93 protein-coding genes, 1 tRNA gene and 1 pseudogene (1 of these 95 running past the window's edge) are annotated in these 115,343 nt (G+C 45.7%); 49 read left to right on the forward strand and 46 right to left on the reverse strand.

Going from position 1 to position 115,343, the window contains the following annotated elements; genetic code table 11:
* The first annotated feature begins 128 nt into the window (after positions 1-128).
* A complete protein-coding gene (locus QUA27_RS13625) occupies positions 129-1,349 on the forward strand; it encodes an acyltransferase family protein (protein WP_333068543.1) in 1,221 nt (406 codons plus the stop codon).
* A gap of 338 nt (positions 1,350-1,687) precedes the next feature.
* Positions 1,688-2,527, forward strand: a complete 840-nt coding sequence (locus tag QUA27_RS13630; protein WP_333068544.1) for a poly(ADP-ribose) glycohydrolase — start codon at positions 1,688-1,690, stop codon at positions 2,525-2,527.
* Positions 2,528-2,743: 216 nt separating this feature from the next.
* On the opposite strand, the gene QUA27_RS13635 is transcribed toward QUA27_RS13630, so the two are convergent.
* Positions 2,744-2,932, reverse strand: coding sequence for a hypothetical protein (locus QUA27_RS13635; RefSeq protein WP_333068545.1), 189 nt, complete (start codon positions 2,930-2,932; stop codon positions 2,744-2,746).
* Positions 2,933-3,008: 76 nt separating this feature from the next.
* On the opposite strand from QUA27_RS13635, the gene clpP reads away from it, so the two are divergent.
* Positions 3,009-3,617, forward strand: a complete 609-nt coding sequence (gene clpP, locus QUA27_RS13640) for an ATP-dependent Clp endopeptidase proteolytic subunit ClpP (protein WP_333068546.1) — start codon at positions 3,009-3,011, stop codon at positions 3,615-3,617.
* 214 nt (positions 3,618-3,831) lie between these two features.
* Here the strand turns inward: clpP and QUA27_RS13645 are convergent, their stop codons facing one another.
* Positions 3,832-4,794 carry a slr1353 family protein gene (locus tag QUA27_RS13645; RefSeq protein WP_333068547.1) on the reverse strand — a complete coding sequence of 321 codons (963 nt, stop codon included), beginning with the start codon at positions 4,792-4,794 and terminating at the stop codon, positions 3,832-3,834.
* Positions 4,795-5,673: 879 nt separating this feature from the next.
* Here QUA27_RS13645 and QUA27_RS13650 point away from each other — a divergent pair.
* The 4 genes from QUA27_RS13650 (at position 5,674) to QUA27_RS13665 (ending at position 10,584) form a co-directional block, all read left to right on the forward strand.
* Positions 5,674-8,040 (forward strand): ribonuclease R family protein, encoded by a 2,367-nt coding sequence (locus QUA27_RS13650; protein WP_333068640.1) that lies wholly within the window; start codon positions 5,674-5,676, stop codon positions 8,038-8,040.
* 402 nt (positions 8,041-8,442) lie between these two features.
* Positions 8,443-9,060 (forward strand): flavin prenyltransferase UbiX, encoded by a 618-nt coding sequence (locus QUA27_RS13655; RefSeq protein ID WP_333068548.1) that lies wholly within the window; start codon positions 8,443-8,445, stop codon positions 9,058-9,060.
* Between the two features lie 65 nt (positions 9,061-9,125).
* Positions 9,126-10,010: a LapA family protein gene (locus QUA27_RS13660; protein WP_333068551.1), complete on the forward strand. Its 885-nt coding sequence runs from the start codon at positions 9,126-9,128 to the stop codon at positions 10,008-10,010.
* Positions 10,011-10,032: 22 nt separating this feature from the next.
* Entirely contained in the window at positions 10,033-10,584 is a 552-nt protein-coding gene (locus tag QUA27_RS13665; RefSeq protein ID WP_333068552.1) for a shikimate kinase, read from the forward strand.
* Positions 10,585-11,524: 940 nt separating this feature from the next.
* On the opposite strand, the gene QUA27_RS13670 is transcribed toward QUA27_RS13665, so the two are convergent.
* Positions 11,525-11,968: a hypothetical protein gene (locus QUA27_RS13670; protein ID WP_333068553.1), complete on the reverse strand. Its 444-nt coding sequence runs from the start codon at positions 11,966-11,968 to the stop codon at positions 11,525-11,527.
* A gap of 66 nt (positions 11,969-12,034) precedes the next feature.
* On the reverse strand, positions 12,035-12,439 hold the full coding sequence (locus QUA27_RS13675) for an NIL domain-containing protein (protein ID WP_333068554.1): 405 nt from the start codon (positions 12,437-12,439) through the stop codon (positions 12,035-12,037).
* Positions 12,440-12,621: 182 nt separating this feature from the next.
* Here QUA27_RS13675 and QUA27_RS13680 point away from each other — a divergent pair, with 182 nt between their 5' ends.
* From QUA27_RS13680 to QUA27_RS13695, 4 genes are all read left to right on the forward strand, one after another.
* Positions 12,622-13,224 (forward strand): thioredoxin family protein, encoded by a 603-nt coding sequence (locus QUA27_RS13680; RefSeq protein WP_333068555.1) that lies wholly within the window; start codon positions 12,622-12,624, stop codon positions 13,222-13,224.
* Between the two features lie 218 nt (positions 13,225-13,442).
* Positions 13,443-13,703, forward strand: a complete 261-nt coding sequence (locus QUA27_RS13685; RefSeq protein ID WP_333068556.1) for a hypothetical protein — start codon at positions 13,443-13,445, stop codon at positions 13,701-13,703.
* A gap of 198 nt (positions 13,704-13,901) precedes the next feature.
* The gene (locus QUA27_RS13690; protein ID WP_333068557.1) at positions 13,902-14,483 is read left to right on the forward strand and encodes a 5-formyltetrahydrofolate cyclo-ligase; all 582 of its coding nucleotides are present in this window, start codon (positions 13,902-13,904) and stop codon (positions 14,481-14,483) included.
* Between the two features lie 258 nt (positions 14,484-14,741).
* Complete coding sequence (locus QUA27_RS13695) at positions 14,742-15,521, forward strand: fumarylacetoacetate hydrolase family protein (protein WP_333068558.1); 780 nt, start codon at positions 14,742-14,744, stop codon at positions 15,519-15,521.
* 59 nt (positions 15,522-15,580) lie between these two features.
* Here QUA27_RS13695 and QUA27_RS13700 read toward each other — a convergent pair whose 3' ends face one another.
* Positions 15,581-16,054, reverse strand: a complete 474-nt coding sequence (locus tag QUA27_RS13700; RefSeq protein ID WP_333068559.1) for a Tic20 family protein — start codon at positions 16,052-16,054, stop codon at positions 15,581-15,583.
* Positions 16,055-16,196: 142 nt separating this feature from the next.
* Positions 16,197-16,394 carry a hypothetical protein gene (locus QUA27_RS13705; protein WP_333068560.1) on the reverse strand — a complete coding sequence of 66 codons (198 nt, stop codon included), beginning with the start codon at positions 16,392-16,394 and terminating at the stop codon, positions 16,197-16,199.
* Positions 16,395-16,562: 168 nt separating this feature from the next.
* Here QUA27_RS13705 and glyA point away from each other — a divergent pair, with 168 nt between their 5' ends.
* The 7 genes from glyA (at position 16,563) to QUA27_RS13740 (ending at position 26,018) form a co-directional block, all read left to right on the forward strand.
* The gene (glyA, locus tag QUA27_RS13710) at positions 16,563-17,846 is read left to right on the forward strand and encodes a serine hydroxymethyltransferase (RefSeq protein ID WP_333060851.1); all 1,284 of its coding nucleotides are present in this window, start codon (positions 16,563-16,565) and stop codon (positions 17,844-17,846) included.
* Positions 17,847-18,300: 454 nt separating this feature from the next.
* Positions 18,301-19,356 carry a glycosyltransferase family 4 protein gene (locus QUA27_RS13715; protein WP_333068561.1) on the forward strand — a complete coding sequence of 352 codons (1,056 nt, stop codon included), beginning with the start codon at positions 18,301-18,303 and terminating at the stop codon, positions 19,354-19,356.
* Positions 19,357-19,488: 132 nt separating this feature from the next.
* Entirely contained in the window at positions 19,489-20,745 is a 1,257-nt protein-coding gene (locus tag QUA27_RS13720; protein WP_333068562.1) for a competence/damage-inducible protein A, read from the forward strand.
* 298 nt (positions 20,746-21,043) lie between these two features.
* On the forward strand, positions 21,044-21,181 hold the full coding sequence (locus QUA27_RS13725) for a hypothetical protein (RefSeq protein ID WP_006631912.1): 138 nt from the start codon (positions 21,044-21,046) through the stop codon (positions 21,179-21,181).
* A 105-nt stretch (positions 21,182-21,286) separates the two neighbouring features.
* Positions 21,287-21,727 (forward strand): type II 3-dehydroquinate dehydratase, encoded by a 441-nt coding sequence (aroQ, locus tag QUA27_RS13730; protein ID WP_332983027.1) that lies wholly within the window; start codon positions 21,287-21,289, stop codon positions 21,725-21,727.
* Positions 21,728-21,894: 167 nt separating this feature from the next.
* Positions 21,895-23,043 (forward strand): ADP-ribosylglycohydrolase family protein, encoded by a 1,149-nt coding sequence (locus tag QUA27_RS13735; RefSeq protein WP_333068563.1) that lies wholly within the window; start codon positions 21,895-21,897, stop codon positions 23,041-23,043.
* Between the two features lie 419 nt (positions 23,044-23,462).
* The gene (locus tag QUA27_RS13740) at positions 23,463-26,018 is read left to right on the forward strand and encodes an HD family phosphohydrolase (protein WP_333068564.1); all 2,556 of its coding nucleotides are present in this window, start codon (positions 23,463-23,465) and stop codon (positions 26,016-26,018) included.
* A 129-nt stretch (positions 26,019-26,147) separates the two neighbouring features.
* Here the strand turns inward: QUA27_RS13740 and QUA27_RS13745 are convergent, their stop codons facing one another.
* Positions 26,148-26,300, reverse strand: coding sequence for a hypothetical protein (locus QUA27_RS13745; RefSeq protein ID WP_333068565.1), 153 nt, complete (start codon positions 26,298-26,300; stop codon positions 26,148-26,150).
* 87 nt (positions 26,301-26,387) lie between these two features.
* Positions 26,388-27,254 (reverse strand): carbohydrate ABC transporter permease, encoded by an 867-nt coding sequence (locus QUA27_RS13750; RefSeq protein ID WP_333068566.1) that lies wholly within the window; start codon positions 27,252-27,254, stop codon positions 26,388-26,390.
* A 66-nt stretch (positions 27,255-27,320) separates the two neighbouring features.
* Here QUA27_RS13750 and rpsF point away from each other — a divergent pair, with 66 nt between their 5' ends.
* The 5 genes from rpsF (at position 27,321) to argJ (ending at position 32,161) form a co-directional block, all read left to right on the forward strand.
* Positions 27,321-27,656, forward strand: coding sequence for a 30S ribosomal protein S6 (gene rpsF / locus QUA27_RS13755; RefSeq protein ID WP_015176119.1), 336 nt, complete (start codon positions 27,321-27,323; stop codon positions 27,654-27,656).
* Positions 27,657-28,089: 433 nt separating this feature from the next.
* Positions 28,090-29,613 (forward strand): right-handed parallel beta-helix repeat-containing protein, encoded by a 1,524-nt coding sequence (locus QUA27_RS13760; RefSeq protein ID WP_333068567.1) that lies wholly within the window; start codon positions 28,090-28,092, stop codon positions 29,611-29,613.
* 610 nt (positions 29,614-30,223) lie between these two features.
* Entirely contained in the window at positions 30,224-30,418 is a 195-nt protein-coding gene (gene gifA / locus QUA27_RS13765; protein WP_006631905.1) for a glutamine synthetase inactivation factor IF7A, read from the forward strand.
* 61 nt (positions 30,419-30,479) lie between these two features.
* Positions 30,480-30,620, forward strand: a complete 141-nt coding sequence (locus QUA27_RS13770; protein WP_333068643.1) for a hypothetical protein — start codon at positions 30,480-30,482, stop codon at positions 30,618-30,620.
* Between the two features lie 299 nt (positions 30,621-30,919).
* On the forward strand, positions 30,920-32,161 hold the full coding sequence (argJ, locus tag QUA27_RS13775; RefSeq protein WP_333068568.1) for a bifunctional ornithine acetyltransferase/N-acetylglutamate synthase: 1,242 nt from the start codon (positions 30,920-30,922) through the stop codon (positions 32,159-32,161).
* Between the two features lie 319 nt (positions 32,162-32,480).
* Here the strand turns inward: argJ and QUA27_RS13780 are convergent, their stop codons facing one another.
* The 7 genes from QUA27_RS13780 to QUA27_RS13810 form a co-directional block, all read right to left on the reverse strand.
* Entirely contained in the window at positions 32,481-33,764 is a 1,284-nt protein-coding gene (locus QUA27_RS13780) for a toprim domain-containing protein (RefSeq protein WP_333068569.1), read from the reverse strand.
* Positions 33,765-33,968: 204 nt separating this feature from the next.
* On the reverse strand, positions 33,969-35,189 hold the full coding sequence (locus tag QUA27_RS13785; RefSeq protein WP_333068570.1) for a diaminopimelate decarboxylase family protein: 1,221 nt from the start codon (positions 35,187-35,189) through the stop codon (positions 33,969-33,971).
* 232 nt (positions 35,190-35,421) lie between these two features.
* On the reverse strand, positions 35,422-37,206 hold the full coding sequence (locus tag QUA27_RS13790; protein WP_333068571.1) for an asparagine synthetase B family protein: 1,785 nt from the start codon (positions 37,204-37,206) through the stop codon (positions 35,422-35,424).
* A 145-nt stretch (positions 37,207-37,351) separates the two neighbouring features.
* Positions 37,352-37,975, reverse strand: a complete 624-nt coding sequence (locus tag QUA27_RS13795) for a DUF3859 domain-containing protein (protein WP_333068572.1) — start codon at positions 37,973-37,975, stop codon at positions 37,352-37,354.
* Positions 37,976-38,271: 296 nt separating this feature from the next.
* Positions 38,272-38,988: an HAD-IA family hydrolase gene (locus tag QUA27_RS13800; protein ID WP_333068573.1), complete on the reverse strand. Its 717-nt coding sequence runs from the start codon at positions 38,986-38,988 to the stop codon at positions 38,272-38,274.
* A gap of 3 nt (positions 38,989-38,991) precedes the next feature.
* Positions 38,992-40,914 carry a S9 family peptidase gene (locus QUA27_RS13805; RefSeq protein ID WP_333068574.1) on the reverse strand — a complete coding sequence of 641 codons (1,923 nt, stop codon included), beginning with the start codon at positions 40,912-40,914 and terminating at the stop codon, positions 38,992-38,994.
* A 178-nt stretch (positions 40,915-41,092) separates the two neighbouring features.
* Positions 41,093-42,286: an NAD(P)/FAD-dependent oxidoreductase gene (locus QUA27_RS13810; RefSeq protein ID WP_333068575.1), complete on the reverse strand. Its 1,194-nt coding sequence runs from the start codon at positions 42,284-42,286 to the stop codon at positions 41,093-41,095.
* Between the two features lie 507 nt (positions 42,287-42,793).
* On the opposite strand from QUA27_RS13810, the gene QUA27_RS13815 reads away from it, so the two are divergent.
* Positions 42,794-45,865 (forward strand): PAS domain S-box protein, encoded by a 3,072-nt coding sequence (locus QUA27_RS13815; RefSeq protein WP_333068576.1) that lies wholly within the window; start codon positions 42,794-42,796, stop codon positions 45,863-45,865.
* Between the two features lie 68 nt (positions 45,866-45,933).
* Positions 45,934-46,359 (forward strand): thiol-disulfide oxidoreductase DCC family protein, encoded by a 426-nt coding sequence (locus tag QUA27_RS13820; RefSeq protein WP_333068577.1) that lies wholly within the window; start codon positions 45,934-45,936, stop codon positions 46,357-46,359.
* A 50-nt stretch (positions 46,360-46,409) separates the two neighbouring features.
* Here QUA27_RS13820 and QUA27_RS13825 read toward each other — a convergent pair whose 3' ends face one another.
* Together QUA27_RS13825 and QUA27_RS13830 are read right to left on the reverse strand one after the other, a co-directional pair.
* Complete coding sequence (locus tag QUA27_RS13825) at positions 46,410-46,826, reverse strand: Tery_1686 family protein (RefSeq protein ID WP_333068578.1); 417 nt, start codon at positions 46,824-46,826, stop codon at positions 46,410-46,412.
* A 220-nt stretch (positions 46,827-47,046) separates the two neighbouring features.
* Positions 47,047-52,500 carry a trifunctional serine/threonine-protein kinase/ATP-binding protein/sensor histidine kinase gene (locus QUA27_RS13830; RefSeq protein ID WP_333068579.1) on the reverse strand — a complete coding sequence of 1,818 codons (5,454 nt, stop codon included), beginning with the start codon at positions 52,498-52,500 and terminating at the stop codon, positions 47,047-47,049.
* Between the two features lie 124 nt (positions 52,501-52,624).
* Between QUA27_RS13830 and QUA27_RS13835 the strand changes: the two genes are divergently transcribed.
* Positions 52,625-52,795: a hypothetical protein gene (locus QUA27_RS13835; RefSeq protein ID WP_333068580.1), complete on the forward strand. Its 171-nt coding sequence runs from the start codon at positions 52,625-52,627 to the stop codon at positions 52,793-52,795.
* A gap of 8 nt (positions 52,796-52,803) precedes the next feature.
* Here QUA27_RS13835 and QUA27_RS13840 read toward each other — a convergent pair whose 3' ends face one another.
* A complete protein-coding gene (locus QUA27_RS13840; protein WP_333068583.1) occupies positions 52,804-55,188 on the reverse strand; it encodes a GAF domain-containing protein in 2,385 nt (794 codons plus the stop codon).
* 538 nt (positions 55,189-55,726) lie between these two features.
* Between QUA27_RS13840 and QUA27_RS13845 the strand changes: the two genes are divergently transcribed.
* From QUA27_RS13845 to QUA27_RS27420, 3 genes are all read left to right on the forward strand, one after another.
* Positions 55,727-56,509: a calcium-binding protein gene (locus QUA27_RS13845; protein WP_333068584.1), complete on the forward strand. Its 783-nt coding sequence runs from the start codon at positions 55,727-55,729 to the stop codon at positions 56,507-56,509.
* Positions 56,510-57,027: 518 nt separating this feature from the next.
* Complete coding sequence (locus tag QUA27_RS13850; protein ID WP_333068586.1) at positions 57,028-57,477, forward strand: hypothetical protein; 450 nt, start codon at positions 57,028-57,030, stop codon at positions 57,475-57,477.
* A 19-nt stretch (positions 57,478-57,496) separates the two neighbouring features.
* On the forward strand, positions 57,497-57,790 hold the full coding sequence (locus QUA27_RS27420; RefSeq protein WP_445251505.1) for a hypothetical protein: 294 nt from the start codon (positions 57,497-57,499) through the stop codon (positions 57,788-57,790).
* A gap of 51 nt (positions 57,791-57,841) precedes the next feature.
* Here the strand turns inward: QUA27_RS27420 and QUA27_RS13855 are convergent, their stop codons facing one another.
* From QUA27_RS13855 to hetZ, 3 genes are all read right to left on the reverse strand, one after another.
* Positions 57,842-60,205, reverse strand: coding sequence for a transglutaminase TgpA family protein (locus QUA27_RS13855; protein ID WP_333068588.1), 2,364 nt, complete (start codon positions 60,203-60,205; stop codon positions 57,842-57,844).
* A gap of 203 nt (positions 60,206-60,408) precedes the next feature.
* Positions 60,409-61,479, reverse strand: coding sequence for a hypothetical protein (locus QUA27_RS13860; protein ID WP_333068589.1), 1,071 nt, complete (start codon positions 61,477-61,479; stop codon positions 60,409-60,411).
* Positions 61,472-62,653 carry a heterocyst differentiation protein HetZ gene (hetZ, locus tag QUA27_RS13865; RefSeq protein WP_333068590.1) on the reverse strand — a complete coding sequence of 394 codons (1,182 nt, stop codon included), beginning with the start codon at positions 62,651-62,653 and terminating at the stop codon, positions 61,472-61,474. Before hetZ ends, QUA27_RS13860 begins: the two co-directional genes overlap by 8 nt.
* Positions 62,654-63,015: 362 nt before the next feature.
* Here hetZ and QUA27_RS13870 point away from each other — a divergent pair, with 362 nt between their 5' ends.
* Positions 63,016-63,327: a hypothetical protein gene (locus QUA27_RS13870; protein WP_333068591.1), complete on the forward strand. Its 312-nt coding sequence runs from the start codon at positions 63,016-63,018 to the stop codon at positions 63,325-63,327.
* A gap of 55 nt (positions 63,328-63,382) precedes the next feature.
* On the opposite strand, the gene QUA27_RS13875 is transcribed toward QUA27_RS13870, so the two are convergent.
* On the reverse strand, positions 63,383-63,505 hold the full coding sequence (locus QUA27_RS13875; protein WP_333068592.1) for a hypothetical protein: 123 nt from the start codon (positions 63,503-63,505) through the stop codon (positions 63,383-63,385).
* Between the two features lie 455 nt (positions 63,506-63,960).
* Between QUA27_RS13875 and QUA27_RS13880 the strand changes: the two genes are divergently transcribed.
* Positions 63,961-64,500 carry a Dps family protein gene (locus QUA27_RS13880; protein ID WP_333068593.1) on the forward strand — a complete coding sequence of 180 codons (540 nt, stop codon included), beginning with the start codon at positions 63,961-63,963 and terminating at the stop codon, positions 64,498-64,500.
* Between the two features lie 159 nt (positions 64,501-64,659).
* Here QUA27_RS13880 and QUA27_RS13885 read toward each other — a convergent pair whose 3' ends face one another.
* Positions 64,660-65,763, reverse strand: a complete 1,104-nt coding sequence (locus tag QUA27_RS13885; protein ID WP_333068595.1) for a glycosyltransferase family 2 protein — start codon at positions 65,761-65,763, stop codon at positions 64,660-64,662.
* 605 nt (positions 65,764-66,368) lie between these two features.
* Here QUA27_RS13885 and QUA27_RS13890 point away from each other — a divergent pair.
* The 4 genes from QUA27_RS13890 to QUA27_RS13905 all read left to right on the forward strand — a co-directional run bounded on the left by QUA27_RS13890 (position 66,369) and on the right by QUA27_RS13905 (position 71,942).
* The gene (locus tag QUA27_RS13890; protein WP_333068596.1) at positions 66,369-67,400 is read left to right on the forward strand and encodes a glycosyltransferase family 2 protein; all 1,032 of its coding nucleotides are present in this window, start codon (positions 66,369-66,371) and stop codon (positions 67,398-67,400) included.
* A gap of 128 nt (positions 67,401-67,528) precedes the next feature.
* On the forward strand, positions 67,529-68,980 hold the full coding sequence (locus tag QUA27_RS13895; protein WP_333068598.1) for an NAD(P)/FAD-dependent oxidoreductase: 1,452 nt from the start codon (positions 67,529-67,531) through the stop codon (positions 68,978-68,980).
* 368 nt (positions 68,981-69,348) lie between these two features.
* On the forward strand, positions 69,349-70,710 hold the full coding sequence (locus tag QUA27_RS13900) for a branched-chain amino acid ABC transporter substrate-binding protein (protein WP_333068600.1): 1,362 nt from the start codon (positions 69,349-69,351) through the stop codon (positions 70,708-70,710).
* Between the two features lie 155 nt (positions 70,711-70,865).
* Positions 70,866-71,942 carry a branched-chain amino acid ABC transporter permease gene (locus QUA27_RS13905; RefSeq protein ID WP_333068601.1) on the forward strand — a complete coding sequence of 359 codons (1,077 nt, stop codon included), beginning with the start codon at positions 70,866-70,868 and terminating at the stop codon, positions 71,940-71,942.
* 133 nt (positions 71,943-72,075) lie between these two features.
* Here the strand turns inward: QUA27_RS13905 and QUA27_RS13910 are convergent.
* Positions 72,076-72,648: pseudogene (locus tag QUA27_RS13910) on the reverse strand (Uma2 family endonuclease).
* Positions 72,649-72,912: 264 nt separating this feature from the next.
* Between QUA27_RS13910 and QUA27_RS13915 the strand changes: the two are divergent.
* On the forward strand, positions 72,913-74,478 hold the full coding sequence (locus tag QUA27_RS13915; protein ID WP_333068602.1) for an ABC transporter permease subunit: 1,566 nt from the start codon (positions 72,913-72,915) through the stop codon (positions 74,476-74,478).
* 99 nt (positions 74,479-74,577) lie between these two features.
* On the forward strand, positions 74,578-75,459 hold the full coding sequence (locus QUA27_RS13920) for a class I SAM-dependent methyltransferase (protein ID WP_333068603.1): 882 nt from the start codon (positions 74,578-74,580) through the stop codon (positions 75,457-75,459).
* On the opposite strand, the gene QUA27_RS13925 is transcribed toward QUA27_RS13920, so the two are convergent.
* Positions 75,405-76,184, reverse strand: coding sequence for a hypothetical protein (locus QUA27_RS13925; protein WP_333068604.1), 780 nt, complete (start codon positions 76,182-76,184; stop codon positions 75,405-75,407). The two genes, QUA27_RS13920 and QUA27_RS13925, sit on opposite strands and share 55 nt — an antisense overlap.
* 293 nt (positions 76,185-76,477) lie before the next feature.
* Here QUA27_RS13925 and QUA27_RS13930 point away from each other — a divergent pair, with 293 nt between their 5' ends.
* The gene (locus tag QUA27_RS13930; protein ID WP_333068605.1) at positions 76,478-77,257 is read left to right on the forward strand and encodes an ABC transporter ATP-binding protein; all 780 of its coding nucleotides are present in this window, start codon (positions 76,478-76,480) and stop codon (positions 77,255-77,257) included.
* A 237-nt stretch (positions 77,258-77,494) separates the two neighbouring features.
* On the opposite strand, the gene QUA27_RS13935 is transcribed toward QUA27_RS13930, so the two are convergent.
* Positions 77,495-78,337 carry a PEP-CTERM sorting domain-containing protein gene (locus QUA27_RS13935; protein ID WP_333068606.1) on the reverse strand — a complete coding sequence of 281 codons (843 nt, stop codon included), beginning with the start codon at positions 78,335-78,337 and terminating at the stop codon, positions 77,495-77,497.
* Between the two features lie 324 nt (positions 78,338-78,661).
* On the opposite strand from QUA27_RS13935, the gene QUA27_RS13940 reads away from it, so the two are divergent.
* Entirely contained in the window at positions 78,662-79,369 is a 708-nt protein-coding gene (locus QUA27_RS13940; RefSeq protein WP_333068607.1) for an ABC transporter ATP-binding protein, read from the forward strand.
* A 173-nt stretch (positions 79,370-79,542) separates the two neighbouring features.
* Here QUA27_RS13940 and QUA27_RS13945 read toward each other — a convergent pair whose 3' ends face one another.
* The 3 genes from QUA27_RS13945 to QUA27_RS13955 all read right to left on the reverse strand — a co-directional run bounded on the left by QUA27_RS13945 (position 79,543) and on the right by QUA27_RS13955 (position 88,286).
* Positions 79,543-85,035, reverse strand: coding sequence for a response regulator (locus QUA27_RS13945; protein WP_333068608.1), 5,493 nt, complete (start codon positions 85,033-85,035; stop codon positions 79,543-79,545).
* Between the two features lie 557 nt (positions 85,036-85,592).
* A complete protein-coding gene (locus QUA27_RS13950; RefSeq protein ID WP_333068609.1) occupies positions 85,593-87,035 on the reverse strand; it encodes a hypothetical protein in 1,443 nt (480 codons plus the stop codon).
* Between the two features lie 24 nt (positions 87,036-87,059).
* Positions 87,060-88,286 (reverse strand): acyltransferase family protein, encoded by a 1,227-nt coding sequence (locus tag QUA27_RS13955; protein WP_333068610.1) that lies wholly within the window; start codon positions 88,284-88,286, stop codon positions 87,060-87,062.
* A gap of 1,056 nt (positions 88,287-89,342) precedes the next feature.
* Here QUA27_RS13955 and QUA27_RS13960 point away from each other — a divergent pair.
* The gene (locus QUA27_RS13960; protein ID WP_333068611.1) at positions 89,343-89,549 is read left to right on the forward strand and encodes a pyridoxamine 5'-phosphate oxidase family protein; all 207 of its coding nucleotides are present in this window, start codon (positions 89,343-89,345) and stop codon (positions 89,547-89,549) included.
* 186 nt (positions 89,550-89,735) lie between these two features.
* On the opposite strand, the gene QUA27_RS13965 is transcribed toward QUA27_RS13960, so the two are convergent.
* Both QUA27_RS13965 and QUA27_RS13970 read right to left on the reverse strand, forming a co-directional pair.
* A complete protein-coding gene (locus QUA27_RS13965) occupies positions 89,736-90,608 on the reverse strand; it encodes an alpha/beta fold hydrolase (RefSeq protein WP_333068612.1) in 873 nt (290 codons plus the stop codon).
* Between the two features lie 125 nt (positions 90,609-90,733).
* Positions 90,734-90,856: a hypothetical protein gene (locus tag QUA27_RS13970; protein ID WP_333068613.1), complete on the reverse strand. Its 123-nt coding sequence runs from the start codon at positions 90,854-90,856 to the stop codon at positions 90,734-90,736.
* A gap of 139 nt (positions 90,857-90,995) precedes the next feature.
* On the opposite strand from QUA27_RS13970, the gene QUA27_RS13975 reads away from it, so the two are divergent.
* A complete protein-coding gene (locus QUA27_RS13975; protein WP_333068614.1) occupies positions 90,996-91,490 on the forward strand; it encodes a GAF domain-containing protein in 495 nt (164 codons plus the stop codon).
* Between the two features lie 213 nt (positions 91,491-91,703).
* On the opposite strand, the gene QUA27_RS13980 is transcribed toward QUA27_RS13975, so the two are convergent.
* From QUA27_RS13980 to QUA27_RS14000, 5 genes are all read right to left on the reverse strand, one after another.
* Positions 91,704-92,231, reverse strand: a complete 528-nt coding sequence (locus tag QUA27_RS13980; RefSeq protein ID WP_333068615.1) for a DUF6429 family protein — start codon at positions 92,229-92,231, stop codon at positions 91,704-91,706.
* Positions 92,232-92,503: 272 nt separating this feature from the next.
* Positions 92,504-95,464, reverse strand: a complete 2,961-nt coding sequence (gene uvrA, locus QUA27_RS13985) for an excinuclease ABC subunit UvrA (protein ID WP_333068616.1) — start codon at positions 95,462-95,464, stop codon at positions 92,504-92,506.
* A 73-nt stretch (positions 95,465-95,537) separates the two neighbouring features.
* Positions 95,538-95,981, reverse strand: coding sequence for a retroviral-like aspartic protease family protein (locus tag QUA27_RS13990; protein WP_333068641.1), 444 nt, complete (start codon positions 95,979-95,981; stop codon positions 95,538-95,540).
* Between the two features lie 121 nt (positions 95,982-96,102).
* Entirely contained in the window at positions 96,103-96,729 is a 627-nt protein-coding gene (locus tag QUA27_RS13995) for a 7-carboxy-7-deazaguanine synthase QueE (RefSeq protein WP_333068617.1), read from the reverse strand.
* 223 nt (positions 96,730-96,952) lie between these two features.
* Positions 96,953-97,651 (reverse strand): class I SAM-dependent methyltransferase, encoded by a 699-nt coding sequence (locus tag QUA27_RS14000; RefSeq protein ID WP_333068618.1) that lies wholly within the window; start codon positions 97,649-97,651, stop codon positions 96,953-96,955.
* 953 nt (positions 97,652-98,604) lie between these two features.
* Here QUA27_RS14000 and QUA27_RS14005 point away from each other — a divergent pair.
* Together QUA27_RS14005 and QUA27_RS14010 are read left to right on the forward strand one after the other, a co-directional pair.
* The gene (locus QUA27_RS14005; protein WP_333068619.1) at positions 98,605-99,375 is read left to right on the forward strand and encodes a hypothetical protein; all 771 of its coding nucleotides are present in this window, start codon (positions 98,605-98,607) and stop codon (positions 99,373-99,375) included.
* Positions 99,376-99,741: 366 nt separating this feature from the next.
* Positions 99,742-100,188: a hypothetical protein gene (locus tag QUA27_RS14010; protein WP_333068620.1), complete on the forward strand. Its 447-nt coding sequence runs from the start codon at positions 99,742-99,744 to the stop codon at positions 100,186-100,188.
* 222 nt (positions 100,189-100,410) lie between these two features.
* On the opposite strand, the gene QUA27_RS14015 is transcribed toward QUA27_RS14010, so the two are convergent.
* Both QUA27_RS14015 and QUA27_RS14020 read right to left on the reverse strand, forming a co-directional pair.
* Positions 100,411-100,965, reverse strand: coding sequence for a cyclic nucleotide-binding domain-containing protein (locus tag QUA27_RS14015; RefSeq protein ID WP_333068622.1), 555 nt, complete (start codon positions 100,963-100,965; stop codon positions 100,411-100,413).
* Positions 100,966-101,296: 331 nt separating this feature from the next.
* Complete coding sequence (locus QUA27_RS14020; RefSeq protein WP_333068623.1) at positions 101,297-102,280, reverse strand: DUF1517 domain-containing protein; 984 nt, start codon at positions 102,278-102,280, stop codon at positions 101,297-101,299.
* Between the two features lie 439 nt (positions 102,281-102,719).
* On the opposite strand from QUA27_RS14020, the gene hemB reads away from it, so the two are divergent.
* Both hemB and QUA27_RS14030 read left to right on the forward strand, forming a co-directional pair.
* Entirely contained in the window at positions 102,720-103,703 is a 984-nt protein-coding gene (hemB, locus tag QUA27_RS14025) for a porphobilinogen synthase (RefSeq protein ID WP_333068624.1), read from the forward strand.
* Between the two features lie 516 nt (positions 103,704-104,219).
* A complete protein-coding gene (locus tag QUA27_RS14030; protein ID WP_333068625.1) occupies positions 104,220-104,708 on the forward strand; it encodes a GNAT family N-acetyltransferase in 489 nt (162 codons plus the stop codon).
* 192 nt (positions 104,709-104,900) lie between these two features.
* Here QUA27_RS14030 and QUA27_RS14035 read toward each other — a convergent pair whose 3' ends face one another.
* The 8 genes from QUA27_RS14035 to QUA27_RS14070 form a co-directional block, all read right to left on the reverse strand.
* A complete protein-coding gene (locus tag QUA27_RS14035) occupies positions 104,901-105,836 on the reverse strand; it encodes a sensor histidine kinase (RefSeq protein WP_333068626.1) in 936 nt (311 codons plus the stop codon).
* Between the two features lie 25 nt (positions 105,837-105,861).
* Positions 105,862-106,455: an L-threonylcarbamoyladenylate synthase gene (locus tag QUA27_RS14040; RefSeq protein WP_333068628.1), complete on the reverse strand. Its 594-nt coding sequence runs from the start codon at positions 106,453-106,455 to the stop codon at positions 105,862-105,864.
* Positions 106,456-106,468: 13 nt separating this feature from the next.
* On the reverse strand, positions 106,469-107,263 hold the full coding sequence (locus QUA27_RS14045) for a YcxB family protein (protein WP_445251506.1): 795 nt from the start codon (positions 107,261-107,263) through the stop codon (positions 106,469-106,471).
* Positions 107,264-107,900: 637 nt separating this feature from the next.
* Complete coding sequence (locus tag QUA27_RS14050) at positions 107,901-108,881, reverse strand: N5-glutamine methyltransferase family protein (protein ID WP_333068629.1); 981 nt, start codon at positions 108,879-108,881, stop codon at positions 107,901-107,903.
* 134 nt (positions 108,882-109,015) lie between these two features.
* Positions 109,016-109,852 (reverse strand): Tic22 family protein, encoded by an 837-nt coding sequence (locus tag QUA27_RS14055; protein WP_333068630.1) that lies wholly within the window; start codon positions 109,850-109,852, stop codon positions 109,016-109,018.
* A 152-nt stretch (positions 109,853-110,004) separates the two neighbouring features.
* Positions 110,005-110,078 (reverse strand) — tRNA-Pro (locus QUA27_RS14060).
* 182 nt (positions 110,079-110,260) lie between these two features.
* Positions 110,261-110,551, reverse strand: coding sequence for a hypothetical protein (locus tag QUA27_RS14065; RefSeq protein WP_333068631.1), 291 nt, complete (start codon positions 110,549-110,551; stop codon positions 110,261-110,263).
* A gap of 7 nt (positions 110,552-110,558) precedes the next feature.
* The gene (locus QUA27_RS14070; RefSeq protein ID WP_006631880.1) at positions 110,559-111,110 is read right to left on the reverse strand and encodes a GNAT family N-acetyltransferase; all 552 of its coding nucleotides are present in this window, start codon (positions 111,108-111,110) and stop codon (positions 110,559-110,561) included.
* 243 nt (positions 111,111-111,353) lie between these two features.
* Here QUA27_RS14070 and QUA27_RS14075 point away from each other — a divergent pair, with 243 nt between their 5' ends.
* From QUA27_RS14075 to hrcA, 4 genes are all read left to right on the forward strand, one after another.
* Positions 111,354-111,533 (forward strand): hypothetical protein, encoded by a 180-nt coding sequence (locus QUA27_RS14075; RefSeq protein WP_333068633.1) that lies wholly within the window; start codon positions 111,354-111,356, stop codon positions 111,531-111,533.
* 85 nt (positions 111,534-111,618) lie between these two features.
* Positions 111,619-112,344, forward strand: coding sequence for a hypothetical protein (locus tag QUA27_RS14080; protein ID WP_006631881.1), 726 nt, complete (start codon positions 111,619-111,621; stop codon positions 112,342-112,344).
* Positions 112,345-113,408: 1,064 nt separating this feature from the next.
* A complete protein-coding gene (locus tag QUA27_RS14085; protein ID WP_333068634.1) occupies positions 113,409-114,278 on the forward strand; it encodes an alpha/beta fold hydrolase in 870 nt (289 codons plus the stop codon).
* Between the two features lie 382 nt (positions 114,279-114,660).
* Positions 114,661-115,343 carry the 5' portion of a heat-inducible transcriptional repressor HrcA gene (hrcA, locus tag QUA27_RS14090; RefSeq protein ID WP_445251507.1) on the forward strand. 460 nt of this gene lie beyond the right edge of the window, so only the first 683 of its 1,143 coding nucleotides appear in the window; its start codon is at positions 114,661-114,663; the stop codon falls past the right edge of the window.

Here is a 115,343-nt window from a genome sequence, read left to right on the forward strand (position 1 = left end):
TCAGATAGCACTCAGTTTTTTCGCTTCTGTGCTTTATTGCGTAAGCATCCCTATTTAAAAACTGTCCGGAGTATTGAATTAGTAGTTTTTATTTCTTCCCTCTTCCCTGTTCCTTCTCCCTTCTCCCCATGCGCTTCAAATCCCTTGATGTTTTTCGCGGAATTGCGATCGCCTCGATGATTTTAGTCAACAACCCCGGTAGTTGGGAACACGTGTATCCATTGCTAGATCACGCAGAATGGCACGGCTGCACCCCGACAGACTTAGTATTTCCGTTTTTCTTGTTCATCGTTGGCTGCGCGATGTCTTTCTCGCTGCCTAAATATATTCAAAATTATCCAAAAACCGGAATAGAAACCTCAAAATTTACACAAACAAAGGAAAAATCAGAATCCGCTAAAAACCCTGTTCCTTCTTCCTTTTTCCTTCTTCATTCTTCAAATATTTACTGGCGAATTGCCCGCCGCGCCGCGATTCTATTTATATTAGGATTGCTGCTAAATACATCTTCGATCGCCCTTGACGTACTTCTCAACAGCGCCCCGCTTGAAAACTTCGGTAAAATCCGCATCATGGGAGTATTGCAGCGCATCGGCTTAGCTTATTTCATCAGTGCGATCGCCATTCTCAACCTTTCCCCCCGCAATCAAAAATTACTCGCTGTTGCCGTGCTTTTGGGGTATTGGGCTGCATTAACCGTATTTGCTGTAGGGGGGTACACTGCCGGCGAACTCACGCCAGAAGGAAATTTAGGAGGATATGTCGATCGGCTAATCCTCGGTAGCCAACACCTGTACAAAGGCGGCCCCTTCGACCCAGAAGGATTGTTGAGCACCTTACCCGCAGTTGTAACAGTCCTGATCGGCTACTTTACCGGAGAATGGCTGCGCGTACAGCCAATCAAAACCCGCACCAGTGTAAACTTAGCAATCTGGGGGTTCCGTTGCGTAGTAATCGGCCATTTGTGGGGATTTTTATTTCCGATGAACAAACAACTTTGGACAAGTTCTTATGTAGTTTTTAGTGCGGGTTGGGCGTTGCTATTACTAGCAGCTTGCTACGAAACAATAGAAGTGCGAGGTTGGAAATGGGGTAGGCCGTTTGAAATCATGGGATTGAATGCAATTTTCCTATTTGTTGCTTCCGGTATTGTCGCCAGAATCCTGTTAAAAACCCATATCGGCACTGGAGAGAATGCTCCTACTACCTACACTTGGATTTATGAAAACTGGTTTGTGCCGTGGGCGGGGCCGCTGAATGGTTCTCTAGCGTTTGCCGTGACAGCGGTATTATTTTGGTGGTTAATTTTGTATGGAATGTACCGCCGTGGTTGGGCGATTAAAATTTGAGTAGTCAGCAATAAGTAAGCCTGCCTAAAAAAATAGAATAACCTGATACCCCTGATACCCGACTTCTTGAATAAGTCGGGTATCTAAGAGCTAGTCGGTCTTGACATCCAAAGCCTTTGGCGGTTAACGTTTGAAAAAAGTGTTTCAATGTTGGAAGGGAGAGAGCAATGAACGACTTCTTAGATAGCTTGATATGTAGGGAGACATTTGATACGCAAGCTCTGATGAATTCTCACCCACCAAAATTTTACCACCCTAATAAAAAGCTCGTTTATGACATTTGTTGTCCACCTGGATGCGCTCATCGGGGTCAATTAGCGTTTTCCCGATGGTATGCAATGCCACTTCCAGAATATTTTTCTCCTCTCGAACATCAGACCGAGCTTTCTGAGCGAAAGGGATATTTTGAGTACGAGCCATCCCAAGATAGCACTCAGATGGAGTGGTATCTCAATTTCGCTCATCACGATCTTTTTTGTGCTTATGGTGGTTCGCTATTTGCCCAAGATGAAATGCAGGTAGCCGAACATCCCTCACTCAGTTCACTGCGAGAAGCTTTACTAGATTCTAACATTAAGCCATTGACAGTGGAGAGCGAACAACCTACACCGATTCTGATTCGTGGGGTGGAACGGAGGTGTGCAATTTCTACGGATCGCAATCCAGAACAAGGGCGACCTTTTGGTCTTTACGGCAACAACTTTGGACGAGGTACATCAGATGCGATCGGACAAGCTACAAAACCTCTAAACCCGCCTACCATCACAAACATCATTGCGATAGAAGCTCCTTCCTATGGCGAGGGTTCTTATAGCAGTGCAGAAATTAAATACATCCTGAAAACAGCCTTTACTGGATTTTCAGCAGCACGAATTGAGTCACATTTAGAGTTTTCTAAAGCACCCAGTTTGATTATTCATACAGGGTTTTGGGGATGCGGAGCTTACGGTGGCGATCGTGTTCTGATGGCTCTTTTGCAAATCCTGTCCGCTCGTCTCAGTCAAGTGAATTGTCTAGTCTTTCATACGAGTGATGCTATGGGAAGCCAAAATCTGGCAACGGCTCAACAAATAGTCGAGCGGGATTTAGTACCTGATAATTCACCCGTTAAAGTTTCAGCTTTGGTAGAAAAGATTCATGCGATGGAATTCCAGTGGGGATTTAGCGATGGAAACTAACAGGTTATTCGAGCCAAGTAATACCTGGACTGAGGAAGATTGTCTCGACGTCACAACCTTTTCTTTGCCATACGCAGCTACTATCGTTCATAGCGACCCCGAAATTTTAGGGTGAACTCCTGTCTTTATCGCTACTCGCGTCCCGATGAAGACTCTGCTTGATTGTCTTGAAGCTGGTGATTCGCCCTGCGGAGTTCCTCGACCATTTCCCTAGTGTCAGCCGCGATCGAGGGATTTCAGTTGTCGCAATGATACGATCGCCACATAACAACGTTTATTGATGTCCGCTTCCTCAACATCGATCGCCCTTGGATCGGAAATCCGATCGCACCCCCGCCACAATTTCCCCAAATGACCCCCCCAATCCCTTCCAACTAAAGGATTTTGCCGATTTCTCGATCGCACGCCACCCCTCCCTAACTATAAATGAACCCTAATCGCTAAAATTAAAAAAAGATACGTAATAGGCAGGCAGGCGTCAATGATCCCAACAGTTATAGAACAATCCGGTCGCGGCGAACGCGCCTTTGACATCTACTCGCGACTCCTGCGCGATCGCATCGTCTTCTTGGGCCAACAGGTTGACTCAGACTTAGCCAACCTGATCGTTGCCCAATTGCTATTTTTAGACGCCGAAGACCCCGAGAAAGATATTTACCTCTATATCAACTCCCCAGGGGGTTCGGTAACAGCAGGTATGGGCATTTTTGACACGATGAACCACATCCGCCCCGACGTTTGCACAATTTGTCTCGGTTTGGCCGCCAGCATGGGCGCTTTTCTGTTGAGTGCCGGCGCTAAAGGCAAGCGGATGAGTTTGCCTCACTCCCGGATTATGATCCACCAACCTCTAGGCGGAGCTCAAGGACAAGCAACCGATATTGAAATTCAGGCCAAAGAAATTTTGTACCACAAGCGCCGCCTGAACGAACATCTTGCCAACCATACCGGTCAGCCGCTTTCTCGCATTGAAGAAGATACCGAACGGGATTTCTTCATGTCTGCTGAAGAAGCAAAGGACTACGGATTAGTCGATCAAGTGATCGATCGCCGTCCTTCCGCCAGCCGCCCGATCGCCGCTGTCGTCTAAATAAAAAGTTAAAAATCAAAAATGAGGAAATATTCTTCATTTTTGATTTTTAATTTTTAACGGTCATATAGCAGTTTTCAGTGGAGTGAATTACAGATGCTGGGGCCCATGATACGTCGTCATAGTTTAGTCCTTACTGTTTTTCATACAATTGAAAACTGCTATATGTAGCTTTTTATAAAAAAAACATCACACCTAGAAACCTACATAATTACTAGGGCAAAGATTCTAGATATTGCAGGAAGTCGAGCAATTCTACTTGAGTTAAGAAATGGCGCGCTTCTTTGCCATAAGCTTGTTTGAGATAATCTTTTCCTTGGTTGGCAGTCCAGCCCAGCCGCTGGATTTCCTCAGTGGTTCTGCTATAGATTTCCAGATATTCTAGGAAATCTACTAACTCTTCGCTAGAAAGCTCTCTCTGCGACGACTTGCTGTAATTGTGTTCCAGACACTGGGTTTCCTGTGGTTTTTTCCATCGCAGCCGTTTGAGGAGGGCGTCTATTTGGGCGATCGTATCAGAATTATCCTCGATCGCATCGCTCGGAATTCCTACTGCGATCGGTTGCAATTCCCTGACTTCGGCCGCACCCTGTAGCAGTTCACTTTGGCTAGCAGTCGGCACATCCAGTTCCGCGATCGGTTCGCCGTAGCTAGAAGAAAGCCAAGCATCCGAGTCTAACTGCTTCGGTACAAATCCAGTAGCCTCCGGCAGATCGACCGTTGGCGGCAGCGGTTCCGGTACAGGTGCGATCGCCTCTTCATTTAATTTCGCTTCAGTCTTGACAAAATTGCTTTGATGTGGTTCAGGCAATTTTTCAGCAACAGGCATTTCTAGAACCGGAAGAGGAACACTTGTCGGCCCAACAGGAACCGGAACAGCAGGAGGAGGGGGAGGGGGAACAGCAGCAACCGAAGCAACCGGGGCAACCGGAGCAACCGGAGCCGGATCAACACTCGCGATCGCACTTGCGGGCTGAGCAAATCCAAGGATAGCGATCGCTCGCAACCGGGCGCGGTCTTCAGCATCCTCAACAGACTCAGCAGCCGACATAGCCGTAACAAGAGTTTTGCCGTCAACCTGAACCAGACAGCGAACAACAAACTTACCGTGATGAACAGTCAACAACTCACAGATTAACTGTCCAGCGGGATAAAGGGCGCGAAATTCAGCAAACATAATTTTTTGACCCCGAAACCAGAAGGGGCTTATGACTTAAGTTTAGTACAGCCTAGAGAAAACAATTTTCTGAAAGCACCTATTCAACATACAATAAATTAAAGGTGAGTCATCCGCGCAACCTTACACGCCACTAAACCCCATGCCACATCCAGCGGTTTAAGCTAACAAGCATCGGGCGTCATTTCTATATATAGAAGATGACACAGCAACTAAGCAAAAGTAGTAAAAGTCTCCGGTTTTGTGTACCTTGCACTTTCTACAGCACAGATTGCTCCCGACCCGCTCGTTGCACCTCCGTCCGCAAGGACAGATCGCGTGCAAAAAAACAGGGGCATCGCAGCGGCGAGCTACTAGCAATTTTGCCTCGATCCGGTAAGTTCTTTGCTAAAGCAAGAGGCAAGAGGCACTTCAAAAGGAAGAAGGAACAAGGCAGAAGGAAACAAGGTAGAAGGCAGAAATGCACATTTTCTCCCTCTCCATCCCTCCATCGGCTCATCCTCGACTCAAGCCGTCGCTTTCAGTATCGAGCCATCTTTTAAGAACCGACAGAGGCTTTCTAATTCGCTTTCGTGCTCGGCGCTGCTGACCTAAAAGCAAACAAACCAACGCTAAAAAATTGTATAGGGGAATAGCGTGCGGGACATTTGTCTGCACCGTCAGCAGTCAGTTCAAGACAGACAGCAGACAATTAGTACCAAGCCGGTGTCGGGAGAGAATCTCAAAAAAACCTCGCGATGAAACAAGGTGGCTGTGCTCGCGTCTCCACCTATCAACCCGCGCATTTGTTGGGAAGCAGGCACTACGAAGGCCCGAGGGGGTGCGGCTGATTTCGCCAAAATTAGACTAATTGCTGGAAACAAGAGGATCGATCGCTACATGGAATTTTCTATCGCTGCACTGCTGGCAAATTTTACAGAAGACAAATTAGTGGCTCCCAAAGCATTGGAGAAAAAACTCGACTGCAACGACGCCACCAGTCAACTCAAACTTCAAATCGCATTAGAAGCTCTAGAGAAAATTGGCATATTAGTCAAAGACAAAGGCCGCTATCGCCGAGTAGCTGAAGACGACGTAGTAGAAGCAAAACTGCGCTGTTCTAGCAAAGGATTTTGCTTTGCAATTCAAGACGCCGAAGGCTCAGAAGACGTTTACGTGCGGGAAAGTCACCTCTCGACAGCTTGGAATGGCGATCGAGTCTTAGTCAAAATCATCAAAGAAGGTAGCCGCCGCCGATCGCCCGAAGGCGAAGTCATGCTCATCCTCGAACGCGCCAACCCCTCGGTACTCGCGCGAGTCAAGCAAACCGCCACCCCCACCGGCCGCGTCAGCTACAGAGCAATCCCCCTGGACGATCGCCTGTTGTTTGAACTAGACTTGCTCGCAAACGGTACAAATCTCCAAGAGGCGATCGACCACCTAGTACACGTCGAAGTCAAACGCTACCCCCTCGGCACCCACCGCCCAGTCGGCAAAGTAGTACAGGTACTCGGTTCCGACGCCGAAGCCGCTGACGACCTCGACATCGTATGCTGCAAACACGACTTGCCGCGATCGTTCCCCGCAGCAGTCATCAAAGCAGCAGAAAACTTGCCCAGCAAGGTCAAAAAAACCGACATCAAAAAACGCCTAGATTTGCGTAACATTCTGACTGTTAGCTTCAGCAAAAACGAACCGGGAACCACCAACAGCGAAAACCATGCCCCTCAAGCCCCGGAGGAAAATATCTCCGAGGGAGGAGGCGAAAACGAGTTTGACCCAACATCGTTCCTCTCCGATCCGCCAGTGGAACGCGCTTTGTCGATCGAAACCCTCAAGCCCGGCCGCTGGCAAATAGGAATCCACATCAGCGACGCCGCCGAGTACGTGCAGCCAGAAACCCCGATCGACCGCGAAGCCCGCAAGCGAGGCACCGCCGCCCATCTGGGAGAAAAAATCATCGCCGTACTGCCAGAAACCCTCAACGAGCGCTGCTCCCTGCTGCCAGACACAGAACGGCTGGCCTTCAGCATACTGCTGACCCTAGACGAATCAGGAGAACTCCTAGAATACGAAATTCAAACCAGCGTCATTCAAATTGACTACCACCTCACCTACGAGCAAGCTCAAGCAATTCTCGAACCAGGCGAGGCCGAAGAGCACCCTTTATCCTCCGCCCTCCGTCCTTTCCTAGATCAAATCGGTGCCGCCTCACAGGCTGCCAGACAGACAAGGCTCAAACGGGGAGCTTTTGAACTAAATTTGCCCGACGCTAACTCTCACTTCGACGACGAAGGCGAATTAGGAGCTTTTGCAGTCGCTCTCCCTGCCCAGTCGGCTGTATCCGAGTTGGTCGTACTCGCCAACCAAGCTGTCGCCACTCACCTGCAAGCCTTGGGAGTCCCAGCAATCTACCGCGTCCAGCCGATGCCAGACCCGGCAGACATTCAAGAGTTCATCAAACTCTCCAACAACCTCGGAGGCGAACTCTATCTCGAAACCGAAGAAGAAGTTTTGCCCTTGGACTTTCAGCGATTTACCCAGCAGTTTGCCGGCCTTAAGTCCGAAAGAGTTCTCACCTACCTGCTAGAAGACACCATGAAGCCCGCTGTTTACAGCACCACTCCCAAGCCGCACTTCGGCTTGGGGCTGTCAGAGGGTTACACGCGTTGCACTTCGCCGCTTTCCCGCTACGCCGATTTGCTGGTGCTGCGGGTGTTGCAAGCGGTGTTCGAGCAAGGCCGCAGCAGTCGCACAACACGGGCTAAGGAAAAAGTTGACTTGCACCATTCCTCCTGTCACGGTCAAATTACTTGGAATGTTCTCCCCCCAGATTTGCACCACGAATTTGAAACAGAGTTTGCATCGGCCGTGGTACACCTGACGGAACGCGAAAGGGTTGCTGAGGATGCCGAAAGCGATTTGCAGGGATTGAAGAAAACCGGATTGATGAAAGAACGCACCGGGCAAACTTTCCAGGGTTTGATTACAGGCGTGCAGTCTTACGGTTTCTTTGTGGAAATTGAGGTGCGGCCGCCGGAGAGCGACATCTTGCGTGTTGAGGGATTGGTGCACGTTTCTTCGCTGAAGGATGACTGGTACGAATATCGATCGCGCCAGCAAACTCTGGTGGGTCGCAAAAACCGCAATCAGTACCGTTTGGGCGATCGGGTAGAAGTTCAAGTCAAGAGTGTTGATTACTACCGCCAGCAAATTGATTTAGTTGCAGTTGGCGGCGGCAGCCAAGCTTTTGATGATGATGAATAATCAATTGACTGTTGACAGTTGACTGTTGATTTTCCTCAATACTTAGTTGTTATTGTCTAGCAACTAAGTATTTAGAGGTTGGCAGCAAACTATACTCAACAATCATCACAAAATAATTAATTACTAATATCAAATCCGATAGCATCGGAATTGTAAAATCCTGTCAACGGTCAACAATCGCGGACGGTGCAACCGGAATTCATCTAATATATCTGCGTTAATCGGTGTTTATCTGCCCTCATATGCGGTTTAAAAAAGAGAGGTTATTAACCGCAGATGACAAGGGATGGAGGCTGATTCACACAGATGAAGATCAGAGATTGATGAATAATTATGATGCTAACAGATTTGATATAACAACTAATTACTAACAACAGTCAACCGTCAACTAAAAAATAACTAATGACGAATAACTACCCCCTAATTGTAGGAGTTACTGGTGCATCTGGACTGATTTATGCGGTGCGAACTCTGAAGTTTATGTTGGAAGCCGATCGCGCTATTGAACTGGTCGCTTCCAAGTCTACTTACATGGTTTGGCAAAGCGAACAGAACACGCGAATGCCCGCAGAGCCGACGCTTCAAGAGGAATTCTGGCGGGAAAAAGCAGGAGTAGCCACAATGGGTAAACTTCGGTGCCATCCCTGGCAAGATGTCGGTGCTAATATTGCTAGTGGCTCCTTTCGCACCCAAGGGATGATCATTATTCCCTGTAGCATGAGTACGCTGGGCAAGTTGGCGGCTGGCTTGAGTTCGGATTTGCTCGAAAGAGCCGCCGACGTTCAGCTCAAGGAAGGGCGAAAATTGGTACTCGTGCCTCGCGAAACGCCTTTTAGCTTGATTCACCTGCGGAATTTGACTACCTTGGCGGAAGCTGGAGCTAGAATTGTACCAGCGATTCCTGCTTGGTATCACAATCCGCAAACTATTGAAGATTTGGTAGACTTTGTGGTGGCTCGCGCTTTAGACCAGTTGGGGATTGATTGCGTTCCTCTCAAACGCTGGAAGGAAGAAGAGTAATAATTAGTAATTAGTCATTAGTCATTAGTTATTAGTCATTTACAAATTACCAATTAAAATTTGATATGCGACCTGTATTTTTGCTAGTAATTGTGGTGGGGCTGACTATTTTTGCCCTGCAAAATGTGGAGCCAGCATTATCTCTGGTATTTTTGGGAATTCGATCGCCTGCTTTGCCCTTATCTATTTGGATTTTGTTGAGCATGGCCGTGGGAGCTCTCACATCTTTATTGATTTCTGGTTTGCTGGCTTTTTCAAATTACCTATCTGCAACGCGAGTCCGCACTGGCCGCGACAGTCGCAGCCGTCCCGATACTTTCCCCGAAGACGGGAGAACACCTTACACGCCACCTCCCCCTCCGAGAAAACAGGAAATTGACCCGTATCTGAATTCGGAAAATAGCCAAACTCAGGCTACTGCTTCCTACCGAACAGAGTACGGCACATCGGCTGGTTACAATGCCCGGACTTTCCACCAAGAAACTCCGAACCCCGATGGGGCGAAGGATTACGCTCAACCGGGGACTTATGCAGCAGCAGACGATGAAGACGATTGGGTGTCAGATAGCTCAAAATCCGGATCTCAAGGGGGTGATGACGATTGGGGGGACGATCGCGATTTTCCCGATCGACCGCAGGTAAATGATGTTCCAGCGGCAAATCCGAGGGCTTACGAAGCTCAGCAGGAACCGAAAAGCAAATCTTGGGCTGGCTCAGTATATTCTTACGGCTATCGAGATCCGAGCCAGTCTGGGGTGGGGCAAACTGAGTCTGTATACGATGCGGAGTATCGAGTGCTGGTTCCTCCGGGAGGGGAGATTCCTAAACCCGCTGATGAAGCACCAATAAATCCTCTTGCAGAAGCAGAGGATGATTGGGGATTGGATGAGGGTGATGAGTTTGATGACGAGGATAGCCCCAGTGGCGGCTCGATTAACCTGAAAAAATAGAAAAATATCGGAGGATTTGGCCGTGGAGGGGTTGAGGGGAGTAAATATTTATCTCGTCGGGATGATGGGTGCGGGAAAAACAACGGTAGGGCGGATTTTGGCAAGAAAATTAAAATACCGTTTTTTTGATACTGATGAGCTAATTGTTCGAGTTGCTAATCAGTCAATTGCTGAGATTTTCGAGCGAGAAGGGGAAGAGGCTTTTCGGGAACTAGAAAGTAAAGTGCTCGGCGAATTGTCTGCTTATCAAAATTCGGTTGTGGCTACGGGCGGTGGCATTGTGGCCCGATCGATGAATTGGGGTTACTTGCACTACGGTGTAGTAGTTTGGCTGGATGTGCCTGTAGATCAATTGTACGATCGACTGCGTTCGGACACCGCTCGACCCCTACTGCGGGAGGGCGAGATCAAATTTAAGCTGCAAAGCCTTTTGAAAGAGCGAGAGCGTTTCTACACTCAAGCAGATGTCCGAGTCTGTGCTGGTGTGGGGGAAAGGCCTGAAGCAGTGGCGACTAGGGCGATCGAGGAAATCCAAAAAGTTATCAAATCCGAAACCGGGCCCGATCTCAATTGATACTTTCAGAAACCGGGTTTCTGAGGACTTTTGGTATTAGTTCCCAAAAATAATGCAACCCTACACAAGCTCCCAACCACCAGATTTATCATTCGTTCCCAAAATCTAAAATCTAAAATCTAAAATCTAAAATGGTAGAACTTCGGTAAAAATACTGGTTTTTGTCTGAGTGTGTCGGCTTAACCACCCCATATTTTGAAATCCACCGGGTTTGAGTGGACGTGATGCGTAACTTTTATAAGTATGAGGATGTGGCGATGCGGAGATTTTATACAACAACTAATGGCAGACTCGTCTGGTGCGTTAAACTCGGCTATTGAGTTCTCCCTAAAAATAAAATGGCCCCACCGCTGAAGGGCTGTAGGGCGCAAGGACAGTTAAACGCTAACTTGATTGTCGGGAAATTTAGCATAAATGCTATCCTCCTATGTGACGATTTTACGATCGTCCATTCACTCATCAACTCTCCCGTATCAAAAAACGTAACCCAGCACCGGTCGAATTCAACCTGTCCTATTCTAAGAACAATACCTCATGCATTCTGACTAGCAGCTCCCGAAAGCTGCTTTTTTATTGCGATCGAGTTTTTGGCTGCGGGACTTGCAGGATCTTGGCAATAACATTTTGAGCAACAGTCGCTACAATGCAATACAGCCCTAGGGGTTTTGATTTCGACTCCGGGTTCGTCGGTAATTGGTAATTGGTAATTAGTAATTAGGAATTAGTAAGGCTAAACGGAGAATCGCTCATTGACAACCTATACCTCACTAGGCTTGAAAACTGCTATGATTGCGGCGCGGAACGGGTAATTAATCCGAGTGGGAAATTCAAAAAAGTAAGCTGTATTTATTGATGGGCTATCTGATAGTTTTCGGCTAAATATCCGTTAAATATCCGTTGCGAGTTATAGAATTTGGTTGGGTGAATTTCCCGTTCCTCATTAAGAGAATACGAGCCTGCCTGTTTTTAACCAAAACTCCAGGACTCCGCCCAACGCTACACCAGTTAAACAAATGCTAGCTAATACCGCAAAAGCCCGCCAATTTTTCCAACCAGATATTTGAATATCGAGTCTTGCCAAAGCTCCGGCTGAAATCAAGACTAAGCAAGTAGCAAAAAGGTGCATCCAGGCAAAAACTACCACTGCCACAAAAGCTCCTACAATAATAGAAAGAAAAGCACCAATATCACTGGAAAACCACCGCATTATTAAGGCTTTTATCCCTTTCAGCGGGAACGACAAGGCAACAGCTAACACTAAAATTGAAGCTATGGCTAAAAACCAAGTTAGGTGCGGGGGCACATCAAACTCAGACAATTTCCAGCCAAAAGTGAAATAAGTAACAAAAAGTAGTGTTAGGGAAACCCAAGAGTTTTTTTTCATCCTATGGCACAATTAGGGGAACCACGACGCAAAAAACATGATAATCCTGATGAGTTTGTACAGGGCCTAAAGGTTAGTAGAAATAGCTTGCACCGGACAAGTAGGGATGCACTGCTCACAAACGATACACCGCGATCGAGCAAAACTTAGTTTAAAGCTTTCGGGGTCAAGGGTCAAGGCTTCGGTCGGGCAAACCCCGGTACACAAACCGCAGTGAACGCAGATATCTTCGTCTATGAGTATTTCCCGGCTAGCTAGGGAAACGCCGATGTTTTGCGATCGCATCCAGTCGATCGCCACTTCTAGTTGGTCGATGTCCCCTGATAACTCTAGCACCAGTTTGCCCACTTGATTCGGAGCCACCTGAGCACGGATAATGTTGGCGGCAACATTAAAATCCTTTGCCAGTCGATAGGTGACAGGCATTTGGATCGATCGTTGCGGAAACGTCAGTGTTACCCGTTTTTTCACCCTGCAAGTCCTCGGTAATTTACAAACAATCTTTGTTATCTTCTGTTTTAGCGCACTTGGTCTAATTACTGCCTTTAGCTAGCACAAATTTTTATGAGATGGGTCTGATTATCTCAAAACGTGCTATAATCTAAATCTATTATTTAAAATAAAAACATAAAAATCAAACCGTAATTTATTTTATGACCCAGAATTCGCCCAAGTCAACTGTCGCCCCCGCAGCCAAAAATCCCGAAACAAAAGTCGCCACGCGCCTCAGAAACTTATTTATCGTGTTAACAGCGATCGCCCTTTCAATATCCATCTTCTTAGGGCTGCAAACCCAAACGCCGTCAAGCAGCCTCACCGACATGGCAAAAGCTTCAACGCCATTAGAAACAGCTTTGGTAAATGGCAAACCGACACTCATGGAATTTTATGCTAATTGGTGCGGTAGCTGTCAGGCAATGGCTAAAGATCTGAGCGAGATAAAACAGAAATACGCCGAACCGATGAATTTTGTGATGCTGAATGTAGACAATGACAAATGGCTGCCAGAAATCACCAAATATCGAGTAGATGGCATTCCGCACTTTGTCTATTTGAACGATAAAGGCAGCCCCGTTGCGGAAACGATGGGCGAAATGCCGCGCAGTATTATGGAAGCTAACTTAGAAGCTTTAATTGCAGGAAAACCTCTGCCACACGTCCAAGCTGGCGGTCAAGTTTCTAATTTTACTCCCCCCATAGGGCCTGTGAAAACAAGTAGCTCTGACCCCCGCGCTCACGGCTCTCAAGTACAGTAAAAGAAGTCATTAGTCAGTAGTCCGTAGGAATAAGATGCGTTGCTGATTTAGGGTATGAAAAACTAAATATGCCAGTCATAAAAACCAGTATCGACAAAGCTTGGGGATGTTCAACTATTTTTTTTTCATACCCTGATTAAGCAACGCCCATTCAAGAAATATTCCGAGGTAGGGTGGAAGAATTTTTAAAATATGATAGGCTATTCTTAGAGGAATAATTGGCAGCAACATTGTACCCGCAGATGAATCGTTTGTCAGAATTAGAGAAAAACGTTATCTGCCGCCTCAGCCGCGAAGCAAATTCAGTTTCAATAGAGCAATTGCTACAAAATGGCGATTTATCGCCCTCCGAGTTATTCAACTGGCTGCAATCTTTGGGAAGGCGATCGTTAGTTCAAATAGAAGAACAGGAGAATGAAATGCTATTCAGCGTTTGTCCTGTGGTAAGACAATATGTGCTCTCCAATCCAGTTGGTTGATACTTTCCGACAGTCCGACATTCCGGCAGGGGTTGAAACCCCTGCCTCAAAGCTAAAGTCGGTTAAAATCGACTAAAGAATGTGATGAAAATGCAATTAATTAATTGTTGTAGTCCTCTTTTAGAGGACTTTCGCTGTGAGACAGGGGTTTTCAACCCCTGTCGGACTGGAACTAAAACGAGAGATTCGATCGAAAATATGAATACTGCTGAACCTTCATTAACTAAAACTGAATTAAGAAAATCGCTCCTCCACACCCGCAAATCCCTATCAGCACAAGAATGGAGACAAAAGAGCGCGAGCATCTGCAATCATCTGCAAAACTCGCCCCTATTTACCCAAGCAAAAACAATCCTCGTCTACTTCAGTTGTCGCCAAGAACCAGATTTAAGTCCCCTATTTGTAACTCCCCGCAAATGGGGATTTCCCCGCTGTGTCGGCAAAGAGCTATCGTGGCACATCTGGCAGCCCGGAGATGCTTTACATACTGGAGCTTATGGCATACTGGAACCCGTAGCGGATGCTCCTAAAATAGATTACTCAGAAGTAGATTTAATCCTCGTACCTGCTGTAGGCTGCGACGTTCGCGGCTATCGCTTGGGCTACGGCGGCGGCTATTACGACAGAATGCTCAGTTTAGCTGAGTGGGAATCAAAAGTTACGATCGGCACAATCTTTGAATTTGCCTTGGTGGCCCAACTACCCGTTGACTCCTGGGACAAACCGCTGCACGGAATTTGCACGGAAAGCTGGTTAAAAATAATACAGCAAAAATCTTAAAGGTCGATCGAGCAATAAATTTTCAGGAATTATCCCTAGATCCATGTTTATATGTATTATGACTAACGCACTCGCCCACAAAGAAATCCGGTTTTTTAACCGACATTGATGGTTTTAAGCAAATACTTTGGTTAAAAAACTCGGTTTCTGGAGACCCGTGCGTCAGTCCTATGTATTTTACAGAAAGTCCTATTCCCGTTATCGGGAAGTAGTCAGTCTGTTTTAATCTAAAATCTACAATCTACAATCTAAAATAGTATGGCCCAGCGCTACGTTCGAGTAAAAACAACACAAGGACACATCCATTACGGCTTACTGCAACTCAGCCACAGCGTTCAAGTATTTGATGCACCGCCCTGGTTAAAAGGACAACCAACCGATTTGGAACTTGCACCAGATACTTACCAAATTCTCGCCCCGTGCTCTCCTTCAAAAATTGTAGCCGTAGGCAAAAATTATGTCGATCATGCTGCCGAGATGGGAACCCCCGTACCGGAAGAACCCCTGTTGTTTTTCAAGCCTCCAAGTGCAGTCATCCCCGCAGGTGCAGCGATTCGTTATCCGCAGCAGTCGGAAAGGGTAGACTACGAGGGAGAATTAGCCCTGGTAATTGGCGAACATTCTACCCACTGCACTCCCGAACAAGCACACAGCAAAATTTGGGGCTATACTATCGCCAACGACGTAACAGCCAGAGATTTGCAAAAGCGGGACAACCAGTGGGCGAGGGCCAAAGGTTTCGATACATTTTGTCCCTTGGGACCTTGGATTGTCCGCGAACTTAGTCCTGCTGCACAGTTGCAGACTTTTCTTAATGAGAGCGAGCGACCGGTACAGTCATCCCAGATCGATCGCATGGTATTTTCGCCAGACTTTCTCGTCTCCTACATCAGTCAAGTAATGACCTTAATTCCCGGCGATGTGATACTGACTGGAACGCCACAAGGAGTAGGGCCGCTACAAGTAGGCGATCGAGTCCGAATCGAAATTGAAGGCATCGGCAGTCTTGAAAATACAGTAGTTATTAGTAATGGGTAATTGGTAATTCTCACCAACAACTAACAACTAACAACTGCAAATTGTCAACTACCAATTGACTAACGTACCTGCATATAAACAGCATCCGAAAGCGGAGGAATCTCTGCATAGCGTCCCAAGAGCGACTGCACGACTGCATAGACAAATGCAGCAAAAGCGCCCAAAAACACCATGTTATACAGAGTTTCCGCAATAAATGCGACTTGGACGCCGTTAGAAAAAATCGGCAAAACTAGACCGCACAGCATCAAAACAATGTCTAAAAGAATCGCCTGCATCGCATTAAAACGAATGAAGTGACTGATGTTTTCGTTTCTAACTACTCCTAAATACAGGGCAAAGAAGATAATCAAGCTAGCAAAGGGCAAACTATAAATTTGCATCAATGGAGCTAGCGGTATCAACAACAGTTGCAGGACAGGAAACTGTTGAAACAGAAACCTGCCAAAGGCAAGCCCGTCAACCAACGGGAGCAAATAAGGCAAAGAAGCAAAAATCCGGTCTGGAACAGTTGTAGATCCGCGCCAAGTCATAATGAACTCTCCTGAGTCGATCGATTAACTATGAATTCCATTAAACTCAGGATAACGCAGCAGCAGGGTTTGTGTTTCGACTCTGCCGGAACTTGCTTTTCACTCAGCGGGAAGCAGCCTCAACTACCAACGGCAGCCTTTCTTATTTAATATTGGCAATGACGAAGCCCATTTGACACTCGTACCGATCGGGCAAATTTTCCGTAGGTTTAGCAACTCGATGACCGCAGCGCAGCTCTCCACCGTTCCAGCGCGGTTGGCCAGTGCGATCTGCCAGCAAACAACTTTGGCAAACACACTGAGGGGCAAGCATCTGATTTTCCATTAAAATGACTAACATTTGATACCTCCGGCAGGTTTCACACCAGTAATTTCATTGTATGTCAGGAGTTGGGGACAAACCGCTTAACCTGAACACAACGTAATATTTATGTCAATGGTGCGAAATCCGTAGTACGGTATAAGATCCCCAATTCCCAATCCCAAAACTGTCAAGAGGTTGATTATTGTGACGGACACTAACTTAGAATTCCTTTCCAAAACCGATCCGCTGATTGCCGATTTAATCGGGCAAGAACTCCAGCGGCAGCGAGACCACCTAGAACTCATCGCCAGCGAAAACTTTACCTCCGCAGCGGTAATGGCCGCTCAAGGTTCAGTGCTGACCAATAAATACGCCGAAGGACTGCCAGCGAAACGGTACTACGGTGGCTGCGAATTTATTGACGGCATTGAGCAAATCGCGATCGATCGCGCCAAACAGCTATTTGGAGCCGCTCACGCCAACGTCCAGCCCCACTCCGGCGCTCAAGCCAACTTTGCAGTATTTTTGAGCTTGCTGGAACCCGGAGACGGAATTATGGGCATGGATTTGTCCCACGGCGGACACTTGACCCACGGTTCGCCCGTCAACGTATCCGGCAAATGGTTCAAAGCTTTTCACTACGGCGTCAGCCAAGAAACAGAACAGCTTGACTATGACGAAATTTTGGCACTCGCCAAAGAAAACCGACCGAAATTGCTAATTTGTGGCTATTCAGCATATTCGCGAATTATCGACTTTGAGAAGTTTAGAGCGATCGCCGACGAAATCGGAGCCTACCTGCTCGCCGACATCGCCCACATCGCCGGGTTAGTCGCCACAGGGCATCACCCCAACCCCCTCCCCCACTGTCACGCGGTCACCACCACCACTCACAAAACCCTGCGCGGCCCCCGTGGTGGCTTGATTATGACTAATGACCCGGAATTAGGTAAAAAATTTGACAAAGCAGTGTTCCCCGGCACTCAAGGTGGGCCCTTAGAACACGTCATTGCGGGCAAAGCAGTAGCTTTCGGCGAAGCATTAAAGCCTGAATTTAAAACTTATTCCGGTCAAGTAATTGAAAATGCACGCGCTTTAGCTGCACAGTTGCAGCAGCGGGGTTTAAAACTTGTTTCCGGTGGCACGGACAATCACTTAATGCTAGTTGATTTGCGATCGGTAAACATGACAGGCAAACAAGCCGACCAATTAGTCAGCGGTGTGAATATTACTGCTAATAAAAATACCGTGCCTTTCGATCCGGCATCGCCCTTTGTCACCAGCGGTTTGAGACTCGGTTCGCCGGCGATGACCACCAGGGGAATGGGAACAGCAGAATTTACCGAGATTGGCAATATTATTGCCGATCGCCTGCTAAATCCAGATGATGAAAGCGTCGCAGCCGACTGCCTGCGTCGAGTAGCAGCACTGTGCGATCGCTTCCCCTTATATCCCCACTTGTACTTGAAAGTGCCGGCATTAGCTTAATTTTCCTGATCGGCAATGGGAAATTGGTAGTTGGAAGTGTACGGGTAAAAGGGTAAAAGAGCAGGAAAAGATTGATAGTTGCCGGTAGCGATATTGACAAGCGGTTTTCACCAAAAATATCGATCGCCAATACGGTTTTTAGTACAGATATTTGTCGGGCGGGGCTGGTTTGACTAACGGTATTTGTCGGTTGCGAAAGATACCGCTCAACTGGACCCGCTCGCCAAATATCGACTTTTTTGCTCGCGAAAGAGTCGATATTTCAAATCGTTAATTCGACAGTTATGAATGAAAAACCTGACAATTCGCCCCAGGGTAACTGCCATTGCGGCAAATCTCCGACTCTCAAACCCCCAGTCGCTCTTCAAGATGTTTCCTTGTTATAAGCCATCTGAAATGTAGTAGACTCTGCCTGACAGCCTAATTGCCCCGCACTATTTAAAATTGATTTCAGATGCCGTACCAGTATCTGTACCACATACTCGCTTTCCTGGTTTCTGCGATCGTCGTCCTCTGGAGTACGCCAATAGTCAAAAAAATTGGTCTCAAAAGCGGGCGAGTCGATCGGCCAGGAGAGCGAAAAGTCCACAAGCGCCCGATGGTGCGCTTGGGAGGAGTGTCCATCTTTCTCGGCACTCTCACTGCCCTCTTATTTGTCTGGCTCTCAGGAGGGTTCCTTGATGCTAACGGACAAGTTCTCAATCCCAAAGACGAATACGAAATTTGGGGAGTCACCCTCGGCGGCATCGGATTCTTCCTCATCGGTTTAGCAGACGACCTATTTTCGCTCTCGGCGGTAAAACGCTTGCTCATGCAAATTGGCGTATCCAGCATCGTTTGGATGGCAGGCGTACAAATTGAGTTTCTGACAGTTCCCTCCCTAGGACTGACTAATATTGGCTGGCTGAGCTTGCCAATTACCGTGATTTGGCTTGTCGGCATGGCGAATGCCATCAACTGGATTGACGGTTTGGACGGTTTAGCTGCCGGAGTTTCAGGGATTGCAGCAGTTGTGATGTTAATTGTCAGTCTGGCGATGCACCAACCAGCGGCGGCCCTGATTGCAGCGGCTTTAGCTGGCGGCGCCTTGGGGTTTCTGCGCTACAACTTCAATCCGGCTCAAATCTTTATGGGAGATGGCGGGGCTTATTTTATCGGGTTTACTCTCGCTGGAGTGGGAGTAATTGGGTTAGTTAAAACTACGGCTGTTACTTCTGTGTTGCTGCCCTATTTAATTTTAGCTGTACCGATTTTAGATATGTCCGCGGTGATTCTCGATCGACTTCGCAACGGCAAGTCACCGTTTATTGCTGACAAGCGCCACCTCCACCACCGACTTCTAGAAGCCGGACTATCCCATCGATTTGCGGTTTTATTTATTTACTCACTGACACTGTGGGTGGGAAGTTTAGCCCTAGCTTTTTCGCTTCCCAGCGGCGTAATTTACGCTATGGGTGCAACAAGTTTACTGGGATATGCTAGCTGGAAAGTTTGGAGACACGCTAGGTGAAGGAAGAAGGAAGAAGGAAGAAGGAAGAAGGAAGGAAGAAAATTAAATAATTCTAATGCCCCATGCCCTATGCCCAATTCCCTAATTCCCCAATCTCAAATCCAAAATCTAAAATCTAAAATCTAAAATTGAATGGTTGCTGAAATTATTTGTGTTGGCACTGAATTGCTGTTAGGCGATATTCTTAATAGCAATGCCCAGTTTTTAGCCAAAGAATTAGCGAGTCTGGGAATCCCTCACTACTATCAAACAGTGGTGGGGGACAATCCAGAACGTATCAAACACGTGTTAGAAATCGCCGTCAGTCGATCGCAGCTATTGCTCTTCACCGGAGGCCTGGGCCCCACACCAGACGATCTGACAGTCGAAACAATCGCCGATTTTTTTGGGGTTCCCCTCATCGAAAAGCCGGAAATTATCGCAGATATCGAATACAAATTTGCCCAGCGGGGACGCACCATGAGTCCCAGCAATCGCAAACAAGCTTTAATTCCAGAAAATGCAGACATTCTGCCAAACCGCAGCGGTTCGGCACCGGGGATTATTTGGCAGCCGGTTTCTAACGTGACAGTAATGACATTTCCCGGCGTACCGGCGGAAATGCACTTGATGTGGCAAGAAACCGCTGTTCCTTATCTGAAAAATGGTGGCTGGTGCAGCGCCACTATTTACAGCCGCACATTAAAATTTTGGGGGATTGCTGAGTCGGCATTGGCGGAAAAAGTAGATAGTTTTCTGAATTTAACTAATCCTACTGTGGCTCCTTACGCCAATCACGGCGAGGTGAAACTCAGGATTTCGGCCCGCGCGGAGTCGAAGGCTCCTGCTAAGAATTTAATCGAGCCGATCGAACAACAATTGCGGCAAATTGCCGGCTCGGACTGTTACGGTGTTGATAGCGATACCCTCGCTTCTACTGTGGGTCAATTGTTGCTCGATGCGGGCCAAACTCTTAGCGTGGCTGAATCCTGCACGGGAGGTGGATTGGGGGCGATGCTGACTGGTGTTCCCGGCAGTTCGAGCTACTTTTTAGGCGGGATTATTTCTTACGACAATCGCGTTAAGGAAGGATTATTAGGTGTTAATCCGCAAGATTTAGCCGAGTTTGGGGCAGTCAGCCACCAAGTGGCCAAACAAATGGCTGCGGGAGTGCGCCATCGCCTCAATACCAATTGGGGATTGAGCATTACAGGCATCGCCGGGCCCGGAGGCGGCACAGATGCTAAACCTGTCGGACTGGTTTATGTTGGTTTAGCTGGGTCCCACGGCGACGCAGAAAGTTTTGAATACCGCTTTGGCGATGCCAGAGGTCGCGATTGGATTCGGAATCTGAGTAGCTGTACGGCGCTCGATCGGCTCCGGCGTAAATTATTGTTGGCAAAAGCATAAAAAAATCCTACGATTGGTCAATTGTCAACAGTCAACCGTAAGCTTAAGCTTTATTTAACACTCTCTACTCCGATATAATTCGGCAATTTTCCTTTTGCCTCTTGATTATCTGTAAAGATTCGTTATGATAATAAGATAGGACTGATTGGCCAATATACTGACTCTCTCCATTGCTCAAAATAACCAGCAAGTGAGAAAGCAAGTTTGACCTTTGGTTTCAAAGTCGTGCTTGCTTATTTTCAGATATTTAGCCGTCGGTTTAGCAATCTAGACTATAAAAAAAGGAGCTATCCGTTCAATGGAAGACATTGAAAAGGTGCTGGAACAAATTAAAGAATGGGTTCGCAAGCTGATAGAAGGACTGTTGAGTCCCGAACCTGAACCGGAACTCGAACCGATTCGTATTCCTGTCAACCAACCGAGAAATCGCCGATAGTCGGGACTGGATTGGAAGTTTGAGCTTTGAGCTTTGAGGTTGGAGACTGGTTCTAAATACCATGTCAAAACTCTCCTAATTTTTGTTGCGCTGGAAATTTTAAAATTGTTAAATATCCTGGTACTTCACGGCCCTAATCTGAATCTATTGGGTCAGCGAGAACCTGGAGTTTATGGTTCTGCAACTTTAAATGATATCAACAAGTTGCTAGAACGAGAAGCGCAAGCCCTCCAGGTGAAAGTCTCAATTCAGCAGTCGAATCATGAAGGGGTATTGGTGGATGCCATTCACTCGATGTTAGGGCAGCACCAAGGCTTATTGATTAATGCTGGAGCTTATACTCATACGAGTGTCGCAATTAGAGACGCGATCGCCGCGGTGAATATCCCTGCGGTAGAAGTTCATCTGAGCAATATTTACCGACGGGAAGCTTTTCGCCACCACTCGTTTATCGCAGCGGTGGCGATCGGGCAAATCAGCGGTTTTGGCTCAGAAAGTTATCGCTTGGGCCTGCAAGCTCTAGTGAGTTACCTGATTAAAAATTAAAAATTTACCGATTGTAGCGATCGGATGAGGGCAGGTTTTAGATGGAAAACCAGCCCTTATATGTTTTGGTTGAATTCAAATTAATCACAAGAGTTAGGCAAAGAAGTACACCAGGAAAAATTCTAAATTACCAATTACCAATTACTAACAAATTGAGTTAAATTCAAATGCGGCATTCCCTGTTGAGCAAGTTTCAAGGAACCATCCTGGGCGCAGTTTTAGGAGACTCTATAGGCCTGGAATACCAGAGGCAACTCGTGGGTATTCCCCCCCAAAAAGAAGACTTGCAGCCGATTTTACAACTGACGAAACACCAACAATTGACCCTAAGAGGGGCAACATTGGCGTTGAATTCAGTCAACAGTAAAATCCCAAGTGGCAAAGACTCATCCGCATCCGGGAGACTGGCGGTAGCGTGTACTCAAAGTTTAATTAGGTGTAGGGGTTTAGATTTAAAAGATTGGCGCGATACTTGGGAAGCATTTGCCAAGTCGGAAATCTACCATCCCCGCAACAGTCAGTTTCCCACCCTGCTTAACCCAGGTGAAGCTGCCGCTGCTGCGCTGCCATCCGCGATGTTTTTTCACGAAAATAAAGCCAAGCTGCGAGAAAAAATCATGCTGGCGATAGAGGTTTGGCACCACGAAAACCAGCCAGAATGGGAAACAGCAATTTTAGCAGTAGCATATACGATCGCCCGATCTCTTAAAGAAAGACTTGACCCCGCGACAGCGATCGAGCAAACACTTGCTTACCTGAAAACAGATAACGCCTTAACAGAGCTGCTGCTGCAAGTGCAAATACTACTAGAAAAAGGAGCAGATTTAGAAACAGCCGCCACTCATCTGTGCCAAAGCGCCACAGCTTTGCGAGAAAGACAGGGCGAAGGTGAAAAAAAATTACAAACCGAGTCCCTTGTCAACCCAGGAAATTTGATTCCCATTGCCTTAGCTTTCTACTGCTTTTTGAGCACGCCAGAAGACTTGCGCTTGTCAGTGGTGCGTGCTGCCCGCTGTGGCATAGCTGTACAAATAACCTGCGCTTTGACGGGAGCGTTGTCTGGAGCCTATAACGGCGTTGGTGGGATTCCTGTAGAATGGCGGCAGGTATCTCTGGCTGAGGTTAAATCTCAGCAGCTAGCGGATGGCCGAGAAACTTCGCTTTGGGGAACTGGCAGCGATGCAAAAATTTTAGAGTTAGCAAATAACCTGTTTGCTGTTTGGGCCGGAGTTTACAGACCCGATGCCGGACTGGATTCTGCAGCGCTAGCCCGATCGGTAGCTGCACCTTATGTCATTCGACCTCGTAAAATATAAATTTTGGAGCTTTTAACGCTAAGGGGAAACCAGAAATTAGCAATTAGTCATTAACAAGTCAAAAGCGAAAGTGGAAGGAGAGCGACCATTAAAAATTAAAAAGTGAAAAATTAAATCGGACGCGCCTACCCCAACAAGCCAGGTTTAAACGAGAATATGGGGTTGGGAAACGAAGAATCTACGGAGAAACAAGTTTTTTATCCATCACGCGCGAGTTCTGTTCAAAATATACAAGGGAAGCAAAGAACCTGCTTGCGTTGTTGGTCACCGTCAGGAAAGCCAAATGCTGGCGATTGTCACGCAAAGCAGCCTGAAGGTTTGAACTCTTCAGCCAGGGTAGTTCGGATAAAATCAATCAAGATGCATAGTCAGAAATTCTGACAAAGCTGCTGGATAACAGTGATATATCTTCGACACAAATGAATACGATCTCCTCATTGATGCGGCAGATTGAGCAGCTAGGGGCTGCGCGCTCACTGCGCCAACACATTGCTAAAGTGCACAAGGGCTGTAGCAAAGCAGATACCGATCGCGCTGGCGGGCCTCTCCTGAGCCGTTTGTCGCGCCCGAAATGGATTCTTCCCGAGACTTTTACTACTAGATTTACAAGTAAAACCTCCAAATCAACCCTCAAAAATCAAGCTCGTTCCCCTATGTTGGCGCTGGTCGCGGTAGTTTCTCTAAGTAGCACTCTGGGCCATCGCTTTTACAACCAGCCGAAACTCGATGTGGGGACGAAAGCTCCTCAGACGATTAAGGCTCCTGATACTGCTAATGTCGCGGATTACAAAACTACGGAAGAACAGCGCAAAGCAGCGCGGATAGGGGCTGTAGCGATATTAATGCTAGATCCTGCGGTCGATCGACAAATTTATCAAGAATTGCAACAATTTTTGCAGCAGGGAAGTGAGCTGCGGGAGGCGGTAGGCCTGTTTCCGTTTGCCAGTCCCTCAGTGCTCTCAAATGCTGCTCAGGTTTACTTGCGGGGCTGTCCCGAGTGGGAGTGGCGATCGATTTTGGCGCAAGCCGGGGACAAAAGTGCAAGTTCCGAGCGATTGAGTTTGAGTTCCCCTGCAGTTGCTGGGCAGACGGAGAACAAGTCTCGGCAAGATGCTATCGCTCAACTGCAAGCTTATAGCCGATCGGCCCGGGAACAAGACTTTCAACGCCTGACAGACAGTATTTCCTCTGCTCGTCAGCGCTATCTTAATGCTGTCGAGGCGCTGGGAAAACCTTCGGTTTCAGAGTTCCCACAGATTTACGATACTTCGTTGTTTGATTTGTCGGATGCAGCTTGGCAGAAAACCCAAACCGGCATGAGTCGGGCGGCAAAAAGGATGGTGGCTCAAGGTATCCCGCAGGGCTTGCCAAAAGACATTTTGAAAGAAGCTGTGAAGCTGCAAGTGGCTGATGAAGTGCCGTTAGAGTCTCAATCTTTGGCGGTGGAGGGTTTAACAGCGATTTTGCAGCCAAATCTGGTGAGAGATCGCGAGGAAACCAAACAGCTAGCTGAATTAGCGGCGCAAAAGGTGAAACCGGTGATGATCGCAGTAGATCAGGGCGAGATAATTGTTGCACAAGGACAAGAGATCTCGCAGCAAGATTTCCTGTTGCTGGACTATTTTGGTTTAAGCCGGCGGGGGGTGAATTGGCTGGGGCTGACGGGCTTTGTTTGTTTAGTGGCGGGGGCAATAGCGATCGTACTGCTGGTGGAAAGGCACTACCGCTTGCGTCGCAGAGATCATTTGCTATTGCTTCTGCTGACTTTGAGCGCGCCGGTGCTGGTTAGTTTGGGTCTGCCTTGGACGAGTTTACCCGCGATCGGGATTTTAGCAGGCGGCTTCTACGGTTCGGCGGTGGGAGTCACTGTGGTGGGGCTGCTGTCGGCGCTCCTGCCCGTTGGCTTAAATGTGGAGTTGATTCATTTGGTGGCTAGCGGGGCGGGGGGATTGCTGGGCGCTTTTATGGCCGGGCGGCTGCGATCGCGCGAAGAATTGGCTCTTTTGGGCTTGGCTGTCGGCTTGACTCAGGGTACGGTTTATCTGGTGGGAACTTTGATTGCCAGCGCGGCTGCCGGTGCGATTTGGTACGTCGTGCTCGGTACGGTGGGCGCGCAAAGTTTAGCCGGTTTGGCTTGGAGCGTTGTGGCGATCGGTATCAGCCCTTATTTGGAACACGTTTTTGACTTGATTACGCCGATCCGACTGGCGGAACTTGCCAATCCCAACCGCCCGCTGTTGAAGAAGTTGGCTGCCGAGGCTCCGGGCACTTTTCAGCACACGCTGTTTGTGGCGAGTTTGGCGGAGGCTGCTGCGCGGGAGCTCGGCTGCAATGTTGAGTTGGTCAGAACTGGCACACTATACCACGATATTGGAAAAATGCACGACCCCCTCGGATTTTGTGAAAATCAAATGGGCGGGACCAACAAACACGATGAAATAAATGACCCTTGGGCGAGCGCGGAGATTATTAAAAAGCACGTTACCGAGGGGTTGGTGATGGCGCGGAAGCATCGATTGCCGAAGGCGATTCAGGCGTTTATTCCCGAACACCAAGGTACAATGTTAATTGCTTATTTCTACCACCAAGCGCAGCAAATTGCCGCAAAAGAAATAGAAGATTTAAAGAGGGCTTTGCCAGATGCGGATAATTCAAAGTTAATGATCGCCAGTCGGGAAGTAAGGGAGGAGGATTTTCGCTACGATGGGCCGATTCCGCAGTCGCGGGAAACGGGAATTCTGATGCTGGCGGATTCTTGCGAGGCTGCTTTGCGATCGCTCAAGGATGCTACTCATGAAGAGGCTTTGAATATGGTTAATAAGATTTTGAGAGCTCGCTGGCAGGATAATCAGTTGATTGATTCGGATTTAACGCGAGAGGATATGTCTCTAATTGCCGAGATTTTTGTGCGGGTTTGGGAACAGTTCAATCACAAGCGCATTGCTTACCCCAGTGCAGTTTTCACTCCCAGGTAGGAGGAAATTTTTAGTTATGAAAAATCAGTTCGCATTTCAGTTGTGAATCAGATTTTATTGCGATTTGCCCGGTAAAGCCCCATGCACTTCAGGATTGTGGCTGACAATTACCACAGTTTGTTTGATTCCTCAAAATTCCGAAGAGTCGATATCTCTTTCGCCAGCTAAGTGCGATCGCAATTTTTGCCAGTCTTCGGCATCGATCGCATTTGCAAAAGCGATGATATCTACAACCCGAGCGCGGTCAACAATCCAGCGGATTTCTTGCCGTTCCTCCATCAAAAATAACTTTGGTTAGTTGTGAATTCAAAAGATTTTAATTTTTAACCGCAGATGAACGCGGATAAACGCCGATTTTTTGTGTTGATTCTATCCTTTGACTCCCGCCGCAGTTTCTGTTGGTACAATATATTTTTGCAATAGCAAAAATACTACCAAAACTGGAACAATAGAAATAATAGAACCCGCCGCAACTAAACGCCAATCTAAAGAAAATGTCCCGGCTAAATTGGCTACCCCTAAAGGTAAAGTGTAATATTCCGGCCTGTCTAAAACTAGCAGCGGCCACAGAAAGTCGCTCCAAGAACCGATAAATACGAAAATTCCTAGAGTGACTAAAGCTGGCTTAATTGCCGGAATCATGACGTGCCACCAAATGCCTAATTCACTGCAGCCGTCGATGCGGGCGGCTTCTTCTAGTTCTTTGGGAACTGCTAGGAATGCTTGTCGTAATAAAAATATGCCGAAGGCTGAGGCTAGTCCGGGAAAGATTACGCCTAAATAGCTATTTTTTAGTCCGAGTTGTACTGTCAATATGTATAGGGGAATCATGACTATTTGGAAAGGAATCATGATTGTGGAAACGATCGTGATTAAGATGGCTTCGCGGCCGCGAAATTTGAGTCTGGCTAAGGGGTAAGCGGCGAGGGCGCAAAAGAGGACGTTGATGCTAACTGTGAGGCAGGCAATTAGGGTGCTGTTGAACAGGTAGCGGCCGAAGGGGTTGGTTTGCCAAACTTTGATGAAGTTTTCGAGGGTTGGCTGTTGCGGCCACAGTTGCGGGGGAAATTGAAAGATGTTTTCGTTGGCGGATTTGAGGGAGGTACTGAGCAGCCACAGCAAGGGAAACAGCATTAAAAGTGCGATCGCGCTCATGATGCTGTACGTGCACAGGGTACTCCACCGCGAGGGAGTGTTGTTTGGGGAATTTGGTTTTTTAGTTTTGAGATTGTTCATTGTTGGGATATGATAATAAGTCCTTGCTTCGTGAGAAGCCTTGTTGTCCATAAGGGGATTATTGCCATGAAACCGTTTATTTACGAAACTATGTACATTCTGCGCCCTGATTTGGGTGAAGAAATGACAGACCAGGCGATCGCTAAATATCAAACTATTTTGCGCGATCAAGGTGCTGAAAACATCGAAACTCAGCACCGTGGCAAGCGCCGTTTGGCTTACGAAATCGGCAAGCACCGGGATGGAGTATACGTTCAAATGAACTATACAGCTCCGGGCGCTGCAATTTTTACCCTAGAGCGCGCGATGCGTCTGAGCGAAGAAGTGATTCGCTATTTGACAATCAAGCAAGATGTGCCAGATGCACCTGAAGCGGAAGCTGAAGCTGAAGTCGCCGAGTAGCATTCGTGTCAACTTAACGTCTTATGTAGTCCCAGTCTACTGTTTGACGATTAGGGCCGCTTATTCCCCGGCACGCCTTTATTAAGGGCTACCCCGTACACACAACTTGAAAAACTAACGTCAGAGCCTTTCGCTCCCCCTGGCATCCTCCTGAAAAAGAGGCTAGGGGGAGCTCTGTAATTGTGGGTACAGCATCGTTTCTTAAGGGCGGGACTTGAAGTTAATTGAAATTATAAGTAGGCAAGCGGGATTAAAGCAAGCTATGTAACAATATGTAAACAGGGCTAACTTAGCCACGCTTAGGGCATATGGATACTTTACCATCCTTAATATAATTGTGTTTGACAGCGCCTACCTACTTACTAGATTGAGAAAATTACGAAAGTCCTTTAATATTTAAACAGTGAGAATTAAATGCTATCTAAAAAACTTCATGATTAGAAAAACCGTTCATAGGTTCATCACGTTAGTATTAGCAGGATTTCTCTTAGCGATTAGTGGCGACTGCGGGATATCGCGAACTTTAGCACAAATCCATCCTCATGTTTTTTATGTTTCACCAAATGGTAGTGATACAAATAATGGTTCACTTGAGCATCCTTGGTCAACAATTAATCATGCAGCGTCGGTATTAAAAGCGGGTGAAACAGTTTATATTCGGGCGGGAACTTATCGCCTCACTGAACAAATTATAGCTAAAAATTCAGGAACAGAAAAGGCTTGGATTACTTATCGAGCCTATCCTGAAGAACGAGTTATTATTGAGGCGGATGCGGTTAAAGTAGAGCCTCCCTCTGCTAAGAAATCCCCTCACCCTCACGATCAAGGTGCATTTTTGTTACAAAATGTTAGTTATATTAAAGTAGAAAATTTAGAAGTTATTAATTCTCATAATTCTGGGATTACAGTTAGAAATAGCCATTTTATTAACCTTTATAATAATAAAACAGAAAATACGTTTTCCCCAGGTATTGGTGTTTGGTGGGGTGATCACTATAAAGTAATGGGAAATACGGTTATTAATGCAAACGACCTGAAGATGGCTGACTTTTTAAATGATTTTTCAGAAGCTCCCCATGAAGCAATTTCAATCGGCGGGGTTGAAAATTTTGAAGTTGCTTATAACTTAGTTAAGGATGGGAAAAAAGAAGGGATTGATGTTAAAGAAAAGAGTAAATATGGAACCGTCCATCATAACTATATTCACCGCATGGCACGACAAGGATTATATGTGGATAGTTGGTTTGGAGTCTTAGAAGATGTTGAGGTCTTTAATAATGTTATTCATGATTGTAATGGGGCAGGGTTTGCTTTATCAGTAGAAGGAGGTTCAGAAGCAAAAAATATTAGATTTCACCATAACTTAATTTATGATAACTGGGGAACCGGAATTCTCTTTGCCCGATGGGGAAATGATGGGTTACGGCATAATATTAAAATTTATAATAATACGGTTCATCATAATGGTTATGGTAAACCGAACCCAGGAGATAGCTTTTTTTGGATTACTGGAGGGTTATATTTATTTTCTGATAATCTTCAAAATGTTGAAATCAAGAATAATATTTTTAGCCAGAATAGGGGATTTCAAATCGGTTATAGCGAGCGCTATTTGGCGGCTAACTCTGACATCGAAAAGACTTTTCGTCAAAAAGATATTGAGATTAGCCAGAACTTAATCTTTGGAGAAAATAACACCACCCGTCCGATTTATGCTGGATGGCTTCCTGATAACTATGCTAATATCTATGGAACGAATGGAACTGCTGCAGTCAGAGAAGAACCTCAATTTGTTAATCCTGAAGAAGGGAATTTTTACTTAAAATCTCCGGTCAGTAACCCAACCCCATTAACTGCTAATTCTCAAACATCTCAGATGAGAGTTGGAGCTTTTCCCAATGGAGAAAAACCCCATTTTTGGTGGCAGGGTAAGTTCCCACCTCAATTTTCTGATTGACGCCAATCAACCCTTCATTAAAATAAGTTGGGTCTGTAATAATTAATTGTTAATAGTTGTATTAACTACCTAAACAAAATTAATTACACAACTCAATAATAATGATTTAAGTAGGTAAGCGGGATTAAACCGAGCTATGTAACAATCTGTAAGCAGGGCTACATTAGCCACGCTTAGGGATAAGGATACTTTATAATCCTTAACATAATTGTGTTTAACAGCACCTACCTACTTAGCTACTTATTAAGTTTACTGTTAACTAAGGCAAACTCGCCTCCATTTAGAGGCAAAATTCTGCATCTATAACTCTGAACCAAACTATAAAGTTATTTTAGCCGCTAGCAATTAGGTAGCCACTAAAATGTGGCTCTTAGAAGATGAATATTGTCAAATTTTGCCAACGGCTGCTTCAGGTTGGGCCTGAATCAATCAGCCAAAGCTCGATCGCACTCCCCGCAACCTCGATCGAGATTCTCGCCCCATAGCCCAATTGTAAAGTTTTGTGACAATTTTAATTTGGTAGCTTTAGATACAGAATTGTCTGTTATAGTGATAGAAGAGAAGAAAAAACAAGCTCAACATTAATCTAAAGAATACGGAGGAACCGCATATGTCTACTGAAAATCAAGCTCGCTCTCTGATGATGCGCCACCACCAACTGGTGAAGAACCGCCAGCAATCCATGCTCAACCGCACCGCCACCGAAGTCGGGATGGAAGATACGCACTACTGGGGTCACATTCAAGGCAAACCGCAGCCCAGCTTTCAAGCCAGTTACGATCGCAGCAACGCCACTATGAGCTAGGGCCAGCTCAATTTCGACAATTGTCTACGAAGTTATTACCTATAATTTGGAGAAATCAGTTATGTCAACTCAAGAACAAGCCCGCAACCTGATGATGCGCCATCAACACGTAGTCAAAAACCGTCAGGAATCCATGCTGAGCCGTGTGGCTGCTGAAGTGGGTTTAGATGCTGGTTCTCCAGCGAATATTGAGCGCAAATAACTCCTTTTTTCAACAGCGAGATAGTTGAATCGAGTTTGTTGTTTGCCAGCTAAAAATTAATAATGTCAATTACAAAACCGTCGCGACTTCTTCTTGAGTTCTAACTCTAGATTGAAAGCCGCGATTAGTTTTATGGGGAATTGGGAATTGGTAATATCTCGATCACGCTGCTGGTAGTGAGAGGAGTTAGAGAGTTGGATAGCCTCAAACCTATACATCACAAACAATAAAAGACGTTTGTGCCGAGAAACTTGATATAATCCCCTTTCAGCAGATTGAAGGCTACTAGGGAGGTCATCATGGCGGACTGGAAAGAAATTGGCGGCGGAGTTACAGCACCCAGAGGGTATCGAGCCTCGGGAATTACAGCGGGCTTGAAGCCTTCAGGCTTGCCGGATTTAAGTTTAATTTTGTCAGAGGTGGACGCGATCGCCGCCGGAGTCTTCACCACATCGACTGTCCGGGCCGCTTGCGTGGACTACTGCCGCCAGCGTTTGCAAGCTAAACCCAGCGCCAAAGCAATTTTGTGCAATGCGGGACAAGCTAATGCTGCTACTGGCGAACAAGGTTTGGCAGATGCCCTCGAAAGTGCCAACTTGTTAGGACAAGCGCTGAATATTCCTCCAGAATCTATTCTTTTGGCCTCCACTGGCGTCATCGGACAGCGGATAAAAATGGAGCCGCTGAGGGCGGGAATTCCCCGATTAGTTGCTGAGGCATCGGAAACTGGTTCCGATGCGGCGGCTAAGGCTATTTGTACGACTGATTTAGTGCCGAAAACGATCGCCCTGGAAACCATGTTTGGCGATCGACCCGTGCGTATCGGCGGGATTTGCAAAGGTTCGGGAATGATTCACCCGAATATGGCAACAATGCTAGCATTTGTAACTTGCGATGCAGCAGTGTCATCGCATTTGTGGCAAGAAATGCTGAGTCGGGCCGCTAACAGAAGTTTCAATCAAATTACTGTGGACGGCGATACCAGTACCAACGATTCGCTAATTGCTTTGGCAAACGGTCAATCCCGCACACCAGCAATTACGGAAATGGGGGCAGATGCTGAAAAATTAGAGGCGATGCTGACAGAAGTTTGCGTACATTTAGCAAAGGCGATCGCCCGTGACGGCGAAGGTGCAACTTGTTTGGTAGAAGTGCAAGTTAGTGGCGCGCTAGATGAAGTTTCTGCGAGTAAAATTGCCAAAACAATTGTCGGTTCTTCTTTGGTGAAAGCTGCTATTTTCGGACGCGATCCGAATTGGGGCAGAATTGCGGCGGCGGCTGGGCGCGCTGGTGTACCTTTCGAGCAAGAGAATTTGCGGATTCAATTGGGGGATTTTTTGATGATGGAAAACGGACAACCTAAAGAGTTCGATCGCGCTGCTGCAAGTAATTATATGAAAGCGGCTGCCGAGGGGGAATATTTGAAGGCTGATACGGTTTTAATTCAGGTTAGTGTCGGGAATGGCAGCGGTTTTGCGAAAGCTTGGGGATGCGATTTGAGTTACGACTACGTGAAGATTAATGCCGAGTATACGACTTAAATAAGTCCGGGCGGTTAGAAGTCCTGGTGGTTAGAAACCGGGGCTACACAAACAAAAGCCGATGAGAGAAAGTTGAAGGCAAATTTCACACAATTTAAACTAAAATTCCCCCTAGTGGGGGAAATTAAAAAATCTCAAACCTTTACTCACCGAGTTAATCTCAGCTTTTTTGCTCCTCATTTTAAAATCGCTAAAGCCCTTACAGAGATCAGCTTTTTATGATTTTAACAAAAGAGCGCTAAAAATCTTATTCAGACTAAGTTTCAAGACTTTTTAAGCTTATTATTAATAAGTCTAATATAAAGTTTGAAAACACGCCCTAACCAAAACTATCGGAGACAAACACATAGCCACCACCATACCCGACAGCATTATCCACTAATATTAAGCCGTCATTGCTCTGCGGATCGCCACTCTGAGCAAGTCCATAATTCACCACGCGCAACAACCGCTGCGGCGTAAACGATTCTAATTCCACAAAATTGCCTGTATCCAGCCACGCTAGTTCTTCTGCTGTTAAACCTTGCCTTACAGCGTCGGGTAATTGACGGGCGGTTTGTGCCATTGTTTGAGATTGCTGTACAAACATATCACGGGTTGCTAAGATTTGACGGGGAGAAATTCCCAAATCCAAAATCGTGACGGCTTGATTGGCAAACCAGTTTGGACTGGTTTGTAATTGATGTACTAAACTAACTCCAGCAGGGTTCGCATCGTGCAGCGCATAGACTTTTAAATCGGCATTGCGTCGCAGCATTTCGATGACGGTGTTGAAGATGCTTTGGGGATAGCCACTAATACTAAGAATGGCGCAGTTGTTCTCAAAATGGACGTTGTTGGCAATTAGGAATTGAGCTATTTCGTCACTGTCACAGATAATTGCGCGATCGAAGCTGTAGACGCTGACTTCGCGATCGATGGTGGCGGGCAAAGCTTCTTGGCGAGGTGCAGGGAGCAGTTTTTCTAATGTGCCGTTCACCCTTTGCCAGTCTTGCAGCCATTTATCGCTTTGCGCTTGATTAACGATAAATATTTCACCCGTTATCTGTGGGCGTTTTTTTTGTGAAAGGCCCAGCCAGTAGGAAAATAGCCCTAGTGTAATTGCTACGATATATCCGGGAAAATAATTAAATATCAAACTTCCTGAAATGCCCATCACTAAAATAATTACCCCTAAAATCTGGAGGTTTTTAGCATTAGTTCTTCTGTGGCGACTACCTTGTTCAGGAGATTTGCTGTAGTGGTAAAATAGCCATATCCACATTAAATTGTAGAGAGCGAAGGGAATAATTAATGCAAATTCTGAGGGGAAAATAGTAAGAGCGAAGGGAATGCCGAAGGTTCCCGCAAATATAATAAAAAAGAAGTAGAAAAAAATCCAACTGGTTTGGGGGGCGCGAGATTTAAGCTTTTGGTCAATAAAATACAAAAACTGTTTGTGCGTAAAAAACAACATATTTTGGCTCGAAATATTTTCGATCGCCTTTTGGAAAAAGGGATCGGTGAATGCCAACTTTTGATCAGTGACGGTAGTGGGTTCAAACACAAACGGATGGTTGCACCGTTTACAGCGACCTGAGTTGGTGGTACGATCACTCAACATATTGTCGGTATTACACTGGACGCATTTCATTCCCATTTCGGTTACTCCTGATAGATTTAATGGATTTATATCGTTGACGGTTGTTTTGGAATGGTTTTACCGCAGAGGCCGCAGAGGGCGCAGAGGAAGAGAAGAGAGATAATAAGTAGAAGGAAGAAAGAAGAAACTATGCCCAATGCCCAATGGCCAATGCCCAATGCCCTCTTAAAAGATTTGCCCGTTTAACAAAATGGAATAGTCTTCTCGCTGTCGAATTAATCGATCGCCCTTAGCATCAATCAACACCTCAGCAGGGCGGGGGCGGTGCAGAAAATGCGACGACATCGCATAGCCGTAAGCCCCGCTATCCAAAATGGCGATCGCATCTCCAATTTTGAGTTTCGGTAGCCAACAGTTGCGCCCCAAATAATCCCGCGAATAAGTCGTGTTGCCGCAAATATCCGTTTCATGTCGCGATACATCGTCGGTTTCCCAAGTTGCGATCGCCCGATAGCCCCCGTGCACCGCAGGCACCGATAGATTTGATACAGTCGTATCCACACCGACAATTTGCCGATTGCCCAACCACTTCACCGACACAACTTTCGCAAGCAAAACGCCACAACCTGCGATCGCCGATCGTCCCGGTTCAATCACCAATTCGATCGGCCGAGATAGCGCACTCAATCGTTCAGTAATCGCCACACCAAACTCCCGCCAGTCAAACACTGCACCGCCTCGATAGGGATAGCCAAAACCGCCGCCAAAATCGAGGGTTTTCCAATCGGGTAACTGTTGGGCGATCGCAATTAGCCGATCGATCGCCTGCGTAAAAGCACTCGTGGCGTTCGTTCCTGTCCCCCGATAAAAATGCAATCCAGTAATCCTCAACCCCTGCTGCTGCGCGATTTCGTTGGCTTTCTCGAATTCGGTGGGACGCACTCCAATCCGACTGTCTCCCGTCAATTCCGGTGAGTTGAGGCGCAGTCCGATTTCGGCACGGATCGATCGCGGTTGACTGCGCGAATATTCGCAAAAATCCTGGAGTTGCGACAGACTATCGAAATTGAATCGATCGATCTTCCATTCAATCAATTGCTGAATATCCGCCCTGTTGAGGTTACTGCCGGTGTAGACAATGCGATCGCTCGTAAAACCCGCTTTCAGTCCCAAAAAAACATCCCCTGGTGTATTCGCGTGTAGCCCCCAACCAGCTTGCTGAATCAATTGCAACAGAGCAATATTGCCGTTGGTGACGGCGGCAAAGTGAAACTGAACGTGGGGATAGTCGATCGATCGCGTAATATGCTCAAGAGTCTGACTGAGGATCTCGGCCTGATACACATATAAGGGCGAACCATAAGTTGACAAAAGTCGCTTGGCTAATGCTTCCGAGAACGGCGGCGAATGTATTTTGGTTTCATTCTGTAACAAAGATTCTGTCATATTACATCCGTTAGTATAGGAATTGTAAAATCGATTCAACAATTAATAATCACGAATTGTGCAACCAAAATTGATCTAATTCATCTGCGTTAATCTGTGTTGATCGGCCCTCATCTGCGGTTGAAAAAAGAGAATTTATGAACCGCAGATGACAAGAGATAGACGCAGATTCACCCAGATGAAAACAAGAGAGATATGAAGAATACCGATGCAGCGCGAATTTGAGATGAGCTCATTCTAGCCTCCTGCGATATTTCCAAATGCGCTGCCCGATCGCCGGTGGCAACCAAAACACATGATCGAGCGATCGCTTAACCGGAATTTCGCCTAAAACCTCGGTTCGCCATGCCTGCCACATCAGCAGCAGCCAGAGATTATTGCCAATATAGCGATCGCGCATAGCAACTCCGAGTTGTCCCGATAACATCGCGTCGGGCAAATAAGGTTGCCAGCAATTTTGCGATCGCAACAGATTCGGATTCAGCCGATCGCCGATCGCAGCCCAAAACTCCCGGTAATACCAAACCTTCAGCGGCACACCCATCCCGCGCTTTTCCCGCCAGACAATTTCCGGCGGCAGCCAGCGTTCGGCAGCTTTTTTGAGGATGTATTTTTCGCACGCACCTTGCAGCAGCAGCTCGCCAGGGAGTTGAAACGTCCACTCCGTGAGGTCGGGGTCGCAGAAGGGCGATCGCACCCACAAACCGCAAGCAAACCCCAATGCCGTTGCCCTCGGCTGAATATTTTGGGCACCTTTGAGCATCAGCGAAGCGCGCCGTAGCCTCGCTAGCAGGGAAGGACAGGTTTCGGGATCGATCGCGTCTTGCAGGTAAACACTCAAATCGTGAGACTGGATGCGATCGAGCATTGCTGGCGAAAAAATCTGTTTTTCATAACCGTAAAATCGCTGAAACGTCCGCAAATACTGCTGTTCAAAAGTTTCTCCTCCCGCGGGATGTTCCGCACTGTAAACTCCGTTTGCAATCAAAGGCTTGTTCGTCCATCCAGCAAATAGCTGATCGCCATTCTCGCCATTGAATACAACTCGCACGTCTTGCGCCGCCGCCTGTTTGAGCAAAAACAGCGCGGCTGTTGTGCCATCTCCATAGGGTAAATCGAGGGCTTTGGCGGTTGGCCCGATCGCCCGCAATACTGCATCGCCCGTCGCCGTCACTCGGATCAGCGGAATCTGGAAAAAGTCCGCCACCTGTTGGGCGTAGGGCAGTTCGGAATAGGCTTCGACACCAAAATCGAGGGCATAGGCGCGCACCTGCAAGCCTGCTTTCACTAGCAGCGCCGTGACCAGGGAAGAATCGATGCCACCGGAGAGTAAAACGCCTACTGGTTCGTCGATCGGCAAATCGGCCACTTGTCGATCGATCGCCTGTTGCAACAGCCCTTGCAATTGTGCGATCGCCTCATCCTCACGGCGCAGTAATTGGGGCGCTTCTTGCCAAGCGGATTGCAGCGATTCCATACAGGATAGCTTCGCCGCGCGTACTTTCGGCAGATTGTTAACATCGGCGATTTCCCAAACCATCTCGCTTCCGGCTGCTACGGATGCAATTTGCTCGATCGGAGTTAACGGCGCGGGCACGTAGGAAAAGCAAGCATAGCTGTGGAGGGCGATCGGGCTAATTTGAGGGGAAGCAATCAGCGGAAGCAGCAATTGCATCCGCGTCGAAAACCAAATCGTTTCTCCCAACTGCATCCAGTAAAGCGGCACTCGCCCAAACGGATCGCGCCCCAGCCGTAGCTGTTTCGCTTCTACCGCCGCCCAAGCATCTCCCCGTAAATCGGCGGTTGTCTGAAATCGCCCGCAAGCATTCAGCGTCACTGTGTCAGCCGTGAGTACAGATGCAGAGGCGATCGCCCACTCGGATAATTTGCCCTGCCGAATGCAGTAGTCTGGGGCTAAACGGCTGAGCGTTTTTGTGCGCGCGGCGAAGCTATCCCGTAGGGAATCGTCCTCTCCCCAGTAGCCGATAAAATGTGAAGGTTTGTCGATCGCACCCATTAGATGTCTCCAATAATTATTGTGGAAAAGGCATCTTGCCTGTTCAAAACAGGCTTTTTTGGATAAGTCTATTTAGATATCTCCAATAATCATTGTGGAAAAGGCATCTTGCCTGTTCAAAACAGGCTTTTTTGGATAAGTCTATTTATTTCACAGTGAAAGGTTCAGTGCTGATGACGCGCCCATCCAGGGACATCCGAACTTCCCATTTGCCTGGGGCAGCAGCAGATCCGAGATCGTAATAGCAGTGGGTATTCCAAACCGCAGTATCGATCGTGCGAGTTTGATACCTGCCCTGATGAACAATGTCACCGCTGGGATTAATCCAATCGCATTGCAGAGACAACTGATTGCCGATCGGAGCATTTTTCAACGTCACCTGGTAGTAGATGCGGGGGTTGATTTGACGGTTGACTTGAGTAAGGCTGTCACCACCTTTTTTCGATAGCGCAATCCTGTCTTCTCCTCCCACAACTTGAGCAGTTTTTTGTTGCTGATTTTGCCCGAACAGCACCCCTATACCGATCGCAGAAATGACAACGGCTGTCGAGGCGATCGCGATCCAACGGTTGCGTCGCTGCTGTTTTTCTAGGACTTCGCGGCGGCGCATTTGGGCGATCGCATCTTCTAAAAGCTCATCAGGAAGATTCAACTCTCGTAAAATTTCTCTTACCTGAGCGGGCTCCAATTCTAACTCGCGCTGCTGCGATAACTTGTCGATTTCAGCGACTACCTGTGCTAACTGAGTTTGAGTGAGCCGAGTTTCCATAAAGTTCACTATTAGTATCTGTAATGTTCTTTCCCACTATAAAGTTAAATATAGCGCTCGCCTCTCTCTTCTCTAACTCAGCGCCCTCTGCGGTTAAATTACTCATATTATTCAATAAACAGCTCTCTAAGTCAATTCATAAAAATCATAACCTTAACCTCATAAAATTCATATTTATAGTGCTGGACGCATGGGATCTCATGCAAAACCGGGTTTTTTACGAAAAGACGCGTTGCCACGCGCCGATTAGGTAAAAAACCCGGTTTCTTTGTGGGAGTGTGTCCAGGACTGACTTATTATATAAAATCCAGACTAGGAAACTCTTCTACTTTTTGGAAATCAGTTAAATTCAACTTTCTTGAATCTATTTTTTCCTGGTGGCGATTCAACCAAATTGCGTTTAATCCCGCATTTTTAGCACCACAATAATCAGCCTTGAAGCTGTCGCCGATATGCAACACCTTGTCGGCAGTCCAGTTGTGCTTTTGCAAAGCTGCGGTGAAAATTTGAGAGTCGGGTTTTGCGGCACCAACCTCGGTAGAAATTGTCACTGATGTGAAATATTCCGCTAAATTTAGTGCTTTTAATACTGGATAAATTCGGGAATCGAAATTCGATACTACTGCTAATTCAATTCCTTGTTGCTGCCACTTATTTAATGCTGGCAATACGTCTGGATACACGAACCAAGGTTCGGCGGTGGCAAAATGAGCGTAGAGTTCCACAAAGAATGTGGGAAAGTCTGAAAATTGGTGGAAAATGCCTGCTATTTGGAATGCTTTTGCGGAAACTGTTTGCCACCACTCAAATTCTAGCTGGGGAATTTTTGCTGCTTCTATCCCTGGAAATGCCATTGGACTTGCTGAAGCAAAGCTGTGGGAAAATGCTGCATTTAACTCTTGACTGTTAACTGTTACTCCAAAACTATTGGCTAATTTTTGGTAAACTTCGCCGACGCTGCCGCGAACGTCAAACAATGTACCGGCGGCATCTAAAAAAATAACTTTAGTCATTAGTCAGTTGTTAGTTGTTGGCGGATTTATCATACCGGAATGATTGGCAATATTGCCCGCAGGTTCAAATCTGCCGCCTAAATATTTTGCTAGGAATTCTTCGGCGATAGCAAAAAAGTGCAGGCGATTTTCTGGTCGCGCAAATCCGTGTCCTTCATCTGTATAAAGCACGTATTCTACAGGTTTGCCGGCTTGCTTCATGGCATTGACAATTTGCTCGCTTTCTGCTAATTTAACTCGCGGGTCGTTAGCGCCTTGGGCGATGAGTAAAGGTTTCTGAATGCGATCGACAAAAGATAAAGGCGAGATCGATTTCAAAAACTCTGGTTCTGTTTCCAAATTGCCCACGCGGTGATACAGACTTGCTTTTCTCGGTTCCCAGTAAGGGGGAATCGTTTGCAGCAGCGTAATCAAATTGCTTGGCCCGACAATATCGACGGCGCAGGCAAAAACATCGGGACTAAAAGTCAATCCCACTAAGGCGGCATAACCGCCGTAAGAACCGCCCATAATCGCAATTTTATCCTGTTGGGCAATTCCTGTTTCTACCAGCCAATTAACCCCATCTAGCAAGTCGTCGTGCATCTTAGCCGCCCATTCGCGATTGCCGGCATTAAGAAAGGCTTTGCCGTAACCGGTGGAACCGCGAAAATTGATTTGCAAAACGCCGTAACCTCGGTTTGCCAGCCATTGGGCTTGTGGATTGTAACCCCAGGTATCGCGTGCCCAGGGGCCACCGTGAACAAGCAAGACTGTCGGTACGGGTGTTGAGACACCCACCGGTTTTGTCAGGTAGCCGTGAATGGTTAAACCATCTCTTGCAGTGTAAGAAATGGGTTCCATTGATGATAGCGGTAGCCCTTCGAGTTTGGGTTGGTTGCTGAATAGAAAGGTGAAAGTTTTGGAAGTGCGCTCGTAGGTATAGTAGTAGACTGGGCCGTCGTCTGTCCTGTAAGCAATTAGCCAAGTAGTGTCGGCGAGGTTGCGACTGGTGATGTCGAATTCGCCGGGACGAAATTTGCCGAGATTCTCAAAATCCTCTGCTATGCTTTGATCTAAAATTTGCCACTCTTGCTTGTCTTTGTAGAAGGAAACTGCTTGAATCTCTCGGTTGGTCGGGTGTATCACAATATCGCCGACATCGTATTCTGGATCAGAGGCGATATCACTTTCTTGTTTGGTTTCCAAGTCTAGTGCGATCGAACGTTTGGCGTTAGCATCGTGATTGCCGATGATGTAAAGAATTTTGCCGTTTTTTGAGAACATGACGGCACCGCCTTCCTCATCGGGCCCCCAGCGTCGCAAGCTTTCCCAAGACTTATCGGCAGTTTCTCGAAATAGCAATTCTGTACTGCCGTCGGCATTTGTGGCTGTCGCCGCCCGCACTTGAAATTGGGCGTCAGCAATCCAAGTCCAACCCATGATGTTACCGGGGTTGTCGGTGTCGAGTTCAACGGCACCGTTTTGCAGGTTGATGCGGTAAACATCGTGTTTGCGGCGATCGCGGATGTTCATTTCCACTAAAATTTCATTAGGGAAGTTGCGGTCAAGGGCGATCGGCTGAGCTCGAACACCTTGAAATGGTGTCAAGTCGCGAACCAGGTTTGACTGGATATTGACTGAGAATAAATGCCATTTTTCATCACCATCAATATCTTGCTGATAAATGAGTTCTTCGCCGCTGTAAGTCCAGTAAAAGATGCGAATGCCTCGTTTTTTATCTGCTGTCAGTTGACGATCGTCTGCTTGACCGACGGTACGCAATTGCACTTGCAAAACGTTGTGTTCATCTGGTGCAATGTAGGCGAGATACTTGCCGTCGGGTGAAAGTTGGGGGCGGGTTTTTTCAGGATTTCCGAACAGAATCTCCCGCTCTATCAACGGTGGAATTTCAGTTTTTGGCTGTTGAAATGTGGAATTTTGCATTTTTTCTCGTGCCTAATATTCTCTGAATCTAGACTCCGACAGAAAAAACCAGGTTTTTACCAAATATGCGCGTAGTAGTGAAGTATTTTCGTGAAAAACCCGGTTTCGGAACCGCCCTCATAAGTTCTACAATCAATAATAAACCGTCAACTGTCAACAGTTAACAGTCTACAATCAACTAACTTTTAAGCAAATCCTGAATCGGTTTACTAATCCAATTGAAACCAACTTTTAGTTGATGGTCAAATGTTGGCATCCGATAGAGATAAGCTAAGCGGCGAGCAATGTGGGCTAGTTGTCCGTCGAGTTTAATTCCTAAACCGGCGAGGGTTGCGTTGTCAATTCCTAATGTCATCATTTCTCCTAGCGGCTGATAGCGGAAAGGAAGTAATGGGCGGCCGGTGAGGGAGGCCCAAATGTTCCAGGCGGTGTAGTCAGCTTGCTGGAAGGCTGTTTGGGCTGTTCCGGGGACTTTTTGACCAGTTGCATCGTAACATTCAGCTAAGTCTCCCAAGGCAAATATATCTGGATGGTCGATAATTTGCATCTGCGGATTGACGATTAATTGACCGCGCTGGTTTTGTTTGAGGGGTAGCGATCGTACTGCTTGACTAACTTGAGTTCCTACTGTCCACAGCACTATGTCTACGGGGAGAACATCTAATTGTCCTTTGTAAAGTAAGGATATTGTGTCTGCTTCGATCGCCTCTACTTCTGTTTCTAAGTCGATCCACACTTTCCGTTTTTCTAAAGCTTGGCTGGCGGCTTCGCGGTTAAACTCCGGTGATGTCCGCAGAATCATGTCGCTTTGCTCAACTAACCGCACGCGACCTTTTTCTCCGAGTCGATCGGCTAATTTACAAGCTAATTCTACTCCCGAATAACCGGCCCCGACGATCGCAACCCTAATTTTGTCGTTGTTGCTGGCTTCTAAAAACCGCAGTCTTTCTTCTAAGCGGTAGGCGTCGTCGAGAGTGCGAAATGAGTAAGCATATTCAACCGCACCCTTGACCATATCTAGAGGGGTTTCGCCGCCTAAAGCTAAAACCAGGCGATCGCACGGAATTTCTGGCCCGTCGTGCAACTGCACTCGCTTTTCCTCAACATCGATGCCGGAGACAGTACCTTGACAAAAGCGCACGCCTGTGTGTTCCAAGAGTTCGGCAAACGGTGGGGCAATTTCCCAGGTTTGGAGTTCGCCGGTCAGGAGTTCGTACAGCAGGGGAACGAACAAAAATCGGTCGCGGCGGTCAACTAGGACAATTTCGGGTTTTTCGGTTTTGGAGAAGGGTAACTGACTCAAGCGCAGGGCTGTGTAGAGTCCGCCGAAGCCTCCGCCGAGAATGCAAATCCGGGGTTGTTGTTGAGTCATGGTGTTTTGTTTGAGGGGCTCACGGTAGCAAGGAAACTTATCTTATTCTAACGAGAGCGGGGAAGGGGGGAGTGGGAGACTGGGAGACTGGGAAAATGGGAAAATCTTCCCTCTTTCCCTCGAACCTGAACATCCATCTGTTGAATCCGTTAAACTCACACCTAGAGCACCATTCTCAATAAGCTTTTTATGAGCGGACTCTTCTGCCCATCCCCATAAGAAAATGCACTTGTTGTGGAACAGGCCGGAAAGCCTGTTCTTGAGTATGGTGCTCTGGGCGTGAGTTAAATCCATTAAATCCGTTAAACAATGCGTTTCCGAACTGTTTTCTATATCTCTAGCCTTGATTAGCTGTACCTATTACCCGCCCTCAAATTTTCTGAAGGTTCGCAGAACTAATTTTGTACTATATTAGTTTATAACGAATTATTTCGCACATTAAATTCACTTTTTATAGGGTCATCTACTCTACCACTTGCCCCCGCACTCACAAGTGAAAAAAAAACCATGCAAATTTCTTCCAATTCTTCTAAATTTAAGAACGGCGATCATAATAACGAAGACGGCTCATCTTTGTTAAAAAGCGAAGAACGATATAAAAATTTAGTAGCTAATATTCCCGGTGCTGTCTACCGCTGTACCTGCGAGTATATGGACGACGGGGAATTAACACGGACAATGGCGTTTTTGAGCGAGGCTGTTCATGAAATATCAGGCTATCCCTCTTCTGATTTTATCAACGATCGCGTCCGTTCTTTTGCCAGCATTATCCATCCTCAAGACCGCAAAAATGTGGATGCTGCTGTCAAAAAAAGTTTAGCAACCAGAACTTCGTACATCCTTGAATACCGGATTGTCCGGGCTGACGGCGAAATTAGCTGGGTTTACGAAAAAGGCAAAGCTGTTTGCTGCGAGGCGGAAGAGGCTAGAGGAAAACAAGAGGAACAAGGGGAAATGGAGGGATTTTTGTCGGCTGTGGTTTCGCCGGTTTCGCCGATCGCAAATTCTCTGTCTGGGGTTGTCTATCTCGACGGAGTGATTTTGGATATTACTGAACGAAAGCGAGCTGAGGAGAACCTGCGAAACACTCAAGATTTTCTGAATGCGGTACTCCAAAATCTGCCGATTAGCGTCTTTATTAAAGATGCTGTAGAGCAAAAATTTATTTATTGGAATACTGCTTGCGAAGAATTGTTTGGCTATTCGAGGGATGAAGTGCTCTTAAACAATGCTGCTGACTTGTTGACCTCAGAGGAAGCAAATTACTTGCAAGCACAAGATTTAGAAGTGCTAGCAACGAGAAAAGGTGTCGATTTGCCAGAAGAAACTATCCAACTTCCCCACCGGGGAAAGCGGATTTTGCACACGAAAAAAGTTCCTTTGTTTGACGATTCGGGCGCGCCTAAGTACATTCTGGGTATTGCTGAAGATATTACGGAAAGAAAAAAAAATGAAACCGAATTGTCGCGGTTGGCTATTGTGGCTCAAAAAACGCAAAATGGTGTGATTATTACTGATGCTCAAGGCTGCATTGAATGGGTAAATGAAGGATTTACTCGGATTAGTGGTTATGTGCTGGCAGAAATGCAGGGAAAAAAACCTGGTGATGTACTGCAAGGCTCTCAAACAGACCCGCTAACTATTGCTCAACTGCGATCGGCTTTGGCTGCAGGCGTGCCGTTTAATCAGGAAATCTACAATTACAAAAAGGATGGAAAGGGTTATTGGGTGGCGCTTTCGATTGCCCCAATTTATGAAGAAACTGGTGAACTCGAAGGTTTTATTGCGGTGCAAACTGATATTACCGATCGCAAGCAAGCAGAGGAAACACTCAGGCAGAGGGAGAATTATTACCGCTGTATTGTCGAGACGGCTTCGGAGGGCGTTTGGATGTTTGACCGCGAAAGCATCACGACTTTTGCTAACTCTCGGATGGCCGAAATGCTGGGGTATACTGTAGAGGAAATGCAGGGGAGATCGCTATTTGAGTTTATAGACTGCGAGTCTAGGAAAATAGCAGAAAGTTACGTGCAGCGCAGGCGGCAAGGCATTCGCGAACGACACGATTTTAAGTTTACTCGCAAAGACGGATCTCACTTGTGGGCGATCGTGTCGGCGACGCCGATGTTCGATGCGGATGGCGAATTTTCGGGGGTGTTGCGGATGATTACCGATATTAGCGATCGCAAACAAGCCGAAGCAGAATTGCGCCAAACTCTCCAAGAATTAGAATTTGAAAAATTTGCCTTAGATCAATCGGCGATAGTCTCGAATACCGACGAATTCGGAGTCATTACCTATGTCAACGATCAATTTTGCGAACAATTTAAATATTTCCGAGAAGAACTGATCGGCAAAACCCACAGACTTGTTAATTCTGGTTATCACCCAGCCGAGTTTTTTAAGCAGCTTTGGTCAACCATCCGCCAGGGAAAGGTTTGGCGGGGAGAAATGAAAAATCAAGCTAAAGACGGTACATTATTCTGGTTGGATACTACGATTGTACCTTGCTTAAATACCAGCGGAGAACCTCATCAATATGTAGCAATTCGCAAAGATATTACCAAGCGCAAACAAGCCGAAGAAGCGGTGCAGCTTTCCGAAAGTCAATTGAGGGCTAAAAATCTAGAATTGGCAAAAGCCCTACGGGACGTGCATAAAACTCAAAGCATGATGGTTCAAAATGAAAAAATGGTAAGTTTGGGGCAATTAGTCGCTGGCGTTGCTCACGAAATCAACAATCCAGTTAGCTTTATTTACGGCAACGTCATGCACGCTGACGATTACTTTAAAGACTTGCTAAAAATGCTGCAACTTTACCAGCAGGAATACCCCAACCCAACACCGGCAATTCAACAAGAGATAGATGATGTAGATTTAAATTTTCTGCTCAAAGATTTGCCGAACCTGTTAAATTCGATGAAAATGGGAGCCGAGCGAATTCGCCAAATTGTGCTGTCATTAAAGAATTTTTCGCGATTAGATGAAGCGGAACAAAAGCAGGTGGATATTCACGAAGGGATTGAAAGCACTTTGTTGATTTTGCAGCACAGGTTGAAAGAAACGGCAGGGCGTCCTAAAATTGTGCTCCTCAAAGAGTTCGGCAATTTGCCCCGCGTACAGTGTTATGCAGGACAGTTGAATCAGGTTTTTATGAATATTATTGGCAATGCAATTGATGCTTTGGAAGAGGCAATGGAGACTGGACACTGGGCAGAGGGACAACTGGCGCCTATTCCTTATTGTCCCTCGCCGACGCTGCGGATTTGTACGGATGTAAAATATGAACAGGATGCTTTGATGCAGGCAGATTCTGCTGTTTCTGATGATTCAAGGCGGCATCCTTCTCATATTGTGATTCGGATTGCTGACAACGGGCCGGGGATTCCGATAGATGTTCACAAAAGGCTGTTCGATCCGTTTTTTACTACGAAAGAACCTGGTAAAGGTACTGGTTTGGGGCTGTCTATCAGCTATCAAATAGTGGTGGAAAAGCACGGCGGGCAGCTTAGATGCGATTCCGCACCGGGTCAAGGCACGGAATTTTCGATCGAGATTCCTGTGGGGAATAGTCAGTAGTTATTTACTACCAAGGCCCAATGTCCAACGCCCAATGTTCAATTCTTAATTCCTAATTCCCCATAACCATGAAATATAACGTAATTTACGACGGCAATTGCAATCTCTGCGTTACCTTGGTGCAGTTACTAGAAAATTTAGATAAAGGCCAGAATTTTGAGTATATTTCCATGCAATATCTAGAAGAATTAGAGCGCTTTGGAATAACTTCTGGTGACTGCGAAATGGGGATGATTTTGATAGATGCAGAGAATCCAGAACGTCGCTGGCAGGGCAGCGATGCGGCGGAGGAAATCGGACGGATATTGCCTGCTGGTGAGGTGTTTGTGGCTGCTTATCGGGCAATGCCGGGGATGAAGTGGATGGGCGATCGCGTTTACGAACAAGTCCGCGACAACCGCTATACTTTGTTTGGCAAGCGATCGACTACTTACAAATCTGTTTATCCGGTTGGCTGTAGATCGAGCGACTATTGCGATAATAGCAAGGACTAAAGTCCTTACTACAAAAAGGTTCGCAGTGAAAACTGAAGTCCTCAAAAAGATTAATTAAACAAATCGAATATCTGCTGGCAAAAGTCTTTGAGTTTTTGCGCCGACTCCACCGCAGGTTCGGTTTGGCCGAGAAAATTCCAATTTTCCACGGTGGAAAAGTGCCACTGCTGACCGCTATGATCGTAACCGGCGGCCTCAACTCCGATCGCCCGCCGATATCCTTCCACCGGATCTTGGTAAAATCGGATTTGAATCAAAATGCTGCGGCTTTGCAATAAGCGGCTTCTACCGGGAAAATGGAAGCCAATGTCGATCGAATCTGGATCTACAAGTTCTCTGGTATCCTGGTCATTCATCCAAGGTTTCAAATCGACTTTTGCATCCGGGAATTCGGATTTGAATAAATTAACAACCGCAGCAATTTTGCTGGCAACTTCTATATTTTTGGCTTGTTCGGCAGCGTTCACTCGAAAAACTCCTATCAAATACAGTTATTACATGATTTAGCTAACAATGTAACTGCATACTGCCTGCTTTAAACAGTGAACTGTGGACTATTTGATAGATATTTAGGAATTGACAAATTTCCAAGTGTGTGTTAAGCACAAGTCATACCATTTGAGATTTGAGATGTGAGATTAAACAATTGGCAATGACTGATTGCGTAAGTGTGGTGAATAAAGTTTATCAAAGCGGCAGGGCGATCGCAAATTCCGAACCTTCTCCCAGCACCGATTCGCAAGTTAGTTTACCGCCGTGGGTTTCTTCCACAATTTGCCGGCTGATAGACAACCCCAAACCAGTACCTTTTCCTACTCCTTTGGTAGTAAATAAATGGTCAAATATTTTCGACTTGACCTCCGATGACATCCCTTGACCGTTATCTTTGATTTTAATCACCACGCTGTTGTTATCCTCCCCCATATGAGTGATAATGGCGATCGTATTCGGTAAAGCTTCAATTTCAGCGTAAGTGCGACCCTGATTGGATTCGTCCAAACACTCGATCGCATTTGCCAGCAAATTCATAAATACCTGATTCAGTTGCCCAAAATAACATTTAACTGGCGGGATATCTCCGTATTCTTTGATAATCTTAATCGCCGGGCGAGTATCTTTAGCTTTCAGGCGATACTGTAAAATCATCAAAGTGCTGTCGATGCCGTCATGAATATTTGCTGACACTTTATTCGCACTATCAGCGCGGGAAAAAGTCCGCAAAGACTTGCTAATATTGCGGATGCGCTCTGTACCTGATTTCATAGATAAAAGCATTTTTGGCAAATCTTCGATCAAATATTCTAAATCAATCTCCGATGCTTTATCCTCTAACTCATCTCCAGGATTAGGAAATTTTTCTTGGTAAAGTTGTAAGCAATCAATCAAATCTAAGCTCGCCTCAGCAGCAGCATCAAGATTGCCCGCAATAAAACCGAGCGGATTGTTAATTTCGTGAGCAACCCCTGCAATCAAGTTGCCGAGAGCCGACATTTTTTCGCTTTGAATGAGTTGCAGTTGCGCCTGTTGCAGTTCATTAAAAGATTTTTCTAACTGTTGAGATTTTTCTTTCTCGCGCGCGTACAAACCAGCATTTTCTACAGCAATAGCAACTTGAGAAATTAACACTTTGAATACTTCTACTCTCTCTGCTGTAAAAGCCCCTACTGTCAAAGCATTTTCTAAATAAATTATTCCGCGCCGCTGAGATTGATAAATAATCGGCAAACAGAGAATTGATTTTGGTTGATATTTCTGAATGTAGGTATCTACCTTAAAAGGTTCGACGACAGTCGCATTGTCTAAAACCAGATGCTTTTGACTGCGGTGTACGTAATTAATCACAGACAGGGGAACATCTTGACGATTTTCTACGGGAATAGAGGGTAAAAGTGTCACTTTATCCTCCGCAAAACTGCCAGTAGCTTCTATGCAGAGGATATCGTTTTTCAGGAGCAGCAGCACTACTTTTTGAGCCGCCGCATTTTCTAAAATAATTTTGATTAATTTGGTCAACAATTTTTCGAGAACAATTTCACCGTTAATGGCTTGCGCCGACTTAATAAAAGTAGCTAAGTCTAAGAAATCGCCTAAACTACTACTGGTAGTATTTCCAGTGGTTGTGCGGGTGACATCGAGGGTTGGGGTTGGAATTGTGCGCGTCTGTGCTGCTAAGAAAGGATGTGTTAATTCTAAGTGTTTAACTTTGGCTATGGCTCCCCAATGGATATATCCATAATAGGCTTTAGTCAGATATGCTTGAGAAACTATCTCTTTACCCAAAGCTTGATAAAATTCTCCGGCTAATTCATAGGCTAATGCTTCCTCTTGAATATAACCGTTTTTTGCCGCTCCCTCAATTGCCCGATCGTACAATTCCATTGCTTCGGTATTTTGCCCCAAAACTCGCGCTGTTTCCGCTGCTACCAAGTCGTATTTGTGTTGATAATTCATCGGAGCATGAACTGCCCATTTTTTCATCCTCTTTTGGTTTTGCAGCACTTTTTCTAAATATTGCTTTTGTTCCCCTGTGTCAGTTTGGGGATACAAAGCAAGGAGACTGAGAGAAAAGTAAAAATTATTCAGAGCAACCACATAAAATCCGGCTACCGACTCCTCATATTTCTCAAATAACCTTGAATTTTCTAATGCTTGCGCGTAGTTTCTGAAGATAAAATTAAGCTGAGTTTTGGCATGATAAACCGCACTAACTAAAAAAAAGCTTTGAGATTCTATTAAAACTGGGAGTGTTTTTAATTCATTAAAGTTATCGCCGACTAAATCGCATGGTTCGACAGATTTACCGCGCAAATTGAGGGCTGTCTGCCTGCTTATACTTATATACTGTACAGCAAATTCTAGTTGAGATTGCTGCATTAGTTTCATATATTTACCAGTCTCCTGCTCCACCAAATCTAGAGGCTCTCCTATCGACAGTTTTTTGAAGCAATATTCACTTATAGAATAACCAGCATATTCTAACTCTCCAGTTTCCATCCCAGTTTTAAAACCTTCTTTGAGAGCGCCTAATCCGGAATTGACAGATACTTTCCAGTGGTTGATAAAGCAACCAAATGGTGAATAAACTCTACTTTTAATTGAACGGGAGGGAAATTTGTCTAACATCTTAATTGCCAGTTGACCGAATTGGTACGCCAAACTAATGTCCCCTACCTTGTACATAACTACGCCATAAAAAACGTAAGCAATACTTGCATAAGGCGAATTACCATATTTAATGCACAGCTTGACCATCCTAAATGCCAGCAGCGGTAGCAGTTGGGGCTTGACCGGAACAGCACTGCTGAGAATCCCTGATAAAATCCGCATGGCTGCTTGTTTGTCGGGATCGGTCATTTCTGGCAAGTTAGCTAAATCCTCAATTCGTTTCAATCCCAAGGTCAGTTTTGTATTAATCAGTCCCGCAGCAATATTTAGCGCCTTGGGATTTTGAGGAAAAGAAATGCCTAATAGTTTCAGGACTTCCAGTCCTGTATTGAGGGCTTCTACAAGTTTATTCTGAGCGTTATAAGACTGAATTTGAAGTTGATAAACATTCACTTTTTCCAGTAGATTTTTAGTTTTTACCACTACAATATCAACCAATTTTTTTGAATCAGCATAGTTGATCTTTAAGTATTCAGCTTCTGCTGTTGCCTCGTAAATTGCTAAACTTAAGTCATAGTGGCTTTGCCAAGAATCCGCAGGCAATAATTCCATAGCAACCCGCAAATACCTAACAGCAGCTTCATACGCAGCCGCCGCTTTTGCCTTGCGCCCAGCAGTTAAATTTAATTGTGCCAACTGAGTTTTTTCCGACTGTTGGCTAATCGTGTCAATTCCGACATTCAATTGATTGACGATATCAAAGATGTTTTCTTCTAGTTTGTCGGGGGGAGTGTTCTGTAATAGTAATTGACCGATTTTTAAATGGGTGGATTGCTTTTGGTCTTCTGGAATTAGCGAATATGCCGCTTGCTGAACGCGATCGTGCAAAAATTTGTAAATAACCCGCGAAGTATCTAACTTGAGATTGATTGATTCGGCTCGATCGAAAACTAAAGGAATGCGATAAGCATCGCTCAAGGGCAGAATTAACCCTGCTTGCAAAGCTGAATAAAGTTCATTTGCTGTAGTATTAGCTGACTTTTCGCTAACAACCGACAGCACATCTAGAGCAAATTTATCTCCCACGCAAGCTGCTAGCTTCAACACTTCTTGCGTAGCTGCAGGCAGCTTTTCAATGCGAGAAGCCACCAGTTCCACCACACTTTTATCGGTGATTCCAATGGCTTGGATTTCATCAATACTCCAATACCAGCCACTTTGACTCCCCTCATTTGTAATGTGATTAAATTCAAATTTTAAAAGAGAGTCTTGATAAAGTGCTTGGAGTAATTGGGTCAAGAAAAAAGGATTGCCACCCGTTTTATTCCAGATTAAATCAGCTAGATTTGTTACTTTTTCTGTGCAAGTGTTAAGTGTTTCAGTGACTAATTCAGTCACATTTGCTAAATCCAGCGGTTGCAAGACGATATTGTTGACAATAGTACCAGTTTTTTCAATTTCTTCTACAGTCTGAATTAAGGGGTGGGTCGGACTAACTTCATTGTCTCGATACGCACCGATTAGCAACAAATATTGCTGGTTAGGGTCAGTTATCAGTATTTGCATCAACTTTAATGTTGCTGAATCTGCCCACTGCAAATCATCTAAAAAGATAACTAGGGGGTGTTCTTTTTGGGCGAAAACGCGAATAAATTCTTTGAATACCCGATTGAATCGATTTTGGGATTCTACAGGGGCGAGTTCTGGGACTTCTGGCTGTTTGCCGATGATTAATTCAACTTTGGGAATTACGTCGGCAATTACTTGGCCGTCTGTTCCCAATGCTGTTAAAATTTTAGTGCGCCATATTTCTAATGAAAGTGTACTTTCTGTTAGTAATTGCCGCAGCAAGGAGTTAAATGCTTGGATTAATGAAGCATAAGGAATGTTGCGTTTGAATTGGTCAAATTTGCCGCTGATGAAGTAACCTTTTGACCTGGTAATTGGTTTGCTAACTTCGTTGACAACTGCTGATTTACCGATGCCTGAGTAGCCTGAGACTAGCATTAATTCGCTGCTTCCTGATGGGGGCGGGTTTGGTTCTAAGGTTGCTGCTTTTTCTAACACATTGTTGGCTAAACCCGCTCTTACACGTTCAAATGCTGCTAGCAATTCATTAACCTGATTTTCCCGACCGTACAATTTTTGGGGGATTAACAATTGGCTGAGAATATCTAAGCGTCCGGGGATGAAGTCGGCAATTTGTCCGGTGGTTTGTAACTGATGCAAAGAAGTTTCTAAGTCAGCTAACAATCCGGCCGCACTTTGATATCTATCTTCGGCATTTTTTGCCATCAATTTCATCACTATCTCAGAGAAGGCGACAGGTATTTCTGAATTGATTTGATGGGGATATATTGGTTGAACTGCGATGTGGCTGTAAACTATTTCTAATGGGTCGTTGCTGCGGAAAGGTAATTTTCCAGTCAGCATTTCATATAATGTGATACCAAGGGAATAAAAGTCTGTGCGGTAGTCGAGGGTGCGGTTCATTCTCCCGGTTTGTTCGGGTGACATATAGGCTAAGGTGCCTTCGACTGAGTTGGGATTGTTAAATTGCGGATTTTCTTTATTGAGTTTTGTAGCAATGCCGAAGTCGGTGAGTTTTACTTGTTTTGTTTGCGAGTTAATTATGATGTTGCTGGGTTTAATGTCTTTGTGAATAATGTGCTGAAAATGCAGGTATTGTAAGGCTTTGACTATTTGGATGGCGATGTTTAAATTTGCTTGCAGGCTCAAGGTTTCTCTTTCCAACACTTTAGCGAGGGATTCGCCACCCAAGTCTTCTAAAACGATTCCTAATCGGTGGTCAAATGTTTCGATACTGATAGGTTTAACGATGTGTTCGCTGTCTAAATTTTGGCTGATTTGATATTCGTGTTTGAGCCTGGTAATGGCTTCGAGGGAGGGATATTCGGCTTTGAGAACTTTCAAAATGACTGGGGGCGCATCTGTCGGTATTTGTCCGCGATAGATTATTGTTTCGACCCCTTCGTGCAGAGTAGAAGTTATTTGGTATTTTGATAAGGTTAACATCACTTAAGTTATAAATTACAGGAGCCGAGCCTCATTAGGTTAACACTACTTAATATTAATTTTGTGTGATTCCGATCATGTATTTTGCGATTTCCCAATCACACGGAATATTCACTAAGTAAAAATGTGGGCTTGGTCGTTGGTGTCAACGAACATCTTAAATGTAATATTGGTCTTGTGTTTGAGGCCCGAATGCTTTCGCTGCACCGTTTTTATGGGAGATGGGAGCGATCGCACTGGGCCTCAAACAGCAGGATATGAGAGCGATCGCACTGGGTCTCAAACAGGCAATTAAATGGATTCTCAATCGCTGACTACCGTAACTTCACAGATAGTAGAAATAGATTCCGGTTCAGGCAAAATACGCACGCGGGCGAATTTTAAACCGCTGACTCCTTGTTGTGATTCTACCATGCCCGTCTGAACTTTGGACTCTACCCAACCTTCGCGAGACAAGTAACGCAAGTATTGCTGATATTCTTCCCATTCCTCCTCGGTGGAATAAACAACAGTCAACATCCCCGACTGGGTAATCCGCTCTTGCGCGTCTTTGTCAACGGCTTTTTCGATCCGCTTTTTGACAAGTTCGTAGCGGATGTCGCGAGTGCCTTTGACATCAAACATTTTTTCGGTGTTTTCGTTGTGAAAAATGTCGATCGTGGTATTCTGCACTAAGACTAAATGTGCGAGTTCCATGTTAATTTGAGACTCGGCTTGCAGGCGAAAAATTGTGCGACCGCAGTCGCAAATTGCTCGCAGTTGTTCGTACCGCAAACTGTGCAGGTGAAACTGGCTAAATTTGGGATCGATCGATTTTCCTACATAAATCATGTGATCCATGCCGTCGGTGCATTCGATGTCGCAGTAGTGGGGAAGAATTTGCTGCATTTTTTCTTGCCAGCGGGCCCAAGTTTCTTGGAGTTTGGTGCTGATTAAGTTCAGCATTTGGTCGTAGCGGTTGCGATCGCTGTAAACGCAGTTATGTTCATTTTCACAGGCTGCTTGGTAAGCTTCAACGGCTTCCTGAACATTGGGTCCGCACTGCACAAAATAGTCAAAATATACTTCTAAATGCTCGTTTAAATACTCGGCGGCTCGCACCTCCATATCGACTGTTACTTTCTGTTTTAAATGCTGGATGTAGTCGAGCAAGTCGAGCCGCAGTTGTTCGCCCAGGTGGGTAGTTTGTGTTTGGCAAACGGCATCAGCTATGACTAAAGCTAAGCGGAATTGTTCCAGCAAATCAGTTTGAATGGCTCGGTTTCTTTCGTCGCTAGAACCGCGAATGTCCGAAATTCCGTACAGCGGATGAACGTCAGCAAATACGATTGTTTCTGGAGGTAGTCCCCAACTTCGCCTTTCTGCTTCTTGGGCGAACCGCCACTCGACTGCGGGGTGGATGTTGTGAATGTGGGTAAACCGCTCCTGGATGGCTTGCCGCAGGGCTGCAATGAAGGCGGGAATGAGTTCTTGGGCGTGTTGAGCGTCAATGCCGTTGAAGTGGTTTGGCCGATCGCACAACAGCCCCACGACTCCCAAAATCCGCACCCCGCACCCCTCACGGGTGACAGATTTGACTACCAGGGGCACCAGCAGCATCGATCGAGTTCCCATTCTCCGCAAAGTTCGATCGCACTCGGTTTCGCACTCCCTACGCAAGTCTGGCACATTCCAAACTTGATTTGCTGCTGTGGCCTTCAAAAAGTGAGAAGCTTCTAGGGAGTGCATTGAATAAAGAATCGGCTGCAAATGTTGACCGTCTTTTGCAACTAAGAGCTGTACCTGATCGCCGTCGGGGCGCAGCAGCAAAGTGCCGTCAGCATTAAAGAGCGATCGCAAACACCGATCGATTTTCTCAAATTTGTCTGGCCGCAGCATCGAATCTTGATCGATCAATAACTGAGTCAGCCGCCGAATTTGCTCCTGTACGGTGACATCAAAACCTTCTAGCAGCAGCAAACCTTCTACGCAATAATTATCCAACTGCAATCGATCGGCTAAATTTTCCAGTTGATTCGGCTGCATCAGCCAAGCTTCCCGTTCCGCACCAGGCATTAATCTTAAAGAAATATCCGCAAATTCATCTATTTTTGAGTCAATTCGAGTAATTTTTAACTGTTCCGAACCCAGCCAAAATTCTATAAATCTGGGTTCTCGGTATTTGGGGTTTTTTACACTCGCCGTGACAGGTTCGTCTAGCACCCGCAAACCGTCGATGTCAATTTGATAATATTGCTTAAATACCCAGTGCAAAAGATGGCGGTGGTACAACTGTTCTACTGTTTTGCCGTCCCCATCCTCAAACAGTTGCAGCAGAGTGATCTCGGTTCCTGCAAACAAACCGTTGGTAGATTGAGTTGCCAAGGACGTTTCCTCCCAACCTGCCCAGCGGCAAAATGCTGCGTTAGCGTACCGCAGGGCAAAAGTTCCCGGTTGCATTACTGCGATTAAAACGCGGCGATCGCCGAGAAATTGAAACAATCGCTGTAAATCTTGTTTCCACGTTTTCAAGGGTTCAATTTCAGAAGATTGACTGGGTACTTGCCCCGCCAAAGCTTCCAGTAGCTGTTCTATACTTGGTTCGCTGGGCAGATTCTTACTGTCTTGCTTTGTTGGGACGATATCTGTCGCTGGCAGTGATTTTACGGAGTTGTTGTTTTGATGGGAGGACGATTTAGGAGTAGACATGAGTAAAACACCTGAAAGCAGTGGATTTTGCCAAAAAATATCAGCGATCGGCGATTATGGCTTTGTAAAGAGCTTAGATCCTGTGTGTAAAGTTTGTGTATGGGTATCGGAAACTGGGTTTTGTCTCGGACGATGGGCCCAGGGACTTTTACTTTTATTCACAAACAACCTCTCAGTCTCGACGTTATAGGTGATATTAACGTGTTTACCGCCTGGGGGGTAACACCCATTATAAGCGGTACGCAGTAGCGGATAGTGTCAGCAACTAATGCTATTTGACTCTGATGCGAGATCTAGAGCAGGTTTGGGTTGAATGAAGCACAGCCCTGGTAATTGGGAATTGGGAATTGGGAATTGATAACTTATACGCTCGCGTAGGCGAAGTATTGGTAATTGTAATTGACTATAGACCAGCAGGTTGCTTGTCATTAATTGAGGAAATAAAAGTTGCGATCAAAATTCAAACATCCTTGCTATTTGGCAAGGGAATAATTAAAATGTATAATACAGCTAACAGGATTTTGTAAAGGACATAGTTATGGCTTTAACGGTTAACAATCTTATCAGCGATGTGGCGGGATTTCCTGTATTTGCTGGCGGCGGACCACGTCTTTTGGCATTCGCTACACCCGATGAGATTAACGTAGGAAATGGAAATTTGTCCTCTTTTCCCTGGGGAGTTTGGGGACTTGATGGCAACGATACTATAGGAGGTTCATCGGATTCCAACGAACGTCTGTTAGGAAATAATGGCAATGATATTATCGGTGGTGGCGGCGGAAATGACATAATTTACGGCGGGAAAGATGACGATGGCTTAGATGGAAATGATGGCAACGACGTAGTGAGGGGCGACGCCGGAAATGACCTGATCTTCGGAGGATTCGGGAACGATATCCTGCGGGGAGGGCAAGGAGACGACGATTTAGAGGGCAATGAGGGCAACGATTTCTTGGTGGGCGATCGGGGAGTTGACGTACTCACGGGAGGCCTCGGTGCTGATATATTTGTGCTCAGAAGCAACGATGAAGCATTTGGTATCAATGGAGCAGATGTCATTACCGATTTTAACTTTGACGAGGGCGATCGCATCGGTTTGACGGACGGTTTAACAGAACTAAACCTTTTCTTTGAAGACGACAATTTGATTGCTTACGATAATGACGGAATTATCAACGACATGGTGATTGAAAACATAATTACCGGACAGATTGTCGGGATAGTTTTAAATACCAACAGCTTTGAACTTACTGGTGCATTTGAACAAGCGAGTCCGTTTGCATTGGCAGTTAACGGTTCTCAATTCCAGTTTTTAGCTTAGTTATGTGTAGGGAATTAGACGGGCTATAGAGCGAGTTCCGCGTAGGGGACACGGGACTGCCGTGTCCCTACAGATAGGGGGCAATCTATCTATACGCCACCGTACTTTGCAGCATTGATATTAAAACATTTATGCCTTTAGAGATTTTTTAGCCTCATCTAAAAGTAGAAATTAAAAATCTAGGAAAGTATATACAGCACTTTCCGATTTTATGAGGTTCAATTAAGTGAAAAGCACCTGATAGCTAAAGCTCATAAAATCCTATTTTTTAGACCTCAACTCAAAAATAGTGACAGCGCAATTGGCAGAGAAGATGTCAAGCGAGAAAAGTAGCTGCCCGGTTTGGCGTTACTAAAATTCTAGTTCAAAAACTGGTCAAGCCACAACAAACTGAGGAAAATTTACTTCCCAAACAGAGGCGAAAACCCCGATTCAGTCATTTAACTGATGCAGAAACGGAAGTGAGAGAATGCTTTAGCTCGTCATCCCGATGCTACTTTGAGCGAATTGTGTGAATTATGGCGATAGAAGACTGGAAAATTGGTGAGTCGGACCGCCTGTATCGCCCCAAACAAAAATTAGGGCTCACTCGAAAAAAAACATGGTACAGTAGCCAAGCCGGAACAGAAAGAGTACAAAAACTAAGAGTTGAGTATTGGGAAAAAATCCGAAATATCGAGACCAAAAACAAGCGTATTTTTAGACGAAACAGCCATGATTCGCTCGTTTGTTTGGCTAGAAGTCATGCCTATTCTCCTTTGGGGACAAGAATAGGAGGAATCAAACCATTTTATAGAGGAGCGTTCGTCACAGCTATTGGCGCAATTAATCTTAAGAAAGTGCTGGCATTAATGATCATAAATGACTCAATGGATGGTGCAGCATTTTCTGTATTTATTAAGAAGTTTTTATGCCCTCAGTTGTGGCTCTTGTGCGGTAGTAGTAATGGAGAATTTACCCGCCCATAAACTAAGCTCAATCAATTCAATGATTGAAAGCGTAGGTGCAAGAGTTATTTGTTTATCCCCTTCGTCTCCTGATTTTAATCCTCTTAAAATATGGTGGTCGCAGCTTAAATCTTCTTTGCGAATGTTTTCTCCCAAGACCCCAGAGATAATTGGCACGATCATAGCAGTTGCCCTTAATTTGATGAATCGGAACGAACCATTTAAGACATTGGTTCACTCATTGCTGCTACTGTACCTCATAGCATCGGAAAGTGCTGTAATATGGTGTCTCATTACACCATCATTCTGCCTATTCAGGACGGCGAATGTCTGATGGGTTTGACCCATCAGACATTCGCCAACAGTCTCTTTCTATCGCCGATTTTTATCTTAAGTTTTTGAGTTTCTTCAAGTGCGATCGCCTCAAATTTTCCACCAACTGCCGCAACTGGTTCAAATTACCCGCTTCGCCGCCATACTTCCACCGCACGTAAGCTTGCGAAACTTCATCAATTACCTCAGCTTCATCAGTTGCATGATTGCCGCGCATTGCCTCAGCATATTCCAAAGGCGTTTGAGCTTTCTGCTTGGCAAATCCCCTACTCGCCAAATCCTTTAACATTTCCTGATAAACCCCCTCCACAGGCGGCAACTTCGCCAGCCAGCGGCGGTGGCGCCACTTGCGCCACAGTTGCCAAATTAACCAGCCCATAAAGCCAAAGGCGATCGCAGCAATCAAACCAGTAAATAACCCCACCCAGCCCTTAGCAAACTGTCCCACAAACCAGCCCACAATCAAACTGATCCAGCCAATTACAAAACCTATAACTGAATCCAGGCCGCTTCTGAGAGGAGTCGGTAGCCAACCCGCGATCCACTGCCAAAACGATTGCAGCGCACTAAAAGTCTGGTTGTCTTCCACCGAAGCCGGAATCAGCGGATAACCGGGAATCGGATTAAAAGCAAACCAGCCATTATTGGGAAAATATACCTCCGTCATCAAAAAAGCATCGGTATTTTTCACCACATAGTAACCAGTAAACGGGTTGAATTCTCCCGTATCGAAACCGCCCACCAGCCGCGCCGGAATCCCGATCGACCTCAGCATAATCGTCAATACCGTCGAAAAGTGGTCTGGATATCCACCTGTAACTTTTTTGCCAGCCTGGGTGTTTTTGTAGCCAAACAGAAAAGCCTCGACTAAATCTTCACCTTCTTCTAAGTAAGGCAAAGCTTTTTCAATTTTGTAATTCGGATTTTGCTTTAAATATTGAGCCAAATACAAAGCTTTTTCGTAGGGAGAATCGATCGCTCTATCTGATTTAGCGACTCTAGTCCTTGCTAGCAATATTTCTTCTGTTTTTTCTCGCACCTTCTGGGTAATTTCCGGTGGCACATCCAAATAGAACTTGCGAATATTTTTCGGGTAATTAGTACCAGTTTTTCCCAACAAAGCTCGATCGCGAAAAGGCACATTAGAAATCACCGTATAAGTCACACCCTCTCCCAATTCCGCAGGTGATCGCAAACCCCCCTCCGCATCAATCGCCGCCTCGGGACTCGGAAAATAAAGTTCCCTCGGCTTGTTTAAAGCCGGAATCAAATTCGGCATTGGAGCAACAATAGTATAACTTTGAATCACCTCTTGAGTCCGAGGCGCATTGGGAAACGGATTCAGATAAAATTGATAAGACCAGCGAGGTCGAGTCAACTTTTGAGCTTGTTCGTTACGAGAAATTTCCCAACCCTGACCGGTGTATTTGTCGAATCCCAACACCCGCCAAAAACCCGCCGCCTGCGATCGCACCCGCATCACCACTTGGGGTTTCATTTCCCCCCGCAAATTTTGATTGATGCGCTGGTTGAAACCGTAATAAAAATTAGAGTCCACCTCTCCTGGCCCTTTTTCTGGGTTTCTCCCCCTTCCTCCGCCAGTTCCTTTTTGATTTCCCCCTCTGACATATCCCGGATTTAGAATGCTGCGCGAATCAAACTCTCCCTGATATTCAATAGGAGCACTCACCGGAAAAGTCCGCAACTGATAGCCAGGGAGGCGTGGCAAAAACGCAAAAATAGTGAGCCCCAACCCGACAGTTATCAGCAGCAGCCAACCAAAATACTTTGGGGATAAAGTAGCAGCAAATAGCGACAGGCTTTCATTTTTCCCTTTACCTTGTGCTTTTTCGCCAATGGCTTCTGGCTTCACAAATCCCAAGCGCGATCGATAATCCAAAACCAAAGTCGGAAGCGCTAAAGCCAAAAACACCAACAACAGCGGCGCAAAAGTCAAGGTTTGGCTGAGAGTCGCTGCTACCCCTAACAAAATTAGCCCGATTACCATCGAGTAGCCTAAATCCTTGCGGCGAGGCAAATCGAAACTGTGCAGCACTTGAAGTTGGATTAACAGTTGCGCCAAAACTAACCGCGTATCATTCAATTCTCCCACCAAGCGGCTAAAAAAAGCGAACAGCGCCACCAGCATTCCAATAGCTATGCAGAACTTAGCAGCTACATTGCGATCGCGGCGACGGTACCAACTCCAAGTTGCTCCCACAATACTAACAGGCACAGCCCACAGGTTCAGGGCTTCTTCAGCAGCAACATCAGTAGCCACAATTCCCACAATTACCAACAACTGAACTAGGATTCGCAGCAGTAAAGAATCCTCAATCACCGGCGGAGGCATGGCCTCAATCTGCTCCCACAGCTTACCCAAAACAGGTATATTTCGCAGGTTATCAGTTGTCATGTGCACCCATCCAAGTCAACGAGCAGTAGATTGTAGATTGGAGATTTTAGATTTTAGATTGACTCCACCGATGAATCTGCGGGCTTTAACTAAGATCTAAAATTTTTGGCTTTCCACGACAGTAGTCGAGGAATTGCATTTGTTTTTGTGTGAGGTCAAACCAGCGAGTAAAAACCTAAATTATTTACTCTAATTCAACCTTTCTAGTTGCTATCTTGTCCGGTTAAAATTGGACGAATAGCAAAAATCAAAGGTCTGGTCTCGAAGTTTTGGAATCGAACTTCTAGAGCATAAGTCTTGTTCGGTTGTGGGTCAAACAACTCCACACTTAAATGCCCTGAATTTGGACGATGTGCAGTTGCTTCGGCATCTCCTCCCTTGATCTCCAAACTTCCTGCCCCCGGAAATTGGCACTCAACTCTTAAACACGGCATTGGCTCTTCTCTGTTGCGGTTCGACAGGTATTGAGCTTCCAGAGTTAGCGAACCCAAACCAGTCAGCCACTCCCGCGAAACAGGCGGCTGATTCACAGGACAATCCAAAGTTAGAGACTCAATGATTTCCCTCGCGGCCAACAGCGACAGCACCATTTGTTGATCGGTACTCGCCGCTTCGTAAGTCGGGAAATCTTCTAAATCTAGAAGTCCCCGCAAAGAACCTCGAAGCACTAAACCAGCTAACTCGTTGAGTTCGTGAGACTGGCCCGGAAACAAGCTATCTACAGCGCGAACTAACTTCGAGCCTTGCCGCAGCGACGACATTACCAGTTCCTGACAAGGTTCTAGCAGTTGAGCAAAAACCCCTTGGGCGATCGGAATTGGCAGGCGGCCCCACCTGATATTTTGTAGTTGGGGAGTCCAGAGGTGTAGGGGGGGAACCCATTGCGGGGCTACATCGTCTGGGTAATCGTGGTCGTAGCTTTTGAATTCTGTTTCCCAGGGGAACAGCGGCGGGTTAGATTCAATTTCGGCTCTAAGCCTTTCTTTTAACAAGGTCTGAAAACGGTCTTGCACGGTCGGTATTTCTCCAATTGTCTGCGGTTGTGCGGGTGCATTGCTGTGCGCCCCCACTTGATAGTCCAGCGGGTCTGGTTCGTCCCATTCCCAGTATTCCACCCCGGAATTCTCTTCTGTGTCGCCCCACTCTTCTGAGCGAGGGGATGGATTGAGGCTTTCCTCATCTTCGTTAGAGGCATTCGCAATCGGCGCCTGCAATATCCAGTCTAAAAAATGGCGATCGAAAGCCTCTGCATCCCTGTTCGTTTCGTTATTCATCACTAGATGCCCCTTCTCCGGAATCTGAACGATTTCGCAATTCCCAGGCAAGTTCCAGCAATTTAAACCACCGTTTCTGTACCTGGGCTACCGTGCTGCCGAGGCTTTGCGCGATCGCTGACTCTGACAGACCCTGTTGCTTCAACTTTAGCAAACGCTGTCCTTCTGGGCCAATTTGCTGACCAAAATCCTGCCACTGGGAAGGCAGCAAACCCAGATTTCGATCTAAGTCTGCTTCCAGCCACTGGTGAACGAGTTCCCAGCGGTGCGACATGGCGAACCTGAGCAAATGGTACTTGAAGCGCTGCTGCAAATAGTCTCTTTGGCGAGGAGTTATGCCCAGAAGCGACTCTATTTCATTAGTCGGCAAGTCTTGCAACCGCAGCACGAAGTAATCGGCGCAGTCTTGTTGGTTGCGCTCTTTCAAGTAACCCACTAATTCGTCAATCACGTTTTGCCGCAGAGATTCTGACTCGTCGCCTAGCGGACGAATTGCCGCCGAACCCTGTCCGGCCATCGCTTCCCGCACGGAGTGTACGGAGGTGTCGTTCCAAGTTTGGTCGGAATCGGAAGCCCCTCCGTCGGCGGCTTGTTCCATATCTACGGAGGTTTCTTTGGGTTGCTGCTGAGAAAAGGTTTGGGCCCGTAAAATAATTAGTTGCTGGCTGCGGTTCCGAGGTAAAGGAATGCGCCGCTTGCCGAAGCGCTCTACAAAGGCCATGTACTCTGCTAGTTCTAAGCGAGTGCGGGGACTGTAGGTAGGTGGCAATTGGGTTTCGCGCCGGAATGCCTTTAAAGCTTCGAGATAAAATCCTTGCAAAAAATCTTTGATCAGTTCTACTCGCGCCTGATAGCTAGACTGCACCTGCGGAGGAGTGATGTAGCGATAGACGATCGCGCTGAGGGTACTGTGCAATTCAACTCGCCCGGGCCCGGAGCCTAAATTGTAATAGTGGAGGCATTGTTGCAAGCGGTGCTGAGCGAGGCTCTGGGCTGAACCTTCTATATCTCCGGAGGCTTGAATCCGCTGGCTTTCAGTGCATATCCTGTTGACTTCTGCTGCGAGTCGCCCTGCTACATCTTGGCAGTTCTGCTCAGACGCGCGAGTGGACTTTTTGAGTTCGTCTAACAGCAGTTGAAATATGGTTTCCACGCTCTGGCAGATTTCCCGCATGATGGTTTACAGCTAACAATGAAAGTAGCACAGTTAGTAAAAGTATGGATAAATCTTTCCTACCGTTACTTTACCCCGTATTCCCCAGATAGGACAAACTGCAATTCCCTCTATCTCCTCCTTCGCGCAAACACAGAGGACTGCTTTTTTTATCTGTCCTGGAGGCGCCATCCGTTAAGAACCAGGTTTAAACAGTTGCCATAACGATGGTTCATCAGAGTGTCGGGTTTGACAAAGCCTTCATGCGGGCCGAAAACGCTACACTGCCCTTGATATCTTCGGTTTAGTGCTGTGGTGGTCACACGAGCGCAAGTGTTCCTGAAGGTGAAGCGAACACACAGCTTCTCCCGGTGGTCTACTAGATGCGACAAAGGGTTGCGTGGCTGTATTTGGTAGATGTCGATCGAGGTGACAGCGGTCAACGGTTTCTCAAATCAGTGATGGATCGCTTGGGATGGATTATTCAGGTGGTTGTACGATCGCAATCGACCCAAGGCTTGGTTTTAGTGAAAACAAGATCCGTGCTTGAACAAACTTTTGGTTTGGTCAATGTAGTATCGAGGGTTGAGCAAGGAGGAGCAGCGATTATCGACTGCCTCACAGGTCATGATATACCTCTCTTTGATTCAGTTTATCGCTATTTAACAAACCCAAGATTATCTGTGTTGGTGTAAGCCGATTTGAACACTATCAAGGGTTCCATCCTAGAAAGGTTTCTACTTTCCCGGCTCAAACATTAAAGTAGTCTTCAGCCACTTTGTTCATAAAGTTTTGATGGCGATCGCCCGTCTGTTTCTTGGCAGCATCCTTAAACGTCGATTGAGCGGTTGCACTCAATCTCATTTCTAGCATCCCAATCACAGAGGTCAGAACTGCTCGTGCCAGAAAATCTGTTTCCTAGCCTTCTAGGATAACAGGGTTATATTTATTGCAAGTCCCTGATGCAGTCCTTGAAAGCAGCCCGCACAATTAAGTGTGTGGATTTTGGTTGACCTTCGGTGGGATGTTGCTTAACTTGCGCAGAAATTCCTGGATTTGTACGGGCTATCAGACTCCAGCCTTTTTCTGTAGCAGGAGTGAGAGGGAAATCACCGGCGGCTCAATCGCTGTGTTCACCAAGCCAAGGTGCTCCCGAACAATAAGTTTCATTGCATCTATCTAAGGGTATCAATATTGCAATTAGTTTAACCTGAAAAGCAGATATTTTACTAAAGTTCGATCGTCTTCGATCGTCCTCTGGGTTGATGTAAGTGGTTGGGTAAATTTGTTTTAATAAATGTAAAGTTAGAGTTGAAGGAACAATTTCAATGCGTAAGTTAAACATAGGTCTATCTGACGAGCAGCGTGCAGGCGTTATCGAACTATTGAATCACGACCTGGCAGATGCTTATCTCCTGTTAATCAAAACCAAAAAGTATCACTGGGATGTAGTGGGCCCGCAGTTTAGATCGCTCCACCAGTTGTGGGAAGAACACTATCAGGCGTTAACACTAAATATCGATGCTATGGCTGAACGGGTGAGAACTTTAGGTGGCTATCCAATTGGTACTGCTGAGGGTTTTCTGAAGTATGGCTCGATTAAAGAACATATCGGCGATTTGCCTTTAGCGACTGAGATGGTGTCGCGTTTAGTTGACGACCACGAACTGATTATTCGCAATCTCCGCCAACACGTCGAAAAGTGCGGTGAAGAGTTTAATGATGACGGAACCGCAGACTTTTTGACTGGTTTGATGGAACAGCACGAGCAAATGGCTTGGATGTTGCGCTCGTTTATTGAAGGCGAATCCCTTGCGCCAGACGGCCAGCAGCCAAAAGCTCAAACTCCTACAGCTTCTCACGCTTAGAAAGATTAAGTAGAAGTAAGAAGGAAGAAGGGAAAATTTAGATTTTTTTATTTAACCCTCTTACCTCATTCTTGATCGAGCAACCAGGTAGAATTAAAATCCCTCTAGCTTCCTGAAAAACCCGGTTTTTTGAATAAACCAGGTTTTTCAATGTTGGGTTTATTTAGATTTTCGATTGGCTAAACTGTTGAATCGCATTCTTTCGTATACCTGCGACGGCAACATTCTGTGAACCTTCGCCCGCGTCTCAATCCAAGCAAGTGTCGTCCCTTCACTCGATTCTGATGCTTGTTGTAACTCTAACCCTGATTCAATTGGCGCTGGAACTATTATTTTTAATATACTTTCTATTGACAGCAGATACAAATTGTGGCGCAAAATTGCCATTAATAAATCTTCTTTTAAAGCTCGATACAGCCAAGATAATGTACTCCAGTGATTGCCGCTGCGGTTGTTTTTAACAGCTAAGTAAATGTAAAAATTGCTGCTAGACCAGCGATAAATCCTGCTGGGAATTTCGGGATGTTGCTGCCGGACATCTGCCATAACTAAAGAGTAAGATTTTGTCATTGCTGCATAGTTGCTAGACATACTGCTGGCAATCTGCCGGTAGCCTACTAAATATTCTGGCACTACTTTAAATTGATAATGTTCGGCTATGCGGAGGTGAAGTTCCCAATCTTCGCAGCCTTGAGCGTTTTCTAGTTTAAGTTTGCAGTTGTAACCGCCGACTTTTGCAAAACAAACGCGGCGGATTAGAGATGCGCTGGAATTACCTAGAAAATATTTATAAACTAATGCGGTGTAAACTTCTCCTTCGATGGTGGAGTTGTAAAATCCCCCTGCGACCAACAAGCCTTTTTCATTTATATCAACTGACCAGGAATAGACAACTCCGACAGATGGTTCTGAGTAAGTCAGGCATTTCACTTGTTTTTCTAGGTTTTGCGGATACCAAATATCGTCGGCATCGATGGGAGCAATATATTCGCCTTTTGATTTTTCAATGGCTAGGTTGCGAGCGGCGGCGACGCCGGCATTTGACTGCTGCAATAAGCTGACTCGGCTATCTTTTTGAACAAAAGATTTTACGATTTCGGCTGTTGTATCTGTAGAGCCGTCGTCAACTACTAAAACTTCTATGTTTTGATAAGTTTGAAATAAGACAGATTCTAAGGTTTTAGCAATAAACTTTTCACCGTTGTAAGCTGGTATGATCACTGAAACTAATGGCTGATTTAAATTGTTTTGGGAGGTGCTCATGTATATAAAAACTTGTTTATGTAAAAGTTTGGGATCGAAGGGAGCTAGCTAAGGGTATGTTAGCAAATTACGGAAGCTCGATCGTACAACGTCGGAAATTTTAAGACGTATATTTAAAATATATTGCCAAAACTCATAAAATGTGCACTGAGTCCGCAGTCGCGATCGAGACTTGGTGCACGAGTCACTCGCGGATGAGGTCTGTCAAAGAAATTGTACCCTGCAAGTGCTGAGAGTTCCGGGGTGTCAGTATAAAAGATGTGTGATTTTATACGGTCTGCCTACTTATAAAATCAAATTCTTGTGCATTGCAACACAGCCACACCAAAATGCTGCTGGGGCTTTTTCTCAAGTTTACACAAACAATGATATATTTAAAGATTTTGTAAAGCTGTTGTCTACATCAGGTCAGTCTCAGCAAGATATGGCGTAAAATAGAGGTAAGAATGGGGAAAATCAAATCGAAAATACCAGAAAAAAATCTAGTTGAAGACAAACAGAAATCGAGTTATAAATAAAAAAGTAGAGCTGATTTTACCCTTCGTAAAATAGCACCAATAAAATTCCAGCAAATTTTAGCCCCTGCAATTTAAACAATTTAGGTAATGATTTCTACCGCCGACCCCACTGTATCCGTTATTATCCCAGTCCACAACGGGGGCGCTTACTTCCGCACCTGTTTGTCAAAACTGGCTCAAGCTGTGCCCAGGCCGATCGAAATTATTGTAGTAGCAGATGGCGAAAGCGACGGTTCTTGGCGTCTGGCCAAGGAATTCGGCGCCAAAGTCATCAGGATTCCCGAGTGCGGGGGGCCAGCGCGGGCAAGGAATTTGGGTGCCCAAGCTGCAAAGGGAGATATTCTGTTTTTTGTGGATGCTGATGTCGCTGTTTGTCCAGAAGCCGTAGGCTATGCGATATCGGTGTTCAAAAATAATCCCTACTTAGCTGCTTTCATTGGTTCTTACGACGATGCTCCTGGAGATCCTGATTTTCTATCGCAGTACAGGAATTTGCTGCATCACTACGTGCACCAAACAGGTAACGAAGAAGCTTCGACTTTTTGGGGGGCTTGCGGAGTGATTCGTCGGGAAATTTTTTTGCAAATGGGTGGCTTTAATGAGAGTTACCGCCAAGCTTCGATCGAAGATATTGAGTTCGGCTACCGTTTGAAACAAGCAGGTTATAACATTCGGCTGTGCAAAACCTTGCAGGTGAAGCATTTAAAGCGGTGGAAACCTATGGGTATGGTGAAAGCTGACTTTTTCTACCGAGCACTGCCTTGGACAGAACTGATTTGGCGCGATCGCCAATTGAATAACGACCTCAACTTGCAAGTTTCAAACCGCATCAGCGTGATTTTAACTTATGCAGTCCTGCTGGCAATTTTGGGAACCTGCTGGTCGCTGAGCTTTTTGCTACTGGCTGGTTTGCTGGCTATACCACTGGTAGCAATTAATGCACCACTTTACAGATTTTTTCACCGTAAACACGGTATCCTATTTGCCCTGAAAACTATTCCGTGGCACTGGCTTTTCTATTTTTACAGCGGACTGGCATTCGCGATCGGGACAGGTCGCTACTTATACCAAAAAAAGCCTGTGACTGGGAAAGTTAGGTTGCCAGTATCGGCTCAATAAATCAAGGCAAATTGTGCTTAAACATCAAATCGATCGAGAGTTTCTCAGGGTATTCACGGGTGCATCTATCCCTTTGACAAGTTATAAATAACTGTATAGTTTCGATAAAAAAGCTGGAGGTAGGCTGAGTGAAACATTATCCTGTTGCGATCGTCGGTGCAGGTCCTGCGGGCTTGACTGCTGCCTACGAGCTAGTCAAGCAAGGCATTATCCCTGTTGTACTAGAAAAAGGTGATAAAGTTGGGGGAATAGCTCGCACCGAAAGCTACAAAGGCTATCGTTTCGACATTGGCGGCCACCGCTTTTACACTAAAGTTGAAGCCGTGCAGGAGTTGTGGCAAGAGGTACTGGGAAATGAGTTTATTAAAGTGCCACGATTGTCGCGAATTTTTTATCAAGGTAAATTTTTTAACTATCCTATCAGTGCCTTCAATACTCTCTTTAATTTGGGCATAATTGAGAGTACGCTGATTATTTTGAGTTATCTGAAAGTGAGAATTTGGCCACTTCGGGAAGAAAAAACTTTTGAACAGTGGGTGATCAATCGTTTTGGCGAACGCTTGTATAAAACATTTTTTAAGACTTACACTGAAAAAGTTTGGGGCATTCCTTGTTCGGAAATTCAAGCAGATTGGGCGGCGCAGCGGATTAAAGGATTGTCGCTGACGACAGCAATTATTAATGCTTTGTTTGGCAGCAACGACACTAAAACATTAATCAAAGAGTTTGATTATCCGGCTTTGGGGCCGGGGATGATGTGGGAAAAGTTCGCGGAAGCTGTGGAGAATAAAAATGGCAAAGTTTATCTCGATACTAAAGTCATTAGCTTTGAGCGTGAAGGTAATAAGATTAAAAGTATTACTGCGGAGCAAAACGGAGAAGTAGTTCAATATTCGGCGGATAATTTCATTACGAGTATGCCGATATCGGCACTGGTAGCAAGACTGAAACCGCAGCCGCCAGAAGAGGTATTGCACGCCGCGCGATCGCTCAAATATCGAGACTTTTTGATTGTATCACTGATTGTCAATCGCAAGGATTTGTTTCCTGATAACTGGATTTACATTCACTCCCCCGAAGTCAAAGTGGGACGAATTCAAAACTTTAAGAATTGGAGCGCCGCTTTAGTTCCCGACGCCAGCAAAAGTTGTTTGGGAATGGAATATTTCTGTAGCGTAGGCGATGACGTTTGGGAAATGTCGGACGCGGAACTTATCGAATTAGCAACTCGCGAGTTGGTTGGTTTGGGTTTAGCAACAACGGCCGAGGTGGAAGATGGAGTTGTCATACGGCAACCCAAAGCTTATCCAGTCTATGATGGCGAATATCGAGGACACTTGCAGGTACTTGAAGGTTTTGTGAAGGGAATGGAGAATTTGCAGACGATCGGGCGAAATGGTATGCACCGATACAACAACCAAGACCATTCCATGCTGACGGGAATGCTGGCTGTGAGAAATATTCTCGGCGAAAAGCACGATTTGTGGGATGTGAATACTGAGCGATCGTACTATGAAGACTTTAGTGTCGATCGGTCAAAAGAAAAAAAGGATTCGTCTTTGATTTCGCAATCAAGCTGATTTGACGCTGGGGGGTTGAGAAAGGGAAAGGAAATCAGTATTTTCCTTTCCCTTTTAGTTTTTCACAAGTTTAACTGGTTTTAAGTCATTTAACTGGTTCCCAGGCTCTGCCTGCAAACCCATTTCCCGATGCTCTGCCTTGTTTGCTGGAGGCAGAGCCTCCCGGTACGCATTCCCCGGCAGAGCCTGGGAAGGAGAAACAGAGCCTGGGAACGAGAAACAGGAGATGTGTCCCAAGTCCCGAACTTCTTATAGCAGCGGTGTATCTTTAAAAGTTGGCGTAAAATTTGAAAATTTATGCTAACTCTTGACTACATACTTAAAACAGTGAAAATATGCTAAGACGCAAGCAACAAACGAACGAACCTATGAACTTTTCCAAGAAGTCAGAGGGCAAAAGTGCCACACCCCCAAAAACTAACTCAACACAGAATCTCGGCGCAGCAGGACTGCGGAAATTACTTTTTGCCGCCGGAATAGCCTCTGTGTGCGCTAGCTGTCAAAATCCTCAAGCACCCACCGCCACAACACCCGGAGCCAGCCCCGGAACCAGTCCCGCAGCCACTCCCGTCGCAGTTAGCAGCCCCGGAGACCCAAATACTGTCAAAATTGTCTCCATGCTCCCGATGACAGGCAGCGCCTTGGGTCAATCTCAAACAATGGTCAACGGTATCAAACAAGCCCTTGCCGAAACCGACTCCAAAGCTTGCGATGGCAAAATCAAAATCGAATATGAAGTGCTCGACGATGCCACCGCCGCCGCCGGCAAATGGGACCCAGCCCAAGTAACGTCCAACTCCAACAAAGCCGTCGCTGACGGTTCAGTAGTTGCCGCCATCGGTCACTATAACTCCGGTGCCGCCAAACTTTCCATTCCCGTGCTCAACCAAGCTAACATCGTCATGATTAGTCCGGCTAACACTTATCCGGGACTTACTAAACCAGGAAAAGGCGAAGCCAAAGAACCCAACGTTTATTATCCCGCAGGCACTCGCAATTTCACCCGCGTTGTCCCCGCTGACGACCTTCAAGGAGCTGTAGCTGCCAACTGGGCAAAATCTTTAGGCGTGCAAAAAGTCTACATTCTCGACGACCAAGAACTCTACGGCAAAGGCATCGCTGATGTTTTTGAAGCAACTTCTAAAAAGTTGGGAATTCAAGTCCTCGGAAGAGAGGGAATTGATATTAAAGCTAGCGACTATAAGGCGTTAATGAATAAGATCAAAGCTTTAAATCCAGACCTGATTTACTTCGGCGGCACTACTCAGAGCAACGCCGGACAAATAATTAAAGACATGAGAAATGTCGGGATGGCGGCTGATACAGTTAAGTTCATGGGGCCGGACGGCATTAAAGATCAAGCTTTAATTGATGCCGGAGGCAAAGATGCCGAAGGAGTTTATGCTACTTTTGGCGGCTTGCCTCCTCAAGAATTGACTGGTGTGGGTGCGAAATGGTATGAAAGTTACAAGGCAAAATATAATGCTGAACCGGAAGCTTATGCAGCATACGCCTATGAAGCTGCTAAAGTTGCGATCGGCGCAATTAATAAAGTTTGCAAAAATGACCGCGCTGCGATCCGCGAAGCTGTCTTGGCAACTAAAGATTTTAACGGGGTACTCGGCACTTGGAGTTTTGACACCAACGGCGACACAAGCTTGACTACAATGTCAGGAAATGTTGTTAAGGGCGGCAAGTGGGAGTTCGTAAATGCGCTCAAGACGGAATAATTAATCAGAAGGAAGAAGGAAGAGGGAAGAAGGAAGAAGGAAGAGGGAAGAGGGAAGAAAAATTATTTAAATTTTTTAACTTCCCAATTCCCAATTTCCAATTCCTAATTTCCAATTCCTAATTTCCAATTCCTAATTCCCCATTACTCAAAAACATGAAGAACTGGAAAAGTATTCTCTTATATCTAGGTGTAGTTTATATAGTTTTGCTATTAGGCCCTATCGCAGGATTTGAGCTGCCAAAAATAGTTGGAGAAATAGCCAGCAATCCTGAAGTTTTTATCCAACAATTATTAGTGGGTCTTGTCAACGGCGCGCTGATTGCAATTATTGCTCTGGGTTACACGATGGTTTACGGAATTATTGAGTTAATCAATTTTGCTCACGGCGATTTGTATATGTTGGGTGCTTTTGCTTCCCTAACAGTGTTCGGGGCTTTTGGCATTCAAGACGGCGCGCCTTTAGGTATTGCTATACCGGTGATGTTAGTCGCTTTAATTGTATGTTCGGTGTTTTGTGCGGGACTGAATATTGTTGTCGAAAAGTATGCTTATCGACCTTTGCGAAATGCTCCCCGTTTGGCTCCTTTAATTTCTGCGATTGGAGTTTCTTTTATTTTCCAAAATATGGGCCTGTTTTGGGGAGGATTGAAAGCTTTTATTCCGGTGATGGGTTCTAATTCTGCTGCGCCGAAAAGTTTTCCCGATTTGTTACCGCGAGTTGATATTTTCAAAGCTTTGGGAATTCAAACGAGTATTGTATTTACTACGAAAGATTTAATTGTGTTGGTGGTGGCGGTGGTATTGATGGTTTTGCTTCATGTGTTTGTGCAATACACTCGTCTGGGAAAGGCGATGCGGGCAACTGCTCAAAGCCGCGATGCTGCTAAAATTATGGGCATTAATGTGGATCAGATTATTGCTCTAACTTTTTTGATTGGGGGAGCTTTGGCTGGTTCGGCTGGGATTCTGGTTGGTCTGTACAACAATACTATTGTTTTTACGATGGGGTTTACTGCAGGTTTGAGGGCTTTTACGGCGGCGGTTTTGGGGGGGATTGGCAATATTGTGGGGGCGATGTTAGGAGGGGTTTTGATTGGGTTGCTGTCGTCTTTGAGCGATCAGTATTTGTCGAGCCGCTGGACTAATGCTTGGGTGTTTGGGGTTTTGGTGGTGATTTTGGCTTTTCGACCAGGGGGTTTGTTGGGCGAAAATGTTCAGGAAAAGGTTTGAAATTGCAGGGTGGAATTGATGGCAAGAGACATTTAAGTAAACATAAAAAAACAGCATAGGCTGACCTCCGACTTGTTTAAATCTTTGGGGTACTAACAGCGCTCGCGTTTTACGTTTTAGGTTATTTTACGTTTTAAATATTCCCTGGGTTGAGCCAGCCAAAAACTTCCCCTAAAGTCAACTGCATTTGCGGCATAAATTTAGGCATTGGAAGTATATCTGTCGGTTCTTGCAATGAAATCGGCTGCTGCCTTGCGGGATAGGCTAAAATGTTTTTTTCATCGGGATCGAGCAACCAACCCATCTGACAACCGGCGTTCAAACAGTGCAAAATATTGTTTGTGACTTTGGTTTGGCTTTGGGCTGGGGACAAAATTTCTATTGTCCAGTCTGGGTGAGTATTAAATGTATTGGCAATTTCGCCGTCAGCGTCTAGGGGAATACGATTCCAAACAAAAATCGCGACATCGGGAACAATAGAACGTCCGCCAAAGGTGCAGCGAAGTTCTGGTAGGGCTAGGGCAATTTGCGATTTCTATGCGATGTCGTTGGTGACTGTTACGAGTCGGCCTTGTAGTTTGCTGTGTTTTCCTTGTGGCATAGGTTTTTGTACGATCGCACCTTTGATGTATTCGCTAGCGGGTTTTGTTTCTGGGAGTTGCAAAAACTCGTCGAGGGTGATAATTTTTTGAGGTGCTTGTAACATATAGCGATCGCCCGTTTGAAGTGTGTTTCGGTAACAGTTCCAGTATATTTGAAGTTTCGATCGCTGTGGTGAAACAATCGCTCTCAAAAGACTCTAAACTGTAGCTAGCCCGCTCAGCAGTTTTCATTGCCAGCGGTCGATCGCATTGATTGAGGCAGAAATTTGCACTGCCCGCGTCAGTCGCATCTATAACTGCGATTCCTAGCATTCTTTCATCTAACTACTGACGGCTGACTAATAACTAATGACTAATAATTTATTCCTATGTCAAAAAAAATAATTAATGCGATCAAATCAAGCGGTATTTTAGGGGCTATCGCCTCTTTGACTGTTCTGTTATTCGGCGGTTGGAGCGGCACTGTGATCGGCTGGCTGATGGGTACGGCTGCGGGCTTTATGAGCTGTCGGGAGCAGAAGGTTTACAGCCCGAAAATGGGTGCTGCGATCGGCAGTTTAGCGGGATTGGGATTGGGAGTTTGGCTATTAATTGCAAGTGTGGTAGAAGGGGTTTTGATTAGACCTTTTTCTGGTCAATCTGCTGTTGCTTTGCCGACTACGCTGCTGTACGGGATTTGCAGTTTGACGATCGCAATTTTGACAGCTACGTTAATGGGTGCTTTGCAGGGTTTGCAGGGGGAACGCCAGCGGCTGGCAACTCTGGTGACATTAGCTTTTATTCTAATTCTGTTTCCGTTTATCGACATTCAGGCTCAGACTGGCTGGATTGCTACTGTAGTACAGATTCAAATCTTTATTATGCTGGCGCTGGGTTTGAATATTACTGTGGGTTTTGCGGGTTTGTTGGATTTGGGATATGCGGCGTTTTTTGCGATCGGCGCTTACACGACAGCTTTGCTATCTTCTGGGCAGTTAAATATTGCTTGGAATTTTTGGGTGGTATTGCCGATCGCGGCTGGTGTAGCTGCGATCGCGGGCGTAATCCTGGGTATTCCGACACTGCGACTCAGGGGGGATTATTTGGCGATCGTTACCCTAGGTTTTGGCGAAATTATCCCGGTTGTCTTTAGGAATTTAACCGCGATTCGCATCGATGAACCAGTCTCAAAGATTGTTGCTTCCCTGTTGGGGAAACCCGATTTGGTGCTGTGTCTGGTTGGGTGCGATCGACCTTTTAACCTCACCGGCGGCGAAGCGGGAATAAACCCGATCGGGCGTCCATCTCTCCCCATCGTCGGCACTTTCAGCACCGGCAACTACTTTCCGTGGTACTACCTAATTTTGCTGTTAGTTGTCTTCGCTTACTTCATGATTTCGCGGCTGCGAGATTCCCGCTTGGGCAGGGCGTGGAATGCCATGCGCGAAGATGAATTAGCGGCTAGTGCGATGGGGATTAACCTGGTCAAAACCAAACTTTCGGCTTTTGCGATGGGAGCGACTTTTTCGGGCTTTGCAGGCGCGTTTTACGCGGCTTATATAAGCGCAATTTTTCCCAGCGTTTTCGATTTCTCGGTGTCGGTAATCATCCTGTGTATGGTGATTTTAGGCGGTTTGGGCAACATGACCGGGGTGATCTTGGGCGCTATCATTATCATGTCTGCCGATCGGCTTTATCTGCCACAATTAGCGCAAGTTCTCAAGGGTTTTCTGAATACTTTTGTACTCCCCAGGATTGCAATTCCGCAGTTGCAAGAGTTTCTCGCCACCAGTTTAGACCCGATTCAAATGCGCTTATTTCTCTTCGGCCTAACTCTTGTTGTCATGATGCTCGTGCGGCCGGAGGGGCTGATTCCTGATAAGATACACCAAGCTGAACTGCATTCGGATGCTGAAGCGAGCAATGACTCTTTAGCAGATTCGAGAAGTCAATAAGTAGGTAAGGGCAAAAACCATAGTATTTTGTAGGCAGGTTTAGCTAAGAATCTAGGATGCAAGGGAGTTTAGGTGTATAAACACCCCCGTCCCCATCTAATGTTTATTTGTAACCAACTACTTAGTAAGGGTGAAAGATTAGCCATGAAAAATGTAACTGGTACTGCTTTTATCGTTGCGGAATTTAGAGCAGAAGAGAATGAAGAGGCAATTCCTCTCTACACTGATAATGTAGTAAAAATCTGGCTGAATGAGGAAACAAAAAAAGTAGCTAGCCAAATAGCTCAAAACTCTCCCGCCGCTAAAGAAATGGTTAAGTTGCGGACTAAATATTTTGATGATGTTTTGTCAAATCAAATTTTAGGAGGTTGTAAGCAAGTAGTTATTTTAGGTTCGGGTTTGGATACTCGCGCTGCTAGAATTAATGGAGAAGGAGTGATTTATTTTGAAATAGACGACGGCGCGACTCTTCAATTAAAAGCAGAAACTCTCACAGCTAACAAAGTTACTGCTAATGTTCGCTATCTTCCCGGCAATTACGTAAAAGACGGTTTAATCTCATTGCTGAAACAGAGTGAATTTGATTTCACTCGACCGACCTATTTTTTGTGGGAAGGCAACACAACCTTGCTTGACAAAAAAGATGTAATATTTGTGTTAGAACAAATTCGCAACAAGCTTGATAATTTTCGATTGTCCTTTGATTATATGTCGGAAAAGGTAATTTTGAGAACGACGGGCTACCAAGATATCAATGATTACATAGATAAATACGAAAGTATGTATGCACCGTGGATTACTGGGTTTGAAAACATTGCAGCTTTGGCTGATGAACTCCATCTCAAAGTTATTGAAAACTTTTCGACAGCAGATTTACACACACAATATCGCCCTGGTCGTTCGCTAGAATCTAATCTTTTTAAGTTCTATTTTGTTTGTACGTTAGAAAATGTAGTAGGGGGCGTCAGTAAAAAGATTTGACTCCACTCAAACAATTTGCTGCTGACGCACCTTATCAAAGCAAAGACGATCGCACTTTTTCTGTACGCTAGAAAACGCAGGAGGGTACGTCGGGGTTCGTCGAGGAGATACTGGCGGAGAATAGCACCAGATTTGATCGTCTTTCCCAGTCCAACTTCATCAGCTAAGAGGTAACGTTGAATCGGGTCTTCGAGTACGCGGCGGACAATTTCAACTTGATGAGGATAAAGGTCAATATTGGCAGAAATCAGCCCTGTCATCCCGCGACTGACAGCGCGTTGTTCGATGAGACACTTGACAAAAGCTAAACGTCGATCGTGAAAGTAGGGCGTTTCCTGACCTTTCATCGCTAGAGTTTCGATGGGGTCATCCATGGGTAGGTTGCAGCGAACGTAAATTTCATGTTCAGGAACTAATGCTATCTTTTTATCGGGTAGATCGATTCGATACAGACCTTTGTCTTCGTCCCAGTCAAAAATTCGGCCAATTATCCATGTATCCTGGCTTTCTGGCTGGATGTAGCATCGTGTCTGAGGCGGGAGTTGAACTCTATAAAGCGAAGTTAAGGGTAAGGTTTTTTCAAGGCGTTGCCCAATTGAGCAGAAGTATTCAACTGTTGCTGTAGAGTAGGATAGCTCGGTAACTTTTCCGATTCCTAAGTCGTTGTTTGGCGATTTTTCTGCGGAGACGCTTCGCGATCGCACCAGCCAACCAAGCTTCATCATAGTTCCCGCCTCAATACTACCCCTTACTAGAGTAGCCGATCCTCCTGAAAAACTACCAATGTAATTTAATTTTCCACCCTTTTTGTCCTTAAACTCAAGGGGAAACCTTAAACCGAAACGCAGTCATGAAGCTTAGCCCAAGACTTTCTGTAACGCCTTCCGATGCCCAAATCTTTCGGTGTCGTAACCAGCATCCCACCACAGGCAAGCTGACGCACTTTAACCGAGCGGATTTGGTATTATATAGAATCCGATCTATAACAACTTAACTAATATTAGGAAAAACAGCCCCAATGTCATTATTAGAAGCACAGCAACTTACCATGCGATTCGGCGGTTTGACTGCGGTCAACAAAGTGAGTTTAACATTGGAAAAAGGATCCATCGCCAGTTTGATCGGGCCCAACGGTGCGGGCAAAACTACTTTTTTTAATATGCTGACGGGTATCTACAAACCGAGTGGGGGACAGTTGGTACTTGAAAATAAAAATATCACTGGTTTGCCTCCAGATCGCCTGACAACTTTCGGCATTGCTAGAACTTTTCAAAATATCCGCTTGTTTAACAATATGACTGTGCTGGATAATGTTTTAGTAGGCAGACACTGCCGATTAAAAACAGGTTTGTTGGGCGCAATTCTCCGCCCTCCGGCTGTGATTGTAGAGGAACGAGGAGCTAAAATAAAAGCCTTGAGTATGCTGGATTTTGTCGGTTTAGGTGCTTCTAAAGCGCCGGAGTTGGCAAAAAACCTTTCCTACGGCGATCAGCGGAGATTGGAAATTGCCAGGGCTTTGGCTTCCGATCCGAAAGTGTTGCTTTTGGACGAACCGACTGCCGGGATGAACCCGAACGAAACGGCTGATTTAACTCGCTTTATTTATCGGATTCGCGATGAGTTGGATTTGAGTATTTTGCTGATTGAACATGATATGAAGGTGGTGATGGGAATTAGCGATCGCGTGAGTGTTATGGAGTACGGTACTAAAATTGCTGAGGGAACTCCCGATCAAGTTCGCGCCGATCCTCGCGTGATTGAGGCATATTTGGGAAAAGAAGAAGATGGACATGGATAATCGGTATTGTCTGCCGACAGATAACTGAGGTGCGGAGTGCGAACCATACGAAAAAGTAAGAGAATCCCGGCAAATTAACCGCAATAAAATTAGGGCGGGCTTGACCAAGAATCTGTCATTCAAACCAATAATATTTATCAAACCGCCCCGGACTACAGAATTTTATAACGAGCAATTCAACGGAAACAATAGGATGTGCGCCTCGCACACCCTATGGATTAAAATTCGGGGTTTTTCCTAAACTTTTGATTTGAAGGCCGACATTTCTTTTTTGTTTTTTCTGTGCCTGAAAAACAATCCTAAAAATATTGCAGTACCTAATACTGTGCTCGGTTCTGGAACTGCTTCTGCTTCTGCTTCTGTCTTTGCGATATTGTTCTTAACTTCTACTAACCTTAAGTTAGTGGCGTTGTTGAATGTCCGCGAATATACCCCCGAAGTATACAGGAGGCTAGCTGCTGCACTTTCTTGAGCCAGAAAATTAAAGTTGATTTGTGTAGGTTTAAAGCTTTTGCTAACGAAGGCATTTGCATAAAAGCCACTAGAAGAGTCTAAACCGATCGCAAATTGAAAAGAGTCTAACAAAATGTTAGTAACAGTGTTAATCACCCAGAAAGATATACTGCCATTCGCCCTGGTGCGTTCGGATTGGGGGTAGTCAACTGAGGTTAAAAGAGCTAAAAATGTCTGAAAAGTGAAGGAAAAAGTTTCTTCGGAATCAATGAAGAAGTCGCCGATAACTGCTGCTTGACTTTGGGCTAAACCGGAATAGTTATTTCCGCTGCCTGCGACTCCACTTTGCGATAGATTTGCTGCCAGCAATTCGTGACAGTTAGATATAAAAAAGGCCTCAGCGTTCGCTTGGCTAATGACTGCACCGCTGTTAGCTATTGTCTGAGTGTTAGTATTAGTAGATGTACCTGTCTCAGTCGTGTTGTGACTGAAGTTGTAAATCTTTACTGCTGCCGCAGAACCGGCTATTGTGGCAGCACTGCTGGGCGCTATACCTACACTCAAGCTGGTTACTAAAGGAGTTGCTAATAAAAATGCGATCGCTCCGGTACTGTGATTGAATTTCATTGTAAATCTCCTTAAATTTGAAAATTGAAAAATTTTAATTGCTGTTATTGGTAACGTGTAGCGCTTGATTGCGCTTACGCATTAATACTACCTATTTACTTAGAGATTTTTGTAAAGCTACTGTCAAGAAATCTTGTCTTTAAGTAAAAATTATGTAAAGTTGGTTGCCCCAGCTACTAAAAATACATTGTATGGGAGCTAGGGCTGGTGTTAATCTAAGTAAAATTACTGATTACTCTAAAAAAAGTTAATTTTAAATAAATGCAATAAAAATTTATAATTAGTCTGGATAATATAATAAAGCACAAAGCAGAAAGAGTAATTATGTTGGAAATTAAAGACATTCACACCTACTACGGAAATATCCACGCTCTCAAAGGAGTATCGCTAACAGTCTCGCAGGGAGAAGTTGTGACATTAATCGGCAGCAACGGGGCGGGGAAAACGACCACTCTCCGCACGATTCAAGGACTGCTGCGGCCGCGCCAAGGCACTATATTATTTGAAGGAAAGCCTTTAGAAGCACTATCTACAGAGGCGATCGTCCGTTTGGGGATTTCTCAAAGTCCCGAAGGGCGGTTGATTTTTCCGCGCATGACGGTGCAAGAAAACCTAGAAATGGGTGCTTATCTCCGCAACGATACTCTCGGTATCAAGTCCGATATGGAAAAAGCATTAAATTTATTTCCTCGTTTGCGAGAAAGAATTAGTCAAAAAGGGGGAACTCTCAGCGGCGGCGAACAGCAAATGTTGGCGATCGCCCGGGCTTTGATGTCGCGCCCCCGCTTGTTATTATTGGATGAGCCGAGTATGGGATTGGCACCGATGTTAGTCAGTCAAATTTTTGCGATCGTCCGCGATATTAATGCTGAAGGAACAACTATTTTACTGGTGGAACAAAACGCCCGCATGGCTTTAAGTGTAGCCCACCGCGGCTATGTTATCCAAACCGGTCAGGTTGTCGTCGCTGGTAGTGCTAGCGATTTGCAGTCAAACGAAACTGTTCGCAAAGCGTATTTAGGTGAAAGTTAAATATAGGCATTGGGCATTGGGCATTGGTTATTGAAACTGACAACTAACAACCAAAAACCAACAAATAACAAATAATATCGTTTCCGGTTGCATCGGTATTGTTCAAACAGTCAACATTTCACAGTCAACAGTCAACAATTCCGGAGGAGTGCAACCGGAATTGATATAACAAATTACCCTATTTGCGATCGCAACTTCCCCGTTTCCAATTCCCTTTCAAAAGCCGCCCGCACCTTTTCCCACTCCGCTTGAGCTTCCAACAGGCGATCGCGCGCCGTACTCACATCAAAAACCTGTTCCCCTCCAGACTCAACCGCCACGCGGCCCATATACTCCAACTCCTTGCAAACAGCAGAAAAAGACACCGCTCCTAAATTGGCGCTGCTCGACTTGAGCGTGTGAGAAGCCAGCTTCAAACTATCAGCATCGCCGAGAAAAATAGCCTCCTTAATAGTTTCTAAATGTTGCGGTGCATCTACCAAATATATCTTAATCAGCTCCCCCAAAAAATCTGGGTCTTCATCATCATCTAGCTCGCGGAGATTTTGCAAAATATGAAAATCAATCGGCGAATCAGCTCCCGGTTGAACGCTCGAAGATGCCCCAGCATCAGTGTCAACTTGATCGGAAATATCTTGATTGTTTTGCTCAGTAACCGCATCCAATTCATCCCGAATCAGAGGTGAGCACTTGCTCAAGGCGATCGCCAACTCTTCCCGGCGTACCGGCTTAGTAATATAATCGTCCATACCTGCTTCCAGACACTTTTCGCGATCGCCCTGCATCGCATTAGCAGTCATCGCAATAATTCTCGGCTTCTTGTTAGCAGGCCATTCCTGACAAATGCGGCGCGTCGCTTCCAACCCATCCATGTTCGGCATCTGCACATCCATCAGCACAACATCGTAAGATTGCCGCTTCAGCGCCTCCAAAACCTCCAACCCATTAGCTGCAATATCAGCCCGATATCCTATCCTGTCGAGTAAATGCGTAGCGACTTTTTGATTCACCACATTGTCCTCAGCCAGCAAAATCCGAATCTGACTAGAATTAGCTGCATCCTGTCCGGCAGAATTCGCCGCAACCTGCCTCAAAACAGCAGGCGTCCGCTGCACGCGGTGCTGTTCTTGAGAATTTTCAAAATACTTCAATCCCGAAGTCAAAGTCACCACATTTGAAACTTCTCCCCTACCGCTTCGGCCAGTAACATATCCAAAAACTTGCAGTAACACATTATAAAACTGGGACTGTTTTAAAGGCTTAGTTAAAAAAGCAGAAAAATGTACTTCTGTAGTTTCAAGTTTTTTCCAAACTTCCGCCTTACTTAAATAAGTAAACAGCACCAAAGGTAGTGCTATTTTGCGAGGGTTTTTAACGATGACATTCGGATTTAGACCGTCGCCGCCGGACAAATTGTTCAGCTCAAATTTCCGAATCTCCACAGCCAAAGCTACACCGTCCATATCTGGTAGATTCATAGCCAAAATAGCTAAATCGAGCGGCGAGTTTCCTTTGATGATTTCCAAAGCCTCAGCACCAGAAGTTACAGCCACGGGTATCATTCCCCAAGACTCTGCCTGACGGATCAAAACTTGCCGATTAATGGCATGATGCTCAACAATTAACAAGCGCTTACCAGCGGCAAAATCGGGCCTTTTTTCCTCAGCCCGGATGTCATTCGCTTCAGCAGTGACCGTGAAATAAAAAATCGAACCCGAACCCGATATCGACGGCGGAGTAAATTCTGCAGGCGACCTTCCAGCGATACTTTGTCCGATCGCAGAAACTCCCGGTTGAGACTTAGAACTTCCCGGAGTAACCTGGCTGACCACCCACATTGTACCCCCCATCATATCGCTCAAACGCTGGCTGATAGCCAGTCCCAAACCCGTCCCGCCGTAATGTCGCGTTGTCGAAGCATCCACCTGCGAAAAAGCTTTAAACAGGCGATCCATCCGGTCTGGCGGAATGCCAATTCCCGTATCTTGGACAGCAAATTGAATCTCGTATTGTCTGCTACTTGCCAACTCTCCCCGGTTAATTGCGAGCGGTTTTGGGTCTAGAATATTTATTATTTCCGGCGAACTATTAGCAGCTACGGGATCTATTTTCCTAGCCGTACAGCAAACAATAATTTCTCCAGATTCTGTAAACTTAACTGCATTTCCTAGCAGATTAACCAAGATTTGACGCAGCCTCGTGACATCTCCTAAAATGTTTTTCGGAACAGAATCATCAATAAAGTAAGCCAGCTCTAAACCTTTTTCTGAGGCTTTCGGAGCCAGTAATTCCAGAGATTCTTCTATACAGTTTTGCAGCTCGAAGGGGCTGCGTTCCAAATCCAATTTTCCAGATTCTATCTTGGAAAAGTCTAAAATATCGTTAATAATAGTCAGTAAAGCATCGCCGCTGGTACGAATTGTCTCCACAAAATCCCGCTGTTCAGGAGTTAGTTCCATATCCAGCAGCAAGCCCGTCATCCCGATGACCGCATTCATCGGAGTGCGGATTTCGTGACTCATAGTCGCTAAAAATTCGCTCTTAGCTCTATTAGCAACTTCCGCCGCTTGTCGTGCATGATCCAAAGCTTCATTTTGCTCGGCTAACTGTCGCTGTCGCTGAACTTCGGTTTCTAAAAGTTGTGCTTGAGCTAAGGTAATTCCAACTTGAGCCGCAACATCTTCTAACAGTTCAATTTCGTCGGGATTCCACTGGCGAGTTGCATCGCACTGGTGCAAAGTAATAATTCCATTTGGTTCTCCTTGATAGGAAGTGCGAACAGCCAACATAGATTTTAATCCGATGCGGCGGCACATTGGCCCCGAAGATTCCAGCAAAGGATCGGCAAACACATCGGGAGATGCCAGGGCTATATCCTCAGCGAGGAGTTTTTCTGTGTAGGGGTTATAAGTGACAGAAAGTTCTAAATCTAAAGCCGATTCGTGACCGGGTTCTAAGTATTCCGCGACGCAAGGAAGGTGGGGATAAGGTTCGGAAAGATAAGTGTGAATTGTACAGCGATTGACACCAAATACGCGGCCGATTTGGGTGGCGGTAGTTTGAAAAATTTCTTGAGTGTCTAAGGTCGATCGCACTTTTTGAGTAATTTGTTTGAGTAGTAAAACGCGCTGGTACTGACGTTGCAAAGTTCGCTCTCGCTCTTCGCGGGCAATTTCTGCGCCGATGTAATTGCCCATCAGCTTTAAAATTTCAAAATTCAGCGGTTTAAAAGGAGATTTAGTGGTGCGGGAAGTAAAGCTCAAAGTGCCAAAAATTCGCCCTTGCACTATTACCCTCGTCCCCACAAAAGCCTCCAACTTGCGGACGCTGTAAGCGGGGTGGTTGCGCCACTGAGTAGTGCCGGCTGATTCGACAGAAATAGGTTCGGTCGATCGCAAAACCTCTCGCTCAAAGGTTCTGCTCAAAGCAAAACCATCTCCTTTAGCAAATCCAAAGGGAAAATCTTCCGGTACATAAGCCGCAATCACTTCGTAGCGATCGCCCAAAACCCTGCCCAACAGCCCGATATCCATCCCAAACTGACTACAGCCCATTGCCAGCAACCGGATCGTTCGATCGTCAAAAGAGCCTTCCGAGCTCACCATTACCTCGTAGAGCGATCGAATTGCCCGCTCACTTTCCCGCAGTTCCTCAACTCCTTCGAGGCGGTTGCAGACATCGTGCAAAGTCCCGAAAATTCCCGCTATTTCACCTTGGGAATTCCGCCGGACTTGGGCAAATAGTTCCACGGAAACAAAGCCGGAATTACTGTGAATTCCCAAGGAGTTTTTACCCGAAACCGACTTGGACTTAAATCGCAGTTCTCGTCGTTCAAATTCCGACTTCCCCGACAGCAAAGACTCCAATAAATTTGCACATTGTTCGCGCTCATCTGGATGCACCCACTCTAAAAAATTTGTTTGCAAACTTTCGGAAACCGAAAAATTCGTAATTTCCGTCCAAGCGCGGTTGAGAAATTTCCAAACTCCCGCCGCATCTATGTGGAAAATTACTGTTGCTTTCAAAGAGTCAAATAGATGGAATTGTTCTCGATCGCGATCGCGGTTTTTGACTTCAAACTCCTTGTTTAGAGTAATATCTGTATGAGTTCCTACTACCCGCAGCGGTTTGCCAGTAGCGCTGCGTAAAACTTGACCCCGGTTCAGCACCCAGACAGTGCTGCCGTCTTTACAGTACATCCGATATTCTGCTGCAAAATCCGGTGTCTTTTGGGCGAAGTGTTCTTCTAAAGCTGCCTTTACGGAGTCAATATCATCTCGGTGGATGCGACTCCACCATTCCGATCGGCGATTCGAGATTTCCCCTTCTTGGTAGCCCAGCATTTCTTGCCACCGCGCCGAATAAAAAAACTCATCTGTTTCGAGATTCCAGTCCCAAATCCCCTGATTGTTGACTGCAGGGGGGAGATTTGACCGCTCTACGAAACTGTGGTGAGAAATTTCAGCCACCTCGTGGCTATTTGCTGCTGTCCGCTGTATTTCTGCAGAGAGTTTTTTGTATTGAGCGTTGCTAGATTCTAGCTGGCGCTGCAAAGCGATCAAGCCAGAATGCAGAGATTTTGAATCAAGCGCTTGTAAAAGGATAGTTTTAGGATTGATAATCCCGATCGGGTGATTTGTTTCGTTGATGACTAATAAAGGCAACTGGCAGTAGTGTTTTTGCAGCAGCGCGACGGCTGCTTCGAGGGTAGAGTGCGATCGCACCAGCGGCGGCGAACTGCTGCAAATTGCTCCGGCTTTAATTTTGTTAGAGTCTCTTCCCAGCGCCTGCAACTGTACAATATCCCGCGAACTTACCACCCCAACCAGTTTGTGAAGGTTGGGATTTGTAAATTTGGAATTATGAGCAGCACCAGTCGAGTGTTGATCGGGGGTTTCAGTGATTAATACATAACTAACATTGTGTCTAAACATCAGTTGCGCCAAATAGCGAACCGAAGAATTAGAAGGAGCGTGAATTATTCGCGATCCTGCGATTTGAGGGATTTGATAAAGTTTAATTAAACTTGCGGGTAGCTCTAATTTCTGATTCAGAATTGGCAGTGGCGGAGGGAACGCGAAAGCCGCAGGTGGCGAAGCGCTGCTAATTGCTTTTGGTGTCGCTTCCCCAATTCCCTGCAACATTTGCACCAAGCTTTGAGAGCTAATTAAACCGACAAGTTCTTCAGTGTCGCTGACTACGGGCAAATGGCCGATCTGATTTTTCTCTAGCAGATTTGCTAAGGCAAAAAAGTCGGGAATTTCCGATTCTCGGGCTACAGTTACGGTTCTGATCATGATTTGCTCGATCGCAAATCCCCTCAAAGCAGCGCCGATCGAATTTAGCTGTACGATATCTCGCGCTGTAAAAATCCCCAGCACTGTCTGCCCACCCGCATAGGGAGCCTTTGAGCCGTTGAGACGCAGCCCGTTGCCTCCTGCCTGTACCGCACGCGGTACACCGTTGTAGAAACCCGACTGTTCCCGCAATTGTAGGGAAGTGCCGTTCGTGGGATTTCCGAGTTGAGAATGCCCGCGCGGTTCTACCACGAGGACGTAACTGGCTCCTGTGCTACTCATCAGCTCGATCGCCTTTTCTACGGGCGTCTCAGGGGTGACGGTGAGGGGATTGCGGTTGATGACCTGACTGAGGGAGGGAATAAACATCAGGGGGCATAAAAGTGATATTTGTTGGAAAAACCCGATCGCAAGCAGCAGATTGATTGAGAGGCTTTGCCCGCGAGATTTCCAAGCGCGCTCAAAGTTTCTGTACGATTAAACTCACCCCTACTTCCAGCATCTTGGCATTTAAAATTAATTCCGTGCCATATCCTGATAATTGACGGCTTCTGACTTTCAGAACCAATGCTATCTGCCAGAGGGCCCAGATGAAGGCGGGCGGGTAATTCCTCGCCTAGCCTAACTGCTGCGGGTTTACGAGCAAGAATTTCTGCGATTGTCTAGACTGCACCCTACTTTCTGCCCCTCAACGGAACTCTCGCTCGGATTCTGTTTGAGGCAAGATACCTGCACGCTACCAATTTACCAGCGACAGGAGGGGAATCACAACAGGACGACTTAGCTATGGCAACTGTGCAATTAGGGGTTCGAGGGTTCGAGGGTTCGAGGGTTCGAGGGTTCGATGGCCAAATAGGCAGAAAATAAATAATTCTGAGCATAACTAATTCTATCTTATCTCAATTATGGCCCAGAGGATTTGAGCTTCAATTCTGGCGATCGAACTTGATGAGAATAGCGCTGTTCCCCGCCAGTGCAAAACTCGCATTTCCGCCCTTGAGCCTTAAGCTACCAACAACCTCATCCATTGTTTTAGAACTGAACTCCCGCACCGTGCCATTAGCAGTTTTTATCAGCTCCGAAATATCAGCATTAACAGTGTAAGATGTTGCTCGGTCATTGACAACCAGCAAGTAAACATTCTTGCTAGCATCAAGAGTTGCAACTGCCATTAAATCCGAACTGTTAATGATAGGAAAAAATGTAGTTTTTCCGCCCTGCAATGCCCTAATTCCCATCCGCAAAGCATAGTAGCCCGCGCGCCGTTTTCCCTCATCACCTAGCAAACCTTCCGCCAGTCCCTGCTTACCCCAGTCGTACAAACAGAATATGTGACTGCCGTAAATATAATTATCCCCCGGTTGGGAACCTCGAATCAAATTCTTAATCAAATTTAAAGCTAAAGATAAATCGCCGTAGCTAATCTCGTAAGTTCCCCATTCTCCTACCCAAAGCTGCGAGTTAGCGCGGACAGTACCGTTCATCCAGCCGCGCACTTTGCGGGTGTAGTTAGAAATATCTGCATCGTAGTTGTGGACATTGACTGTATCGAAATAATTCGGTATTTCCTGCAAAGCACTAGCCGGCCAATTGCTGCCGCCTACGGTTTTCGGGCCGTGGATGCGGTAAGTGCGCGAAGGCAAATAAGTTTGGTAAACAAAGTCGATCGCATCTTTTGCCACCTTAACCAATTCAAAATAGTCAGCCCTAGTCCCGCCCCAACCCTGATCGCGATTATCCGGTTCGTTGTGAATTTCCCAATCATCAACGCGGTAATCATTGCGAACATTCAGCCAATAAACCGTAGCAAAAACGTGTTCCCACCACTCATTCCAATCTTCTCCTGTGCGCGGCGGATTCAGTTGCAGCGCCCAACTCGGCCGCCAGCTACTATCAACATTACGAATACTGACAACCGGACGAATATTTGCTTCTTTTAGAGTATTAAAAATCGTTCTGGCATTGCCTTGCCAAACAGTACCGGGTTGTCCCGACCACCAATAATCGCTACCCTGGGGCGGATTAGTCATAATCTGATCCCAGTGCGCCCAATTAATTATATTGGGATTTGTCTTAATTTCGTCAATAGACGGCCAACCGTATTGACCGTCGTCGTCTTCGGGTTCCCACCGGGACATCCCGCCGTAAATGCGGTAGGTATTAATTCCCAAATCTTGCAAATCTTTGATGTCGAAATTGATATTGCCTTCGACTGCACCGATGTAGCGAGTGCTAACACCTGCAGCAGTACCGGAAATTTTAATTGTTTCGATGTTTTGAGCAAAAGTTGTCGTTCCGATGAACAACTCTAGGCTGAGGGCAATTAAAAGTCCTAGAAACAAATTCAGAATTCTATTTTTTGATAACACGTGATTATTAAATACTAATTTAGGTTATTTTATGCCCGAGGTAAACAGACCCATCGCTAATCTCAGTCGACGGGCGATCGAGTTTGTTAGCTGTTGTAATAAAAAAGCATTAACTATACCAATTTCAATAATTAATACATAAAGTAAAATAGCACGGGTAGCAGTCAAAAGAGAAGGTTCACCTCGAACAACCACAGTAAAATATTTCGGTATAACAATTAGCCCGATAAACTGCGTCAAATATAGTTCATAGGAAATATTAGAAATCCATGTTATAAATCTCGTTATTAAGTCAGAAAACATTATTAAATTTCTACAAATATTAAAAATTATTACAAATATGCCAAATCCAATAAAAGCATCATAAAAAGACAGTCCAATCGGTATGATTACACCTGAAAAATTTAGTGCATTTGGAAAGGTGAAGGAACCCAGAATACCTAATATTTCAGAAATAATTCCTAGGGCTATTGTGACTGGCTTAGTTAGGTAATTAATTAATAGAGTAGGATTACTTGCATAAATCTTCGCCATTGCCATTCCTAAACTAAACTCAAACAACCTTGAAATCGCCAAATATCCGGGATAAGTCATGTCACCCAGTATTGGTTCAAACAGGTTAAATCCTAACAGTAAAACTAAAAATGTATAGGTAACTTTAAGGGAAAAAGAAGTTAATATAAACTGTTTAGTAGAAAATTTTGCTAAAAAATTAAATATAAAAAAGAAACACAAATAAAATTGAATCAGGGGAAACATAAACCAAGAAAACGGTATGGCTTTATCGAGAATTATCCAACTTCTCCAAAATGACCACCAATCAAAATAGCCATAAAATAAATCCGCTCTTAACCGAGGAATTATCAAAGATATGGCTAAAAGTATCCAGTAGGTAGGGTAGAGCCGGATGATTTTTTTTCTCATAAAATTTATCCACCTTTCATCAGGTTTTAAAATTCTTGAATAAGCCAGTCCAAAACCACTGAGAATAAAAAATATATGAACTCCCTGATATCCAAGCAAGAAAAATATATTCAGCAAATCAAAAACTATATTGCCTACACTATTAAATGCTAGGGGAAAAAACTTAGAAATCGTCGAGGCTGGACCTACTACTTTTGCATACTCGAAAAAGTGGCTGTATCCAAAAAAAGGAGGCAAGAAATTGAAATACCAAAAATGAACCCCCACTACCCAGCAGGCAGCAAAGCCTCTCATCATATCTAATTCTTGAAATCGATTATACTTCATCAATAAAAATATCCGTTTAACTCAAACTTATAGCAACAGTCAAAATATTTACAATGTCAAGCTTAGGACGTACTCGATCGCTCTTAGGATGCTGCGGCAAAAATTCTACTGTATGTTATAAGCCCCAGCCCTGTCAAGGTGGTGAAGAAGACCCTCAAACCCTTGAAATATCGAAGGCTGCGATCGTTAAATCTGATTCTTTTAACAGGTGATTAAGCATAAACTAGGTTTATTGCCGATCGCCAGCCGGTACGATGAGGTCAAGCCGATCGATCGCACCAATACGCTATGAGGGCAGGGTACACCCACAAACTACGATATTTCAAGCGTTTGAGGGAGTTATAGACCAGGCTTGGCAGTCACGCCAGAGGCGGGTCATCACGCTCGAATTTGCCACATAACCGCAGCGTGAACCATCCCTAAATTGCGCGCTGTGGTTATGCGGCGATGTTTTTTGAGCACGGATTATATCTAGTCTCAGAGAATTCCAAGGGACGATCGCGTTTTGTTCGCTGGTAACAAGAAAACATGGACGCCCAAGTTGCTAATAAAGCGAGTGTGGGTTTTATCTGGGCTGAAAATTTGTTTAAGTCCCGTTAGGAAAAAACGTTTTTATTAATTAATTAGACGATCGCCCTTTAAAAAAAACATTAAGCCCTCAGCAATTGCCGAGGGTTTATTTCCCAAATCATACAAGTGTTCCCAAAAAATATCTCGGTCTAAAGGTAGATGATATTTGTGACGAACCCGGTTTTTTTTTAAAAATTATAAACTTGTTTATAGCCACAAAACAGACGCATCAAGAACGCAATAATTAGAGCCAAAGCCCCACTCGTGAAGCAACATAAAACATCGATGGATTTCTCTAGAGTAAGTTTTAGAGGAGTATAACAATGTTAGATATTGATGAAATGAGTTCAATAAAAATACAATAAATAAATTTTGCAGCAATTAGGACAGGCACACCTAGGGTGTGTATTTGAAGGGCATCCCTACGTTGTGCCAATGCACTATTATCTCTAAGATTCGGACATATACATTTTTACAACAGTCGGGATGAAAACGAAGTATATAGACAGCAATCCAGAAGTCTGTTTGCAAGTGGAAGAAGTCGGCGATTTCCAACACTGGCGCAGCGTTGTGGTGAACGGGCGAGCAGAACGCCTCACGGAACAGCCAGACATCGATCATCGCGCGATGCAATCAATGAGTCAAAGAACAAAACCCCACACTTTCACCCGGCATCAATCCCACCTAGATTGACTCCCTGGGACGTGCGGAGGTAATTGCAATCTACCGCATTGACCCTAGCGAAATGAGCCGGCGCACGACGGAGGGCATCAGCAGTCGGTGAATGTCTATGCTGGCATGGGAATAATAATTTTCCGAGTAGAGCGCGATCGTCCTACTCCCAGATTCAGTAGCGTTCCGATCTAACTGGATATGATATTAAATCAACTTACTTGCCAAAAAATCTCTCATGTACCGATTCACTAACTGCGGCTGTTCCTGCTGCACCCAGTGGCTGCAATTAGGAATGTAATGAATCTGAAAATCCCGGACATAATCTGCGGTTCCGTAGGTTAACTCTTTGCCGAGGGCGACATCATTTTCTCCCCAAATCATCAGCGTGGGAACTTGCAGCACGCTCCAATTCTGGCGATCGAGAAATCCGCGAGCAATATTGCGGTAATAATTGATAGTAGCAGTCAGAGCGCCCCGTTTGGCAGCCGCATCTTTGTAAGCTTCGATATCTGAGGGGCTAAAGGTGCTTTGGTCCACTGCCATACCTTCCAAAGCAGCCGAAATTGCCTGATAGTCGCCCAACTGAATTAACAACTCCGGCAAAACTGGCAACTGAAACAAAAAGATGTACCAACTTCTCAGCAATTGTTGGGGAGTGCGTAACCCTTCAGCAAACTTTGCCGGATGCGGTAGATTCATCACAATTAATTTATCCACCATTTGGGGATAAGCATAAGCAAAATTCCAGGCGATCGCGCCTCCCCAGTCGTGACCAACTAAGACGCAACTTTCATATCCCAAACCCTGAATAATTCCCTTGACATCTTGGACAAACTCTGACATCACGTAAGCAGATTTATCCTGAGGTTTGTCGCTGTCGTTGTAACCCCTGAGATCTACAGCGACTACTTTATAATCTGATGCAAATTCTGGGATTTGATGTCGCCAAGAATACCAAAATTCAGGAAATCCGTGCAGCATCAGCATCAGCGGCCCAGAACCTTGAGTGACATAGTGCAGTTTGATGCCGTTCGTAGGGATAAATTCGTGTTTCCAAGCAGCTTCTAGCACAGACATATTTAATGCTTTCTTTAGCTTTAGAAATAGCCTAGCAGTTACTCTGTTTGAGAGGAACCAACTTTAGGCAGATCTAGCAATTCTCCCAGCACTTGTAAACTCTTCCTTTTCTCTTCATTTGTGGATCAGGCGTCCCGCTGGTGGTTCTTCGCGCCAAAAAAGCCGTAGCTTGCGGGGTCCGACGCGATCGCCGGTTGCCCAAAAAGATTGCTATCTCTGTCCAAATAATAGTATAATGTTGCTGCCATCCAGACAACTGTTAAGCCAAAAATTACTTATTTTTGAGCGCGCGAAAATCCAGAGGCGCAATAATTTGAGGTCTTGTGATGGTGCCTGTTCAATAATTAATATCTGGCGAGTGTACTAGGAATAAAAGGAGTTAATACTATGTCGGGCGATCGGCTGCAAAACATTGTTAACCGCTTGACAGATCGTCTAAAGCGCGATGTATTAGTTGAAAAATCCCTCTACGACATTCGAGAAATTTTACAGAGCGATCGCGCGGTGCTTTATCATTTTTACACGCAATGGCAAGGCCGAGTGACTTACGAGATGTTGAGTGCGATCGAACTCTCAATCTTGGGTTCAACAGGGCCAGACGAATGTTTTAACCACGAATACGCTGCTTTGTACGAAGCCGGCAGAGTTAGAGCAATTACAGATATTGAAGTAGAACCAATTAACCCATGCCACCGAGATTTTCTGCGTAGCCTGAAAGTTCGCGCCAATTTAGTCGTGCCAATTTTAACAAACAAAGGACTGTGGGGGCTGTTAATTGCTCATCAGTGCAGCGGGCCCCGCACTTGGTCGCGATCGGACATTGAATTCATGCAAAGAGAAGCCCAAAATATGGCACTTTCTCCTACAATTCAAGATAGTTAATCTTTCATCGAAAATTTCGCTTTATGGCAGTTGGGGTGAATTGTCTGTGCGATATAAAATTACCAACCAACCAGAATCTTGCCCCTATCTAGCCCGATATCCATCTAACTTTTCAAAACCTTTACTGAGAGGAGATCTTGTCATAATCGCATTCTTTGGTTAAGCGGGGTTTGTAGCGAGTTCTTACTTTTCATCAGCGAAGTGCTCTTTATCTTATTCTAATCCATCGATTAAATCGTCGCGATTTTCCTGAGTCTGAAGAAACTCTTCAATACCCTCTAAATTCAAATTTTTCAGAATGTGCCTTGCTTGTTTAATACCTTTTGCTGTCAAAACTACTGATTTAATTTGCTGAGGATTACGTTGCTCCTCTAATAGACCATCTTCAGTCAGAAGATCCAAAATTTCAAAATCATGTCCCTTCCCAGCACGTCTGCCTCTAAACCGAGATTGATGAGCTAACTCGTATTTCTCATCCGCTCCAGATACATATAATAACGCAAGTGTCAGAGGTATAGCAATCCTATTGTATAGATTAGTTCGTTCTTCTTTAATTGCACGAGCTACAAGGCTGTAACCCTGTTGCCAAGCAGACCCTTTGTCATTACAGATTTCTGTACATAAAATAGTACCATTGGGCGAAATACACTTTGTATAAAACCCTACTGCTTCTGAGCCAACATAAATGGTTACAGACCAATTACAATAATTTCGAGTTTCTGGTTTGAAAGGTTTAGCCATAGAGCGCTCTCTTTCCTTGATTTCTTGAACGTCTGCTGTTTTTTTGCCAGTTCCTATTCTGAATTTGCCAATCGTTGTTGCTTTGCAATTTTGGCGATCGCTTTGTGTTGTCTACTGTCCCAACTCAGAAACCAAGCGAGATAACGTTCACGCTTACCGGACGCAGTATTTTAATTGTAGGGTGCGTCAGGTGAGTTTCTTAAACAATTATTGAAGGTTTAAATATCTGACGCACCTTACTAATTATGAAAATTTCGTAATTCCTGTTAGTATTAACTAACGGCTACCGCCTCCCCCAAAGGATGCTGCTGCAAAACAGCTTGCAAATACTTCCCAGTATAAGACCTCTGATTTGCCGCCACCTCCTCCGGCGTCCCGGCCACAATAATTTCGCCGCCCTTATCTCCCCCTTCAGGCCCCAAATCGATCGCCCAATCGCAGCACCGAATTACATCTAAATTGTGTTCGATTACCAAAATTGAATTCCCCTTATCCACTAATCTTTGCAGCACATTTAACAAATGGTGAACATCATAAAACGACAAACCCGTCGTCGGTTCATCGATCAAATAAAGCGTCTTCCCAGTAGCGCGGCGCGACAGTTCCGTTGCCAATTTTACCCGCTGCGCTTCCCCCCCAGAAAGCGTCGGCGCCGGCTGTCCCAACTGAATGTAACCCAAACCAACATCAACCAAAGTTTGCAGTCTAGCGCCCGCCCTGGGAATATTTTTAAACATTTCCAAAGATTCCTCTACGGTCATGTTCAAAACATCAGAAATCGACTTGCCTTTGTACTTAACTTGCAGCGTTTCCCGGTTGTACCTTGCACCCTTGCAAACCTCACACTGCACGTAAACATCGGGCAGAAAATTCATCGAAATCACGTTCACGCCTTGGCCGCCGCAAGCTTCGCACCTTCCCCCTTTCACATTAAAAGAAAACTGCCCCGCTTTGTAACCTCTTGCCTTCGCTTCAATGCTTTCGGCAAACAAATCCCGAATCACGTCAAAGACTCCCGTGTAAGTAGCGGGATTAGAGCGCGGAGTGCGGCCGATGGGAGATTGGTCAATTACAATTACCTTATCAACCACATCCTCTAGAGAGCGTTCGCCTTTAGTTTTGAGGGCGTCCATATCGGGTGGTAAAGGCACTTTTTTGGTGATATAGTGTTGTAGCGACGGGTACAGCAATTCATTGATTAAAGTGGATTTTCCAGAACCGGAAACGCCTGTCACGCAGACGAGTTTTCCCAAGGGAATTTCTACATCGATATTTTTTAAATTGTTGCGCGTCGCATTTATGATTGAGAGAGCTTTGCCGTTGCCTTTTCTCCTCTCATTAGGAGTTTCAATTACTCGCTTTCCCGACAAATAAGCCCCGGTCAAAGATTCCTCGGCTGCCAGCAAGTCTGCTAAACTTCCTTGCGAGATAATTTGACCGCCGTGAACGCCGGCGCCGGGCCCGATATCAACAATGTGGTCGGCCGCTCGCATGGTTTCTTCATCGTGTTCTACGACAATCAAAGTATTGCCTAAATCGCGCAATTTTGTTAAGGTTTGCAGCAGGCGAAAGTTGTCTCTTTGGTGCAGTCCGATGCTGGGTTCGTCCAAAACGTACAGAACACCCGTCAAACCCGAACCGATTTGAGTCGCTAGCCGAATTCGCTGGGCTTCTCCGCCAGAAAGAGTCATTGCGGCGCGGTCTAAAGTCAGGTAATCTAACCCGACATCGAGCAAAAATTGCAGCCTTGCTTTGATTTCTCTCAGGGCTAAATCGGATATTTGGAATTGCCGATCGCTCAATCCCAAATTATTTACTCGTTCGCGGCATTCGCGAATCGAAATACTGGTTAAATCCACAATTCCGTACTGTCCCAACCGCACCGAAAGCGCTTCGGGTTTCAAGCGCTTGCCGTGACAAACCTCGCAAGAGCGATCGACCCGATACTGTTCCAACTTCTGCTTGATCAGATCAGAACCAGTATCGTCGTACTGGCGCTGCAACATGGAAATTACGCCATTAAAATCTCTCCTAAAATCAGTGTTGCTGTCGCGCTTTTTACTTTCTGCGGTGCGCTTTTGCTCATTGCCGTACAAAATCACCCGCTGGTGTTCGGGCTTTAATCGATACCAAGGAGTGTCGATATCAAACCCACAACTATCAGCAATACTGCAAAGCAAAGAGAGATAATAGGAATTATCTTTGTCTGACCACGGCGCGATCGCACAATAAAGAGGCGCTTTCTCGTCGGGAACTACCAACTCCGGCGCAAAAGCCCGCAAACTCCCCAAACCGTGACAGTTTTGGCACGCGCCGTAAGGCGAATTAAACGAAAATAACCGAGGGGAAAGTTCCTCCATTACCGCCCCGTGTTCGGGACAAGCAAAGTTTTCGGAAAATACGATCGGCCCCTGTGGTTGGGAATTTTCTTCACTCGGTAACTCTTCAATAATCGCAATTCCCTCAGAATGGCGCAAACAAGTTGCCAGAGAATCAACTAAACGTTCTTCTAAACCGGGTTTTTTAATTAACCGATCGACAACTATCTCGATATTGTGCGTATGATTTTTATCTAATTCGATATTTTCCGAAAGTTCTAAAATTTCTCCGTTAACTTTGACGCGAATAAATCCTTCCGCAGCTAAACTCGACAATAATTTGCGGTGAGTGCCTTTTTTTCCGCGCACAACTGGTGCCAGAATGTGAAAGCGAGTGCCGTCTGGAAGTGCCATGACTCGATCGCACATTTCATCAATTGTCTGCGGCGCAATGCAGCGATCGCAAATCGGACAGTGCGGTTCGCCGGCTCTGCCGTATAGCAATCTGAGATAATCGTAAATTTCTGTAACAGTGCCGACAGTCGATCGCGGGTTGTGAGAAGTTGACTTTTGGTCGATCGAAATAGCCGGACTCAAGCCTTCGATCGCGTCCACATCCGGTTTGTCCAACTGTCCCAAAAACTGGCGCGCGTAGGCGCTGAGAGACTCCACGTAGCGGCGCTGTCCCTCAGCAAAAATTGTATCGAAAGCGAGGGAAGACTTACCAGAACCGGAGACACCCGTAAAAACTATCAGGCGATCGCGCGGCAGTTCCAGATCGATATTTTTCAGGTTGTGCTGTCTCGCACCGCGAACCCGAATCGTATTTTGGTTGTTAGAGTGAGAATTCGTCACATTATGCCCGTTGCGGGATGCACTTGGCTGGCTGTTTGAGGTTTCGGCGCGTTGGGACATGAGAGTAGTGCAAAACAGTGCTTAACCATCTTAGCGCTGCAGATCGAATAGCTGGCATCCAAACTCAAGAATATCAAAGAATTGTCAAATAAGTTTCCGTCGGCCCGTCGGGCAAAACCTTCAAACTTTGATGCTTCAAATCCACTTCAATTCCCAGCGCTTCCATCGGAATCACGCCTAAAAGTGGGGTTTTCCCCTCTGGCAATTCCCAACACTCAAAAGTCCCTTCGCGCCCGCACAGAGAAATCTTGGCATCTTGAAAAATCCTCGCCTCACTAATACCCGTGGCAGTTTCCACAACTACTTGCTTGAGGATTTTCAAACCCAGTCTGGCGATGACATCTTTAGGCAAACACAAAGTAGTCGCGCCCGTATCCACTAAAACATTTTCTAGAGTAACAGACCTCAGTTCCTCGATTGGAATCAGATTATCTTGGGCTTTCCCTTCATCCAGCCGATTCGTAATTACTAGGGTTGTGATAACTTTTCCCATTTGATTTTCAGTAGCTGCTTGCATAACTTTCATAATACAATAAATTAATGCTTTAATTTTAGCACATATTTCCACATATTGTAAGGCGATGGACTCCCCATTCTCCACCGCCAACTTGACGAAAATCTCTGACTAATTTATCTAATTATTGCACGCCAATAAACTTATGAGTTTGCAAAGACAACCTGTAACTAGGATTTTGTTTCAGCAATTCTAAGATAATGGCGATCGCTGAATCTTTCGAGTTCCATTCTGGTTGCAAAAAAACCGGAACATTCACATTATTGGCCAAATGCTTGTGATAAAAATCAACTTCTTCGCCAGTGCTAATCACTAACTTAATTTCATTTGCTCTAGTCCAAAAAAGCTCTTGCACCGGATATTGAGGATTGACGTGTTCCTTCGGAGAAAGAGTAATCCAAGCCTGCGGAGAAACATCCTGCCAGCAAGCACCCGAAGTTTCAATACTCACCTGCTTATCAGCTTCTAGCAAAGCTTCAACTAACTCAGGCAAATCGCGGTGAATGAAAGGTTCGCCGCCAGTAATGACAACCCTCGGAGACTGCAATTGAGCGAGCAATTGTGCGATCGACTGCGGTACAGACGGCAAACCTTTGCCCCCATTTGCGTAGCCTGTATCACACCAAGGACAGCGCACAGGGCAACCGGCCAATCTGATAAAATCAACTAAAGTCCCCGTCCAGTAACCTTCGCCTTGAACAGTACACTGAAAAGTTTCGTGAATTGGTAATTTTAGTTGTAAATTAGACACCCGAAGTTACGCCTCAAATCAATTAATTACGTTGTTTATATATAATATTCTTAAATTGTTATTTCTTCGCGGTTTGCAGCAATTAAAAACTGTCATGGACGCATAAACGGGGTTTATGAAAAAAATTTATCTGTTTTATCCCAGAAGCTTGACTCAGAAATTGGGTTTCTTCATAGCTTTTGTATGAGTCCTTAGAAATTCACCACAAACCGCAAATAACTCTTTAATTATCCTGTTCCGGTTCCATCATGGTAGCCCAGCGGCGTTTCAATGCCAAAGTCAGTCCGTCAGCAATGGGGACAACACTGAGAGTAACTCTGGGATCGTTACGCAATTTGTCGTTAAAAGTACGAATGGCGGTGGTGCTTTCGTCTTGTACTTGAGGGTCAGCAACTCGTCCAGACCACAGAACATTGTCAATAACAATTAAACCGCCATTGCGTACAAGTTGGAGCGATCGCTCAAAATAAGCCTCATAATTTTCTTTATCAGCGTCGATGAAGGCAAAATCAAAGGTTCCAGCTTGTCCCTCGGCTATTAGTTTGTCGAGAGTATTTATTGCTGGACCCAACTGCAAAGAAATCTTATTAGCAACGCCCGCAGCTTCCCAATACCGTCGTGCGATCGCAGTATATTCCTCGCTGACATCGCAGGCAATAATCTGACCGTTTGAAGGCAGCGCCAAAGCTACGCACAGCGAGCTATAACCAGTAAAAACGCCAATTTCTAAGGTTTTTGTCGCTCCCATAAGCTGCACCACGAGCTCCATAAACTGACCTTGTTCGGGAGCAATCTGCATCTGGGCCATAGGATGTTTACCAGTTTCTTCCCGTAGTGAAGCGAGAATATCGGGTTCCCGCAGAGAAATAGATAACAGATAATCGTAAAGTTGATTTTCTAAGCCAAGAGTTGAGTTCGCCATCGGTTTGTCCTTGCTGCTGACTTTTGATTTTAGATTATAGATGCGCTGTTAATGGAAATCGGAGACTGTAGAGTTAATTTTGGCACCTATTTTGCTGTGGCTGATGACAGGTTGCAGTAGCAGTGTCTCGGTTACACAGAGCCAACTTGCAAAACGCGCGATCTACTTCCAAATCAGTTTATCTCAGCTACAGGTGATTTAGCAGCTCTGGAAAAGAAAAATGGAAGAGGGGAGCGTTTTGAGATTCCTGCTTTTCTAGGACTGTGTAACGCCGTTAGTGATACGAGTTCAAAAGATTAATGCAACGGTAGACAAGCTGCAAACCCATACATAATGAGCTATGGCCCATCTCACATCTCAAATAAATCTCAAATGGTATGAGTTGGGGAGAAAGTGACTTCATCCCGATCGCGAAGTAGACAAACTGCGAAAAACATAAGTATGTCATTGCCAGTGGAATGAAGCAATCCCAGAGGTTGTGGTTCATTTACATTTTGTTACATTTTTAAGTTTTTTCGTGTCGCTCTACTTAATCCCGAATGACTAATTATTGAGGACTTATGCACTCCCAAAAAACAAACCGTTTCCTTTAAGTCTTATTGATGGGTTAAAGCCGATTAATTTTCCTGAAACAAACCAGGAGTCGGGAAATCCTGATGTCTCAGAGTATTACTATTCACTAACAAACTGAGTTTCATAGGACGATTACTTAACTGTCACAGCTTATTCCTCCATACCTAAACAAGCTACCCACAATCAAAATAACATTCCACGATTCATGTAGAGCAAGTATTTGTGGGCAAAAGCCAGGCTTGTAGCAACCTTTGAGCCGCACTATTACTCATAACTAAGGAACCGGGATTAATAGGACGATTACTTAACTGTCACAGCTTATTCCTCCATACCGAAACAAGCTACCCAAAATCAAAACAACATCCCACCAAGGCATCGCTATGTATTACACTTTCGCAGGTTTTGGTGCCGTCACAGGCATATTTTTGCTGCTAGTTTTTGCCATTCTGCAATGGCTGCACGTCTCGGCGGGCAGTTTTATTGATTGGGTAATTGCCATTGCTATTTTTGAATGGCTGTTGCTCATAGTTACAGTTCCCTGGAATATCCATTTTGAAGCTAAAGAAGTTTTAGCGCAAGCCGCAGAATCGACTAAAAAAAACATTGCTGTCGATCGGGAACAACTCCAATACGTTACTGTATTAGTTAGCCGATCGCTCTTTGCGGCGATCGCACTTCACCTGTTTAGCGCGATCGCACTTTACGCCCTAGCCGCCGCCGGAATTAGTGCTATTGGCTATCTCAGTTCCGGTGCTGCACTGCTGTTAACTGTACTGCGTCCAGCTATCCGAGGTTATCAGTATTTAGCCCAGCGGCTGACAACTATCCGCAGCCAATTTTTATACCCCCGCGAAGATATTGTCGAACTCCGCAGCCGCTTTGCAAAGTTAGAATCTACAGTTACAGACTTGACCAATCAATTAAGTTCAGACAATCCGAATTCGTGGGTGGCTGTCCAAAATCGGGAACGGGAAGCTATCAGAAGAGAATTAACTACGGTATCCGCATCTCTACAATCTTTGCAAGCGACAAATCAGGCAGAACACACTAAACTGAGAAGAGATGCAGAAAGTGCGATCGCCCAACTCACCGATGACGGACAATTTCTCAACCACGTCCGCGAAATCATCCGCTTCTTTAAAGAATCGTAAACTCAGATGATTTTAGATTCAAGAATTGAATAATTGGGAAGGACTGATGACTATCTGGCTTGAGAACGGGCATACCGTAAAATTCTGGCTCTAAACTGCTATCATTAGTCATTAGTCAAATTCCCCATCCTCAACATCCACTTGTCAATTACCTATCTTTAGATGGATGACAAATAGTCACAGGTAGTTAAAATTTTAATAAAAACCGAATTTTATCAGTCTTCAGGAAGACTCAATTAAGGTATTTTCCCTAACAGCAATTTTTCCTAAACTATAACCAAAGATAGTTTGTGAATGAGCTAGCTTTGACCTAGTATTTAAATATAGCGCAAAGACCTTTTTGAAAAGATAACCCAGGAATAAATCATGACTAATCGTCAACCAATACCCCCCAAAGAAGAAGTTAGCAAATCAACACCTGCCGACGAACAAATCGAAGCCAATATGGAAGCCCCCCACTACGACAGGGGCATTACTCCTGCGGAGACAGCAGCACGGCAAGAACGGGAAGGCGCTAATTTCATGCACCCAACCACCGAAGGGAAGCAGAAAAGTGCAAAAACTGATGACCAAACCGATGACGAAAGCATTCACACCACAGATGGTTATACAGTAGACAAAGAAGGTCTGGTTAACAATTACGCGATCGAACCGGAAATGTACATCAACGAACCGGGCGATTTGAGAGCAGAAGAAGAAGCTGAAGCCGCAGCACGCGCTCGAATTCTCGCAGAAGTAAAAGATAAAAAAGGCGAGGAAGGAAAACTGACAATGGATGAAGACACCCGCGGCAAAGGGCCGGGAATTATCTAGATTGTGTGCTTGGTAGTTGCGTTTCAGCGCGCGAAATTGCAACTGCACAGCATAGGGGCGGGTTTTTATAGTTCCGGCACTTATCGATCGATATTTCCGGTACAGCCCACCCCTTGGGTTTGCATATCGGTTTTCTGAGTTGAGAGGTTACATCATACATCTCTCAATTACCGTATCAATCGGCAAGTTTTCACAGCCTGCTCAAAAACGCCTTAAAATTCCTCAAGCTTTAACATTTTCCCTCAGCCAATTAAACTTAGCCTCAGCTAGCGCCAAATTTTCCAGGACGTTAGGATTGATATCCTCTCGTTCAAATTCTGGTTGATCTAATTCTATATTGCGACCGTATTCTATATGTCTGATCGTACCGCGCATCCTGTCTGCCAGACACAGTGAAATTCCATAATAAAACCGGGAAGCAAAGCCCATATCCTGTTGAAGTTTGATTACTAACTGGCGTCGGGGAATTGCCAGCAAGTGAGTTTTTTCGATTGCCTTCACCGTTGCCAAAGGAGGGCGAGCATCAATGAAAGAGACTTCTCCCACAAGTTCTCCGCTGGCTATTTTAGCTAGTTCTCTAGTTCGTTCAGCCTCGATCAAAACGCTCAAACTCCCCTTCAAAACAATGTAGAGCGCATCTATCTGTCTCCCTTCATGGATCAAAATCCCGCCCGGATCGAGAACTTCCTTTTTGCCTTTTTGGACGATCCAGTTGATATCGTCATTATTTAACTGGCTCAAAATAAAAAGTGCTTTTTTTCTGCTGCTGTCGGCCATAAGTTTTCGCTCTCGATCGCTTCTTCTTTCATATAAAATTTAGATGGCACGCGATCGCCACTTCTTCCGAAGCAGTCCTCGCTCAATACAGTTTTTTTTATCCTGCCTAACTTCTTCGCAAAACCCCTATGAGGTAGGCTTTGCCCATAGCAGATGAATCACGCTGAATCATAATCTCTAAATACTAGCATTTGTTAAACAATCTTCTTTAACTCGATCGACCTCCCCAACATCCCGCCAAATGCCCGTCTCAAAAGCCATCGGGTTCGTCCACACAGCTTTGGTACGGGATGGGGCGCGACAGACAATGCTCCGCGCCCAGTCTTGCTCACTAAATCGATCGCAAATCAGGATAGCCCGCCAACATATCGTCAGCAGTCAGAGTGTCCCCGTTGGCTTGAGGAGTCCACAGCACCTCAATCGCCAGCAACTGCTCGCTCGATACTCCCCCAATCTGGCGCAAAGCTTGGCGCAAATCTTCAGAATTTTTCACGGCTGGCAATTGCAATTTACCTTGAGTACCGACAATCACCGTCACCACAATATATTCCCCGGGATCGGAATTCAAATCAGAAGCAACCAGCGCACCATTTTCCTGCAAACCAGGTAGGATCTTGCTGCTCCCTGCTTGTCGGAGCTGGTTGTTATAATTCGAGAGCGTTTCTTCAGTAAATTTGCTGCGTTCTGCCAAAGAAAATTGATTAAACTTAGCTTCGGCTGCTTCCAAGCGAGTTTGCACAGATTCAGCGCCCGCGTAAGCCCAGTATTCAGGATGCCGCAGCAGCGCCAGGGTTGATTCTTGCAGCACTTGAGCACGACCTGCTGCGGTATCGGTATCCGCTTTTAGCGCTAGGGAGTCGAGTTCGGCTTGCAAACCGCGGGCCTCTGCTAGCAAACCGACTTGCAAGCGGGCGACAGATACAGTAGTAGTAGGGGCGCTGTTGCCGAGTTCGTCAGTTCCACCCCCGGCGCGGCGGAAGCTTTGGACGAGGAAATTAGCAATCGAGATAAAAATCAAAATCGAGAACAGGCCGCCAAACCCGCCCCCAAAGCCAAAAAACGGCAGCAAGAACGGGAAACCGAAGCCACCGCCAAAGCCACCGCCCGGGTAGTAGCCTCCTCCCGACGGCGCGTAAGTGCGACTTGGGGATGAGTAACTGCGCGCTGGAGCACTAAAAGATCCGCCGCCGATGCGTCCTCCGCTGCGGGCAGCCAGAGCTCCATCAGCGTTACCGAGGGCTAGCGTCAGTACCAGACCGATCGCAAATAGTGATTTCAAAAGCGGTTTGATCTTTGAAATTAGTTGCTTGTACATAAGACCGTTACTATTCGATACATTTATAATTTACAGTCTATCCTCGCTTCTGGGCAGCCTGGTTATAGGTATGAAGCCAGCGAGATATCCGTACCAACCGATCCAACCACAGTTAGGCCTGAGTTTGCAAACGATAAAAGCTGTAAAGAACTTGCATTCCTTACTAATTAATTCTTGCACCATTCTCAAGAGCTAGCTTTCGGGCCTGTTCCACAAAGACTGAATTTCTTGTGGGGAGTACGGGTTGGGATCTTCTAGCCCGCCCATAAAATGGTTATTGACAATGGTCCAACATCTCAGTTACTACAAAAAATCGACCTCCTGGCTTTTACAGAACTTTACTTAAGTACAGGGCGATCGGCCAACAAGAAGCTTTAGACTTTTAAATAAACGCCGCCAGTCCTAGAAAGCAGGACTTAATCTACCGTAAACAAACATAATGTTTCCAACTCACCGCCCCCGCCGCCTCCGCAACCATCCCCAACTCCGCCGGATGGTACGGGAAAATATCTTGACAACCAGCGATTTAATTTACCCCTTATTTGCCGTACCGGGGGAAGCTTTTGCTAAAGAAGTCACATCGATGCCCGGAGTTTACCAGCTATCGGTAGATAAAATAGTAGAAGAAGCAAAAGAAGTCTACGACCTCGGGATTCCCGCTATTATTTTATTCGGCATTCCCGCAGATAAAGACACAGATGCTACAGGTGCTTGGCACGACTGCGGCATCGTCCAACAAGCGACGGAAGCAGTTAAAAAAGCCGTACCAGATTTAATCGTCATGGTCGATACTTGTCTGTGCGAATATACCAGTCACGGTCACTGCGGCTATTTGGAAGTCGGAGATTTAAGCGGCCGTGTCTTGAACGATCCCACACTAGAATTGCTCAAGAAAACCGCAGTTGCTCAAGCTAAAGCCGGTGCAGATATTATCGCACCTTCGGGAATGATGGACGGTTTTGTCGGAGCAATTCGCGAAGGATTGGACTCCGCTGGATTTGAAGATATTCCCATCATGTCTTACGCGGCAAAATACGCCTCAGCTTATTATGGCCCGTTCCGGGATGCTGCAGATTCTGCTCCGCAATTTGGCGATCGGCGCACCTATCAAATGGACCCCGGAAACGGTCGCGAAGCTCTCAAAGAAATTGCTCTAGACATTGCCGAAGGCGCAGATATGCTCATGGTTAAACCTGCTTTAGCTTATATGGATATCATCTGGCGCGTGAAGGAAGCAACTAACCTGCCAGTTGCTGCTTACAACGTTTCTGGAGAATATGCGATGGTGAAAGCCGCGGCCCTCAATGGTTGGATAGATGAAGAAAGAGTAGTGATGGAAACTTTGACAGGATTCAAGCGTGCTGGTACTGATTTGATTTTGACTTATCACGCCAAAGACGCCGCCCGCTGGCTGCAAAACTGATTCACTGCCTTTGAGATTATAGATTAAAGAATTGACTCCACAGCCCAATTTTCTGGTGTTTTCGTGGAGTCAATACCTCTGTCGATAGATGATTTTTGAGCAATTAAGCAAGACTCAAACTATCGTTTACGCTTAGCGATAAACGACGCATCGAGACCGGGTTTTTATAGTCTCAGTGGGTTGTAACAAAGTATTGCTATGAAAAAACCCGGTTTCTCTGTAGACAAACTCCAGACCCCTAAAAAATCAGTCATTCCAATCTAAAATCTCAAAGCTCAAATCTCAAATGGTATTAGTTATAAGTTGGGAATTTTGAATCAAAGACTTTTTTAAAAAATTTACCCCAAAAAGTATTAATAATCACCGAAATTAGTTAAAAAATATGTATGAATAAACATAGTATAGTTTTGTAAATCGGGAATTCAACTATTGATCGTTCCCAAGCAAAATTAACTTTCACTCCTGTAAAACAGTAAAAGTAACACAGTTTAGATACAACTTGAAGGCAGATTGAGCATGACATCAACGACTAGGGATTCCAGTCACATTCAATTTTGTATAGGTCGCGATCGCGCAGACATCGTACAGATCCAAGAACTATTTAAAGCGGCCGCCTTTTGGGCGAGGGAACGCAAGATAGAAGATTGGGAAATTGCGATCGCCAACAGCGAACCCGTTGTTACAGTTTGGGACGGCTCACGGGCGATCGGCTTTGCCAGAGCCACCTCAGATGGGATCTATCGAGCTACCATCTGGGATGTCGCCATTCACCCGGATTACCAAGGTGCAGGACTCGGCCGTAAATTAGTGCAAACGGTCTTGAGTCACCCTCGGATGTGCCGAGTAGAGCGAGTTTACCTGATGACAACTTACAAACAAAGCTTCTACGAGCGCATCGGTTTTCAGCAAAACGCTAGCACCACCATGGTACTTGAAAATCAGTTTCTAGAAGAGAATCTCGAATTAGAAATTAGCAACGGCGAATTGCTAACTGCTAATTGTTAAATAATCACCCGATTGGCATCAAAATCTATAATATGTAGGGTGCGTAAGGGCGCACCTTACTCCCTATAAATAATTTCCTTCTTTCATCTTCCCTGGAACCTCTTCCCCACCTCCGTTAAATCTGTTAAATCCCTTGCCCTCTTCCGGACCTCCGTTATATCCCGTAGATTGCTCGTGGCCGAACTTTCTTCATCACAAAGTTGCCAAAGGAATAGAACACTGAGTCCGGTTAAAATTGCATTCTTCGGACTCAGAAGGCACAGCCAAAACCTCCAACTTTCCGCTCATCAAACTTAAAAGAGTCTGATCCATCAATAACCTCATTCCAGAAGACACCTGAGAATTATCGCTGCTCTTAGTAACATCACACTCCAAATCGTGCTTCAGCAAATCCCAAGACTCGCTCCAAGCACTCACTGAACGCTGATCGTCCACCCAAATGTGAACGTATCCAGATTCCCGCGAAGCATGGGCAGACACAGAAATACTCCCCTCCTCCATCTGAGCAACAGCAGTATCTACCAAATTGACTAAAACTTGCCTAAACCTCGGCAAATCTGCCAATACATAAATCCCCGGATCTGGCGGCAATATCTCCAAACGAATGCCGCGATTAGCAGCTTGCAAGTAAGTTAAATCATCAACCTCGTCAAAAACCTTAGCTAACTGAATCGGCTCAATATCCATCCTTTCAGTGCCGTGTTCAGTTTTAGCAACAGAGATAATTTCATCTATTAATTTCACCAGCTTGAGTGCCGCGGCGTGAGCTTGCTCGACAAACTCTCGTTCCTCAGCAGGATCGTCGCACAAATCCGAGAGAATTAATTGCAGGGTACCAATCATAGTGCTCAGGGGCGATCGCAACTCGTGAGAAGTTCGAGCCAAAAAACCCGCCTTAAATTGGCTCATCTCCGATGCCATCTGATAAGCCAATTGAGTTTGCTTAAGTTGGTCAGAAAGGGCATCAAACTTCTCTAAGTGAATTTCTTGAGGAGGTGGGGCTACTTTGGGCGCAGGTTCGGGCTGTTGCGAGCTTTTTTGCCGCAGGCGCCAAATCAAACTGCTTCCCAAACCCAGCCCCAGTCCCATACCTAAATATATAAAGTCGCTCCAGCCGATCGGCGCCATATTGCTTTGCCTTGGAGTTTAGCTTTTAGCATTCTAACTCGATAGCGCCTTGTCGCAATATTTCCCACTCGCTGCCCGTCCATTTAGCCACAGTGGAAGGCAAACTCGAAGCTGTTGCCGCTGTTGCTAATTCAGAAGGCACTAATGTCAAGACTTCAGGAAACACAGCCTCAATTTCTGCCACCGACTCCAGAGGCGGTTGGCCGGATAAATTGGCACTGGTAGTAGCCAAAGGGCCTGTCTGCTCTAGAATCTTTAGGGCAAGGGGAAAGTCAGGCACTCGTATTCCGATTGTACTCGGGTCGATGGGATTGAGAGCCGCCGGGACTTTTGGCGAAGCCGGCAGCACCAAAGTTAACGCCCCCGGCCAATAGGATTCTGCCAGTTGCTGCCACAATTTTAACTCTGCTGGACTTCCCTGCACGTAGGGCCACAAAGCCTCTGCTGATGCTGCCATCAAAATTAACGGTTTGTCTTGACTGCGACGTTTAGCTGCAAAAATCAACTCCGAGCGATCGGGCCTGGCAGCCAAAGCGGGTACAGTATCTGTGGGAAAGCTGACAATATAATCTCCTGAAATTGCCCCTTGAATCAAGGAGTCGATCGAAACTTGCGCCATTCGATTTTAGATTTTAGATTTTAGATTTTAGATTGAGGAATTGCGCCTGCATTTTCTTGAAATAATTATAGCGGCTTTTCCCGATCTTGTTGTGTAGCAGTTTTTTGAAATCCGACAATTCCTCTTCACCGCTGAATGCACGCTTGGGAACTATAAAGTACGCTATTCTTGACACAGGATAGAGAGACGGTAAAGGATAAATTAATAATAAATTTTGGGTTTCAATAAATACTTTAAAAGCTTCCCATTTAAAGTTTCCTTCCCAAGTCGGAGTTTTAAGTGCCAGCCGCTCTCCTATCACTTCCACAGTCGTAGGTTCCCCCCAGCTCATCTGCCTGAAGCTCATAGGCAGATCTATATCTATAGTCGTAGGTTCCCCCGAGCTCATCTGCCTGAAGCTGATAGGCATATCTATGTTTGTGTCGCGGGGTTTCAGCAAAAAAATATCTAAAATTTTACCCAATAAGACTAGCAGGGCTACAAAAACAACGCCCCCCACTAACAAGTAGATTTCTTTCAAGATAATTGCCATCACAAAAAAGTAGACTCCTATTAGTAATTCCCCTTCCACCCATTTTCTATTGAGAGATTTTGAGGTGTGTTCTGTATCCCCATCAAGAGCTTCTATAAAATCGTTAAAATTCAGTTGATAGTTAAACTTCCTGGCTTTCCTATCAACAACGTGAGGAAGTGGTGGAATATTGCTGTATAGCAATTCTCTAAAGCCTTGAAGCTGCTCTCGATTAAATGTTTTTTTTGGAAAAAAATGCGGTATATTGGAAGTCTCGTCAAAATAGATAACGAACAAACTTTTGGTCTCTAAGAAGTGCGAGTAAAATAGCCACTTGAGTTTGAGGCTAACCTTTGTAGTTTCTAACTCCAGTCCAGATTCAGTCATTTTTAGAGTAACAAGTTCGTGCCAAATATTAGTTCTCTGTATCCACGGAGAGAGTAACAGGAGTGCCAAAAATTGAAATAGCCAATGAAGAAGTTGTAAAATTGCCCCTATTAACAAAAAAGGCCCCACTGAAATTCCCGGTTCGATGCCAGATTTTATCGTCGGAAATAAAAGCATATACCAAAAGAAAAACCGACTGAAGGAGCTGATATTGCGCCACTCTAGGAACTTCACAAGAGGGAGGTAGCAGATGCCAAAACCTAGAATGAAATAACCCCAGAGGGGATGTTGACCAGCGATAATATTGACAATTCCCCACCCCACAAGAACGACAGGAAGACTCCACAACTCGACTCTATCGAGAGGACCTAATTTCCGGGAAATTCTACTAGCTTCTAAATATTCTTTGAAAGTAAACTGGTATTCCAACTTCACATTGATACCTCTTGGGTGCTGAGTGCGATCGCAGTTTTTACCCCAACTATAATCTCTCACAATCCAGCAAGTATACAGAGTCGAAAAATTCTCTCTTTGCTAGCCTTGCTCCCTACCGCCGATAGGCTAAAGCAAACCGATCGATTCCTGCTAAATCAGAAAATATCTGAACTTCACGGTAACTCCCGTGACTTTGCAGCATATCAGCTACCGCCTCAGCTTGTCCCGCCATCATCTCCACCAACCAAACTCCCCCGGATTCTAAATAATCGGGAGCCGTTTCTACCAAATGCCTGATGCAATCTAACCCGTCCAAACCGCCATCTAGCGCCAAATGAGGTTCGTGCTTCAAAACTTCCGGTTGCAGAGTCAGCACCGTGCTGCTGGGAATGTAAGGCGGGTTAGAGACCATGCCACTAACGCGACCTTTAAGAAAAGTTAGCGGTTCCCACCACAAACCTTGATAAAAATTAATTCGCGATGCAAAACCAAAATTCTCAGCATTCAGTCGAGCAACTGCCAAAGCTTCCGAACTGCAATCTACTGCATAAACCCTAGCATTTGTCAATGCAGAAGCCAAGCCGATCGCGATCGCCCCGCTGCCCGTCCCCAAATCCACCCAATGCGATTTGGCAAATTCTCCCTCCCGAAGCTCGGAGAAGTTTAAATCTTCTCCCGCCCTTACTAAGGGGGGGTTAGGGGGGGTAGATTTTTGATTGATATTTTCTGCTTCTAAACGGCTTTTAACCGCTTCTACAGCCAAATCGATCAGCAATTCCGTTTCAGGACGCGGAATTAGCACCGCCGGCGTTACTTTGAGCGAAAAATGCCGCCAATGTGCAACTCCCGTTAAATACTGCACCGGCACCCGTTCCTGCAAGCGCCGCTGCCACAATTGAGCAAGTTCAGATAAAGACAACTTTAATTCAATTTTTCGCAAATCTTTAAACGATTCCAAACGCAGAGCCAACCTATCCAAACCAGCCAGCTCTTGCAACAGCCAGTCGATTTCTGCTAGGGGAATGTCATAGGCGATCGCCTCGGTTTTAGCTTGATTCATCCACTGCCAAACCTCTAAACCCGAAACTAACATAAGACTTTGGTAATAATTGCTAATTGCTAATTGTTAATTGCTAATTTCTAATCCGTAAACAGTAGGTTGAGTCGAGAAACCCAACCTACTAATCAATGACTGATAACTGATGACTGATGACTGCTGGCTAACTATTAGCGAGCCGGTCGAGCTGGAGCCGGAGAGGCTGGAGCCGGCCGAGCTGGAGCCGGAGCCACCTGTGGATTTTGGCCCGCACCAGCAGGTTGGAGCGATCGGACAAATTCCAGCGATTCCCGCGACGGAATCAAAATCATTTGGGTCAAAAACGGGTCGTTCTCTGTACGCAAAGCTTCCAAAACGCTCTCCAAGTTCACCACCTCAATCTTAATTGTGGCGGTCACGTTCGGCTGCTGCTGCTTAAAACGATCGACCATGCCCTGTAAATCCTCCTTGTTAAAAAACAAGGGAATCACCTCTTGCTGACCCCGCTGAATCGTCAAATAACCATTTTCCGCACCGCCTCTGGCCAAAAACAGAGGTACACCGTTGAACTCGTTAACTTGTTGGCCAGTCTGCTGAAGTACAGTTTTAGCCGACTGCACCTGCTGCGGAGCCGGAACGAAAGCAAATTGAACTTCCTCCGGCTTGCCTTTATTTGCTTGAGTGATCTGATAAATTTCGCCCAGGGAGACTGGCATCACGCGCACCGAGGCCGCCAACTGAGGATTTTTGGTTTTCAGTTGATCGACAAAAGCTTGAGCATCTTTCTGGCTGATGAAAATTCCCGCCACGGAAGCATTACCAGTTTGACCCTGACCCTGCTTGGGAACAGAAGCGATCAGGGGCGCACCCTGAGCGTCTGTAATCGTAAATACTGGCACCGATCGCAATTTTTCCAAAATTTGCGGCTCCGGCAGTGCCAGTGCAGACATCTTGCCAATTGGAGAGGGGCCCAGCAGAGTGCTGCCGACAATTCCCAATATTGCGCCCAAACGAACTAATGATTTCATGTTTTTTCCATCAGGAGCGATCCTGAAACACATTAACGCAAAGACTGGCGACTTAACACGATCATCAAAAACTGCCTCAATTTGTTTTCATTTTGACTAAATGTAAACATCTGAGACAGTTCTGCTTAAATCTATTATTTAACATTGTGCGATCGGGATGACAGGATTTGAACCTGCGACATCCTGCTCCCAAAGCAGGCGCGCTACCAAGCTGCGCTACATCCCGGTGTTATAGTTAGCTAACCTCTAACCATTAACACACAAAACCGCTTGCTTGTCAAGCTTTATTAAATATTTAGCTCTCGATGCAGCTAAGGCGAAGTTTTTTTCAGGTTGTGCGGTTTGACCCCACCGAAAAACCGATACCAGCCCCTGACTCCTATCGTGATCTGCTCACAATTTTAGACCCTAGTTCAAGCTCCCAGATTCATCTGTGGAATAAATCTCAACTAGCTTCTTCAACTGAGGGCGACTCGACTGACGGGGACTTGACGGCTCACGCCGATAGTCTGAATCACTCGCCGAATGTCTCGCCCCAGTTTCAAATCTCAAATCGACTGACAATACTTGCACAGTTTCATAACTGCTATGCTGCCGAGATACATCCACGGGTAACTGACCGCAGCGCACAGGTGCAGTTGGTGTTGGCAGCGTCAATATTGTATTGTATTTCCTCAACAAATCAACGCCGACCTGCACCTCTGGGCTAATCTGGATACCAAAACATACCTTTAATCCCCTCTGGATCGGACATAAAGCCCAAATTGCGGTAAAAGTCCACCACTTGAGGGTCAGCAAATAAGGTAATGTTGCTGATATCTTCACTGCGGAGTTTTTTAATGATGTATTTCATCAGCGCCTTGCCCATGCCCTTGCCCTGGTAGTCGGGATGAACTACCACATCCCAAAGCGTGGCATTAAAAGCATGGTCTGAAGTCGCTCTGGCGAAACCCACCAGCCGTCGCTGGCTGCCCCGCATCTCCCACATAGAGACGACTAGGAAGCTGTGCTGAATAGCTTTTTTGACTTTACGCAGGGGACGGCGGGACCAACCCACTGCATTACAAAGTTCTTCGAGTTCGTAGAGGTCAATGTCCCGATCGCAACTGAAAAAGATGCGAGCGTTGCCGCTGGCGGGTTTGCGAAACGTTGGGGAAAGCGGATCGCCTAACCCAACAGCCACATCTTCCTCAAATTCCGCTGTTTGGGGTACAGAGGCAGACTCAGAACTACTAAATAAGTTTTTCCAAAAACCCATGCAGGCGCGGTTAAGGTAGTAGAAGTTGGACGACGAGAAAGAGAACCCGACAGATAAACCCACTCCGATCGGCGTAGGATGAATTGCGGGTAGCCTCTTGAGGAACAGTTTACGGTACACTCATCTTACGCCGAAAACAGGGATTTGTCGTCCAACATTGAGTCTGCGCTTTTTTGATTCTGTCAAGTTTGGTAGAACTGTTCTGCTAGCCAGTGCCCGGACAACCCACTTTTAAGGTAAAATTTGTTGCCGAACCAGGACAGAGGCATTTTGGGAATTGCTTCTTTTGAGTGCCGCCGATCGCGCCGGAACTTATACCCTTGGTGGGAAATACCACTGGAATGGCGCAACGGTGACATTCTCGTGATAAGTTCTCAGACAGATTTGACTTTTGCTTTTAGTGAGGAGACGGGCACAATTTAAGTCGAATCGTCGAATCGAAAATCCCATTGCCATAAGGCATGGAAGAGTCAATACCTCGTATATCTCCCGCACCTTCTCCTCAATTATGGCTTCGGGTTTAAAACCATCTACACTAGAACTCCTCAAGCGCTTTAACCGAGCGTTTCCGCAGTTTTATGAGCAATTTGTCAGCAGCGAAATCCAGTTGCAAAACCTCAAATTAGCTTACCAGCTTTACAAAACTCGGCAAGCAGTCATCGAAATCCGAGCCGAAGGTAACAAAAGTGCCCTGCATTTTGCTTACCGGAACCAGTCTTTTCTACTGAGCGATATTTTTGGAGTGCTCGCGGCCTACGGACTGACAATTCACAGTCTGAGTCTGTACGGTCAAATTTACCCGCCCATGCTGGTATTTATCAAATTGGTCGTATCTCGCGGTGGCAAGGTATTGGCAGATAAAACAGCAGAAAACGTCTGTAGAGCCGTTCGAGAGGCCTTGGCGGGGCATTTTGAGGTTGAAGAGATGTTGGCGGTGGAATTTAATTTAGATGCAGGTTTGGAAGATGTGGCAACTGAATTCTACGTCGATCCGGTTTTCCACTTGCCAGCTTTGCTGATAGAAGCAGATAATCAACCTGGACTTTTTTACAAAGTTATGTATGCCATCTGGCAAGAGGATTTGTTGGTCGTAAATGCTAATTTGCTGGTTTGGCGGGGGCGAACTCGCCTAATTCTCTACTTGTTGGGGCCCAATGAAAGTTTAATTCCCGAGTATTTGGGGCAGAAAATCGCTGAGGGGGTGCGACAAAGATTGCTGGGCGAGCGATTTTAGGGCAAATTAGCGATGATGTCTAAATAACTAGATTTCTCTAAGTAGACATTAGTTTACAGAAGTTTTCCAGTGAGATAGGGCAACAAGAGCGGCACCATTGTTCGTACAAACGAGTCTAGATAGCGGTTATTATAAACACGGGAGACCCCGAAACGATGTTGTCAAGCTTTTTAAGCTTGATGGCGTACTTTATCTACAAAATAACCGCCCTAATAGAAAAGATGTGCCAGACACATAGGGGAGTTTAACCAGCAATATAGCGATTATTGCAGGAGTCATAAATTTTTTACCCCACCCCAACCCTCCCCGAACCCACTCTGAGTTTGTAATAAATTCACAAATGATGGGAGGATTGCTATATTGCTGACTTTTTTTAGTTCGTAAAATCAGCTTGCGGAACTACACGCAAAAGTCGTAATTATTCGGAAAAATTCCCTAAAATTAGGTACTACCTATTTCACGACTAGCTATAAGTAAGGCTAATTAGCTAGAGAAGTGATAGATTAAAGCATTGTTGAATTATCACAATTTTTCTGGTTCAATAGGTGGATGTGGAAGGTAAGAATTTAATTTATGACTAGACTACCAAAATATTTGTAATCGAAATTGATACTGAGATACCGAGGGTTTACGATTTCCCAATCGGCTAAAACTGGGGAAATTTTTGCCGCAAAATGCGCTTAAAAAATCGCGCTGATGTATGTCATCCTTGCGAGTATCATACAGCAGACAGAAATTTGAATACTGCAAAAAACATAGAACGCTGGGAGAGAAGGAATATTTATTCCAGGGCGGTCGGATAAAAGGGCAAGGTAGGCCAAGATTGCCAGTGAAGTGGACAAAAATCTTGTAGCGTTAACTTAAGACCGCGCGTTGCAGCAGGAAGTAAAAGGTAAATCGATAAAGTTGAGTCTTCTTGAGTTACTTATAGCGCTTCTTGAGTATATGAGGTAAGCAATTCCACTGAAAAAGCTTTATAACAAAGGGTTTCGGCGTACTCTCTTTTTCTGAGAAAGGCTATACATAGGTTTACATAGATCTTATGGAGCGGGTAGGATAAAAGTATGGCAACAATCGACATCCTAGGGGTTCGGCACGCTTACGATTTGACGGCTCCGACTGCTACTTCCCCGGTTCTGGTATTTGTCCATGGCTGGCTGTTAAGCCGCCACTACTGGCAACCTTTGACCGATCGCTTGGCATCAAACTATCAGTGCCTTACCTATGATTTACGGGGGTTTGGCGATTCTCAATCGGACGCAGGCGATGCTCGTCCATGTTCCAAACCGCTAAATTCCTGTTACACTCCCGCAGCTTACGCTCGCGATTTGGAACTTTTACTCGAAAAACTCGATATATCTTCTGCTTGGCTGGTGGGACACTCTCTGGGCGGTACGATCGCTCTATGGGGAGCCAGCCAATTGTCCGATCGTATTAAAGGTGTGGTCTGCATCAATGCAGGGGGTGGCATCTATCTTAAGGAAGAATTCGAGCGGTTTCGAGCGGTCGGCAAGCAGCTAGTAACAATGCGTCCCGCCTGGCTGCCTCGCTTGCCCTTAGCAGATTTCGTCTTTGCCCGCGATTCTGTAGCCCGCTCGATCGGCAGATCCTGGGGACGGCAGCGCTTAATAGATTTCGTGGGAGCTCATCCAGAGGCAGCTTTGGGGGCTTTGTTGGACTCGACCACAGAAGCGGAGATTCACCTCTTGCCACAAATTGTGTCCCAACTCAAGCAGCCTGTTTATTTTATTGCCGGTACTAAAGACAAAATTATGGAACCAAAATACGTGCTGCATTTGGCTAGCTTTCATTGGATGTTCCAAGGTTGCGGCGAGAATGTCCTTCAGCTTCCCGATTGTGGCCATTTGGCAATGGTGGAACAGCCGGATGCAGTGGTTAGTTACCTGCAAAATATTCTGAAAGAACACGCTTAAAGGGAATTGGGTCAAGGAAAGCCGACCAATCGGGCATTGGACCCAGATCCGGTTCGGGGAAACGAAGCTCCTAAATAGAAAGTTATAGCAGAAGGAAAAAGGAAGAAGCCTTTAGTTGTTATCTAGGAGAGAAGGAAGAAAGTGACCTCGTGGGGAAAGTGCAATTAAGAACGTCCTAACCGTCCGGGCGGTTGCTATACAAGTTAAAACTTAAAACATTCTTCCCTGTTCCTTGTTCATTCTTACCTCTTGGTTCTTCCCTGTTCCTTCTGCCTTTGCCTAAATCTGTTATCTTAAATAGATAAGTCTGCCCGTTCGCCCTCTTCGGACAGACGTTTCGATTAAATAGTGGCTTTCAACTCTAAATTCTAATTCTGCTTAAATATCTGTGCGCGTTAACCTCACCGATCGGCAACAACACATCCTTTGGGCAACGGTTCGCCACTACATAGCTACAGCGGAACCCGTTGGCTCAAAAGCTTTGGCTGACGAATTCAACCTCAGCGTCAGCCCAGCTACAATTCGCAATGCGATGGGGACTCTTGAAAAAGCTGGACTGCTTTATCAGCCCCACACTTCGGCAGGACGAGTCCCCTCTGACTCCGGCTACCGAATTTATGTAGATCAGTTGATTCAGCCCTCTGATACGCTCGCCCGCAAGGTGGAACAGGTACTAGACCAACTCAATTGGTCGGATGGTCGCATGGACGCGGCACTCCGTGGCGCTGCTCAAATCCTGGCAACTATCAGCGGTTACATAGCCATGATCACCATACCGCAAACCAATATGGCTTGCTTGCGCCACTTGCAACTGGTGCAGCTAGAGCCGGGAAAGGTGATGCTGATCGTGGTGACGGATGCTTACGAAACTCAATCGGTTTTGGTGCAGTTGCCGAGGGACGCAGAAGGTAACACGCCTGATGCCGAAATCGTCGATCGCCAATTGCAGATTTTGTCGAATTTTTTGAACACCAAGTTGCGGGGACGATCGCTCTTGGAACTCTCGGCTGTAGACTGGAGCGAGTTAGACCGGGACTTTGAGCTGTACGCTGAGTGGATGGAAAC

This window comes from Microcoleus harperi Pol14_C6 (genome assembly GCF_036701295.1).
Taxonomy (GTDB): Bacteria; Cyanobacteriota; Cyanobacteriia; order Cyanobacteriales; family Microcoleaceae; genus Microcoleus.

Coding starts and splice junctions, on each gene's coding strand:
- QUA27_RS13625 (WP_333068543.1), top strand. CDS start 129: ATGCGCTTCAAATCCCTTGATGTTTTTCGCGGAATTGCGATCGCCTCG.
- QUA27_RS13630 (WP_333068544.1), top strand. CDS start 1,688: ATGCCACTTCCAGAATATTTTTCTCCTCTCGAACATCAGACCGAGCTT.
- clpP (WP_333068546.1), top strand. CDS start 3,009: ATGATCCCAACAGTTATAGAACAATCCGGTCGCGGCGAACGCGCCTTT.
- QUA27_RS13645 (WP_333068547.1), bottom strand. CDS start 4,794: ATGTTTGCTGAATTTCGCGCCCTTTATCCCGCTGGACAGTTAATCTGT.
- QUA27_RS13650 (WP_333068640.1), top strand. CDS start 5,674: ATGGAATTTTCTATCGCTGCACTGCTGGCAAATTTTACAGAAGACAAA.
- QUA27_RS13655 (WP_333068548.1), top strand. CDS start 8,443: ATGACGAATAACTACCCCCTAATTGTAGGAGTTACTGGTGCATCTGGA.
- QUA27_RS13660 (WP_333068551.1), top strand. CDS start 9,126: ATGCGACCTGTATTTTTGCTAGTAATTGTGGTGGGGCTGACTATTTTT.
- QUA27_RS13670 (WP_333068553.1), bottom strand. CDS start 11,968: ATGAAAAAAAACTCTTGGGTTTCCCTAACACTACTTTTTGTTACTTAT.
- QUA27_RS13680 (WP_333068555.1), top strand. CDS start 12,622: ATGACCCAGAATTCGCCCAAGTCAACTGTCGCCCCCGCAGCCAAAAAT.
- QUA27_RS13690 (WP_333068557.1), top strand. CDS start 13,902: ATGAATACTGCTGAACCTTCATTAACTAAAACTGAATTAAGAAAATCG.
- QUA27_RS13695 (WP_333068558.1), top strand. CDS start 14,742: ATGGCCCAGCGCTACGTTCGAGTAAAAACAACACAAGGACACATCCAT.
- QUA27_RS13700 (WP_333068559.1), bottom strand. CDS start 16,054: ATGACTTGGCGCGGATCTACAACTGTTCCAGACCGGATTTTTGCTTCT.
- QUA27_RS13705 (WP_333068560.1), bottom strand. CDS start 16,394: ATGTTAGTCATTTTAATGGAAAATCAGATGCTTGCCCCTCAGTGTGTT.
- QUA27_RS13715 (WP_333068561.1), top strand. CDS start 18,301: ATGCCGTACCAGTATCTGTACCACATACTCGCTTTCCTGGTTTCTGCG.
- QUA27_RS13720 (WP_333068562.1), top strand. CDS start 19,489: ATGGTTGCTGAAATTATTTGTGTTGGCACTGAATTGCTGTTAGGCGAT.
- QUA27_RS13725 (WP_006631912.1), top strand. CDS start 21,044: ATGGAAGACATTGAAAAGGTGCTGGAACAAATTAAAGAATGGGTTCGC.
- QUA27_RS13735 (WP_333068563.1), top strand. CDS start 21,895: ATGCGGCATTCCCTGTTGAGCAAGTTTCAAGGAACCATCCTGGGCGCA.
- QUA27_RS13740 (WP_333068564.1), top strand. CDS start 23,463: ATGAATACGATCTCCTCATTGATGCGGCAGATTGAGCAGCTAGGGGCT.
- QUA27_RS13750 (WP_333068566.1), bottom strand. CDS start 27,254: ATGAACAATCTCAAAACTAAAAAACCAAATTCCCCAAACAACACTCCC.
- rpsF (WP_015176119.1), top strand. CDS start 27,321: ATGAAACCGTTTATTTACGAAACTATGTACATTCTGCGCCCTGATTTG.
- QUA27_RS13760 (WP_333068567.1), top strand. CDS start 28,090: ATGATTAGAAAAACCGTTCATAGGTTCATCACGTTAGTATTAGCAGGA.
- gifA (WP_006631905.1), top strand. CDS start 30,224: ATGTCTACTGAAAATCAAGCTCGCTCTCTGATGATGCGCCACCACCAA.
- QUA27_RS13770 (WP_333068643.1), top strand. CDS start 30,480: ATGTCAACTCAAGAACAAGCCCGCAACCTGATGATGCGCCATCAACAC.
- argJ (WP_333068568.1), top strand. CDS start 30,920: ATGGCGGACTGGAAAGAAATTGGCGGCGGAGTTACAGCACCCAGAGGG.
- QUA27_RS13780 (WP_333068569.1), bottom strand. CDS start 33,764: ATGTTGAGTGATCGTACCACCAACTCAGGTCGCTGTAAACGGTGCAAC.
- QUA27_RS13785 (WP_333068570.1), bottom strand. CDS start 35,189: ATGACAGAATCTTTGTTACAGAATGAAACCAAAATACATTCGCCGCCG.
- QUA27_RS13790 (WP_333068571.1), bottom strand. CDS start 37,206: ATGGGTGCGATCGACAAACCTTCACATTTTATCGGCTACTGGGGAGAG.
- QUA27_RS13795 (WP_333068572.1), bottom strand. CDS start 37,975: ATGGAAACTCGGCTCACTCAAACTCAGTTAGCACAGGTAGTCGCTGAA.
- QUA27_RS13800 (WP_333068573.1), bottom strand. CDS start 38,988: ATGACTAAAGTTATTTTTTTAGATGCCGCCGGTACATTGTTTGACGTT.
- QUA27_RS13805 (WP_333068574.1), bottom strand. CDS start 40,914: ATGCAAAATTCCACATTTCAACAGCCAAAAACTGAAATTCCACCGTTG.
- QUA27_RS13810 (WP_333068575.1), bottom strand. CDS start 42,286: ATGACTCAACAACAACCCCGGATTTGCATTCTCGGCGGAGGCTTCGGC.
- QUA27_RS13815 (WP_333068576.1), top strand. CDS start 42,794: ATGCAAATTTCTTCCAATTCTTCTAAATTTAAGAACGGCGATCATAAT.
- QUA27_RS13820 (WP_333068577.1), top strand. CDS start 45,934: ATGAAATATAACGTAATTTACGACGGCAATTGCAATCTCTGCGTTACC.
- QUA27_RS13830 (WP_333068579.1), bottom strand. CDS start 52,500: ATGTTAACCTTATCAAAATACCAAATAACTTCTACTCTGCACGAAGGG.
- QUA27_RS13835 (WP_333068580.1), top strand. CDS start 52,625: ATGTGGGCTTGGTCGTTGGTGTCAACGAACATCTTAAATGTAATATTG.
- QUA27_RS13840 (WP_333068583.1), bottom strand. CDS start 55,188: ATGTCTACTCCTAAATCGTCCTCCCATCAAAACAACAACTCCGTAAAA.
- QUA27_RS13845 (WP_333068584.1), top strand. CDS start 55,727: ATGGCTTTAACGGTTAACAATCTTATCAGCGATGTGGCGGGATTTCCT.
- QUA27_RS13850 (WP_333068586.1), top strand. CDS start 57,028: ATGGCGATAGAAGACTGGAAAATTGGTGAGTCGGACCGCCTGTATCGC.
- QUA27_RS27420 (WP_445251505.1), top strand. CDS start 57,497: ATGATTGAAAGCGTAGGTGCAAGAGTTATTTGTTTATCCCCTTCGTCT.
- QUA27_RS13855 (WP_333068588.1), bottom strand. CDS start 60,205: ATGACAACTGATAACCTGCGAAATATACCTGTTTTGGGTAAGCTGTGG.
- QUA27_RS13860 (WP_333068589.1), bottom strand. CDS start 61,479: ATGAATAACGAAACGAACAGGGATGCAGAGGCTTTCGATCGCCATTTT.
- hetZ (WP_333068590.1), bottom strand. CDS start 62,653: ATGCGGGAAATCTGCCAGAGCGTGGAAACCATATTTCAACTGCTGTTA.
- QUA27_RS13870 (WP_333068591.1), top strand. CDS start 63,016: ATGCGACAAAGGGTTGCGTGGCTGTATTTGGTAGATGTCGATCGAGGT.
- QUA27_RS13875 (WP_333068592.1), bottom strand. CDS start 63,505: ATGCTAGAAATGAGATTGAGTGCAACCGCTCAATCGACGTTTAAGGAT.
- QUA27_RS13880 (WP_333068593.1), top strand. CDS start 63,961: ATGCGTAAGTTAAACATAGGTCTATCTGACGAGCAGCGTGCAGGCGTT.
- QUA27_RS13885 (WP_333068595.1), bottom strand. CDS start 65,763: ATGAGCACCTCCCAAAACAATTTAAATCAGCCATTAGTTTCAGTGATC.
- QUA27_RS13890 (WP_333068596.1), top strand. CDS start 66,369: ATGATTTCTACCGCCGACCCCACTGTATCCGTTATTATCCCAGTCCAC.
- QUA27_RS13900 (WP_333068600.1), top strand. CDS start 69,349: ATGAACTTTTCCAAGAAGTCAGAGGGCAAAAGTGCCACACCCCCAAAA.
- QUA27_RS13905 (WP_333068601.1), top strand. CDS start 70,866: ATGAAGAACTGGAAAAGTATTCTCTTATATCTAGGTGTAGTTTATATA.
- QUA27_RS13915 (WP_333068602.1), top strand. CDS start 72,913: ATGTCAAAAAAAATAATTAATGCGATCAAATCAAGCGGTATTTTAGGG.
- QUA27_RS13920 (WP_333068603.1), top strand. CDS start 74,578: ATGTTTATTTGTAACCAACTACTTAGTAAGGGTGAAAGATTAGCCATG.
- QUA27_RS13925 (WP_333068604.1), bottom strand. CDS start 76,184: ATGATGAAGCTTGGTTGGCTGGTGCGATCGCGAAGCGTCTCCGCAGAA.
- QUA27_RS13930 (WP_333068605.1), top strand. CDS start 76,478: ATGTCATTATTAGAAGCACAGCAACTTACCATGCGATTCGGCGGTTTG.
- QUA27_RS13935 (WP_333068606.1), bottom strand. CDS start 78,337: ATGAAATTCAATCACAGTACCGGAGCGATCGCATTTTTATTAGCAACT.
- QUA27_RS13940 (WP_333068607.1), top strand. CDS start 78,662: ATGTTGGAAATTAAAGACATTCACACCTACTACGGAAATATCCACGCT.
- QUA27_RS13945 (WP_333068608.1), bottom strand. CDS start 85,035: ATGTTTATTCCCTCCCTCAGTCAGGTCATCAACCGCAATCCCCTCACC.
- QUA27_RS13955 (WP_333068610.1), bottom strand. CDS start 88,286: ATGAAGTATAATCGATTTCAAGAATTAGATATGATGAGAGGCTTTGCT.
- QUA27_RS13960 (WP_333068611.1), top strand. CDS start 89,343: ATGAAAACGAAGTATATAGACAGCAATCCAGAAGTCTGTTTGCAAGTG.
- QUA27_RS13965 (WP_333068612.1), bottom strand. CDS start 90,608: ATGTCTGTGCTAGAAGCTGCTTGGAAACACGAATTTATCCCTACGAAC.
- QUA27_RS13970 (WP_333068613.1), bottom strand. CDS start 90,856: ATGGCAGCAACATTATACTATTATTTGGACAGAGATAGCAATCTTTTT.
- QUA27_RS13975 (WP_333068614.1), top strand. CDS start 90,996: ATGTCGGGCGATCGGCTGCAAAACATTGTTAACCGCTTGACAGATCGT.
- QUA27_RS13980 (WP_333068615.1), bottom strand. CDS start 92,231: ATGGCTAAACCTTTCAAACCAGAAACTCGAAATTATTGTAATTGGTCT.
- uvrA (WP_333068616.1), bottom strand. CDS start 95,464: ATGTCCCAACGCGCCGAAACCTCAAACAGCCAGCCAAGTGCATCCCGC.
- QUA27_RS13990 (WP_333068641.1), bottom strand. CDS start 95,981: ATGCAAGCAGCTACTGAAAATCAAATGGGAAAAGTTATCACAACCCTA.
- QUA27_RS14000 (WP_333068618.1), bottom strand. CDS start 97,651: ATGGCGAACTCAACTCTTGGCTTAGAAAATCAACTTTACGATTATCTG.
- QUA27_RS14005 (WP_333068619.1), top strand. CDS start 98,605: ATGTATTACACTTTCGCAGGTTTTGGTGCCGTCACAGGCATATTTTTG.
- QUA27_RS14010 (WP_333068620.1), top strand. CDS start 99,742: ATGACTAATCGTCAACCAATACCCCCCAAAGAAGAAGTTAGCAAATCA.
- QUA27_RS14015 (WP_333068622.1), bottom strand. CDS start 100,965: ATGGCCGACAGCAGCAGAAAAAAAGCACTTTTTATTTTGAGCCAGTTA.
- QUA27_RS14020 (WP_333068623.1), bottom strand. CDS start 102,280: ATGTACAAGCAACTAATTTCAAAGATCAAACCGCTTTTGAAATCACTA.
- hemB (WP_333068624.1), top strand. CDS start 102,720: ATGTTTCCAACTCACCGCCCCCGCCGCCTCCGCAACCATCCCCAACTC.
- QUA27_RS14030 (WP_333068625.1), top strand. CDS start 104,220: ATGACATCAACGACTAGGGATTCCAGTCACATTCAATTTTGTATAGGT.
- QUA27_RS14035 (WP_333068626.1), bottom strand. CDS start 105,836: ATGGCGCCGATCGGCTGGAGCGACTTTATATATTTAGGTATGGGACTG.
- QUA27_RS14040 (WP_333068628.1), bottom strand. CDS start 106,455: ATGGCGCAAGTTTCGATCGACTCCTTGATTCAAGGGGCAATTTCAGGA.
- QUA27_RS14050 (WP_333068629.1), bottom strand. CDS start 108,881: ATGTTAGTTTCGGGTTTAGAGGTTTGGCAGTGGATGAATCAAGCTAAA.
- QUA27_RS14055 (WP_333068630.1), bottom strand. CDS start 109,852: ATGAAATCATTAGTTCGTTTGGGCGCAATATTGGGAATTGTCGGCAGC.
- QUA27_RS14070 (WP_006631880.1), bottom strand. CDS start 111,110: ATGGGTTTTTGGAAAAACTTATTTAGTAGTTCTGAGTCTGCCTCTGTA.
- QUA27_RS14080 (WP_006631881.1), top strand. CDS start 111,619: ATGGCTTCGGGTTTAAAACCATCTACACTAGAACTCCTCAAGCGCTTT.
- QUA27_RS14085 (WP_333068634.1), top strand. CDS start 113,409: ATGGCAACAATCGACATCCTAGGGGTTCGGCACGCTTACGATTTGACG.